114 protein-coding genes (1 of these 114 running past the window's edge) are annotated in these 115343 nt (G+C 70.2%); 85 read left to right on the plus strand and 29 right to left on the minus strand.

The genetic code is table 11. From position 1 onward, the window contains the following. Positions 1-206 precede the first annotated feature (206 nt). The 3 genes from IF188_RS03060 to IF188_RS03070 form a co-directional block, all read right to left on the minus strand. A complete protein-coding gene (locus IF188_RS03060) occupies positions 207-590 on the minus strand; it encodes a hypothetical protein (protein WP_191170336.1) in 384 nt (127 codons plus the stop codon). Between the two features lie 73 nt (positions 591-663). Beyond that, positions 664-1326, minus strand: coding sequence for a hypothetical protein (locus IF188_RS03065; RefSeq protein ID WP_191170337.1), 663 nt, complete (start codon positions 1324-1326; stop codon positions 664-666). After that, positions 1323-2393, minus strand: coding sequence for a hypothetical protein (locus tag IF188_RS03070; protein ID WP_191170338.1), 1071 nt, complete (start codon positions 2391-2393; stop codon positions 1323-1325). The genes IF188_RS03065 and IF188_RS03070 overlap by 4 nt, the downstream gene beginning before the upstream one ends. A gap of 286 nt (positions 2394-2679) precedes the next feature. On the opposite strand from IF188_RS03070, the gene IF188_RS03075 reads away from it, so the two are divergent. From IF188_RS03075 to IF188_RS03120, 10 genes are all read left to right on the plus strand, one after another. After that, positions 2680-3090: a type IV pilin protein gene (locus tag IF188_RS03075; RefSeq protein WP_191170339.1), complete on the plus strand. Its 411-nt coding sequence runs from the start codon at positions 2680-2682 to the stop codon at positions 3088-3090. Positions 3091-3186: 96 nt separating this feature from the next. Beyond that, entirely contained in the window at positions 3187-3612 is a 426-nt protein-coding gene (locus IF188_RS03080; protein ID WP_191170340.1) for a type IV pilus modification PilV family protein, read from the plus strand. Further along, the gene (locus IF188_RS03085) at positions 3600-4169 is read left to right on the plus strand and encodes a PulJ/GspJ family protein (protein ID WP_191170341.1); all 570 of its coding nucleotides are present in this window, start codon (positions 3600-3602) and stop codon (positions 4167-4169) included. Before IF188_RS03080 ends, IF188_RS03085 begins: the two co-directional genes overlap by 13 nt. Continuing rightward, positions 4166-5725 (plus strand): hypothetical protein, encoded by a 1560-nt coding sequence (locus IF188_RS03090; protein ID WP_191170342.1) that lies wholly within the window; start codon positions 4166-4168, stop codon positions 5723-5725. Before IF188_RS03085 ends, IF188_RS03090 begins: the two co-directional genes overlap by 4 nt. Continuing rightward, on the plus strand, positions 5726-6619 hold the full coding sequence (locus IF188_RS03095; protein ID WP_191170343.1) for a prepilin peptidase: 894 nt from the start codon (positions 5726-5728) through the stop codon (positions 6617-6619). Positions 6620-6645: 26 nt separating this feature from the next. Continuing rightward, positions 6646-7704: a pilus assembly protein PilM gene (gene pilM / locus IF188_RS03100; protein WP_191170344.1), complete on the plus strand. Its 1059-nt coding sequence runs from the start codon at positions 6646-6648 to the stop codon at positions 7702-7704. Then, positions 7701-8348: a hypothetical protein gene (locus IF188_RS03105; RefSeq protein WP_191170345.1), complete on the plus strand. Its 648-nt coding sequence runs from the start codon at positions 7701-7703 to the stop codon at positions 8346-8348. Before pilM ends, IF188_RS03105 begins: the two co-directional genes overlap by 4 nt. After that, complete coding sequence (locus tag IF188_RS03110; protein ID WP_191170346.1) at positions 8348-9019, plus strand: hypothetical protein; 672 nt, start codon at positions 8348-8350, stop codon at positions 9017-9019. Before IF188_RS03105 ends, IF188_RS03110 begins: the two co-directional genes overlap by 1 nt. Next, on the plus strand, positions 9016-10299 hold the full coding sequence (locus IF188_RS03115; RefSeq protein ID WP_191170347.1) for a type IV pilus twitching motility protein PilT: 1284 nt from the start codon (positions 9016-9018) through the stop codon (positions 10297-10299). Before IF188_RS03110 ends, IF188_RS03115 begins: the two co-directional genes overlap by 4 nt. 1 nt (position 10300) lies before the next feature. After that, positions 10301-11539 carry a type II secretion system F family protein gene (locus IF188_RS03120; protein WP_191170348.1) on the plus strand — a complete coding sequence of 413 codons (1239 nt, stop codon included), beginning with the start codon at positions 10301-10303 and terminating at the stop codon, positions 11537-11539. 93 nt (positions 11540-11632) lie between these two features. Here the strand turns inward: IF188_RS03120 and IF188_RS03125 are convergent, their stop codons facing one another. Further along, positions 11633-13306 carry a GspE/PulE family protein gene (locus IF188_RS03125; protein ID WP_191170349.1) on the minus strand — a complete coding sequence of 558 codons (1674 nt, stop codon included), beginning with the start codon at positions 13304-13306 and terminating at the stop codon, positions 11633-11635. Between the two features lie 98 nt (positions 13307-13404). Between IF188_RS03125 and IF188_RS03130 the strand changes: the two genes are divergently transcribed. Together IF188_RS03130 and IF188_RS03135 are read left to right on the plus strand one after the other, a co-directional pair. Next, positions 13405-14403 (plus strand): YihY/virulence factor BrkB family protein, encoded by a 999-nt coding sequence (locus tag IF188_RS03130; protein ID WP_191170350.1) that lies wholly within the window; start codon positions 13405-13407, stop codon positions 14401-14403. Beyond that, positions 14400-15146 carry an NAD(P)H-hydrate epimerase gene (locus IF188_RS03135; RefSeq protein WP_318152749.1) on the plus strand — a complete coding sequence of 249 codons (747 nt, stop codon included), beginning with the start codon at positions 14400-14402 and terminating at the stop codon, positions 15144-15146. Before IF188_RS03130 ends, IF188_RS03135 begins: the two co-directional genes overlap by 4 nt. Before the next feature lie 181 nt (positions 15147-15327). On the opposite strand, the gene IF188_RS03140 is transcribed toward IF188_RS03135, so the two are convergent. Together IF188_RS03140 and IF188_RS03145 are read right to left on the minus strand one after the other, a co-directional pair. After that, positions 15328-15669: a hypothetical protein gene (locus IF188_RS03140; protein WP_191170351.1), complete on the minus strand. Its 342-nt coding sequence runs from the start codon at positions 15667-15669 to the stop codon at positions 15328-15330. Between the two features lie 77 nt (positions 15670-15746). Next, entirely contained in the window at positions 15747-16478 is a 732-nt protein-coding gene (locus IF188_RS03145; protein ID WP_191170352.1) for a glutamine amidotransferase, read from the minus strand. A gap of 211 nt (positions 16479-16689) precedes the next feature. On the opposite strand from IF188_RS03145, the gene IF188_RS03150 reads away from it, so the two are divergent. Next, positions 16690-17514 carry a DUF559 domain-containing protein gene (locus IF188_RS03150; protein WP_191170353.1) on the plus strand — a complete coding sequence of 275 codons (825 nt, stop codon included), beginning with the start codon at positions 16690-16692 and terminating at the stop codon, positions 17512-17514. Positions 17515-17631: 117 nt separating this feature from the next. On the opposite strand, the gene glgP is transcribed toward IF188_RS03150, so the two are convergent. Continuing rightward, a complete protein-coding gene (glgP, locus tag IF188_RS03155; RefSeq protein ID WP_191170354.1) occupies positions 17632-20184 on the minus strand; it encodes an alpha-glucan family phosphorylase in 2553 nt (850 codons plus the stop codon). Between the two features lie 83 nt (positions 20185-20267). On the opposite strand from glgP, the gene IF188_RS03160 reads away from it, so the two are divergent. Then, entirely contained in the window at positions 20268-20495 is a 228-nt protein-coding gene (locus tag IF188_RS03160) for a response regulator (RefSeq protein ID WP_191170355.1), read from the plus strand. Continuing rightward, a complete protein-coding gene (locus IF188_RS03165; RefSeq protein ID WP_191170356.1) occupies positions 20488-21105 on the plus strand; it encodes a CYTH domain-containing protein in 618 nt (205 codons plus the stop codon). Before IF188_RS03160 ends, IF188_RS03165 begins: the two co-directional genes overlap by 8 nt. A gap of 120 nt (positions 21106-21225) precedes the next feature. Here IF188_RS03165 and lpdA read toward each other — a convergent pair whose 3' ends face one another. Next, the gene (lpdA, locus tag IF188_RS03170) at positions 21226-22626 is read right to left on the minus strand and encodes a dihydrolipoyl dehydrogenase (RefSeq protein WP_191170357.1); all 1401 of its coding nucleotides are present in this window, start codon (positions 22624-22626) and stop codon (positions 21226-21228) included. A gap of 10 nt (positions 22627-22636) precedes the next feature. After that, positions 22637-23332, minus strand: coding sequence for a copper resistance CopC family protein (locus IF188_RS03175; RefSeq protein ID WP_191170358.1), 696 nt, complete (start codon positions 23330-23332; stop codon positions 22637-22639). 106 nt (positions 23333-23438) lie between these two features. Here IF188_RS03175 and IF188_RS03180 point away from each other — a divergent pair, with 106 nt between their 5' ends. Beyond that, a complete protein-coding gene (locus IF188_RS03180) occupies positions 23439-23840 on the plus strand; it encodes a hypothetical protein (RefSeq protein ID WP_191170359.1) in 402 nt (133 codons plus the stop codon). Between the two features lie 49 nt (positions 23841-23889). Here the strand turns inward: IF188_RS03180 and IF188_RS03185 are convergent, their stop codons facing one another. Further along, positions 23890-24237 carry a hypothetical protein gene (locus tag IF188_RS03185; protein ID WP_191170360.1) on the minus strand — a complete coding sequence of 116 codons (348 nt, stop codon included), beginning with the start codon at positions 24235-24237 and terminating at the stop codon, positions 23890-23892. Between the two features lie 215 nt (positions 24238-24452). On the opposite strand from IF188_RS03185, the gene IF188_RS03190 reads away from it, so the two are divergent. The 4 genes from IF188_RS03190 to IF188_RS03205 all read left to right on the plus strand — a co-directional run bounded on the left by IF188_RS03190 (position 24453) and on the right by IF188_RS03205 (position 26948). Further along, on the plus strand, positions 24453-24956 hold the full coding sequence (locus IF188_RS03190; RefSeq protein ID WP_191170361.1) for an FHA domain-containing protein: 504 nt from the start codon (positions 24453-24455) through the stop codon (positions 24954-24956). Next, positions 24956-25648 (plus strand): transcriptional regulator FtsR, encoded by a 693-nt coding sequence (ftsR, locus tag IF188_RS03195; protein ID WP_191170362.1) that lies wholly within the window; start codon positions 24956-24958, stop codon positions 25646-25648. The genes IF188_RS03190 and ftsR overlap by 1 nt, the downstream gene beginning before the upstream one ends. A 121-nt stretch (positions 25649-25769) precedes the next feature. Further along, positions 25770-26312, plus strand: coding sequence for a MerR family transcriptional regulator (locus tag IF188_RS03200; protein ID WP_318152750.1), 543 nt, complete (start codon positions 25770-25772; stop codon positions 26310-26312). 63 nt (positions 26313-26375) lie between these two features. Next, entirely contained in the window at positions 26376-26948 is a 573-nt protein-coding gene (locus tag IF188_RS03205) for a hypothetical protein (protein ID WP_191170363.1), read from the plus strand. A 4-nt stretch (positions 26949-26952) separates the two neighbouring features. Here the strand turns inward: IF188_RS03205 and IF188_RS03210 are convergent, their stop codons facing one another. Beyond that, positions 26953-28173, minus strand: a complete 1221-nt coding sequence (locus IF188_RS03210; protein WP_396652735.1) for a trans-sulfuration enzyme family protein — start codon at positions 28171-28173, stop codon at positions 26953-26955. A 464-nt stretch (positions 28174-28637) separates the two neighbouring features. On the opposite strand from IF188_RS03210, the gene IF188_RS20470 reads away from it, so the two are divergent. Continuing rightward, on the plus strand, positions 28638-29483 hold the full coding sequence (locus IF188_RS20470; RefSeq protein ID WP_191170364.1) for an endonuclease domain-containing protein: 846 nt from the start codon (positions 28638-28640) through the stop codon (positions 29481-29483). A gap of 65 nt (positions 29484-29548) precedes the next feature. Here IF188_RS20470 and IF188_RS03220 read toward each other — a convergent pair whose 3' ends face one another. Beyond that, positions 29549-30358: a ParA family protein gene (locus IF188_RS03220; protein WP_191170365.1), complete on the minus strand. Its 810-nt coding sequence runs from the start codon at positions 30356-30358 to the stop codon at positions 29549-29551. Positions 30359-30443: 85 nt separating this feature from the next. Between IF188_RS03220 and IF188_RS03225 the strand changes: the two genes are divergently transcribed. From IF188_RS03225 to IF188_RS03235, 3 genes are read left to right on the plus strand one after another with little or no spacing between them, the layout of a single operon-like run. Next, positions 30444-33851 carry a pyruvate carboxylase gene (locus IF188_RS03225; protein WP_191170366.1) on the plus strand — a complete coding sequence of 1136 codons (3408 nt, stop codon included), beginning with the start codon at positions 30444-30446 and terminating at the stop codon, positions 33849-33851. Positions 33852-33900: 49 nt separating this feature from the next. Continuing rightward, positions 33901-35877 (plus strand): MinD/ParA family ATP-binding protein, encoded by a 1977-nt coding sequence (locus IF188_RS03230; RefSeq protein WP_191170367.1) that lies wholly within the window; start codon positions 33901-33903, stop codon positions 35875-35877. A gap of 2 nt (positions 35878-35879) precedes the next feature. Beyond that, positions 35880-36371 (plus strand): peptide deformylase, encoded by a 492-nt coding sequence (locus tag IF188_RS03235; RefSeq protein ID WP_191170368.1) that lies wholly within the window; start codon positions 35880-35882, stop codon positions 36369-36371. 53 nt (positions 36372-36424) lie between these two features. Here IF188_RS03235 and IF188_RS03240 read toward each other — a convergent pair whose 3' ends face one another. Beyond that, complete coding sequence (locus tag IF188_RS03240) at positions 36425-38251, minus strand: AMP-dependent synthetase/ligase (protein ID WP_191170369.1); 1827 nt, start codon at positions 38249-38251, stop codon at positions 36425-36427. A 153-nt stretch (positions 38252-38404) separates the two neighbouring features. On the opposite strand from IF188_RS03240, the gene IF188_RS03245 reads away from it, so the two are divergent. The 4 genes from IF188_RS03245 (at position 38405) to IF188_RS03260 (ending at position 42713) form a co-directional block, all read left to right on the plus strand. Beyond that, positions 38405-39340: an ROK family glucokinase gene (locus tag IF188_RS03245; RefSeq protein WP_191170370.1), complete on the plus strand. Its 936-nt coding sequence runs from the start codon at positions 38405-38407 to the stop codon at positions 39338-39340. A 7-nt stretch (positions 39341-39347) separates the two neighbouring features. Continuing rightward, positions 39348-40037, plus strand: a complete 690-nt coding sequence (locus IF188_RS03250; protein ID WP_191170371.1) for a lysophospholipid acyltransferase family protein — start codon at positions 39348-39350, stop codon at positions 40035-40037. A gap of 48 nt (positions 40038-40085) precedes the next feature. Further along, positions 40086-41423: a class II 3-deoxy-7-phosphoheptulonate synthase gene (locus IF188_RS03255; RefSeq protein WP_191170372.1), complete on the plus strand. Its 1338-nt coding sequence runs from the start codon at positions 40086-40088 to the stop codon at positions 41421-41423. Between the two features lie 333 nt (positions 41424-41756). Beyond that, the gene (locus tag IF188_RS03260; RefSeq protein ID WP_191170373.1) at positions 41757-42713 is read left to right on the plus strand and encodes a hypothetical protein; all 957 of its coding nucleotides are present in this window, start codon (positions 41757-41759) and stop codon (positions 42711-42713) included. A 215-nt stretch (positions 42714-42928) separates the two neighbouring features. Here the strand turns inward: IF188_RS03260 and pknB are convergent, their stop codons facing one another. Next, positions 42929-44854: a Stk1 family PASTA domain-containing Ser/Thr kinase gene (gene pknB / locus IF188_RS03265; RefSeq protein WP_191170374.1), complete on the minus strand. Its 1926-nt coding sequence runs from the start codon at positions 44852-44854 to the stop codon at positions 42929-42931. A 79-nt stretch (positions 44855-44933) separates the two neighbouring features. After that, positions 44934-46130, minus strand: coding sequence for a LysM peptidoglycan-binding domain-containing protein (locus tag IF188_RS03270; RefSeq protein WP_191170737.1), 1197 nt, complete (start codon positions 46128-46130; stop codon positions 44934-44936). Positions 46131-46321: 191 nt separating this feature from the next. On the opposite strand from IF188_RS03270, the gene IF188_RS03275 reads away from it, so the two are divergent. Then, positions 46322-46681, plus strand: coding sequence for an Rv2175c family DNA-binding protein (locus IF188_RS03275; RefSeq protein WP_318152752.1), 360 nt, complete (start codon positions 46322-46324; stop codon positions 46679-46681). A 45-nt stretch (positions 46682-46726) separates the two neighbouring features. Here IF188_RS03275 and IF188_RS03280 read toward each other — a convergent pair whose 3' ends face one another. After that, positions 46727-47821 (minus strand): polyprenyl synthetase family protein, encoded by a 1095-nt coding sequence (locus IF188_RS03280; protein WP_191170376.1) that lies wholly within the window; start codon positions 47819-47821, stop codon positions 46727-46729. A 64-nt stretch (positions 47822-47885) separates the two neighbouring features. On the opposite strand from IF188_RS03280, the gene IF188_RS03285 reads away from it, so the two are divergent. From IF188_RS03285 to IF188_RS03330, 10 genes are all read left to right on the plus strand, one after another. Then, on the plus strand, positions 47886-48257 hold the full coding sequence (locus IF188_RS03285) for a DUF3040 domain-containing protein (protein WP_191170377.1): 372 nt from the start codon (positions 47886-47888) through the stop codon (positions 48255-48257). A 202-nt stretch (positions 48258-48459) separates the two neighbouring features. Next, positions 48460-48891, plus strand: a complete 432-nt coding sequence (mraZ, locus tag IF188_RS03290; protein WP_141893478.1) for a division/cell wall cluster transcriptional repressor MraZ — start codon at positions 48460-48462, stop codon at positions 48889-48891. Between the two features lie 118 nt (positions 48892-49009). Further along, positions 49010-49981 carry a 16S rRNA (cytosine(1402)-N(4))-methyltransferase RsmH gene (rsmH, locus tag IF188_RS03295; RefSeq protein WP_191170378.1) on the plus strand — a complete coding sequence of 324 codons (972 nt, stop codon included), beginning with the start codon at positions 49010-49012 and terminating at the stop codon, positions 49979-49981. Then, entirely contained in the window at positions 49978-50577 is a 600-nt protein-coding gene (locus IF188_RS03300; protein WP_191170379.1) for a hypothetical protein, read from the plus strand. Before rsmH ends, IF188_RS03300 begins: the two co-directional genes overlap by 4 nt. A 6-nt stretch (positions 50578-50583) precedes the next feature. Beyond that, the gene (locus tag IF188_RS03305) at positions 50584-52371 is read left to right on the plus strand and encodes a peptidoglycan D,D-transpeptidase FtsI family protein (protein ID WP_191170380.1); all 1788 of its coding nucleotides are present in this window, start codon (positions 50584-50586) and stop codon (positions 52369-52371) included. A 47-nt stretch (positions 52372-52418) separates the two neighbouring features. Continuing rightward, positions 52419-53831, plus strand: a complete 1413-nt coding sequence (locus IF188_RS03310) for a UDP-N-acetylmuramoyl-tripeptide--D-alanyl-D-alanine ligase (RefSeq protein ID WP_191170381.1) — start codon at positions 52419-52421, stop codon at positions 53829-53831. Next, positions 53828-54940 carry a phospho-N-acetylmuramoyl-pentapeptide-transferase gene (mraY, locus tag IF188_RS03315; RefSeq protein WP_191170382.1) on the plus strand — a complete coding sequence of 371 codons (1113 nt, stop codon included), beginning with the start codon at positions 53828-53830 and terminating at the stop codon, positions 54938-54940. Before IF188_RS03310 ends, mraY begins: the two co-directional genes overlap by 4 nt. Then, complete coding sequence (murD, locus tag IF188_RS03320) at positions 54937-56514, plus strand: UDP-N-acetylmuramoyl-L-alanine--D-glutamate ligase (RefSeq protein ID WP_191170383.1); 1578 nt, start codon at positions 54937-54939, stop codon at positions 56512-56514. The genes mraY and murD overlap by 4 nt, the downstream gene beginning before the upstream one ends. Beyond that, positions 56441-57796, plus strand: coding sequence for a putative lipid II flippase FtsW (ftsW, locus tag IF188_RS03325; protein ID WP_191170384.1), 1356 nt, complete (start codon positions 56441-56443; stop codon positions 57794-57796). The genes murD and ftsW overlap by 74 nt, the downstream gene beginning before the upstream one ends. 47 nt (positions 57797-57843) lie before the next feature. Beyond that, positions 57844-58929, plus strand: a complete 1086-nt coding sequence (locus tag IF188_RS03330; RefSeq protein WP_191170385.1) for a UDP-N-acetylglucosamine--N-acetylmuramyl-(pentapeptide) pyrophosphoryl-undecaprenol N-acetylglucosamine transferase — start codon at positions 57844-57846, stop codon at positions 58927-58929. 39 nt (positions 58930-58968) lie between these two features. Here the strand turns inward: IF188_RS03330 and IF188_RS03335 are convergent, their stop codons facing one another. Beyond that, positions 58969-59358 (minus strand): GntR family transcriptional regulator, encoded by a 390-nt coding sequence (locus IF188_RS03335; RefSeq protein ID WP_318152754.1) that lies wholly within the window; start codon positions 59356-59358, stop codon positions 58969-58971. 116 nt (positions 59359-59474) lie between these two features. On the opposite strand from IF188_RS03335, the gene murC reads away from it, so the two are divergent. From murC to IF188_RS03380, 9 genes are all read left to right on the plus strand, one after another. Further along, positions 59475-60890, plus strand: coding sequence for a UDP-N-acetylmuramate--L-alanine ligase (murC, locus tag IF188_RS03340; RefSeq protein WP_191170386.1), 1416 nt, complete (start codon positions 59475-59477; stop codon positions 60888-60890). A 6-nt stretch (positions 60891-60896) separates the two neighbouring features. Further along, complete coding sequence (locus tag IF188_RS03345; RefSeq protein WP_191170387.1) at positions 60897-61892, plus strand: FtsQ-type POTRA domain-containing protein; 996 nt, start codon at positions 60897-60899, stop codon at positions 61890-61892. Positions 61893-62052: 160 nt separating this feature from the next. Next, complete coding sequence (gene ftsZ / locus IF188_RS03350) at positions 62053-63204, plus strand: cell division protein FtsZ (protein ID WP_191170388.1); 1152 nt, start codon at positions 62053-62055, stop codon at positions 63202-63204. Further along, on the plus strand, positions 63205-63888 hold the full coding sequence (locus IF188_RS03355; RefSeq protein WP_191170389.1) for a YggS family pyridoxal phosphate-dependent enzyme: 684 nt from the start codon (positions 63205-63207) through the stop codon (positions 63886-63888). Positions 63889-63920: 32 nt separating this feature from the next. Then, positions 63921-64385 carry a cell division protein SepF gene (locus IF188_RS03360; protein ID WP_191170739.1) on the plus strand — a complete coding sequence of 155 codons (465 nt, stop codon included), beginning with the start codon at positions 63921-63923 and terminating at the stop codon, positions 64383-64385. A gap of 9 nt (positions 64386-64394) precedes the next feature. Next, the gene (locus tag IF188_RS03365; protein ID WP_141893493.1) at positions 64395-64694 is read left to right on the plus strand and encodes a YggT family protein; all 300 of its coding nucleotides are present in this window, start codon (positions 64395-64397) and stop codon (positions 64692-64694) included. A 141-nt stretch (positions 64695-64835) separates the two neighbouring features. Next, positions 64836-65417 carry a DivIVA domain-containing protein gene (locus tag IF188_RS03370; protein ID WP_191170390.1) on the plus strand — a complete coding sequence of 194 codons (582 nt, stop codon included), beginning with the start codon at positions 64836-64838 and terminating at the stop codon, positions 65415-65417. A gap of 3 nt (positions 65418-65420) precedes the next feature. Then, the gene (gene lspA, locus IF188_RS03375; RefSeq protein WP_191170391.1) at positions 65421-66017 is read left to right on the plus strand and encodes a signal peptidase II; all 597 of its coding nucleotides are present in this window, start codon (positions 65421-65423) and stop codon (positions 66015-66017) included. 1 nt (position 66018) lies between these two features. Beyond that, the gene (locus IF188_RS03380; RefSeq protein ID WP_191170392.1) at positions 66019-66939 is read left to right on the plus strand and encodes an RluA family pseudouridine synthase; all 921 of its coding nucleotides are present in this window, start codon (positions 66019-66021) and stop codon (positions 66937-66939) included. A gap of 21 nt (positions 66940-66960) precedes the next feature. Here the strand turns inward: IF188_RS03380 and IF188_RS03385 are convergent, their stop codons facing one another. Continuing rightward, on the minus strand, positions 66961-67434 hold the full coding sequence (locus IF188_RS03385) for an NUDIX hydrolase (RefSeq protein ID WP_191170393.1): 474 nt from the start codon (positions 67432-67434) through the stop codon (positions 66961-66963). A gap of 48 nt (positions 67435-67482) precedes the next feature. Between IF188_RS03385 and IF188_RS03390 the strand changes: the two genes are divergently transcribed. The 9 genes from IF188_RS03390 to IF188_RS03430 all read left to right on the plus strand — a co-directional run bounded on the left by IF188_RS03390 (position 67483) and on the right by IF188_RS03430 (position 78099). Next, complete coding sequence (locus IF188_RS03390; RefSeq protein ID WP_191170394.1) at positions 67483-68052, plus strand: GNAT family N-acetyltransferase; 570 nt, start codon at positions 67483-67485, stop codon at positions 68050-68052. Between the two features lie 9 nt (positions 68053-68061). After that, positions 68062-68511 (plus strand): DinB family protein, encoded by a 450-nt coding sequence (locus tag IF188_RS03395; protein WP_191170395.1) that lies wholly within the window; start codon positions 68062-68064, stop codon positions 68509-68511. 42 nt (positions 68512-68553) lie between these two features. Further along, positions 68554-69159, plus strand: a complete 606-nt coding sequence (locus IF188_RS03400) for an RNA polymerase sigma factor (RefSeq protein ID WP_191170396.1) — start codon at positions 68554-68556, stop codon at positions 69157-69159. Continuing rightward, on the plus strand, positions 69134-70219 hold the full coding sequence (locus IF188_RS03405; protein WP_191170397.1) for a hypothetical protein: 1086 nt from the start codon (positions 69134-69136) through the stop codon (positions 70217-70219). The genes IF188_RS03400 and IF188_RS03405 overlap by 26 nt, the downstream gene beginning before the upstream one ends. Positions 70220-70368: 149 nt before the next feature. Further along, positions 70369-73839: a DNA polymerase III subunit alpha gene (gene dnaE / locus IF188_RS03410; RefSeq protein WP_396652740.1), complete on the plus strand. Its 3471-nt coding sequence runs from the start codon at positions 70369-70371 to the stop codon at positions 73837-73839. A 114-nt stretch (positions 73840-73953) separates the two neighbouring features. Continuing rightward, a complete protein-coding gene (locus IF188_RS03415) occupies positions 73954-75159 on the plus strand; it encodes a hypothetical protein (protein ID WP_191170399.1) in 1206 nt (401 codons plus the stop codon). A 30-nt stretch (positions 75160-75189) separates the two neighbouring features. Then, entirely contained in the window at positions 75190-76539 is a 1350-nt protein-coding gene (hisD, locus tag IF188_RS03420; RefSeq protein WP_191170400.1) for a histidinol dehydrogenase, read from the plus strand. A 12-nt stretch (positions 76540-76551) separates the two neighbouring features. After that, positions 76552-77046 carry a transcriptional regulator NrdR gene (gene nrdR / locus IF188_RS03425; protein ID WP_191170401.1) on the plus strand — a complete coding sequence of 165 codons (495 nt, stop codon included), beginning with the start codon at positions 76552-76554 and terminating at the stop codon, positions 77044-77046. 27 nt (positions 77047-77073) lie between these two features. Next, complete coding sequence (locus tag IF188_RS03430) at positions 77074-78099, plus strand: quinone-dependent dihydroorotate dehydrogenase (protein ID WP_191170402.1); 1026 nt, start codon at positions 77074-77076, stop codon at positions 78097-78099. A gap of 24 nt (positions 78100-78123) precedes the next feature. On the opposite strand, the gene IF188_RS03435 is transcribed toward IF188_RS03430, so the two are convergent. Next, entirely contained in the window at positions 78124-78705 is a 582-nt protein-coding gene (locus IF188_RS03435) for a DUF3043 domain-containing protein (protein ID WP_191170403.1), read from the minus strand. A 48-nt stretch (positions 78706-78753) separates the two neighbouring features. Between IF188_RS03435 and IF188_RS03440 the strand changes: the two genes are divergently transcribed. The 6 genes from IF188_RS03440 (at position 78754) to IF188_RS03465 (ending at position 84735) form a co-directional block, all read left to right on the plus strand. Beyond that, entirely contained in the window at positions 78754-80154 is a 1401-nt protein-coding gene (locus IF188_RS03440; protein WP_191170404.1) for a dipeptidase, read from the plus strand. Between the two features lie 102 nt (positions 80155-80256). After that, positions 80257-80622 (plus strand): iron-sulfur cluster insertion protein ErpA, encoded by a 366-nt coding sequence (gene erpA / locus IF188_RS03445; RefSeq protein WP_141893508.1) that lies wholly within the window; start codon positions 80257-80259, stop codon positions 80620-80622. Positions 80623-80790: 168 nt separating this feature from the next. Further along, positions 80791-81696, plus strand: coding sequence for an aa3-type cytochrome oxidase subunit II (gene ctaC, locus IF188_RS03450; RefSeq protein ID WP_191170405.1), 906 nt, complete (start codon positions 80791-80793; stop codon positions 81694-81696). After that, positions 81696-83423, plus strand: coding sequence for an aa3-type cytochrome oxidase subunit I (gene ctaD / locus IF188_RS03455; protein WP_191170406.1), 1728 nt, complete (start codon positions 81696-81698; stop codon positions 83421-83423). Before ctaC ends, ctaD begins: the two co-directional genes overlap by 1 nt. After that, positions 83424-83858: an aa3-type cytochrome oxidase subunit IV gene (ctaF, locus tag IF188_RS03460; RefSeq protein WP_191170407.1), complete on the plus strand. Its 435-nt coding sequence runs from the start codon at positions 83424-83426 to the stop codon at positions 83856-83858. 55 nt (positions 83859-83913) lie between these two features. Next, positions 83914-84735 (plus strand): PP2C family protein-serine/threonine phosphatase, encoded by an 822-nt coding sequence (locus IF188_RS03465; protein WP_191170408.1) that lies wholly within the window; start codon positions 83914-83916, stop codon positions 84733-84735. Between the two features lie 19 nt (positions 84736-84754). Here the strand turns inward: IF188_RS03465 and IF188_RS03470 are convergent, their stop codons facing one another. From IF188_RS03470 to ctaE, 5 genes are all read right to left on the minus strand, one after another. After that, entirely contained in the window at positions 84755-85174 is a 420-nt protein-coding gene (locus IF188_RS03470; protein ID WP_191170409.1) for a rhodanese-like domain-containing protein, read from the minus strand. A gap of 175 nt (positions 85175-85349) precedes the next feature. Next, positions 85350-87203 (minus strand): cytochrome bc1 complex cytochrome b subunit, encoded by a 1854-nt coding sequence (gene qcrB, locus IF188_RS03475; protein WP_224751404.1) that lies wholly within the window; start codon positions 87201-87203, stop codon positions 85350-85352. Further along, positions 87200-88279 carry a cytochrome bc1 complex Rieske iron-sulfur subunit gene (qcrA, locus tag IF188_RS03480; protein WP_191170410.1) on the minus strand — a complete coding sequence of 360 codons (1080 nt, stop codon included), beginning with the start codon at positions 88277-88279 and terminating at the stop codon, positions 87200-87202. The genes qcrB and qcrA overlap by 4 nt, the downstream gene beginning before the upstream one ends. Before the next feature lie 40 nt (positions 88280-88319). Further along, on the minus strand, positions 88320-89120 hold the full coding sequence (gene qcrC / locus IF188_RS03485; protein ID WP_191170741.1) for a cytochrome bc1 complex diheme cytochrome c subunit: 801 nt from the start codon (positions 89118-89120) through the stop codon (positions 88320-88322). A gap of 20 nt (positions 89121-89140) precedes the next feature. Next, entirely contained in the window at positions 89141-89782 is a 642-nt protein-coding gene (gene ctaE / locus IF188_RS03490; protein WP_141893516.1) for an aa3-type cytochrome oxidase subunit III, read from the minus strand. Between the two features lie 187 nt (positions 89783-89969). On the opposite strand from ctaE, the gene trpD reads away from it, so the two are divergent. From trpD to IF188_RS03505, 3 genes are all read left to right on the plus strand, one after another. Next, on the plus strand, positions 89970-91031 hold the full coding sequence (gene trpD / locus IF188_RS03495) for an anthranilate phosphoribosyltransferase (RefSeq protein WP_191170411.1): 1062 nt from the start codon (positions 89970-89972) through the stop codon (positions 91029-91031). 85 nt (positions 91032-91116) lie between these two features. Continuing rightward, the gene (locus IF188_RS03500) at positions 91117-91620 is read left to right on the plus strand and encodes an aromatic ring-opening dioxygenase LigA (RefSeq protein ID WP_191170412.1); all 504 of its coding nucleotides are present in this window, start codon (positions 91117-91119) and stop codon (positions 91618-91620) included. 13 nt (positions 91621-91633) lie between these two features. Beyond that, the gene (locus IF188_RS03505; RefSeq protein ID WP_191170413.1) at positions 91634-92635 is read left to right on the plus strand and encodes a PHP domain-containing protein; all 1002 of its coding nucleotides are present in this window, start codon (positions 91634-91636) and stop codon (positions 92633-92635) included. Positions 92636-92658: 23 nt separating this feature from the next. Here the strand turns inward: IF188_RS03505 and IF188_RS03510 are convergent, their stop codons facing one another. The 4 genes from IF188_RS03510 to IF188_RS03525 form a co-directional block, all read right to left on the minus strand. Next, a complete protein-coding gene (locus tag IF188_RS03510; protein WP_191170414.1) occupies positions 92659-92952 on the minus strand; it encodes an SHOCT domain-containing protein in 294 nt (97 codons plus the stop codon). 149 nt (positions 92953-93101) lie between these two features. Further along, the gene (locus IF188_RS03515) at positions 93102-93755 is read right to left on the minus strand and encodes a response regulator (RefSeq protein ID WP_191170415.1); all 654 of its coding nucleotides are present in this window, start codon (positions 93753-93755) and stop codon (positions 93102-93104) included. Further along, positions 93752-94975: a sensor histidine kinase gene (locus tag IF188_RS03520; RefSeq protein WP_191170416.1), complete on the minus strand. Its 1224-nt coding sequence runs from the start codon at positions 94973-94975 to the stop codon at positions 93752-93754. The genes IF188_RS03515 and IF188_RS03520 overlap by 4 nt, the downstream gene beginning before the upstream one ends. An 84-nt stretch (positions 94976-95059) precedes the next feature. Further along, entirely contained in the window at positions 95060-95992 is a 933-nt protein-coding gene (locus IF188_RS03525) for a 5'-3' exonuclease (RefSeq protein ID WP_191170417.1), read from the minus strand. A 172-nt stretch (positions 95993-96164) separates the two neighbouring features. Between IF188_RS03525 and IF188_RS03530 the strand changes: the two genes are divergently transcribed. The 16 genes from IF188_RS03530 (at position 96165) to IF188_RS03605 (ending at position 111737) form a co-directional block, all read left to right on the plus strand. After that, entirely contained in the window at positions 96165-97073 is a 909-nt protein-coding gene (locus tag IF188_RS03530) for a hypothetical protein (RefSeq protein WP_191170418.1), read from the plus strand. Beyond that, positions 97070-98296, plus strand: coding sequence for an acylneuraminate cytidylyltransferase (locus IF188_RS03535; RefSeq protein ID WP_191170419.1), 1227 nt, complete (start codon positions 97070-97072; stop codon positions 98294-98296). Before IF188_RS03530 ends, IF188_RS03535 begins: the two co-directional genes overlap by 4 nt. After that, positions 98293-99165 carry an N-acetylneuraminate synthase family protein gene (locus IF188_RS03540; protein WP_191170420.1) on the plus strand — a complete coding sequence of 291 codons (873 nt, stop codon included), beginning with the start codon at positions 98293-98295 and terminating at the stop codon, positions 99163-99165. The genes IF188_RS03535 and IF188_RS03540 overlap by 4 nt, the downstream gene beginning before the upstream one ends. Beyond that, positions 99162-100538, plus strand: a complete 1377-nt coding sequence (locus IF188_RS03545; RefSeq protein WP_191170421.1) for a DUF6716 putative glycosyltransferase — start codon at positions 99162-99164, stop codon at positions 100536-100538. Before IF188_RS03540 ends, IF188_RS03545 begins: the two co-directional genes overlap by 4 nt. Positions 100539-100818: 280 nt before the next feature. Next, complete coding sequence (locus IF188_RS03550; RefSeq protein ID WP_191170422.1) at positions 100819-101184, plus strand: TraR/DksA family transcriptional regulator; 366 nt, start codon at positions 100819-100821, stop codon at positions 101182-101184. Further along, entirely contained in the window at positions 101184-101624 is a 441-nt protein-coding gene (locus IF188_RS03555) for a YchJ family protein (RefSeq protein WP_191170423.1), read from the plus strand. Before IF188_RS03550 ends, IF188_RS03555 begins: the two co-directional genes overlap by 1 nt. Positions 101625-101662: 38 nt before the next feature. Then, positions 101663-102439, plus strand: a complete 777-nt coding sequence (locus IF188_RS03560; RefSeq protein WP_191170424.1) for an isocitrate lyase/PEP mutase family protein — start codon at positions 101663-101665, stop codon at positions 102437-102439. A 63-nt stretch (positions 102440-102502) separates the two neighbouring features. Next, entirely contained in the window at positions 102503-103609 is a 1107-nt protein-coding gene (locus IF188_RS03565; protein ID WP_191170425.1) for an NAD(P)-binding domain-containing protein, read from the plus strand. A gap of 36 nt (positions 103610-103645) precedes the next feature. Further along, positions 103646-104290 (plus strand): SDR family oxidoreductase, encoded by a 645-nt coding sequence (locus tag IF188_RS03570; protein ID WP_191170426.1) that lies wholly within the window; start codon positions 103646-103648, stop codon positions 104288-104290. A 31-nt stretch (positions 104291-104321) separates the two neighbouring features. After that, a complete protein-coding gene (locus tag IF188_RS03575) occupies positions 104322-105371 on the plus strand; it encodes a zinc-dependent alcohol dehydrogenase family protein (protein WP_191170427.1) in 1050 nt (349 codons plus the stop codon). 108 nt (positions 105372-105479) lie between these two features. Beyond that, entirely contained in the window at positions 105480-105647 is a 168-nt protein-coding gene (locus IF188_RS03580; protein ID WP_191170428.1) for a hypothetical protein, read from the plus strand. 2 nt (positions 105648-105649) lie between these two features. Next, on the plus strand, positions 105650-106450 hold the full coding sequence (locus tag IF188_RS03585) for a PH domain-containing protein (protein WP_318152757.1): 801 nt from the start codon (positions 105650-105652) through the stop codon (positions 106448-106450). 245 nt (positions 106451-106695) lie between these two features. After that, complete coding sequence (rpsA, locus tag IF188_RS03590) at positions 106696-108144, plus strand: 30S ribosomal protein S1 (protein ID WP_191170430.1); 1449 nt, start codon at positions 106696-106698, stop codon at positions 108142-108144. 148 nt (positions 108145-108292) lie between these two features. Continuing rightward, the gene (locus IF188_RS03595; RefSeq protein WP_191170742.1) at positions 108293-108826 is read left to right on the plus strand and encodes a GIY-YIG nuclease family protein; all 534 of its coding nucleotides are present in this window, start codon (positions 108293-108295) and stop codon (positions 108824-108826) included. 77 nt (positions 108827-108903) lie between these two features. Then, positions 108904-110571, plus strand: coding sequence for a sensor histidine kinase (locus IF188_RS03600; protein WP_191170431.1), 1668 nt, complete (start codon positions 108904-108906; stop codon positions 110569-110571). After that, a complete protein-coding gene (locus IF188_RS03605) occupies positions 110571-111737 on the plus strand; it encodes a hypothetical protein (RefSeq protein WP_191170432.1) in 1167 nt (388 codons plus the stop codon). The genes IF188_RS03600 and IF188_RS03605 overlap by 1 nt, the downstream gene beginning before the upstream one ends. 18 nt (positions 111738-111755) lie before the next feature. Here IF188_RS03605 and IF188_RS03610 read toward each other — a convergent pair whose 3' ends face one another. Next, positions 111756-112496, minus strand: coding sequence for a response regulator transcription factor (locus IF188_RS03610; RefSeq protein WP_318152760.1), 741 nt, complete (start codon positions 112494-112496; stop codon positions 111756-111758). Positions 112497-112830: 334 nt separating this feature from the next. Between IF188_RS03610 and coaE the strand changes: the two genes are divergently transcribed. The 3 genes from coaE to uvrB all read left to right on the plus strand — a co-directional run. After that, positions 112831-113454 carry a dephospho-CoA kinase gene (coaE, locus tag IF188_RS03615; RefSeq protein ID WP_191170434.1) on the plus strand — a complete coding sequence of 208 codons (624 nt, stop codon included), beginning with the start codon at positions 112831-112833 and terminating at the stop codon, positions 113452-113454. Between the two features lie 66 nt (positions 113455-113520). After that, complete coding sequence (locus tag IF188_RS03620) at positions 113521-114156, plus strand: hypothetical protein (protein WP_191170435.1); 636 nt, start codon at positions 113521-113523, stop codon at positions 114154-114156. A 135-nt stretch (positions 114157-114291) separates the two neighbouring features. Beyond that, a protein-coding gene (uvrB, locus tag IF188_RS03625; RefSeq protein ID WP_191170436.1) for an excinuclease ABC subunit UvrB crosses the window boundary here: on the plus strand, positions 114292-115343 show its 5' portion. 1030 nt of this gene lie beyond the right edge of the window; only the first 1052 of its 2082 coding nucleotides appear in the window; it begins with the start codon at positions 114292-114294; the stop codon falls past the right edge of the window.

Here is a 115343-nt window from a genome sequence, read left to right on the forward strand (position 1 = left end):
TATGGTGAGACACGTCGAGGTCCTCGTGATGGAACAGCAGTTGGCGCTACTGATCCTCGGGGACCTCGACCCCTACCCGCCGACCATCACCCGGCGAGCCTCACCCCCACCGGATGTCCGAAGAGCCGGATAAGCCGGTGCTGCAGCACGCCTGGGGAGGAGCGGGCGCCGCCCCGAAGAGCGGAATGGATGCCGCCACCCGACCCTCAATGAGACTTACGCCATTCCCGCCCCGCACGCCCCGGCATGTCGCGCCATCGTGCGAGTTCGTCCTCGTACGCGCCGACCCAGGCAGCCGCGTAGCTGCGCTCCTTCGAGCCCTGCCCGATGATCGCCATCGCATGCATCACGAACGCGAACGTGATGACCGCGACGACGGTCACGCCGCCCCAGGTGAGCCACGTCGGCACCTCCGTCGCGGCCGTGACCATCGGTATGCCGAACGCAGCGATCACGGCGACGACGATGCCGACCAGCGCCATCGCGAGGTGCTCGCCGTCGCGCGCTGCACGCGCACGCAGGATCGCCAACGCCTGCCGCTGCGCGTCGAGGTCGTCGAGTGCGAAGGCGCGGAGTCGCTCGGCGTTCACAACGATGTCGTCGTGAACGTGCGGCGACGTCGTGGTCTCTGGCTGTCGTCTGCGGCCCACGGCTCTTCCCGGCTCACTCGATCTCGTCACGCTCCACCGGCTCGCCGACGCTCCAGTACGCCGTGAAGGTCGAGTGCGGCGTCCGCGTCGACCGTGCCGTGAAGTCCGCTGCCAGCTCTGCACCGAACTCCGGCATCCCCCATTCGGCGATCGTCTCGGCCGACGTCTGTGAGTACTTCGCTTCCAGGATCGATCGGATGCCGGCGGCCGAACGCTCGACCAGCTCGGCCATCGCGCTGACGAGCCGGGCGAAGTCCCGCACGAGCTGCACCGGCAGATGCTGGCTGACCACGATATCGCTCACCGTCCGGATCCGCCCGGTCTCGTCCAGATACGCGATCGCCATCGGCGCGACGAGCTCGGACTGCGAGTGCGCGATCGTCGTGTTGCGATACGCGCGGACGGTCTCGTGCAGCGCGGAGAACTCCGCCGGAACGGCGAACAGCTCGTCGAGCCGCCCGCGCACGTTCGAATGACCGAACGCCCGCATGTAGGCGACGACCGCGAACCCGGTGAACTCGATCCACCCCTCTCCGCCCTCGCCCACCTCGAGTGCGGCGTCGAGGGCGAAACTCGCCTCGCTCAGGTCGTTCGCGTACGACGCGAGTTCCGCGAGCGATCGCGAGTCGGCGTCGTCGGGCAAGCGCACGACGCGTGGATGGGCAGCCGCGGTCATTCTCCCTTCCTCAGCAGAGTCGCGTCAGCGAGGTCGCTCAGACCGCGGACGAGCAGGGTGACGGCGAGTCCAATCAAGACGCCGCCGAAGAGCAGGAAGTTCTGCTCGGCTGCGGCGACGTTCCTGTTCTGAAGGAGAAAGGTCGGAGCGTTGGTGTAGCCGAAGTTCCCTGTCTCACCGAGTTCGCCGTTCCAGCGGTTCTCGTAGGTCATCGTCCAGTCCATCGAGCCCGCTTGGGCGTCGGGGTAAGACCGCACGAGCTCGAGTCCCTCGGCGCGCGCCAGAGACAGAGTCACGTCCATGCCCTGTTGGTGATCCGAGACATCTCCTTGCGGGCCGAAGTTGAACTCGGGCGCCAAGAGCGTGGCCTGGGGCTGCTTCATCGGATTGGTCGGATCACCGACTCTCCAGACGACGGCCGCGTCGAGACGGCACTCCACCGTCCATGTGGCACCGTCGCTCGTCGCCGCTGAGGTATACCAGTAGTCGTCGTCCAGCAGGAACAGGTCGGTTGTGTACTGTACAACGTCCAGGTCGGCGAGCAGCGTCTCGATGTCGGGTACCTGAGGTGTGGCCGATGGTGCGGGAACAGCAGAATCCGGCTCCTGATCAGGCGGCGATGCGATCGCGCGCGTCGAAGAGTATCGGCCTGAGATCGCGTCCGCCTGCAGCATTCTTCGAGTACCGGCATTGATGTCGGATGAAGAGATAACCCCAGAGTCCACATACGTAGGTGCACACGTCATTCCGCCGGTGCCGTCAGGAGCGGCAAGTGTCACCTGCACGTTGACACCGAAGACATTGCCGCCTTCGCCGTACGTGACTTCATCGTCCGCGACGGAGAGAAGGAATCGAAACTCCCCGTCCTTGTCGATGATGTTGTGGACTCGCAGGTGGTAGTCGCGATCGCCCCCACTCGTCGTCACCATCACGAGCGGACGTTGGCCCTGGTCGACGGTTGGCCGATTAAGGATCGAGAACATGGGCGGAAGCACAACTGCAGCGAGCACGACAGACCCGACCAGTGCGACCACAGCCTTGAGCCACGAGAGCGCACGCTTGGACACGAAACCCCTTCCGACACGCATCGGTAATCGTGGGCACCGTATCGGCCGCTGGTGGGCCCCGACCTTGTCTTGAGCAACTCCTGAGGGAACGTTGCATCCGTCCGCATTGACTTCTGCGCTCGCCATTTGAGAGCGTCGAACGTGGGAGGGGATCCACGCTCGGGCGTGTGTCTCAAACCCAGCTCTAACGGAGTCTGGGAATTGTTACTGGGGTGTTTGGGACCGTCACTTGGGGTGCCGGTCGGTTAGAGCTGACCAATCAACTCACACTGGGGAGAGACACGCCATGCGTGCAACTATCAAGAACTATCTCGAGGCGATGAAGCAGCGCCGCGAGGAAGAGGGCGAGAAGGGCTTCTCGCTAATCGAACTCATCATCGTCGTCGTGATCCTCGGCATCCTGGTTGCGATCGCTGTGCCGATCTTCGTGGACATCCAGGGCAAGGCTGCTGACAACGCGGTCAAGGCAGCTGCGGGGAACGGTGCCACCGCTGCCGCCGCGCAGTTCGCCGACGGCGGCACGGCTGCCGAAGCACAGGCCGCCGCGCAGTCCGCTGGTGACTCCGACATCACCGTTGACTTCAGTTCCACGGGAACCAATGACAGCGTCACCACGGTCTGCGTGATCGCGTACTCGAGCAACGGGTCTCAGTACAAGGACGCGGCGAGCGGATACGAATCTGGGCCTGGCTGCTAGTCAGCGGACCCGGATCGCGAGGACCGAGAACACACCGATTCTCGGTCCTCGTGGCATCATTGGGTTGGGGATTCTGCCACTTGGGGAGGTGGGCGGATGAGGGGTCGTGGCGCCGATGCTGCGGGGTTCAGCCTTGTCGAAGTCATCATCGCGATGTTCGTTTTGGGGATCATCGCGCTCGCGCTCTTGCCTGCGCTGATCAACGGCATCCAGTACTCGTCACAGCAATCAACGGTTGCGACCGCGACCCGGCAGCTCAATGCGATCGTTGAAGATCTGCGTCACGGGCAGCCCACCTGCGCCGACGTAATCAACGCCGGCGCAACCCAGACATTTCAGGACGGTGCGCGCAGGGACTTCACTGTGTCCGGCGCGCCAGGCGAATGCACTATGTGTCCGATCGCTGGCGGTGAGGCCATCTCTCTCGATCTCACTGCGGAGCGGGGCGGGCGGACGCTCGCACGCGTCTCCGCGCTCGTGTACGTCCAAGGGGCCAAGGCGGACGCGGCATGCAGCCCGTGAACTGTGCAAAACGGGATGATGGTGGACTCGGGCTCATCGAACTCATCATCGCGATACTCGTGTCGACGATCGTGCTCGCCGGCATCGCCACGGTGCTCTTCAATTCGTGGCTCACACAGAATGACGTGCTGTCGACGAGCGAGGCGACGACCCGAGGCCAGCTCGTCAGCTCACAGATCGAGCGAGCAGTCCGGAACGCGACCGATTTCAAAACGGAAGCTAGCGAGACCCAGCTCTGGGTTCACACCGTCTACGACAACGCCACGGGCACAGACCCGCGTACCTGCCAGGCGTTCGATCTCGGTGGCGGGAAGGCGCAAATGACGCGCACGGCAGCCAACCTTGGCACGGCCGCGTGGACTACATGGATCGATGACGACGATCAGCAGTGGGTCGTCAACGTGCGGGCAACTGATGGCAAGCCGATGTTCCACCAGGATGGGCGCGTACTTTCGTACGCCTTTGAGATCGTCACCGACTCGGCACCCGTGAAATTCGAAGGCGAAGTGTCAATGCGCACTGCGGCAACAGGGGGGGATCCATGCTGGCTGCCATGATCAAGCAGATGCGACGGCAGGACCGAGACGACAACGGCGCGGTGTTGGTGACGGTTGTCGTCGTCATGCTTGTTGGATTCGTCATCGCGGTTACCATCGCGGCGAGCGTGATGTTCACGATTGAGTCGAACTCCGATAACAAGAATCAGACACAGGCGTACATCGCTGCCGAATCCGGGCGCGACGCAGCACTCGAGAAAGTGTTGGCCACCCCCTGCACGCTTGTGGCGTCCAACCCGCGCGGAGGCACAGGTACCGCACCCTTCTACGAAGCCACGGTCGACCACTGCCCGAGCGCGACGTCCGGCGATACCTTTCAGATCGTATCGACCGGTTGGGATGCAAGCGGTGAGTCGACGCGGATCACCTCGGACTACAGCCGAGTCGTGACGTACAAGAATCAGCCTGGGGGATCGCTCGCCTACTTCGACGGCACGTTCACCGTCACGCAGGCGTCATACACAGGCACTGTGGTTGTCAGGCAGGGCAACTATGACTGCTCGACCTCAAAGTCGACCGTTGACGGCGACCTGTGGGTAGTCCGAGGAAGTGTGATCCTGAGCTCAGGCTGCACCGTCACGGGGAGTGTCTATGCCAGGGACGACGTGACGATGTCGGGAGACACCGTCACGGTCAACGGCCGGATCACAGCCGGGCGGGACGTCCTGTTGAGCGCGAATCACCTCAGCGTCGGGATGGCCCCCGCGTCGCCGCGTGAGCCCGGCGACACAGACATCCGCGCTGGCCGCAACGTGAACCTGAGCGGTGCGAAGGGAGACATCGGCGGCACCGTGATCGCTGGGGGAACATACACTCCGACTACGGAAGTAACTGTTCACGGAACGACCCCGCTGGACCACCAAGTGAATCCGGCCGTCTTCACCCCCACACTGCAAGAGGTCTACGACATGACCACCTGGGTCGACGTGGGCCCCGATCGCACGCAGTGGGGCGACGACGTCGCGTGGTTTGACGTCCCAAGCGGCAGTTGCGCGATGGACCTTTCCGACCAACTGCGAGCAACATTGCCGAGCGGGACGACGCGGGCCGGTATCGACTACACATCTTGCGGCGGCAATGTCACTGTGACGATCGACAAGACCCAGCAGTTGCCGCACGACGCCGTTCTGCTTATCCCCGGCGGACGGACGGTGACCATCGACATCAAGGGGACGCTGACATCCCCGTCTGCTGCCACGCCAACGCAACTGTTTGTCATCCACGCCGACGGGGTCCCAGATTCGAAGCCGACATGCGTCAAGGGGCCGGCGAGCGACAAGCTCCTCAACGTGCCTGCCGATGGAATCCACCTCATGGTCTACACGCCGTGCGGTGTCCCCAAACTGACAGGGAGCTTTAAGGACACCTTCTACGGTCAGTTCTACGCCGGGAACGCAGACGGCCCAGATTGGGTACAGCCGAAGTTCGTGTGCAACCCCATGGCGTGGGAGCCGCTGATCGACCTCAGCTGCGAATTGAGCGAGGCCGGCTCGGGTAACCACGGCACTGTTGTCCAGGTGCAGGAGCCTGTCCTCATCAAGCAGGTCGAGGGCTAGTTGGTGACTGGGCTGCTCATCTTCCTCACCGTCGTCGCCGGGATCCTCGGTCTTCTGATCGGGTCGTTCCTGAACGTCGTCGCTTACCGCGTGCCGGCGCACATCTCGCTGATGCGCGAGAGCCGGTGCCCGCACTGCGACGCGGCGATCAAGCCGTGGCACAACGTGCCGGTGGTGGGGTGGATCGTGCTGCGGGGACGCTGCGCGAACTGCAAGGCGCCGATCTCAGCGCGGTACCCGATCGTCGAGGCGGTCACGGGTATCGCGTTCGCGGTGATCACGTGGTGGGGAATCGCCGTGTACGACGGGCTGCTCAGCCCGAACGCGACACTCGTCGAGTACCTCGCGCTGCCGACGGTGGATGGCACCGTGCACCCGGCCGACGTCTGGGCAGCGGTGCTCGTCATCGTCGCGTTCCTCTACTTCGCGGCCATCTCGATCGTCCTTACGCTGATCGACCTCGACACGCACCGGCTGCCGAACAGCATCGTTCTTCCGAGTTACCTCGTGTCAGGCATCCTCTTCACCGTCGCCGCCCTGCTGACGGGAGAGTGGCGGCTGCTGCTGCGCGCCGCGATCGGAATGGCCGTGCTCTACGCGTTCTACTTCCTGCTGCGCCTCGCCCGCCCCGGCGGCATGGGCGGCGGCGACGTGAAACTCGCAGGCGTGGTGGGGATCTACCTCGGCTGGATCGGCTGGGGAGCCCTCGCCGTCGGCGCATTCAGCGCCTTCGTCTACGGGGGAGTGTTCGGCATCGCACTGCTGCTGCTGCGCCGCGCCGGACGCAAGACCGCCATCCCGTTCGGCCCGTGGATGATCCTCGGCGCCTGGACGGGAGTGTTCGCCGGCGAAGCCGTCGGCAGGTGGTACGTGAATCTTTTCGTCGGCACCTGACCGACGCACCTTGGGGAAGGGAAATCATGGGGAAGACAATCGTCGGGCTGGAGGTGACCGAAGAGAGCGTCCGCGCAGCGGAGATCTCACTCGGCCGCAAACCCCAGCTCATCGCCTACGGCGAAGTGCCGCTGCCGGCCGACGCCGCGAAAGACTCCGAAGTGCTGGATGCCGGCGCTGTCGCCGTCGCCCTGCGACAGCTGTGGACCGGGGCCCGGTTCAAGAGCAAGGACGCCGTGCTCGGCGTCGCCAGCCGCCGCATCCTCGTCCGCGAATACACCACCCAGGCCATGCGCCCCGACCTCTTGCGCGAAGCCCTGCCCTACCAGGTGCAGGACCTGCTCCCGGTCCCGGCCAGCCAGGCGGTGCTCGACTTCTTTCCGCTCTCGCAGGACGGCGACCAGGTGTCGGGCCTGCTCGTCGCCGCCGTGTCAGAGAACATCGAGCAGATCATCTCGACCCTGTCGAAGGTCAAGGTCCGCGCGCAGGCCGTCGACCTGACCGCGTTCGGCCTCGCCCGCGTCACCGCGCACCTCACACAGCCCGATGAAGCCGTCGCGACCGTCCACATCGGCGACCACACCACGCAGGTCGTGATCTCGCGCGGCGGCGTGCCGCTGTTCGTCCGCATCCTGCCCATCGACGTCGCCACCGCGGCCGTCCGCAGGCATTCGGCGGAAGCATCCACTCCCGAACTCGAACTCGCGGCCGTCGCCAGCGGGGGAGTCGCCGGCGCCGTCGGCAGCCCCGCCGGCAACGGGGCGGGGCTCACGCAGGGCCGCACGCGCGGAGCCATCCGCGCCAACACGCCGCCCGGCGTCGCCGACCTCGCCGCCCGCCTGCGCTCGACCCTCGCGTTCTTCGCGAGCCGCAGCACCTCGGCTCCGCTCGCACGCGTCTTCGTCACCGGCGGGGGAGCGATCGTCGACGGCGTCATGCCCGCCCTGAGCGCCGCCATCGACACGCCCCTGCAGGTCGTGTCGGTCGGCGACGTCATCTCGATGTCGACACCGCCGCCCGCCGGCGAAGTCGCCCTCAACCTCGTCGCCACCGTCGGCGTCGCCCTCGGGCAGGTGCAGCGATGACCGCCATCCCGGCCCCGTTCTCGGGCCTGCCCCGCGTCAACCTGATGCCGCGCAGCGAGATCGCGCGGCGCGAACGCGACAAGCTCGTCACCCTGTGGGTGTGGATCGTGCTCGGCGCGATCGTCGTCGCCCTGCTGATCATCGCGGGAGCGTTCGCGCTCAAGTTCGTCGCCGACCAGCGCCTGGCCGCCGAGCAGACCAAGACAAACGCGCTGCTCACCGAGATCGCCTCGCTGTCCGAGGTGAGCCAGGCGCTGTCGACCCAGTCCGAACTCACCGACTTCCGCACCGAGGCCATGGCCGCCGACCTCGCCTGGTCGCCGGTGATCGCCAAGATCACCGGCATCCTTCCCGCCGACGCGACCCTCACCGGCTTCGACATGACCGTCGGGGGCGCGCCGCAGGGCGACGACCCCACCGCCGAAGCGGGCCTCGTCGGCACCGTCTCGATCGACAGCGCCACCCCGCTCGACATCGTGGCGATCATCCGCTCGCTGCGCGCCGTCGACGGCGTGCTGTTCGCCGACGGGCAATCGGTCACGTCCAGCCAGGTGACGGCCGACAGGTACGCGTACCAGCTGAACGTGCAGTTCGACCAGAGCGTCTACTCGAATGAGTACGCGCCCGAAGAAGGGGGCGAGTGATGCCCAAGCAGCTCGTCACCGTCATCGGCCTCATCGTGTCGCTCGGCGTCATCGCGCTCGGCGTCTTCCTCGTGGCCATGCCGCTCTACTTCCAGGCGGTCGGCGTCGACGGGCAGACCGCGACCGTCGCCAGCACCAACGCGATCTACCAGGCGCAGGTGGACGACCTGCACGAGCAAGAGGCCAACCTCGACCAGATCAACTCCGACGTGTCGCAGCTGCGCGCACAGATCCCCGCCGACGGCCAGCTCGACGACGTGTTCGAGGTCGTCGGCACTGCGGCCACCGACACCGGGGTGCAGCTCACCGCCGTCACCGCCGGCGAACAGGTCGCCTTCGTGACCCGCACCGGCGCGACGGAGGGGGATGCCGCCACCGCCCCCGCACCCGAGCCCACCCCCGCCGCGACAGACGCCGCGACGGATGGGACCGCCACGGGGACCGTCGACGCCGGCGGCGCGGTCGCCGGCGCCGTGCCGGACGGCCGCCAGCAGGTCGACTTCACGATCAGCGCCACCGCGCCCGACATGAACACGGCCACCGCGTTCCTCGACGAGCTGCGCGCCGGACCCCGCCTGCTGTCGAGCATCACGGCGACGACCAGCCAGTCCGGCGAAGGCTCGGTGTCGGTGCAGATCTCGGCCCTCACGTACGTCGACGAGGAGGGATGACCATGGAAAGCCTCGACTTCGAGACCCTTCTCGCCCGCGGTGCGCGCCACCGCGCCTCGGACGTGCACATCACCGCCGGCGCGCCGCCGCTGCTGCGCATCGACGGCGACCTCGTGCCCGTGCCCGGCTACCCCGACGCCCTGTCGGCCGAGTGGGTCGAGCGCACCGCGTTCGACCTCATGAGCGAGCAGCAGCGCCGCGAGTTCATGGAGAACGGCGAGGTCGACCTGGCCCACGCCACCCCCGGCATCGGGCGGTTCCGCACCAACGTGTTCCGCCAGCTCGGGTCGATCGCGATCGCGCTGCGGTACATCCCCGACCGGGTGTACTCGCTCGAAGAGCTCGGCGCGCCGGCCATCGCCGCCGACCTCGCCCTGCGCCCGCGCGGCCTCGTGCTGCTCACCGGTCCCACCGGCTCGGGCAAGTCGACGACGCTCACCGCGATGGTCGACATCGTCAACCAGCTGGTGCCCGCGCACATCATCACGATCGAGGACCCGATCGAGTTCCACCACGAGTCCAAGCGCGCGCTCATCCACCAGCGCGAGGTCGGACGCGACACGAACTCGTTCGCCGAAGCCCTGCGCCGCGTGCTGCGCCAGGACCCCGACGTGATCCTCATCGGCGAGCTGCGCGACCCCGAATCGATCTCGACGGCCCTGTCGGCCGCCGAGACCGGTCACCTCGTGCTCTCGACCCTGCACACGCAGGGCGCCGCCAAGAGCATCAACCGCATCATCGACGTGTTCCCAGCCGACCAGCAGCACCAGATCCGCACGCAGCTGGGCGACACCCTGCAGGGCATCATCAGCCAGACGCTGCTGCCGCTCGCGCAGACCGACGGGCGCACGATCGCCACCGAGGTGCTCATCAACACCCCGGCCGTCGCCAACATGATCCGCGAGGGCCAGGTCGCCCAGATCTACTCCGCCATGCAGGCCGGGTCCGAGGTCGGCATGCACACGCTCGACCAGGACCTGCGCCGGCTCGTCGCCGACGGCACCATCGCGCGCAACGTCGCGATGGACTTCGCCGTCGACCCGAAGAGCCTCGACGGCGTCTACATCACGCCGCGCGACCTCGACGCCGAAGACTGGGCGCACCACGCCGGCGAATGGCGGCAGGGCGAGCTCGTCGCGCCCGATGCCACGGCAGGCACGGGCGTCGGCATGGGCTCGCGGTTCGGCACGCCCACCGTGGGCGGGCGCGTCGATCCGACGGCGCGCGACGTGGACTGGGCCGACGACAGCACCGGCTGGCCCGGCACGGGAGGGTTCTGACATGGCCGTCGTCCAGGAATTCGTCTACCGCGCGGTCGACCCGCGCGCAGGATCGGTCGTCAAGGGCACGATCGAGGCGGCCAGCGAATCGGCCGTCACCGGAAAGCTCAAGGCGCAGGGGCTCACCCCGCTCGAAGTCGCTCTCAAGTCCAACACCGGCCTCAACCGCCAGATCAAGCTGCCCGGGTCGACCAAGCACGTCTCGGCGCGCACCCTCGCGGTGTTCTCGCGGCAGATGGCCGGCCTCATCAACGCCGGCCTGCCGCTCATGCGGACCCTGTCGATCCTCATCGAGCAGACCGACGACAAGCGCCTGCAGCCCGCGCTCGTGCAGGTGCAGGCCGACGTCGAGGCCGGCTCCTCGTTCTCGGCGGCGCTCGCCCGGCACCCGCAGACCTTCCCGCCGCTCATGCTGTCGATCGTCAAGGTCGGCGAGGCGGGCGGCTTCCTCGGCAGCGCGCTCGGCTCGATCGCCGACAACTACCAGCGCGAGGCCGAGCTGCACAACAAGATCCGCGCCGCCGTCACCTACCCGGCGATCGTGCTCGTCATCGCCATCATCGGCGTGCTCGTCATGGTCACCTTCGTGGTGCCGATCTTCGAGGGCATGTTCAAAGGGCTCGGCTCGTCGCTGCCCCTGCCCACGCAGATCCTCGTCACGATCTCGAAGAACATGTGGTGGATCATCCCCGCCATCGTGCTGGTCGTGGTGGTCGCCGTCATCTGGTGGCGCGCCAACCGGCACACCGAGCAGTACCGGCGCTTCGTCGACCCGATCAAGCTGAAGATGCCGGTCTTCGGCAAGCTGACCACCAAGATCGCCGTCGCCCGGTTCGCCCGCAACCTGTCGATGATGCTCAACGCCGGCGTGCCCATCATCCAGGCGCTCGCGATCGTCGGGCAGGCCTCGAACAACTGGAAGATCGAGCAGGCCGTGCGCGACGTGCAGGAGTCGATCCGCCAGGGCCGCTCGTTCGCGGCGCCGCTCGCCAAGGCCGAGGTCTTCCCGGCGATGGTGCCGCAGATGGTGTCGGTCGGCGAGGAGTCCGGCACGCTCGTCGACATGCTCTCGTCGATCGCCGACTTCTACGAGGACGAGGTCGAGACCGCCACCGCCCAGCTGTCGTCGACGATCGAGCCCATTCTCATCGTCGGCCTCGGCATCGTCATCGGCGGCATGGTGATCTCGCTGTACCTGCCGATCTTCACCCTCTACGGCGAACTCGCCAAGCAGGGGTAGGCGCGCACCTGCTGCAGGAGGTCTTGGCGACGCGCCGGGTGGCGGCATCCATCACCCGGCGTTTCGCTCAGAACGTCCTGCACTGTGCACACCTCAGACCGAGACGCGCAGCACCTCTTCGATCGTCGTCAGGCCCTGGGCGACCTTCGACCAGCCGTCGTCGCGCAGCGACACCATGCCCTCGCGCAGCGCGGCCTGGCGGATCTCCGAACCCGTCGCCCGGGTCACCACCAGCGACTCGATGTCGTCGGTGAGCGTCATGATCTCGTGCAGGGCGACACGGCCCCGGTAGCCGGTACCGCTGCAGGCGGGGCATCCCACCGCTTTGAACAGCTGCGGCACGTCACCCGGGTCATGCGGAAAGCCCAGCGACGACAGCACGTCACTGGTCTCGACGAGCGGCTCGCGGCAGCGCATGCACAGGCGCCGCGCGAGGCGCTGCGCGATCACCGCGGTGAGCGCCGTCGCCACCAGGAACGGCTCGCACCCGATCTCGGTCAGTCGTGTCAGCGCCGACGGCGCGTCGTTCGTGTGCAGCGTCGAGAGCACCAGGTGACCGGTCAGCGACGCCTCGATCGAGATGTTCGCCGTCTCGAAGTCGCGGATCTCACCGACCAGCACGACATCGGGGTCCGACCGCAGGATCGACCGCAGCGCCGTCGAGAACGTCAGACCCGCGCGGTTGTTCACCTGCACCTGATTGATCCCCGGGATGCGGTACTCCACCGGATCCTCGACCGTGATGACGTTGATCTTCGGGTTCGCGATCGCCCGCAGCGCCGTGTACAAGCTCGTCGACTTGCCGGACCCGGTCGGACCCGTCGCGAGGATCATGCCGTGCGGCTTCGAGATCGCCTCGAGGAACCGCTTCTCGTTCGTCGGCGAGAACAGCAGGTCGCGCATCGTCATCACCTGGCCGGTGTTGTCGAGGATGCGCATCACGATCTTCTCGCCCCACACGGTCGGCAGCGTCGCCACGCGCAGGTCGACCTGGCGGCCCTCGTGCGTGACCGACAGGCGGCCGTCCTGCGGCTTGCGCTTCTCGGCGATGTCGATCGACGACATGATCTTGAGGCGCGAGATGATGCCGTCCTGGATCGCACGGTCGGCCTTCTGCATCTCGTGCAGCACGCCGTCGATGCGGAACCGCACCGTCAGCTGCTTCTCACCCGGCTCGACGTGGATGTCGCTCGCGCGGTCGTTGATGGCCTGTGCGATCAGCAGGTTCACGAACCGCACCACCGGGGCGTCGCTGTCCTGCTCTTCGAGCGTCTCGGTGAACGCGGCCTGGTTCGCCTCGGTCTGGTCCTCGATCGTCAGCGACAGCTCGCTGAGCTCTTCGTCCGACCGCAGGAACCGCTCGAACATCTGCGTCAGCGCGTCCTGCGCGACCACCACCGGCTCGACGAACAGGTCGGTGATGCTCGCCACGTCGTCGAGCGCCACGATGTCGGTCGGATCGAGCACGCCCACCGTCAGCCGGTCGCCGCGCAGGTCGACGGGGATCAGCGCGTACTTGCGGCACAGGTTGCCCGGCACGAGCGCCACCACGTTCGGATCCAGCGGAAGATTCGCAAGATCGATGTAGCGGTGACCCGTGTGCAGCGCGATCGCCTCGGCGACCTGCCCCTCGGTCACCAGCTTCTGGCTCACGAGCAGCTGCTGCAGCTCGGGGCCGTCGCTGCCCCCCGCCTGCGCGATGGCGGCGGACATGTCGGCTGCTCGTACGGCTCCGGTGAGCACGAGCGTCTGTGCAAGACCCCGCATAGTGATTCCCCAATCCCCAGGGACATCCTATGGCGCACGTCATCCCTCCACGTCAACCCCGGCGTGCCAGGACATGCGTGCTCGGTAGTGTGGCGGCCATGGCGGAGTGGATCACGAAGGCGACGGCGTGGGCGCTGTCGCTGCGCCCGGTGCGCGTGTGGCTGCACTACTCCGAACGGCGGGGCCCGATGCTCGCCGACAGCGTCACCTACCGCGCGCTGTTCTCGGTGTTCGCGGGGGTGCTGCTGGGCTTCTCGGTCGCCGCGGTCTGGCTCGCCGGCAACCCCGAGGCGCTGCGGTCGCTCGTCGCCGCGGTGGATGCCGCCATCCCCGGCGTCGTCGGAAAGGGCGGCATCGTCGACGTGTCGGAGATCGACGCGCCGGCCGGGTTCACCGTCGCGGGCATCATCGCCCTCGTCGGTCTGGTCGGGGCGGCGATCGGCGCCGTCGGCTCGCTGCGCGTGGCGATCCGCACCCTCGCCGACAAAGTGCACGACGATGTCTTCTTCGTCTGGGTGCTGCTGCGCAACCTGCTGCTGGCGGCCGCCATCGGCGCGGGCTTCGTGCTGTCGGCGGGCGCCACCTTCGTCGGCACGACGTTCGTCGGCACCGTGCTCGACTGGCTCGGCATCGGCGGCGACCTCGCCGCGGCCGCGACGCGCGGGGTGTCGCTCGTCGTCGTCTTCGTGCTCGACATGGCGATCATCGCGCTCGCCTTCGTGACGCTGAGCGGCGTGCGCGCGCGACCCGCCTCGCTGTGGGCCGGCGCGTTCGTCGGCGCGATCGGGCTGACCGTGCTGCAGCAGCTGTCGGGGCTGTTCGTCAGCGGCGCCGGATCCAACCCGCTGCTCGCGTCGTTCGCCGCGCTCATCGCGCTGCTGCTGTGGCTCAACCTGTCGGCGCAGGTGATCCTGCTCGCCTCGACGTGGGTGATCGTCAGCGAGCGCGAGCGGTCCGACCGGGTGCGCGAGCGCTACGGGTCGCCGACCTTCGCCCAGCGCCGGGTGCGGCAGGCCGAGGACGCCGTGCGCGTCGCGACCGAAGAGCTCGAGCACGCGCGGGCGGATGTCGCGAAAGAGGCGGGGCGCGCCACGTGAGCGTCGACGTGCCGACCTACACGGCGGAACAGGTGCGCGCGGCCGAGCGCCCGCTGCTCGAGGCCGGTGTGCCGCTCATGCGCCGGGCCGCCGCGGCCCTGGCCGACGTCGTGCGCGCCGAGCTCGCCGGCACGCCGTCGGCGCCGATCACGTCGTCGATCGTGCTCGAACCGCTGCTGCAGGACGACCCCGACACACCGCAGCCGCGCGTGCTCGCACTCGTCGGCTCGGGCGACAACGGCGGTGACGCACTGTACGCCGCCGCCGGCATCGGCGACATCGCCGACGTGGACGTGCTGCTCGTCGGCAGCCGGGTGCACGAGAGCGCCTTCGCCGCGGCCGTCGCCGCCGGTGCGCGCCGCATCGACCTGCCCGAGGTGCGCGACGCCCGCTACGCGCTCGTGCTCGACGGCATCCTCGGCATCGGCGCCTCGCGCGATCCCGCGCTGCACGGCCTGGCGCGCGAAGCCGTCACCACGGTGCAGTCGCTGGCGCAGACGCGCCGGGGGATGCCGCGCGTCATCGCCGTCGACCTGCCCAGCGGCCTTCACCCCGACACCGGAGCCGCCGACGAAGCCGTGCTGGCGGCATCCCTCACCGTCACGGTCGGCGCCGCCAAGTCAGGCCTTGCGCGAGCCCCGGAGCTGGTGGGCGAGGTCGTTCTGGTCGACCTCGGCTTGCCGCTCGACGGGGTCGAGCCGGCGGGTTCGATGGCGGTGTCGCGCGTTATTCCTGCTCGTTGAGCGGAGCGACGAAGGAGCGAAGACGAAACGTCGCGAGCCGGACCCCCTGCTCGTTGAGCGGAGCGACGAAGGAGCGCAGACGAAACGTCGCGAGCCGCTCTCGGGATCCCGGCCAACGCGCACGTCGCGGAGGCGATCCGTCCGATCGGTGGCTCACGACGTTGCGTCTCGCTGCGCTCGCTCAACGACCAGGGGGGCTCGCGGGCTTGCCGTGCCCGCGGCCGTTGTTGCCGGGGAACGCGGGATCGTCCTTGTGGTGGCCCCAGGCCTTGCCGCCCTCGCCGGAGTCGTCCGCGGAGTCCTCACCGTGCCCGCGCCCGTTTCCGCCCGGAAAACCGGGGTCGTCCTTGTGCTGCCCCCACGCCTTCCCGTTCCCATTCCCATTGCCGTCGCCGGGCGCCACGACCGATGTCGACGGCAGCAGCGAGAGCGGTGCCCCCGCAGCGACCCCGGGAACGACGATCGCCGCGGACGCGACGACGACCACTGCGGCTGCGGCGATCAGCAGCTTGTTCGGGCTCATGACGCACCTCGATTCGGGCGACGGATGCGGCTGTTGGCGGTGAGCGTACCACCGCGCCGCCCGCGTGCCCAGAGGCCTCAGCGTGCGTAGCGCTCGACGAACGCGCGCAGGATGCGGCTCGGGTGCGACACCGCGACCCGGCGCACCGCGGCAAGGGTCAGCTCCAGTTCATCCGACGCGAAATAGCCGTGGTCGGCGTAGGCGTGGATGCGCGTCGTGATGCCCTCGACGTCGAGCTCGGGGTGGAACTGCGTCGCATACACGTTCTCGCCGACGCGGAACATCTGCACCGGGCACGCCGGCGACGAGGCGAGCAGCGTGGCCGACGCCGGCAGCTGCGAGATCGCCTCTTTGTGCCCGACGAACGCGTCGAACGTCGGCGGCATGTCGGCCAGCAGCGGGTCGGCCGCTCCCGCGTCGGTCACGGTGACGGGCACGACGCTGATCGGTTCAGGATGCCGGCGGTCGATCACTGCGCCCTGGTGCGCGCCGAGCGTGCCGATGCCGTAACAGGCGCCGAGGAACGGGAAGTCCCGCGCCACCACCTCGTCCAGCAGCGCGGCGAACTCCGCCTCGACCCGATGCTGCACCGCCGACTTCTTGTCGGCCGGGTCTGAGGCGTTGAACGGACCGCCGCCCACGAAGATGCCGGACAGCCCGTCGAGATCGAGCGGCGGCATCGGCCCCGCCTCCAGCCGCACCCGGATCAGCTGCTCGGGCATGAGCCCGGTGTACCGCAGGAACAGCCCGTACTCCTCGTCGGCCGGCAGGTCTTCGGCCCGCGTCGCGAGCAGCACGAACGGCTTCACCCGACCAGCCTAAAGCGCGTGCCCCGGCGTGCACGGCGCAGGACGTCTTGGCAACACGCCGGGTGGCGGCATCCATTCTCCAGCGTGTCGGCCAGAACCTCCTGCGCTGTGCGAGCCGAGCGTTTCCTCCCCAGTGCGGCCGTCGCGCGAGTTCTGCACAGATCGTGGCCGGTGATGGGGACGGGATGCCGGCTGCCGCGAGCATCGGGGCATGTGCACGTCGAAGCGACCGGTGTCGACCTACGCCGAGTTGCGAGACGGCGGCTTGTCGCGGCGGGCCCTCGCCGACGAGCTCGACTGCGGAACGATCCGCTCACTGCGTCGCGGCGTGTACGAGCGTGCCGGCGCGTGTGACGATGTGAGGGATGCCGCGGCCCACGGCGGCGCGCTGGCCTGCGTTACTGCAGCCGCACATCACGGGCTGTGGGTCGCCGAGTACGGCACCGGCCTGCACATCGGGATGCCCTCGAGCGGACGCGTTCATGCGCACACCGGTTGCACGTGTGTCGTGCACTGGGTCGATGACGATCGGACCGACGCATTCGGCGTGCCCTCCGTGCGGGTGACGCTGCGGCAGATTCTTCGATGCCAAGGGCTTGAGGCGTTCTTCGTCGCTCTCGAATCCGCGTTGCGGAAGCGAAAGCTGTCAGCCGCCGACCTCGCCTGGCTGCGCGCTCACACCAACGCCGCGGCTCGCGAGGCCATCGCGTTCGCGCGCAGCGACGCCGACAGCGGCCTGGAGTCCCTGCTGCGATGGCGGCTGCGCATACACGGGCTGTCGGTGCGCACGCAGCAGAAGATCATCTCGGTCGGCCGCGTCGATTTCGTGATCGGCGACCGGCTGATCGTCGAGGTCGACGGAGTCGCCAACCACGACGACGAGTCGCATCGCCACAAGGACCTCGTGCGCGACGCTCACGCGGCCAGCTGGGGCTTCGTCACTCTTCGCTTCGACTATGCCCTGGTCGTCCACGACTGGCCGACCGTCGAACTCGCCATCCTCGGCCTCGTCGACCGCGGAGTCCACCTCGCGTAAGCGCAGCAGCGTGCACAGCGCAGGAGGTCTTCGATACGCGCCGGGTGGCGGCATCCATTCTCCGGCGTGTCGGCCAGAAGCTCCTGCGCTGTGTACGCGGGCCGAGGCATCCATTCACTACGACGCGTACGTGACCAGCCCGAGCTCGACGGGCGACACCAGCTGCGGGTGCGACGGGCGCACGCGCACCGTGTAGCCGAAGGTGCCGGTCACGGTGAGCGGCAGCGACGCGCGGAACGCCGTCACACCGTCGACCGGGTCACCCGCGGGCGCCAGCGCGTGCACCGAGTGATCGCGGGCGAGCGCGTCGTCCTCGTTCGTGCGGCCGTACAGCAGCTCGACCGCGACGTCGTCGGGCGAGAGACCGTCCAGCCGCACGTCGGCGCGCACCTCGAGGGTGTCGCCGGCCTGCGCCTGCTGCGGGATGCCCGAGCTCTCGACGCTCGCGATCGACACGCGACCCCACGCCTCTCGCACCCGGCCGGTGAACGCCGCCACCTCGCGCGCCTGCGCGAAGCCGTCCGCGCGCAGCGCGACGTCGTGCGCCGCCGCCGGCACGTACAGGCGCTGGACGTAGTCGCGCACCATGCGGTCGCTCGTCGCCTTGGTTCCGAGGTCGGTCATAGTGTGGCGCACCATGCCGAGCCACGCGAGCGGAATGCCGCCCTCGCGGTCATAGAACTTCGGCACCAGCTGGTGCTCGATGAGGTCGTACAGGGCCGCGGCCTCGGCGTCGTCGCGCTCCTCGTCGTTCGACGCGGTGTCGGCCGTCGGGATCGCCCAGCCGTTCTCGCCGTCGTACCACTCGTCCCACCAGCCGTCGAGGATCGACAGGTTCAGCGCGCCGTTGAGCGCCGCCTTCATGCCGCTCGTGCCGCACGCCTCCAGCGGGCGCAGCGGGTTGTTCAGCCACACGTCGCAGCCGGGGTACAGGTCCTTCGCGAGCGTGATGTCGTAGTCGGGCAGGAACACGATCCGGTTCCGCACCTTCGGGTCGCGGCTGAACCGCACGAGCTGCTGGATCAGGATCTTGCCCGAGTCGTCGGCCGGGTGCGACTTGCCGCCGATCACGATCTGCACCGGCCGCTCGGGGTCGGTCAGCAGCCGCGTCAGCCGCTCGGGGTCGCGCAGCATGAGCGTCAGCCGCTTGTACGTCGGCACGCGGCGCGCGAACCCGATCGTGAGCACGTCAGGGTCGAGCAGGTCGCCGACCCATGCGGGCGTGTGCCCGTTGGTGAGGGATGCCGCCACCCGCCGCCGCGCCTCGGCCACGAGCTCGCCCTTCATCTGCTGACGGACGCCCCACAGTTCGGCGTCGCTCACGACCGCGCGGTCGTTCCAGTCGTGGGTGTCGGTGTAGGCGTCGCCCCACGCTCGCTCGCTGACCGCCTTGAGCGCCGGGTGCACCCAGGTCGGCGCGTGCACGCCGTTGGTGATGGAGGCGATCGGCACCTCGTCCGTGTCGACCCCGGGCCACAGCATCCCGAACATGCCGCGGCTGACCTCGCCGTGCAGCAGCGAGACGCCGTTCGCGTGCTGGCCGAGGTGCAGGCCCAGCACCGCCATGTTGAAGACGCCCTGGTCGCCGCCGTCCCAGGTCTCCAGGCCGAGCGCGATGGCGCGGCCGGCGTCGAGGCCCTGGAACAGCCCACTGGTCAGGAAGTCCGCGATCAGATCGCGCGAGAAGCGGTCGATGCCGGCCGGGACCGGCGTGTGCGTCGTGAACACCGTGCCGGCGCGCACCTGGGCGAGCGCGTCGTCGAAGCTGAGGCCGTCGTGCGTGATGAGCTCCGACATGCGCTCCAGGCCCTGGAACCCGGCGTGGCCCTCGTTCGTGTGGTAGACGTCGGGCGTCGGACGCCCGGTCAGGTCGCAGAACGCCCGCACCGCGCGCACGCCGCCGACGCCCAGCAGCAGCTCCTGCAGCAGGCGGTGCTCGCCGCCGCCGCCGTAGAGGCGATCGGTGACGCGCCGCAGCTCGTCGGAGTTCGACGGCGTCTCGGAGTCCAGCAGCAGCAGCGGCACGCGGCCGATGTCGGCCACCCACACGCGGGCGTGCAGCCGGCGGTCGCCGGGCAGGTCGAGGGCGATCTCGACCGGCGCGCCGCCGCGGTCGCGCAGCAGCGTCAGGCCCAGGCCGTACGGGTCGAGCAGCGGGTAGCTCTCGCGCTGCCAGCCGTCGTCGCCGATCGACTGGCGGAAGTACCCGGCGCGGTAGAACAGGCCGACGCCGGTCAGCGGCACGCCGAGGTCGGACGCGCTCTTGAGATGGTCGCCGGCGAGGATGCCGAGGCCCCCGGAGTACTGCGGCAGCGAGCCGTCGACGCCGAACTCGGGGGAGAAGTACGCGATGTGCACCGGCTTGTCGCCCTCGAGACGCTGGAACCAGCGGTCGCCCTCGAGGTACGCGGTGAGGCGCTCGTCCTCTTCGCGCACGCGGGCGACGAAGGCCTCGTCCTGGGCGAGCTGGTCGAGGCGCTCCTGCCCGAGGGTGCCCAGCATGCGGGCGGGGTTCGCTCCGATCTCGTCCCACAGTGCGGGATCCATCGAGGCGAACAAGGAGTGGGTGGCCCGGCTCCACGACCAGCGCCAGTTCGAGGCGAGACGGTCGAGGGGAGCGAGCGGGGCGGCGAGGACGGGACGGACGGTGAACGTTCGGATGGCCTTCACGCTCGCGATTCTAGGGGCACAACCTGGAAGCGCTTGCACGCAAGGGCCTGCTGTCAGCGGCCACCGGGGTCTACGCTGGCGTCATGGCCATCGCACGACTTCACGGCGGACCCCTCGACGGGCAGATCATCCCGCTCGACCCGACCATCGACGACTCTTACATCGTCCCCTACGGCGAGGGGCAGCTCGTCTACCGCCGCGACGGCGAGGACGCCAACACCGGCGAGGCCGACGGCCCGACCGAGACGCGATTCGTCTACGTCGAGGCCACCGAAGACATCGACCCGAACCCGGACGGGCGGGATGACTGACCCCGGACCTCGTCAGACGTACGAGTTCGAGATCAAGTTCGACGTCGACGGCGACACCCCGTTCCCGGATTGGTCGCGCGTCGATGCGATCGCCGACGTGCAGCTGCTCGAAGTGCGCGATCTGGATGCGGTCTACTTCGACACACCCGACCTCGATCTGGGGCAGGCCGGTCACGCGCTGCGCCGCCGCGTCGGCGGGCCGGATGCCGGCTGGCACATCAAGGGTCCACTCATCGGCGGCGCGCGACGCGAGCTGCAGTGGCCGCTCGACCACGATGAGACGATTCCGGATGCCGTCGTCGCTGCGGCCTCGGAGGTCGCCGATCCTGCGATGCTCGCCCCGATCGCCCGCATCCGCAACACGCGCGTCGCGTTCCAGGTTCGCGACACCGAGGATCGCGTCCTGGCGGAGTTCGTGGACGACCATGTGATCGCGACGGACCTCAGGTCAGGTGTCGAGCGGACCTGGCGGGAGTGGGAGTACGAACTCGGTCCCGTCTTCCCCCAGGACGTTGTTCGCATGGTCGATCAGGTGAAAGAGGCGGTGAGTGCGGCAGGCGGCCGCGAGGCGGCATCCGCTTCGAAACTCGCGCGGGCGCTCGGCGCCTGAGTCGTCCGTCGGACGGGGCGTTTCGTCTTCGCTCGTTCCTCGCTCCGCTCAACGAGCAGGAACAGGAAGACAGAACGCCCCGGACTTCGACGAAGTCCGGGGCGTTCTGCGTGGGTCTGATCAGAGGTTGATCATGTGGCCGGCGAGGCCGTGGAAGGCCTCCTGCACGGCCTCCGACAGCGTCGGGTGCGTGTGGACGTTGCGCGCCGCCTCGAGGGCGGTGAGGTCCCACTTCTGCGCGAGGGTCAGCTCGGGAAGCAGCTCCGACACGTCCGGCCCGATCATGTGCGCGCCGAGGAGCTCCAGGTGCTCGCCGTCGGCGATGACCTTCACGAAGCCGATCGGCTCGCCCAGGCCGTTGGCCTTGCCGTTCGCCGAGAACGGGAACTTCGCGACCTTGACGTCGTAGCCGGCGTCACGCGCCTGCTGCTCGGTGAGGCCGAACGACGCGACCTGCGGCGAGCAAAACGTCGCGCGCGGCATCATGCGGTAGTCGCCGAGCGTCATGGTCTCGGCCTTGCCGATGGTCTCGGCGGCGACGACACCCTGCGCCTCGGCCACGTGCGCGAGCTGCAGCTTGGCGGTCACATCGCCGATCGCGTAGATGTGCGGCACATTGGTGCGCATGTGGTCGTCGATGTCGATGGCGCCGCGCTCGGTGAGCTTGACGCCCGTCGTCTCCAGGCCGAAGCCCTCGACGTTAGGCGCGAAGCCGATCGACATGAGCACCTTGTCGGCGTCGATCGACTGCGACTCGCCGCCCGCGTTGGGGGTGTAGGTGACGGTGACGCGGTCGCCGTGGTCGACCACGGTCTCGACCTTGGTCGAGGTGAGGATGTCGACGCCGTACTTCTTGTACTGGCGCGTGATCTCTTTCGAGACGTCGGCGTCCTCGTTCGGCAGCGCGCGGTCGAGGAACTCGATGATCGTGACCTTCACGCCGTAGTGGGTGAGGACGAACGCGAACTCCATGCCGATCGCGCCGGCGCCGACGATGACGATCGAGGTCGGCAGCTCGCGCGTGAGGATCTGCTCCTCGTACGTCACGACGTTCTCGCTCAGCTGCACGCCCGGCAGCAGGCGCACGCGCGAGCCGGTCGAGATGATCGCGTTGTCGAAGGTGACCTCGGCGCTCGTGCCGTCGGCCTTGGCGACGGTGATCGAGTTCGGGCCGGTGAACGTGCCGCGCCCCTCGTACTCGTCGACCTTGTTCTTCTTCATCAGGAAGTGGATGCCCTTGACGTGGGTCTCGGACACCTTGCGGCTGCGGTCCCACGCCACCCCGAAGTCGAAGTGCACGTCGCCCGAGATGCCGAACAGCTCGGCCTTGTCGTGGAACGTGTGCGCGAGATCGGCGTTCTTGAGCAGAGCCTTCGAGGGGATGCAGCCGACGTTGAGGCACACACCGCCCCAGTACTTCTCTTCGATGATCGCGACCGTGAGGCCGAGCTGAGCAGCACGGACGGCCGCGACGTACCCGCCGGGCCCCGCGCCGAGGATGGCGACGTCGTAGTGAGGCATGGTCTCAAGCCTAGTGGTCGGCGGGGGAGTCGGAGCCGGGCCCGGGGTTCGCCGCACGGCCCTGGCCGGCGGCATCCCGAGCATCTTCATCGCCGCGCCGCGCACGCGACATCAGCACGTACACGATCGCTCCGCCGGCCGCGGCGAGCAGGATGCCGATGACCACCCACGGCCACACGTCGCCGAACGTCGAGTCCTCGTCGGCCGGCGGGGCGGCCGTCTCGCTCGGCGCCGCGGTCGGAGCGGGCTCGGCCGACTCGGTCGGAGTGGGGGCGGTCGTGGCGGACTCGGTGGGAGTCGGCGCCGCGCCCTCGACGGTGAACGAGAACGTGTTCGAGGTCGGGTGCCCGTCGCTCGACACGACCTTCCACGTCACGGTGATCACGCCCGACGCCTCGCCCGCGAGGGCTTGCGTCACGGTGTTGTCCTGCACGACGGGTGCGCCGTCGGCGAGCTCGGTGCCGGCGGCATCCTTCACCTCGACGACGGTCGCGCCGTCATCGGGGGCGACCGCGTCGCTGAACGTGAGCGTCACCTGCGGCGGCAGCTCGGCGACGGTGCTGCCGGTCGCGGGGTCGGTGCCGACCAGGGCGTCGTGGGCGGCGGCGGGCGTCGCCGTCGCCAGCACCGCGACGAACGCCAGGGCGAGCGCGGCGACGAGGGCTGTGAGTCGTGCTGTGGCGGGTTTGTGAAGAGTGTGTGACATCACCCGATCGAGCCTAATCCGCCCTTCGATCCGCGGCGGTCGAGGTCTAGCATGGCCGCAAGGCGGGAGATCTGCCCGCCGACCCGGCAACGGAAGGATGCGGCGGATGGACGCGATGATGATGGGCGCCATGTCGAAGGACATGATGTCGATGCCCGGAATGCAGAGCATGGACATGGCCGTCATGCAGGCCTGTATGGACGCCTGCTCGGCCTGCGAGCAGGCATGCACGGTGTGCTCGACGCAGATGATGTCGTGCGCGACGGCCTGTATGAACTGCGCCGACATGTGCAACACGATGATGCGCTCGATGATGCGCATGCAGGGCATGACCCCCGCGGTCATGATGTCGATGCTCGACGCCTGCATCGCGATGTGCGAGATGACCATGGACGAGTGCATGGAGCACGCCGACCACAGCGAGGTCTGCAAGATGTGCGCTCAGTCCTGCAAGGCGTGCATGGACGCCTGCATGGCCGTCAAGGACATGATGATGGCGATGAGCTGAGGCTCGTCGCTCCCCGGCCGTTGAGCGAGCGGAGCGAGACGAAACGCCGTCAGCCGCGCAGGACGTTGAAGCGCGCCGCGCCGACGGCGAGCACGTGGTACCGCTCGTGCAGCGCCACGGGCGTGCCCGGCGTCGCGGCGGCCGCCGCACCCGTGCCGTTCCACAGCGCGACCTCTTCGCCCGCCAGCGTGCGGACGACGACGAAGCCCGAGCGCGCGTCCGATTCGGCGACGATCGCGTCCGCCCAGTCCGAGGGCGTCGCCGAGGCGAGTCGCGCCTGGATCAGGTGCAGGGCGTGGCCCGGAGCGAACGAGGAGCAGGTGTCGCCGTGGTCGCACATGCACGCCGCACGCTCACGCACCTCGAGGGCGGGAATGCGGCTGTACGGGCTGGACACGGGAGTGCTCCTTCGTGGCGGGTGGATGCCGGTCCGCTTCGGATCGGTGCAGCCAGGCTAAGACGGCACCCCCACCCGCGGCATCCCGCGCGAAACGGGGCGAAACATTGCGCGATCAGGTCCGGGCGATGGACGGGACATGACCGACTCGCAGAATCCGGCCTCGTCCGTGGCCGAATCGATCGGATAGGCTGAACGCCACAGAGGAGGACACCGTGGAGCACGACCGCCGACCCGATGAGGGCGACATCCGCCGCGCAGCCGGGGCCGACGCACACGATTCCGACCGTGCGGCCGATACGACGCAGACCTTCGGTCACGACTCCGACCTGTCGTTCGTGCCGTTCGGCAGCGAACTGGGCGAGGCCGAGCTCGACGCGATCGATGCGCTTCCCTCGGGTGCCGCGCTGCTGCTGGTCCGCTCGGGCCCCACGGCTGGTGCGCGCTACCTCCTGGACTCCGACGTCACCACGGTCGGACGGCATCCCGAGGCGGACATCTTCTTCGACGACGTGACCGTGTCGCGCCGTCACGCCGAGATCACGCGGTCGGGCACGACGTTCGACCTCGTCGACCAGCGCTCGCTCAACGGCACGTACGTCAACGGCGAACGCGTCGACCGCGCCACGCTCAGCAACGGCGCCGAGGTGCGGATCGGGAAGTTCCGCCTCAACTTCTTCGTCTCACCGGCAGACCTCGCGCGGGCGGCGGACGCCTGATGCCCGCGGCTTCCGTCCGTGAAAACGCGACGTCCGCGGGTCTTCTCAGCATCGGTCAGGTTCTGGCGCGTCTGTCGCCGGAGTTCCCGGCACTCACTTCGAGCAAGCTGCGCTTCCTCGAAGTGCAGGGCATCGTCACTCCGCTGCGCACCGAGTCGGGGTACCGCAAGTTCTCGCAGGCCGATCTGGAGCGCCTGCGCCTCGCGCTGACGCTGCAGCGCGACCACTATCTGCCGCTGTCGGTCATCCGCGACTACCTCGAAGACGTCGACGCCGGTCGCGATCCGGCGACGCCCTCGTCCGTTCCGCCGCCGTCGATCGTGCCGGCTCCGCGCCGCTACCGCCGCGACGAGCTCCTGGCCGCCGCCGGCGCCGCGCCACAGCTGCTCAACGACGCCATCAGCACCGGCGTCATGACCGGCGCCGACGTCTACGGCGAGCAGCAGGTCGCGCTGCTGCGGGCCCTGGTCGCCCTCGACCGCCACGGCATCGAGCCGCGGCACGTCCGGGCCCTGCGACAGAACGCCGAACGCGACGTCGCGCTCGTCGAATCGGCTCTCGCGCCGCTGCTGCGCAGAACGGATGCCGCCTCACGCGGCCGCGCCGGCGAAGTGGCCCCCGAGCTCGCCAAGCGGCTCGACGAGGTGCGTGCGATCTTCGTGCGGACGGCCCTGGACCGCCTGCTGTCCTGAGGCCGCCGGCATCCGATCCGGGTCCTTCGCGCGACACGCCGAAGCCCGAACGCCGGATGTCGTTGCCGCGGGCACGAGGCTGATCTAGCGTGGAAGTTACCGATTCGGAGGGGGGACGGGCATGACCCGTGACATGGCTGACAGCGAGCCTTTCTCCGCCGAACTCCTCTTCACCGACGGGCTTCCGGCGATGGACGACGAGGTGGGCTACCGCGGCGCCGTGGCGGCGCGCGCGGCGGGCATCACCTACCGCCAGCTGGACTACTGGGCCCGCACCGAACTCGTCGTGCCGACCGTGCGCGGTGCGACCGGCTCCGGCTCGCAGCGGCTGTACGGCTTCCGCGACATCCTCGTGCTCAAGCTCGTCAAGCGCCTGCTCGACACCGGCATCTCGCTGCAGCAGATCCGCACCGCGGTCGACCAGCTGCGCGCGTCCGGCATCCGCGACCTCGCCGGCACCACGCTCATGAGCGATGGGGCCTCGGTGTACCTGTGCACCTCGAACGACGAGGTCATCGACCTCGTCAGCCGCGGTCAGGGCGTCTTCGGCATCGCGGTGGGCAAGGTCCTGCGCGAGGTCGAGTCCGAGCTCGTCGAGTTCGAGGTCGAGAAGCCCGGCGAGCTCGATGAGCTCGCCGCCCGCCGGGCCGCCCGCACCGCCTGACGCGGTACTCACGCGGTATCCGGGCTCTTCTGATGCCGTCGGCGGCGCCGTACGCTCCGGCATATGTTCCGTCGAACCGCCGCCGTCGCGGCATCCATCGCCTCACTGCTCATCGTCGGATCCGCCATGCCGGCGGTCGCCGCCGGGCCGCCGTACGTCGAGAACTGGGTCGACGAGGGGAGCGGCATCGCGCAGGAGTACTACGCGCCGTTCTGCACCGAGGAGGTCGACTTCGAGGTGCGGTTCTCGTTCCATGACGAAGGACGGTTCCAGCTCATGGAACGGCGAGGCGCACTGTACGGGCAGAGCACGCACCACGGCGAGTGGACGTGGTGGAACCCGGCGAACGGGGCCGCGCTGGTCGTGCAGGTGGACGGGCTCGACCAGGATCTCGCCGTCACCGAGAACGCCGACGGCACGTTCACGATCCTCTCGAAGAGCCCCGCGGTGCTGGTGGTGCACTCCGAGCGCGGCGCAGAGCTCGTCGGGGCGCGCACGGTCTGGGTCGAACTGCTCATCGAACCGGGGCCGACCAGCAGCCCCGACGACGACATCGTCACCGTCGTGGACGTGCCCAAGGTCTCCGGCCACGACGGCCGCCCGTTCTGCGACATCGTCGCGGACGTCCTGGGCTGAAGCGTCACCCGCGCACGGCGGCGGCCGCTGCTGCCGCTTCGCGCGCCGCCGTCGTGCTCAGAGCCTGCGCCAGGTCGGCGATGAGGTCCTGCGGGTCCTCCAGGCCGATCGACAGGCGCACGAGGGCGTCCGAGGGCTTCGCGTCCGAGGCGACCGGGCGGTGTGTCAGCGCCGCGGGGTGCTGGATGAGCGAGTCGACGCTGCCGAGCGACACCGCGTGGGTGAACAGCTGCACGGCGCCGGTGAGCGCGGCGGCGGCCTCGAATCCACCCGCGAGCTCGATCGCGATCATCGCACCGGGACCGGCCTGCTGCCGGCCGACCAGTCCGTACGGATCGCAGGCGGCGAAGCCCGGGAAGTGCACGCGTGAGACCTCCGGACGGGTCGTGAGCCACTCCGCGACGACCCGCGCGCCCTCCTGCTGCGCGCGGACCCGCACCGGCAGCGTCGCCAGCCCCCGATGCAGCAGATAGGCGGCGAGCGGATGCATGATCGCGCCCGTGATGGCGCGGGTGCGACGCAGGGCGGCGGCCAGCTTCGCGTCGCACGCGACCACGCCGCCGACCACATCGCCGTGACCGCCCAGGTACTTCGTGGCGCTGTGCAGCGAGAGCGCGGCGCCCAGGTCGAGCGGCTGCTGCAGCACCGGGGTCGCGAACGTGTTGTCGACGAGCACCGGCACGCTGCCGGCCGCGGCGACGACGGCGCGCACATCGACCAGCTCGAGCGTCGGATTCGCCGGGGTCTCCAGCACGACCAGTGCGGTGTCGTCGCGCACCGCGGCGGCCACGTCCGCGGGCGAGCAGAACGTGGTCTCGACGCCGAGCAGCCCCGACGCCAGCAGGTGGTCGGTGCCGCCGTACAGCGGCCGCACCGCGACGATGTGCCGCGTGCCCGACTCGTGCGTCACCCCGAGCAGCACGGCCGTCATCGCCGCCATGCCCGACGAGAACGCGACCGCCTCTTCGGCGTGCTCCAGCCGTGCCAGCGCCTCCTCGAAGCGCGCGACCGTGGGATTCCACAGGCGCGCGTACACGTTCGACCCGCCCTCGAACGGATGACCGCCGGTGGCGAGCACCTCGTACGACATGCCGCCGAGCTCGAGGTCGGGGAGCGGGTTCGTCGACGAGAGGTCGAGGGGGAGTGCGTGGACGCCGAGGTCCGCGAGGTCTTCGCGGCCGGCGTGCACGGCAATGCTGTCGGGATGCAACGTCATCGGTGCCATGGCGATATGGTCAGCGACTTCGCCGCGATTGGCAAGTCGTGTTCAGCCCGCCGTGCACTAAGTGCGCAGACTGCTCATCCGGTGAGCAAAGTGGTGAATGAAGGGGGATGCCGGGCGCCCGGCATCCATCGTCCCCCTGTTCCCCCTGCCCCCCGCTCGTGGCTCCGTGCCCCGTCGCGTGCTGCACCACCCCAGAGGTTCATCCGTCACAGATGTACGCACAGACCGGGGTTACGCGTACATCTGTGACGGATGAACGGGGTGTGCGGTGCGCGGGGAGGGGATGCGCGGGGACGCCCTGTGGATAACCCTGGATGTCGTCTCGCGATCCTTGGCACGCTGAGCGCATGGCATCGGATCACGGCGGAGCATTCCGCGTAAGCGACGCACGTCGCGCCGGCGCAGCGCGTCGAACGCTCGACGGCGAGCTGTTCGCGCGCCCATTTCACGGCATACGAGTACCCGTGACCACGGCCGATCGGGTTGACGACGACGACTTCGACGCGTTCACGCTGCAACGGGAGCGCATCCTCACCGGGGTCGCTCACTGGTCGCTGAACATGGCGAGCTCCGAGTACTTCAGCCACGTCACGGCTGCGGTGATCTGGGGGCTGCCTCTGCCCGGTTGGCTTCTGCTCAAGGGCGTCGAGCCGCATGTCAGCTGCCCGGGGCGCGCAACGCGTATGGCAGGGGCTGTGGGACACCAGATCCGTGACGACATGGTGACCGTCGTCGACCATCCCGATCTGGGCGTGCGAGTCACCGACCCGGCCACGACGTGGGCAATGCTTGCCGGTGTGCTGACGAACCTCTACGACGTCGTCGCGATCGCGGATGCCGTCGTCCGGACGCCTCGCATTCCTGGGCCGCGCGGACGCGTCGAACGTCCGCCCTGGGGGAGCGTCGCAGATCTCACAGCGGCCGTCCAGGCAGGGCGCCGTGTCGGTGCGGACCGGCTCCGCGAGGCGTTGCCGCTGGTCCGTGCCGGCGCGACTTCGAGGCCGGAGACCTGGACCCGCCTCGTCCTTCGTGATGCGGGCCTTCCGGAGCCGGAGCTCGATGTCGACATCTACGACACGAAGGGCGAGTTCGTCGGCTGCGTCGATCTCGTGTACCGCGGGGCCAGGATCGCGATCGAGTACGAGGGTGACCAGCATCGGACCGATCGCGCGCAATGGCAGCGCGACCTCGAGAAGCACGAGCGGTTGGCAGACCTGGGGTGGCGGGTCGTCCGAGTCCCGTCCGAGCAGGTATTCGTCTCGCCGGAGATTCTGGTGGCCCGCGTGCGCAAGCTGCTGCGCGTGGCGTGACCCCCCGCGGATGAACTCGGGGAGCGGGGGATGCCGGGCGCCCGGCATCCGTCCCGCTCAACAGGTCAGGGGCGGGGCTCTTCGGGCGAGGGGATGCGCCCGGTGCGCATGATGCGATCGAGCAGCGAGTCGAAGTCGGCCGCGAGCTCCTGGGCGGAGTCGCCGGGCCAGATGTGCAGCGGCTTGGCCGCGCCCTGCGCCTGCTGCAGCGACGTGCGCTCGGGCAGCTGCGGCGACAGGACGAGCGGGCCGAACATGTCGCGCAGCTCTTTGATGCGGAACTGGTGCTCGATCGACTGCGGGCGCACGCGGTTCACCACGATGCCCAGCGGCTGCAGGCGGGGGGAGAGACCACGGCGGATCTCTTCGATCGCGCGCAGCGCGCGGTCGGCGGCGGCGACCGAGAACAGGCCGGGCTCGGTGACCACGACGACGCGGTCGGACGCGGCCCATGCGGTGCGGGTGAGCGCGTTGAGCGAGGGGGCGCAGTCGATGAGCACGAGGTCGTAATCGGCCTCGATGGTCGCGAGCGCCTCTTCCATCTTCCAGACGTCGCGCACGCTCGGGTGCGGACCGTCGAAGTTGATGGCCGACGGGCTGCCGATCATGACGTCGATCGTGCCCGGGTGCACCTTCGCCCAGCCGCTGGAGGTGATGGCCTGACGGACCGTCTTCTCTTTCGGGTTCGCCAGCACATCGGCGACGTTCAGCCGCCCCGCGACTTGGATGTCCATGCCCGTGGAGACGTCGGACTGCGGGTCGAGGTCGACGACGAGCGTGCGGACACCGCGGGCGAAAGCCGCCGACGCGAGTCCGAGAGTCACGGTCGTCTTGCCGACGCCACCCTTGAGCGAGCTGACGGATAGGACGTGCACAAGCCACCACGTTACCGTCCCCTAGGCTGAGAGCACACTCAGCCCCGGCTCAGGGGTCGTCCGCACCGCCGCTCACGGAGGTCGAATGTTCCGCAAGATCCTGGTCGCCAATCGCGGAGAGATCGCCATCCGCGCATTCCGCGCCGCGTACGAGCTGGGGGCGCGCACGGTCGCGGTGTTCCCCTACGAGGACCGCAACTCGCTGCACCGGCTGAAGGCCGACGAGGCCTACCGGATCGGTGAGGTGGGGCATCCGGTCCGTGCCTACCTGGACGTCGACGAGATCATCCGTGTCGCGAAAGAGGCGGGTGCCGACGCCATCTACCCGGGCTACGGCTTCCTCTCGGAGAACCCCGAGCTCGCCGAGAAGGCGGCCGCGAACGGCATCGCCTTCATCGGCCCGCCCGCGAAGGTGCTCGAGATGGCCGGCAACAAGGTCACCGCGAAGCAGCATGCGGTGGCCGCCGGCGTGCCGGTGCTGCGCTCGACCGAAGCGTCGGAAGACATCGACGCGCTGCTCGAGCAGGCCGAGGCGATCGGCTTCCCGATCTTCGTGAAGGCGGTCGCCGGCGGCGGCGGGCGAGGGATGCGGCGCGTCGAGCGTGCTGAGGAGCTCGCGCCGGCCCTCGCCGAGGCCATGCGCGAGGCCGGCAGCGCGTTCGGCGATGCGCGCGTCTTCCTCGAGCAGGCGGTCCTGCGCCCGCGGCACGTCGAGGTGCAGATCCTCGCCGACCGGGCGGGCGAGACGGTGCACCTGTTCGAGCGGGACTGCTCGGTGCAGCGCCGCCACCAGAAGGTCGTCGAGATCGCCCCGGCCCCCAATCTCGACCCCGCGGTGCGGGACGCCCTGCACGGCTACGCCGTCGCCTTCGCGCGGTCGATCGGGTACGAGAACGCCGGCACCGTCGAGTTCCTGCTCGAGACGGCCGGCCCCCGCACCGGCGAGGTCGTCTTCATCGAGATGAACCCGCGCATCCAGGTCGAGCACACCGTCACCGAAGAGGTCACCGACGTCGACCTGGTGCAGTCGCAGATGCGCATCGCCGCGGGCCAGAGCCTCGCAGACCTCGGGCTCACCCAGGACCAGATCCACCTGCGCGGCGCGGCCCTGCAGTGCCGCATCACGACCGAGGACCCGACGCAGGGCTTCCGCCCCGACACCGGCAAGATCACGACGTACCGCTCGCCGGGCGGTGCCGGCATCCGCCTCGACGGCGGCACGACGGCCGCGGGCGCGCAGATCAGCCCCCACTTCGACTCCATGCTCGCCAAGCTGACGTGCCGCGGCCGCGACTTCGGCGCCGCCGTCGTCCGCGCCCGACGAGCACTGGCCGAGTTCCGCATCCGCGGCGTCTCCACGAACATCCCCTTCCTGCAGGCGGTGCTCGACGACCCCTCGTTCGTCGCCGGCGACGTGAGCACGTCGTTCATCGACGAGCGGCCGGGGCTGCTCAAGGGCCGCGAGTCGAAGGACCGCGGCACGAAGATCCTGAACTGGCTCACCGACACCACCGTCAACAAGCCGAACGGCGAGAACCCGGTCACCGTCGACCCGCGGCTCAAGCTGCCGGCGCTCGACCTCACCACCGAGCCGCCCGCCGGTTCGCGCCAGCGCCTGCTCGAACTCGGCCCGGCGGGGTTCGCGAAGGAGCTGCGCGAGCAGAAGGCGCTGGCCGTCACCGAGACCACGTTCCGCGACGCGCACCAGTCGCTGCTGGCCACGCGCGTGCGCACGAAGGACCTCGTGACCGTCGCGCCGTACGTCGCGCGCCTGACGCCGCAGCTGCTGTCGGTCGAGGCGTGGGGCGGCGCGACCTACGACGTCGCGCTGCGGTTCCTCGGCGAGGACCCGTGGGAGCGCCTGGACCGCCTGCGCACCGCCCTGCCCAACGTCGCGATCCAGATGCTGCTGCGCGGCCGCAACACCGTCGGCTACACGCCGTACCCCACCGAGGTCACCGACGCCTTCGTGCACGAGGCCGCAGCGTCGGGCATCGACATCTTCCGCATCTTCGACGCCCTCAACGACGTGGCGCAGATGCGCCCGGCGATCGACGCGGTCCTCGCCACCGGCACCTCGGTCGCGGAGGTGGCCGTGTGCTACACGGGCGACCTGCTGAACCCGGCCGAGGACCTGTACACACTCGACTACTACCTGAAGCTCGCCGAGCAGATCGTGGATGCCGGAGCCCACGTCCTGGCGATCAAGGACATGGCCGGGCTGCTGCGGCCGGCTGCGGCATCCCGTCTCGTCAGCGCGCTGCGCGAGAACTTCGACCTTCCCGTCCACGTGCACACGCATGACACCGCGGGCGGGCAGCTCGCGACGCTGCTCGCCGCGAGTGCGGCGGGAGCGGATGCCGTCGACGCGGCCGCCGCGCCGATGTCGGGCACGACGAGCCAGCCCTCGCTCTCGGCGCTCGTCGCCGCGCTGTCGCACACCGATCGCGACACCGGCATCTCGCTGGACGCGGTGAGCGACCTGGAGCCGTACTGGGAGGCGGTGCGCCACCTGTACCGCCCGTTCGAGTCGGGTCTGCCGGGCCCCACCGGGCGCGTCTACCACCACGAGATCCCGGGCGGCCAGCTGTCGAATCTGCGCCAGCAGGCGATCGCGCTGGGGCTGTCGGAGGACTTCGAACTCATCGAGGACATGTACGCGGCGGCGAACGAGATCCTCGGCCGCGTGCCGAAGGTCACGCCGTCGTCGAAGGTCGTCGGCGACCTGGCGCTGCACCTCGCCGCCGTCAAGGCCGACCCGAAGGACTTCGCCGAGAACCCGCAGAACTACGACATCCCCGACTCGGTCGTGGGCTTCATGGCGGGGGAGCTGGGCGACCTTCCGGGCGGCTGGCCGGAGCCGTTCCGAACCAAGGTGCTGCAGGGGCGCACCGTGAGCATCGAGCTCACGCCGTTGACCGCTGCCGAATCGACGGCGCTGGAGGCCGACTCGGCGTCGCGACGCGAGATGCTCAACAAGCTGCTGTTCCCGGCGCCGACGCGCGCGTTCCAGCAGACGCGCGAGGTCTTCGGAGACCTCAGCGTGCTCGACACCGTCGACTACCTCTACGGCCTCACCGCCGGCGCCGAGCACGTCGTCGAGATCGAGCGCGGCGTGCAGCTGTACGTCGGGCTCGAAGCGATCGGCGAGGCCGACGACAAGGGCATCCGCACCGTCATGACCACGCTCAACGGCCAGCTGCGGCCCGTGTTCGTGCGGGACCGCAGCATCACCGTCGAAGCGCGTCAGGCCGAGAAGGCCGACACGACCAAGCCCGGTCAGGTCGCGGCGCCGTTCTCGGGCGTCGTGACGCTCAAGACGCTCGTCGGCGACACCGTCGCCGCGGGTCAGCCGGTCGCGTCGATCGAGGCGATGAAGATGGAGGCGGCCATCACCGCACCCGTCGACGGGGTCGTCGAACGCCTCGCGATCGCCGAGACCGCACAGGTGGATGCCGGAGACCTTTTGGTCGTGATCCGTCCGGCCCAGTAGCCTGGAGGGTGGCATCCGCCCGAATACGTCTGCCCTGGAGAATTCCGCAGTGACGCCCGATCGCACCGACCACACGCCCGACGAGCCCGTGAACGGCGTGCTCTCCGACACCGGAAGCCTCGACACCGCAGGCATCGGCATCCTCGGAGGTGCGACCGCGCAGGTGAACGTCGAGCTGCCGACGGAGTCGGACGACGACCGTGACGACGACGGCGTGATCGACGACGAGGTCCCGTTCGTCATCGAGATCCCCGCCGACGCCGACCTGCCCCTGGCGGAGCAGGCTGTGGCCGAGCAGGTGGATGCCGCCGCCCACGGCATCTCCGAGGACGAGGCCTTCGAGGGCGAGGTGTACGACGTCGAGGTGATCGACGTCGAGGTGGTCGAGGACGCCGTCATCGAGGATGCCGTCATCGTCGGCGAGGGCGAGACCGAAGAGCCGGAGGATGCTGCGGACGCGGCGCCGGAGGCCGAGCCTCTCGCCGGGGAGCCAGAGGCCGAGGAATCCGGCACGGGGGACACCGGCGCTGAGGCGCCGGACGTCGTGGAGGCTGTCGCCGAGGTCGTCGAGGCTGAGGCTGAGGCTGAGGCAGAGGCGCAGGCGGTTGCTGACACCGTCGTCGCGCCCGACACGGCCGTCGAGCCCGAGCCCGACCCCGCGCCCACGGCTGAGCCCGACACGGCGGCCACCGTCGATGAGTTCCCCGTCACCGAAGAGTTCGCCGGCGTCGAGTTCGACACGGCAGACTTCGATACGTCCGACTTCGAGTTCGACGGCACCGAGTTCGACCTCGAGCTGACCGATGAGACCGCGGAGGACCACATGGCTGTGCACACCCCGGAACCCGAAGAGCAGGATGCCGCCGCATCCGCCCCCGCCGCGCCGCCGACGCCCACGACGCCCGCTGCTGCGGCCGCCGCCGCGGCGACCGCTCCGGCACCGGCCACGCGGCGCGAGGCGCAGCAGACCGGCGCCGTCCCCATCGTGGACCGCTCCGCCGAGCGCGCCGTCGATCGCGTCGCACCGCGACCCGGCGTGACACTCACCTCGAAGCGCCTCGGCGAGTTCGAGGCCGGCCGCGAGACGTCCGACCTGCTCACCGCCGATCGCCTGCTCGACCCGCATCAGGTCGTCAAGCCCGAGCCCGAGGGAGCGTGGCAGCACTTCGTCTACTCGCTGTCGGGCAGGCGCATCAACCTGGGCGACAGCAAGCGCGCCCGCGCACGCAAAGAGCTCGACCGCCGCATCGCGGCGCCGCTGTCGGGCGGCGCCCGCTTCGTCCCGGTGCTCTCGCGCAAGGGCGGGGTCGGCAAGACCACCGTCACCACCCTCCTCGGCATGGCCCTCGCCGACGCGCGCGACGACCGCGTGATCGCCGTCGACGCCAACCCCGACCGCGGCACGCTCGCCGAGCGCATCTCGCGCGACAGCGGCAAGACCGTGCGCGACCTGGTGCGCATCAGCCCCGAGGTCGTCGGCTTCAACGACCTGTCGGGCATCGTCGCGCGCGACGAGACCCGCCTGGACGTCGTCGCATCCGACACCGACCCGCGCGTGTCAGAGGCGTTCAACGACGCCGACTACCGCGACGTGGCCGCTCTCGCCGCCCACTACTACTCGGTCGTGCTGACCGACACCGGCACGGGCATCGTGCACTCGGTGATGGGCGCGACGCTCGACCTCGCCGACCAGCTCGTCATCGTCGCGGGCCTGAGCGTCGACGAGGCGCGGCTCGCGTCCGAGACGCTCACCTGGCTCGAGACCAACGGCTACGCCGACAAGGTGCGCAGCGCGATCGTGGTGCTCAACAACGCCAAGCCCGGGCATCCCCTCGTCCAGCTCGACGAGCTCGAGGCGCACTTCCGCACGCGCGTGCGCGCCGTCGCCCGGGTTCCGTACGACCCGCACATCGCCGCCGGCAGCGCCATCACGTTCCGTGAGCTGCAGCCGGCGACCCGCGAGGCCGCACGCGAGCTCGCCGCGATGGTCGTCGAAGGCCTGCGCATGCCGGCCGTGGCGGCCTGACGGTGGCGGTCCGCCCCATCCGCGTCTTCGGCGACCCCGTCCTGAAGTCGGTCTGCGCACCCATCGGCGACATCGACGAGGGCGTGCGCGCCCTCGTCCGCGACCTCGTCGACACGGTCGAGCTGCCCGGACGCGCCGGCGTCGCCGCCAACCAGATCGGCGTCGGCCTGCGCGCGTTCAGCTACAACATCGACGGCGACATCGGCTACGTGCTGAACCCGGTGCTCGTCGAGGTGTCGGGGGAGCCCGAGGCGATCGGCGAGGGATGCCTGTCGGTGCCCGGCCTGTGGCACGACGCCGTCCGCTACCCCTACGCGAAGGTCGTCGGCATCGACCTCGACGGCAACGAACTCGTGCTGGAGGGTGCGGGGCTGCTCGCCCAGGCGCTGCAGCACGAGACCGACCACCTCGACGGCATGCTCTACCTCGAGCGGCTCACGCCCGAAGAGCGCCGCATCGCGATGCGAGAGATCCGCGAGTCGGACTGGTTCTAGAGCGAGGAGGGATGCCGGCGGCCGAGGCCGCCGGCATCCCTCTCGCTTCTGAGTCAGCTGAGCGAGACGTTCGTGGTGCTCACCGGCACCGCGTAGATCTCTTCGATGTCGCCCGCGAAGTCGGCGAGGATGACGTTGCGCTTGATGCTCATCTTCGGCGTCAGATGACCGCTGTCTTCGGTCCACTCCGTCGCGAGGATCGTGAACTTGCGGATCGACTCGGCGCGCGAGACATACTTGTTGGCTTCGTCGATCGCGCGCTGCACCTCGGCGCGCACCGCGGGATTCTTCGCCGCGTCGGCGAGCGACAGATCCTTCGGCAGGTCGTTGTTCGCCAGCCACGTCGGCAGCATCTCGGGGTCGAGCGTGATCAGCGCCGAGATGAACGGCTTCTGGTCGCCGACGACGACCACCTGGCCGACGATCGGGTTGGCGCGGATCGGGTCCTCGAGCGCGGCGGGAGAGACGTTCTTGCCGCCGGCGGTGACGATGATCTCTTTCTTGCGGCCGGTGATCGTGAGGAAGCCCTCGTCGTCGAACGAGCCGACATCGCCGGTCTTGAACCAGTCGCCGTCGAACGCGGCCGCCGTGGCCTCGTCGTTGCGCCAGTACTCCTTGAACACGTTGATGCCGCGCACCTGGATCTCGCCGTCCTCGGCGAGGCGGATGCCCACGCCCGGCAGCACGGGGCCGACGGTGCCGATCTTCGACTTCGACGGGATGTTGACCGTCGCGGGCGCCGTGGTCTCGGTGAGGCCGTAGCCCTCGAGGATCGTGACGCCGAGGCTGTGGAAGAAGTGACCGAGGCGCGGACCGAGCGGTGCCGAGCCCGACACGGCGTACGTGACACGCCCGCCCATGGCCGCGCGCAGCTTCGCGTAGACGAGCTTGTCGAACAGCGCGAACTTGATCTTCGTGCCGAACGGGACCTTCTTGCCCTCCTGCAGCAGCGTCGAGTGCTCGACGGCCGTCTTGGCCGCGGCGCGGAAGATCTTGCCCTTGCCGCCCGCCTCGGCCTTCTGCTCGGCCGAGTTGTAGACCTTCTCGAACACGCGGGGCACCGCGAGCAGGAAGGTGGGCTTGAACGATCCGAGCGCCGGCAGCAGATGCTTGGTGTCGGGCTGGTGGCCGACCTTCACACCCGAGTGCACCGCGAGGATCGAGATGAAGCGGGCGAACACGTGCGCGGTCGTGATGAACAGCAGGGTCGACGCGCCCGGCACCTCGACGACCTCGTGCAGCGACGTGGCCGAGTTGCGGGCGAGCTCGACGAAGTTGCTGTGCGTGAGCACACAGCCCTTCGGGCGACCGGTCGAGCCCGAGGTGTAGATGAGGGTCGCGATGTCGGAGCCGTTGGCGATGCTGCGGCGGCGCTCGATCTCTTCGTCGGCGACGTCGGCGCCCTGCGCGACGAGTTTGTCGAGGTCGCCGGCGTGCATCTGCCAGGCGGAGCGGATGAGCGGCAGCTCGGACCGCGCCTCCTCGAACCGGGCGGTGTGGTCGGCGAGCTCGGTGATGATCGCGATCGCGCCCGAGTCCGACAGGTTCCACGCGATCTGCGCGGCCGAGCTGGTCTCGTAGATCGGGACCATGACGGCGCCGGTGTAGAACAGGGCGAAGTCGACGAGCGTCCACTGATAGGTGGTGCGCGCGACGAACCCGACCTTGTCGCCGGGCTCGATGCCGGCGGCGGCGAAGCCCTTGGCGAGGGCGATCACCTGCTTCTGGAACTCGGCGGCGCTGATGTCGCGCCAGCCGTCGCCCTCGGGAACGGCGAACAGCGCGCCGTTCGGCGTCTTCTTGACACGCTCGACCAGCAGGTCGGCGATATTGGCATGGGGATCGGCTGGGACGATCGCGGGGACTTCGAACTGGACCACGGCAGCTCCTTCGGTACCGGACGACGGATTATCTCGGGTAGATCATCCGATTCTAATCGGCCGTCACATCCGCGCCGTCGGGGGTGTGGACGAGAGCGCTCTGACTAGACTTCAAGACGCTGTCGCGCCCGCGGCGGCCGGGAAGGAAGTGCAGTGCTCAAGGTCGGCATCGACATCGGCGGGACGAAGATCGCAGGAGGCGTCGTCGACGCCGAGGGGCGCATCGTCGAGAAGGTCCGCGTCGACACGCCGACCGACACCGGGGCGCTCGCGCAGGCCGTCATCGACATGGCCCGCCATTTCCGCGCCGGTCACGACGTGGCGGCGGTCGGCGTCGCCGCCGCCGGATTCATCGATCGCGACCGCGCGATCGTGATCCACGCGCCCAACATCGCGTGGCGCAACGAGCCGCTCAAGGCACGCCTGGAGGACGGCATCCAGCTTCCCGTCGCGATCGAGAACGACGCCAACGCCGCGGGCTGGGCCGAATACCGGTTCGGCGCCGGGCAGGGCGTCGACCACATGGTCATGCTCACGATGGGGACGGGCGTGGGCGGGGCGATCATCCTCGACGGCGAGCTGTTCCGCGGCGGCCACGGCATCGCCGCCGAGCTCGGCCACATGCGCTTCATCCGCGGCGGGCTGCTGTGCGGCTGCGGGCAGAGCGGATGCCTCGAACAGTACGCGTCGGGACGCGCCCTGCAGCGCGAGGCCCACGACATCGCGGACGCCGGCGGGATCGGCGAGGCCCTCGCGGCCCTCCGCGCCGAGACCGGCACCATCTCGGGACCCGCCGTGTCACGGCTCGTGCTGGCCGGCGACCCCGGCGCGACCGAGGCGCTGCGGCGCGTCGCGACCGCGCTCGGCGAGGCGTGCGGCGGCTTCCAGGCCGTGCTCGACCCTGAGCTGTTCGTCATCGGCGGCGGCGTCGCGCAGCTCGGCGAGGATCTGCTCGCGCCGGTGCGTCTCGCGTACGAGACGTCGCTGCCCGGGTACGGCGACCGCCCGGTCGCGCAGTTCGCGATCGCCCAGCTCGTCAACGACGCCGGACTCATCGGCGCCGCGGACCTGGCCTCGGCAGAGGGGTAGACGCCCGATGTTCTACTGGCTGATGAAGTACGTGGTGATCGGACCGATCGTCAAGGCGATCTGGCGCCCGTGGATCGTCGGCCGGCGGAACGTCCCCGCGGAGGGCGCTGCGATCCTCGCGAGCAACCACCTGTCGGTGATGGACTCCATCTTCCTGCCGCTCATGATCGACCGGCCGGTGTCGTTCCTCGCGAAGAGCGACTACTTCACCGGCAAGGGCCTCAAGGGCTGGGCCACCCGGATGTTCATGAAGGCGACCGGGCAGATCCCGATCGACCGGTCCGGCGGCAAGGCGTCCGAGGCGTCGCTCAACACCGGGCTGCAGGTGCTCGGCCGGGACGACCTGCTGGGCATCTACCCCGAGGGCACCCGCAGTCCCGACGGCAAGCTCTACCGCGGCCGCACCGGCCTCGCGCGCATGGCGCTGGAGGCGCACGTGCCGGTCGTGCCGGTCGTCATGGTCGACACCGACACGATGCTGCCGATCGGCCGCACGATCCCGCGCATCGTGCGGGTCGGGATCGTCATCGGCGAACCGCTGGACTTCTCGCGCTTCCAGGGCATGGAGGGCGACCGCTACATCCTGCGCTCGGTGACCGACGAGATCATGGTCGCACTGCAGCGACTGGGGGAGCAGGAGTACGAGGACGTCTACGCGTCCACCGTCAAGGACCGGCTCGCGAAGCCGGCCGCCTGACCCGTCACGCGGCGCCGGTCCCCGTCCGCCCACGGCTAGAATCGGGGGATGCTCCAGCACCTCGACGCACTCGACCACTGGCGGACCCTGCCGATCAAGCAGCAGCCGCAGTGGTATGACGCCGAGGCCGTGGCTGCGGCATCCGCCGAGCTCGCGACGCTGCCCCCGCTGGTCTTCGCCGGCGAGGTCGACAACCTGCGCGACCGCCTCGCGCGAGCCGCCTCGGGCCGTGCCTTCCTGCTGCAGGGCGGCGACTGCGCCGAGACGTTCGCGGGTGCGACCGCCGAGCAGATCCGCAACCGCATCAAGACGGTGCTGCAGATGGCCGTCGTGCTCACGTACGGCGCCTCGATGCCGGTCGTCAAGATGGGCCGCATGGCCGGGCAGTTCGCCAAGCCCCGCTCCAGCGACACCGAGACCCGCGGCGACGTCACCCTGCCGGCCTACCGCGGCGACATCGTCAACGGCTACGACTTCACCGAGGGCTCGCGACAGGCCGACCCGCAGCGACTGCTGAAGGGGTACCACACCGCCGCGTCGACCATCAACCTGATCCGGGCGTTCACGCAGGGCGGCTTCGCCGATCTGCGCGAGGTGCACTCCTGGAACAAGGGCTTCGCGCAGAACCCCGCGAACCAGCAGTACGAGCGCCTCGCGACCGAGATCGACCGCGCCATCAAGTTCATGGAGGCCGCCGGCGCCGACTTCGACGAGCTCAAGCGCGTCGAGTTCTACACCGGCCACGAGGGCCTGCTCATGGACTACGAACGCCCCCTCACCCGCATCGACTCGCGCACCAGCACGCCGTACAACACCTCGGCCCACTTCCTGTGGATCGGGGAGCGCACGCGCGACCTCGACGGCGCCCACGTCGACTACTTCTCGAAGATCCGCAACCCCATCGGCGTCAAGCTCGGCCCCACCACGACGCCCGAGACGGCGCTGGCGCTCATCGACAAGCTCGACCCCGAGCGCGAGCCCGGCCGACTGACGTTCATCACGCGCATGGGCGCCGGCAAGATCCGCGACGCGCTGCCGCCGCTGCTGGAGGCCGTCAAGGACTCCGGCGCGACGCCGCTGTGGGTCACCGACCCCATGCACGGCAACGGCATCACGACGCCCACCGGCTACAAGACGCGTCGCTTCGACGACGTGGTCGACGAGGTGCGTGGCTTCTTCGAGGCGCACCGCGCCGTCGGCACCTTCCCGGGCGGCATCCACGTCGAGCTCACCGGCGACGACGTGACCGAGTGCCTGGGCGGCTCCGAGCAGATCGACGAGGCCACCCTCGCCACCCGCTACGAGTCGCTCTGCGACCCGCGCCTCAACCACATGCAGTCTCTCGAACTGGCCTTCCTCGTCGCCGAGGAGCTCGAGAAGAGGTAAGTCCCAGCCGCCGGCTGCGAGAGATCCTGGATGCCTCGGCCCGAGGCATCCAGGATCTCTCTGTGTGCGGTTCGCCAGTCGGTCGATCGCCGTCGCCGAGACCGCGCGATAGCACCGGTCTGGTGGCTGGGAACGTGCTGTTGTGCGGTCTCGTCAGGCGCTCGGGCGCGTGCTGTTGTGCGGTCTGCCCGGCCGCTCGGTGTCGCGACGTACGTGACCCCGGCGAGACCGCGCGATAGCACCTTCAGCGCGTGTGGCTGCGTGCTATCGTGCGGTCTCGGCGCCTGTGGATAAGTTCGTCGGAGGCCGGAGGGACTGCGGCAGGATCGGGGGATGCCGCGCCGACCGTTGCCCGACGACCTCGCTGGATCCGCCTTCACCACCGGCGCTGCGCGAGCGCTCGGGATCGAGCGCGGGCGTCTGCGTGGCCGGGATCTCGTCCACCCGCATCACGGCATCCATATCGATGCGGCCTCGGCGGCCGATGCCGACATCGTGTCGCGGTGCGAGCGGCTGATCCCGGCACTCGGGCCTGACGATTGGTTCAGCCACCGCACCGCGGCACGCATCTGGGGCATTCCGGTGGAACCCGCGTACTCGGCAGTCGAGGGACTGCACGTCATGACTGTGGGCCGGAGGTATCCCGTCCGGCACTCGGGGATCATCGGACGAGTCACGGCGGACGACGCGCTGCCGCGGGAGATGTGGGGAACGCTCCCGGTGGTCTCGCCCGCCGCGGTGTGGAGTCAGCTCGCCCAACGCGGTGCGGTCACAGGCGGCGAGCTGATCGCGTTCGATTGGCTCGTCGCTGCGGCCGACTATGCGCTCACCGGCAAGCGCGGCGCGGACGGAGTGCGCCAGCCGGCCCTCTGCACGCCCGAGGATCTTCGTGCCGAGATCGTCCGGCTCGGCACAGGACGAGGCACTGCGATGCTCCGTGCCGCCCTCGACTGTGCGCGCTTTCCGGTCGACTCGCCCTACGAGACGCTCGTGCGTCGAGGACTGGTCGCCGAGGGGCTGCCGGAGCCGCACGTGCAGGTCCCGGTCGTCACGAGTGAGGGGCTGCGCCACGCGGATGTCGGGTATCCCGCCGAGAGGCTGCTCATCGAGTATCAGGGAGACGCACATCGCGCGTCGCGACGACGGTGGCTGAGCGACCTGCGGCGAGTGCAGCTGTTACAGGAGGCCGGCTACGACGTCCTCCTGATCGGCTACGACGACGTCGTGCCGGACTGCAAGGCTCTGGCATCGCGGGTGCGCCGCGCGCTGCAGCGTCAGACCGCGCGATAGCACCGGTCGGGTCGGTGGGACGGTGCTGTTCTGCGGTCTCGCTGAATGCAGGGCCGCCGGGTGTGGTTCGGCAAGGCGAGGGAGGTGGATGCCTCGGCCCGAGCCATCCGGGATCTCTCTGTGTGCGCGACCGGCGGGCCGCAGCCGAGACCGCGCGATAGCACCGGTCTGGTCACAGGGAACGTGCTGTCGCGCGGTCTCGCGACAACGCAGGGTCAGCCGGCTGAGGTGACACGCACCTCGGAGCCGCGGTCCTGCAGAGTGCCGGCGGCGGGGTCGGTCGACGCGACGGTGAACAGCCCCCACACGAACTGCGGAACGACCGTCGTCGGCTTGAATCCGGCCTTCTGCAGCTCGTCCATCGCTTCGGCCAGATTGTGGCCGACGACGTTCGGGACCTTGATCGGCGCCGGCCCCTTCGAGACCACGAGCGTCGTGGAGTCGCCGGAGCGCCAGTACCCGGGCTCGGCGCGATCGGCCATGCTGATCACGTCGCCCTTCGCGACGTCGTCGCTGTACTCCTCGGACGTGCTCGAGACGGTGATGCCGGCATCCTGCAGGGTCTTCGTGGCCTGGTCGACGGGCATGCCGATCACGCTCGGCAGCGGGCCGAGCGAGACGCCGATGGTGGCGGTGTCGCCCTGGTGCACCGTGCAGCCCTCGCCGCACTCGACCTTGTCGCCACCGCCGGCCGGCATGACGGCGACGTACACGACCGCGTCCTCGGGGGCGTCCGTGTAGTAGTACGCGGAGTCGCCCGCGGCGATCTGCTGGGCGTCCAGCAGGGCGCGCACGTCGGCTTCGGACTGACCGTTGAGCACGGGGAACGTCGCCTCGGCGGGGCCGAGCGAGACGGTGACCTTCACCTCGGAGTCGCGATCGACGCGCGTCCCCTGCTCGGGATCGGTGCCGATCACCTTGCCCGCCGGCACGTCGAGACTGCTCGCCTCGACCTTCACCGCGATCAGAGTGTCTTCCTTCAGCCGCGCCGCTGCTTCGTCGTACGTCTTGCCGGTCACATCGGCGACCACCACCATCGACCCGGGACCGGAGCCGAACCACCAGCCGACCCCGCCCGCCGCGGCGGCGAGCACCAGCACCATCACCAGCAGCCACACGCCGCGGGTGCGCCGGCGCTTGGTCGCGGTGCGCAGCCGCGTCGCGTTGTCGGTCTCTTCCATCGTGGCGATCGGCCCGGTCGCGGTGCTGGGCAGCACCGCGGTCAGCTCCCCGGTCGACGCAGCGGACTCGCCGATGACGCCGATCGGCCCGGTGCGGGTCACGACGGGCGTGACGCCGAGCTCGCGCTCGATGTCGTGCAGGCGGTTCAGCATCTCGCGGGCGTCGACGGGGCGATCGTCGGGGGACTTCTCGGTCGCCCACAGCACGAGTTCGTCCAGCGGCTCGGGCACACCGGGGTTCTTCACGCTCGGGCGGGGGACCGAGTCCGTCGCGTGCTGGAAGGCGATCTGCATGGGCTGCTCGCCCTTGTACGGCTGCTCGCCGGTGAGCATCTCGTACAGCATGATGCCGATGGCGTAGATGTCGCTGCGGGCATCCGCGGTGCCGCGCGTGACGAGCTCCGGTGCGAGATACGCGATCGTGCCCAGCAGCTGCGCGCCCGACGCGGTGTTCGCGGTCGTCGCGCGCGCGAGGCCGAAGTCGCCGATCTTGATGCGGCCGTCCTCGGCGAGCAGCACGTTCTCGGGCTTGACGTCACGGTGGACGATGCCCGCCTTGTGCGCGGCCGCGAGGCCCGACAGCACCGCGTCGAGGATCGAGATCGCCTGCGGCACGGTCAGCCGGCGCTGCTCGCGCAGCAGCTCGCGCAGCGTGATGCCCGGCAGATACTCCATGACGAGGTAAGCCATGTCGCCGTCGCGGCCTTGGTCGAACACGTTCACCACGTGCGGGTCCGCCAGTCGCGCCGCCGCCCGGGCTTCTTGGATGAAGCGGCTCTGGAACACGCTGTCGTCGCTCAGGTGCGAGTGCATCACCTTCAGGGCGACGCGACGCTCCAGCCGCAGATCGGTCGCGACATACACCGTCGCCATGCCGCCGCGGGCGATGCGAGCACGCACCCGGTACCGGCCGTCGACGAGACGGCCGATCAGCGGGTCCGTCTGCTGACTCGTGCTCACGCTGAGAGTCTACGGAGCCTCAGCCGTGAGCCCGCGGAGCGCCTCGCCCCACGAGACCGTAATGTGACGGTCTGCCGGGTCAGCCGAGCGCGGCGAGCCACGCGTTCGCCGACGACTCCCACTGCGCGTACGCGTCGGGGTAGGCCGAGATCTGGACGGCCTGGGCGGCCTGCGTGAAAGTCAGGCTCTCCCAGCCCGGGATGTCGAGCAGCCCGCGCGTGCGGCTGCCGTTGGGGTCGCTCGCGCCCCCGAAGAAGGCGCGGCTCGCGCGCGCGGCATCCTGCACCTCCGCCTCGGTGCCCCAGCCGTAGCTGGGCCGCTGCTGGAACAGGCCCAGCGAGTCGCGGTCGCCCCACGGCAGATTGCGCAGCGAAGACTCCTGCATGGCCGTGCCGAGCGCGATCGCGATGCCGCGGTCGGGGACGCCCAGCTGGCGCCCGACCGTGACGATCAGCTTGGCGTTGCCGACCTGCTCCGCGGTGAGCCCCGGGATCGAGGGGAGCGCCGTCGGCACCGTGATCGTCTGGCCCGGGTAGATGATCGACGACCAGCCGAGGTTGTTCGCGGCCAGCACGGCGTTCGTGGTGACGCCGTGACGCTGCGCGATCGCGCTGATGGTGTCGCCGGCGACGATCGTGTAGGCCGTGCCGCCGGAAGCGGTCGCCGGGGGAGCCGACGGGGCCGGCGCGGGCGCGGGGGCGGGGGTGGATGCCGCCGGCGCAGCACTCCCCGGGATCGAGATCCGCTGGCCCGGGTAGATGATCGACGACCACCCCAGTCCGTTCGCCGCGAGGACCGCGTTCGTCGTGACGCCGTGGCGGCGGGCGATCGCGCTGATCGTGTCGCCGGCGACGATCGTGTACGTGCCCGCGGTCGTCGTCGGCGCAGCGGGGGCGGCAGGGGCCGCGGGCGCGGCGGCCACGGCGCCTGCCGACAGCTTCAGCGTCTGTCCCGGGTAGATGATCGACGACCACCCCAGACCGTTCAGTGCCAGCACATCGCCGGTGCGCAGTCCGTGGCTGGCGGCGATGCGGCTGACCGTGTCGCCACGGACCACGGTGTACGTCGTGGGCGAGGCGGCGGCGACAGCCACCGTGGGGACCGCCGCCACGGGAGCGGCGGCAGCGCGGGGCGCTGCGGCGGGCACGGCGGCGACCGGATGGATGCTGCGCGGCAATGCGGCGGGCCCCGCCGGGGCCGAGGCATCCACGGTTCCGGCATGCGCGGGAACAGCGGAGAGCGTGAGAGCGATCGATCCGGCGACGGCCACGGGCACGCCGGCGAAGATCGCACGGGACCCGCTCGGAATGCGGGTGCTGCTGGTCTGTCGCACGAGTTTCCCCCCTCAGTCGACTCCGAAAACGGTGTCACGGATGATGAAAGGTGTCAACGCCTGTCGTGTCGAGGGGGTGATGTGACTGCTGTGACGCAAGGGGAATGAGGGCCGCACCGGCTTCATCTGAGATAGTGGCTTCCGTGACCTCTGACGCTGTTTCGCCCTACGAGACCGACTGGCTCACCCTTCCCGAACTCGTGGAGGTGCTGGGCGAACCGCTCGGCCGCGTGCGCCGGCTGCTCGACGAGTTCCACCTCGTCGGCTCGCGCCGCGACGGTGTGCTCAAGGTGCCTTCGGTGTTCATCGTCGACGGTGCGCCCCTGTCGTCGCTGCGCGGCACGATCTTCGTGCTGCACGACGCAGGATTCTCGGACGACGAGGCCATCGACTGGCTGCTCGCCCCCGAAGACACGATCGGCGTCGCGCCCGTCGCGGCGCTGCTGGCCGGCCGCAAGAGCGAGGTCCGCCGGGTCGCACGCGCCCTCGCCTGACGCTACGACGAGCTCAGGGACCGCAGCGGGCTCAGGGGCCAGGAGTCAGGTGGTGCGGACGGTCGCGGCGTGCGCCAGCTCGCGCAGCTCGCCGACGGCGGACTCGCCCAGGCGCGCACCCGACAGCGCCTGATCCGCCTCGGCCGCGTAGTCCGCGATGAGTCGCTCGACGCGCTCCAGCGCCCCGGAGTCCGTGATCGTCTGCTGCAGTGCTGCGATCTGGCCGGCATCGAGCCCGGGATCGCCCACGAGCTCGTCGAGCCTGCGGCGCGCCCCGGGATCCAGCGCCTCGCGCGTATAGGCGATCAGCACCGTCCGCTTGCCCTCGCGCAGATCGTCGCCCGACGGCTTTCCGGTGGCGCGCTCGTCGCCGAAGACGCCCAGCACGTCGTCGCGCAGCTGGAACGCCATGCCCAGCGGATGCCCGAAGCCCGCCAGCGCGGCCGCCTGCGAGGAATCCGCTCCCGCCAGCGCCGCGCCGATCGCGAGCGGCTGCTGCACGCTGTAGCGCGCCGACTTGTACGAGGCGACGCGCAGCGCGCGCTCGGCGTGCCGGTCGTCGGGCTCGGTGACGAACGCCGACTCCTCTGCCACATCGAGGAACTGGCCGATCGTCACCTCGCGGCGCATGTCCGCGTACTGTCTGCGCGCCGCTGCGGCGCGGTCGGGGGATGCCGCACGCAAGCCCTCTTCGAGCAGATCGTCGCTCCACGCCACGAGCAGGTCGCCGACGAGGATCGCGCCGGACCGGCCGAACGCATCCGCGTCGCCGTGCCAGCCCGCGCCGAGGTGCCGTGCCTGCAGTGCGCGGTGGGTGGCGGGGCGCCCCCGGCGGGTGTCGGAGTTGTCGATGAGGTCGTCGTGCACGAGAGCGGCCGCGTGGAACACCTCGAGTGCGGCCGCTGCGGCGATCACCGGCGCGGGCAGCTGCGCGGACGGCGACGAGAACTCCTCCACAGCCCTCCACCCGGCCACGCAGAAGCGCCCGCGAAGGCGCTTGCCGCCGGTCGCGGCGTCGGCTGCGGCATCCAGGAACACCGCCGCGTCGGCGCCGGCGTCGGCCGCGCCGGTCCGCTGCGCTGTGACGAATGTGTCGACTCGCTGAGAAATGGCTTCGATCGGATCTGCGGCGGCGAACACGGGCCTAGCCTAGTGACGAACGGCACGCGTACAATCGAGCCACCGGAAGTACAGAGGGGGATGCATGCCACTCTCCGAACAGGAGCAGCGCCTGCTGGACGAGATGGAACGCCATCTCATGCGCAACGACGCGGACGTCGTGAGCGCGCCGCAAGGCGGGCGCACCCTGAGCTATCGCAACATCGTCTACGGCACCATCCTCGTGCTGCTGGGCATCGGCGGCCTGATCATGGGCGTTTCGCTTCAGGTCATCGCCGTCGGGGTCATCGGCTTCGTCGTGATGCTCGGCGGGGTCATCCTCGCCATCACCCCCGGACGCGGCGCCGGCAAGGCCCGCGTCGAGCCCGAGCGGCCGTCGAGACCGCAGACCAACAACAGTTCTTCGTTCATGGATCGCATGAACGACCGCTGGGACAAGCGGCAGGAGGAGCGCTGAGCGTCCCCGCCCTTTGACCAGCACCGCCGCCTGAAACGGCACAGAAGCACCGACCTTCGGGTCGGTGCTTTTTTGTTGCCCGCGCGACCCCCTCAGGGAGCTCACAGGGAGCGCTCAGCATCGAATCGATGGTGAAGTGGAGGAGAGTGGAGTAAAGTGGCGTGCAACCCGGGGGGCCGGACGAAGGGGGTGTGATGTACCGATGCTGTTGGGCACGCACACACCCAAGCTCGATGACAAAGGTCGCGTCATCCTCCCGGCGAAGTTCCGCGACGATCTCGGTGGGGGTGTCGTCGTGACGCGCGGGCAGGATCGCTGCCTGTACGTGTTCAGCGAGGCGGAGTTCGAGCGGGTGCACGAGCGCATCCGTGAAGCGCCGCTCGCCAACAAGCAGGCGCGGGACTTCCTGCGCATGTTCCTCTCGGGCGCGAGCGCCGAGAAGCCCGACAGTCAGAACCGCATCACCATCCCCCCTCCGCTGCGCGCCTACGCCGGCCTGGAACGCGAACTCGTCGTCACCGGCGTGGGCGCCCACGCCGAGATCTGGAACGCCGACGCGTGGAACTCCTACGCAGAGGCCAACGAAGAGAGCTACGCCGAGCTGGAGCAGGAGGTGATCCCGGGACTGTTCTGACACCCCAGGCCCCGACTCCCAGCCGCTCACGCCCTGGCACACTTCCCCGGTGCCAGGTCAGAGCGGATGGGGATCAGGACCGGGGGAGGAGGAGCAGCCGAGGCCCCGGCACATCATCATGGACCTTCGCGACATCCACACTCCGGTCATGCTCGAGCGCTGCATCGAGCTGCTCGCTCCCGCGCTGCAGCGCGACGGGGCCGTCTTCGTCGACGCGACGCTCGGCATGGGCGGCCACTCCGAGGCGTTCCTCGAGCGGTTCCCGGGCCTGCACCTGGTCGGACTCGACCGCGACACCGACGCACTGCGCATCGCGGGCGAGCGCCTGGCACCGTTCGCAGATCGCGTCACGCTGGTCCACACCGTCTACGACGGGATCGCGGATGCCGTCACGTCGGCCGGTTTCGGGCACGCCGACGGCATCCTCTTCGACCTCGGCGTCTCGTCGCTGCAGCTCGACCTGGCAGACCGCGGCTTCGCCTACGCGCAGGACGCGCCCCTGGACATGCGGATGGACCAGTCGGCGGGAACGACCGCCGCCGACATCCTCGCGAGCTACGGCGAAGGCGATCTGCGCCGCATCTTCGAGCGCTACGGCGAAGAGAAGCTCGCCGGCCGCTACGCCCGGGCGATCATCGCCGCGCGGGCCGAGGCGCCCATCGAGCGCTCAGGCCGGCTCGTCGAGATCCTGCAGGCCGCCACGCCGGCGGCCGTGCAGCGCACCGGCCACCCCGCCAAGCGCGTGTTCCAGGCGCTGCGCATCGAGGTCAACCGTGAGCTGTCGGTGCTCGACCGCGCCGTCCCCTCGGCGCTCGGCATCCTGCCGGTCGGCGGCCGCATCGTCGTGCTGTCGTACCAGTCGCTGGAGGACCGCCTCGTCAAGCGCGCGTTCGCCGAGGCCTCGGCCTCGACGGCTCCGGCCGGCCTGCCGGTCGAACTGCCCGAACACGCGCCCAGGTTCCGACTGCTCGTCAAGGGAGCCGAGCTCGCCACCGAAGAGGAGCGCGCGGCCAATCCGCGCGCGACGCCCGTTCGGCTGCGTGCCGCCGAGCGACTGAGGCCCGAGCACGAAGGAGGAGGTGCCGCATGAGCACCACCGCGCTGAGCGCGCCGGGGCTGCCCCGGCGCAGCGCCGCGCCGGATCGGTCGGAGGCGCCCCGCCGCCGACTGCGGATCGTCGAGGCGCCGGCCCGCCGACGCCGGCCGAAGCTCCTCTACGGCATCGTCGCGGTCGCGGGCGCGTTCCTCATCGCGGCGGCCCAGATGTCGCTGTCGCTCATGACGACGCAGGGCACCTACGAGCTGTCGAGCCTGGCGAAGGAGCAGCGCGACCTCACGTACCAGAAGCAGATCCTGTACGACGACGTCGCCGGGCTCAGTTCACCCCAGTACCTCGCCGCGAACGCGGCCGCCCTGGGGATGGTGATCAACGAGGCGCCGAGCTATCTGCGACTCAGCGACGGCGCGATCCTCGGGCCGTCCGAGGTCGCGATGGGCTCGTCGTCGGTGGACGCGATCGGCCGCGGATCGGTCGCGAACGCGCTGATCAGCGACACCCCCCTGGTGACCGTCCCGGACGCGACGATCGGCGGGCTGCCCGTCGAGGTGGCGGATCCGGTGGACGGCGGGGTCGGCAACACTCCGCCGCCGATCACCGACGGACTGCCCACCCCGAGCACACACTGAATCACGATGACCACCCGAAGCACGAGAAGTCCCCGCCGCCGCACCGTCGTGGCCCTCGCCGTCGTTCTCGCGGTCCTCGCCGGTTTCGTGGTGCGGCTCGTCGACATCCAGGTCGTCAACGCGGACGAGCACATCCAGGACTCGAAGTTCGCCTTCGCGGGATCGCAGAAGCTGTACGGCACGCGTGGCTCGATCGTCGATGAGAGCGGGCAGACGCTGGCCGGCAGCATCCTCCGCTACGACTGCCAGGTCAATCCGCTGCTGATCACGCAGGTCGACGCCGAGGTGCTCGAGAAGAAGTCGAAGTCGCGCCTGTGGGCCGACGTGTCGAACGACGTCGCCGAGATCCTCGGCGAGACGCCCGAGGACGTGCGCGCGATCGTCGGCGACGCACTGGCGGGCAACGAGGCGACTCAGTACGCCAAACTCAAGAACGGGGTCTCGACGGAGCAGTACCGGGCACTCGCCGACCTGAAGACGCCGTACATCTTCTGCGCCCCGCATCCGGCGCGCGCCTACCCCGACGGCGCCGTCGCGGGCAACCTGCTCGGGTTCATGGGCACCGACGGCGAGGCGCTCGAAGGCCTGGAGAAGTCGCAGAACGCGTGCCTCGCGGCGACGAACGGCGAGCGCACGTACGACAAGGGCAATGACGGCGTCGTCATCCCTGGCACTGAGAAGGACGACCCGCCGACCGACGGCGGCACACTGCAGCTCACCATCAACCGCGACCTGCAGTGGTATCTGCAGCAGCTCATCGCCGAGCAGACGCAGAACATGGTCGCCCAGCACGGGTCGATCCTCGTCTACGAGGTGAAGACCGGGAAGGTGCGCGCAGCGGCCGAGTATCCGACCGTCGATCCCAACAACGTCGACGGCACGCCCGACCCCGACAACCGCGCGAGCCAGATCTTCCGGTATGCGTTCGAGCCGGGCTCGACGTTCAAGGCGCTCACGGCGGCGACGCTCATCGACGCCGGCGGGCAGTCGCCCACCTCGACCGTGGTCGCCTCGAGCGAGGAGTTCTTCGCCGACGGCGCCCGCGTGCGCGACGCGTTCAAGCACCCCGCGTACACGTACACACTCGCGGGCGTGCTGATCGACTCGTCGAACGCCGGCATCTCGAAGTTCAGCGAGAAGATCGACAAGCAGACGCGGTACGACTACTTCAAGAAGTTCGGGATCGGCGAGGGCACCGACTCCGGCTACCCCGAAGAGGCTCCGGGCCTCGTCTATCCCGCCGACGAGTGGGGCACGCAGACGACCCTCAACACCTCGTTCGGACAGGGCGTCATGACCACCATGCCCGAGCTCGCCAGGGCGTACGGCGCGATCGTGGGCGGGGGCGTCGAGATGCCGCTGCAGATCATCGAGTCGTGCACGAAGCCCGACGGCACCGTCGTGAAGCCGGAGGTCGCCGAGCCGAAGCGCGTCATCAGCGAGAGCACGTCCGCGCAGATGCGCGAGATGCTCGAGAACGTCTTCCTGCAGGCCAACTACGCCAAGGCCGTAGCCATCCCGGGCTACCGCATCGGCGGCAAGACCGGTACCGGTGAGAAGCACGACGAAGTCACCGGCGGCTACAAGCAGGGCGTCTATTACACGACCATGGTGGGCTTCGCCCCGGCCGACGACCCCGAGTACGTGGTCGTCGTCACTCTGGACGAGCCGACGAAGGTAACATCGTCAGCGGCCAACGCGACCGCGTTCCAGAAGGCCATGACCCAGGTCCTGAAGACGTACCGCGTCATGCCTTCCACGACGTCGCCGGTGCTGCTGCCCAAGTTCGGGTAGCACCTCCCCAGTACCGGATCGCTGCTTAGGGTCGGAGTACCTCCCACATGATCGCGTTCACCATCGCACAGCTTGCGCATGCCGTCTCGGGCGAGGCGGTGCTCGCCGGCGACGACACGCTCGACACCGTCGTGTCGGGCGCCGTCGACACCGACTCGCGCCTCATGGCCCCCGGCGGCATCTTCGTCGCCAAGCCCGGCGAATCCACCGACGGGCACCTGTTCGTCGACGCCGCCGTCGCCGCCGGCGCGGTCGTCGCCATCGTCGAGCACACCGTCGAGACCGCGGTCACCCAGATCGTCGTGGCGGACGCGGTGGCGGCGTTGGCCGACCTCGCGCGCGTCGTGGTGAAGAGAGTGAGGGATGCCGGAGACCTGCGTGTGGTCGGGATCACCGGCTCGAACGGCAAGACGACGACGAAGAACCTGCTCGCCCGCATCCTCGAAGGCGAAGGCGAGACCGTCGCGCCCAAGGCGTCGTTCAACAACGAGGTCGGAGCGCCGCTCACGATGCTGCGCGTCACCGAGTCCACACGGTTCCTCGTGAGCGAGTTCGGTGCCAGCGGACCCGGTGCCATCGCCCGCCTCGCCGGGCTCGTCGACCCCGACGTCGCCGTCGTGCTCATGGTCGGCATGGCGCACGCGGGCGGCTTCGGCGGGATCGAAGGCACCTTCCACGCCAAGTCCGAGCTCGTGAAGTCGCTGCGCGCCGGGGGAGTCGCCGTCCTCAACGCCGACGACGCCCGCGTGGCCGCCATGGCGCCCATCGCCGCCGAGCACGGCGCGAGCGTGCGCTGGTTCGGCCGCGGCACCGAGGCGCAGGTGCGGGCCGACGACGTCGTCGTCACGGCATCCGGAACGTCCTTCACCGTCACCGCAGACGGCGAGTCGCTGCCGCTGCGGCTGCGCGTGCTCGGCGAGCACCACGTCATGAACGCCCTGGCCGCGATCGCCGCAGCCACGACGCTCGGCGTGAGCCTCGCCGATGCCGTCGCGCGCCTGGAGACGGTCGAGATCGCCGAGCGCTGGCGCATGCAGCCGCTGGGCTCGGACCGCGTGCGCATCATCAACGACGCCTACAACGCCAGCCCCGACTCGATGGCGGCCGCGCTGCGCACGCTGGCGCAGATCACCGGACCCGACGAGCGCACCGTCGCGGTGCTGGGCGCCATGAGCGAGCTCGGCGAGTACACCGAAGAGGAGCACGATCGCGTCGGCCTGCTCGCGGTGCGCCTGGGGATCCAGCGCATCGTCGTCGTGGGCGACGGCGCACGCCGGATGTACCTCGAGGCCGTCGCGCAGGGCTCGTGGGACAACGAGGCCGTCTTCTTCTCGACCGCCGACGAGGCGTTCGCCTACCTGCAGGGCGAGCTGCGCGACGGCGACCGCGTGCTCGTGAAGTCCTCGAACTCGGCCGGGCTCCGGTTCCTGGGCGATCGTCTGGGAGAATCGTTCTCGTGAGATCCCTCCTGACTGCGGCAGCGATCTCGCTGGCCTTCACGCTGTTCCTCACCCCCGTGTTCCTGCGGCTCTTCCGCAAGTGGGGGTGGGCGCAGGTCATCCGCACGCCCGAAGACATCCGCAACCCCAACCACCAGACCAAGCGCGGCACGCCCACCATGGGCGGCACGATCTTCATCGTCGGCACGATCGTCGGCTACCTCGTGGGCGCCTACACCGGCAACAACCCGCCCACCATCTCCGGCCTGCTGGTGATCTGGATGATGGTCGGACTCGGAGTGGTCGGCTTCATCGACGACTTCATGAAGGTGCGTCAGCAGCGCTTCGGCGGGCTCAGCGGGTGGCGCAAGGTCGTCGGACAGGTCATCGTCACCGTGCCCTTCGGCATCGTGGCCCTCAACTTCCCGAACGACTACGGCCAGACGCCCGCATCGCCGTACATCTCGGTCTTCCGTGACGTGCAGGCACTGTCGTTCATGGCGGTCGGCCTCGTGGTCGGCTGGCTGCTCTACCTCGCGTGGGTGTCGTTCATCGGCGTCGCGTTCTCGAACAGCACCAACGTCACCGACGGACTGGACGGCCTCGCGGCCGGTTCGGGCATCTTCGTCACCGGTGCCTACAGCCTCATCGCCTTCTGGCAGTTCAACCAGGCCTGCTGGGGCGGCGGCGAGCTGTCGTCCGGCGCGCAGATGGCGTGCTACCCGACGCGCGACCCGTTCGACCTCGCGATCATCTCCGCGTCGTTCGTCGGCGCCCTGGTCGGATTCCTGTGGTGGAACGCCCCCAAGGCCAAGGTCTTCATGGGCGACGTGGGCTCGATGGCGATCGGCGGCGTCATCGCCGCGATGGCGATCCTCACCCGCACCGAGCTGCTCGCGGTGCTGGTCGCCGGCGTCTTCATCATCGGCCCGGGCTCGGTGATCCTGCAGCGGCTCTACTTCAAGATCACGCGCGGCAAGCGGCTGTTCCTGATGAGCCCGTTCCACCATCACCTCGAGATGCGCGGGTGGTCCGAGGTCACCATCGTCGTGCGCATGTGGATCATCGCGGGCCTCCTGGCCGTCTCGGGCATCGGATTCTTCTACGTCGAATGGCTCTCTCGCACATGACCTCGGAACGCCTGCGCGCGCTCACCAGCTGGCACGCCGACTGGAAGGGCCTGCGCGTCGCGGTGCTCGGTCTCTCGGTCACCGGCTTCTCGGTCGCCGACACGCTGGCCGAGCTCGGCGCCGACGTGCTCGTCCTCACCGAGAAGGCCGACGAGGAGTACGCGCGTCTGCTGCCCGTCATCGGCGCGCGGCTGTGGACCGGGCCGCTCACGACGGCGCCCGCCGAGCTCGTCGGGTTCGACCCCGAGGTCGTCGTGGCCTCGCCCGGGTTCGCGCCGCAGCATCCACTCATCTCCTGGGTGCGTGAGAACGACATCGCACTGTGGGGAGACGTCGAGCTCGCCTGGCGGGTGCGCGACAAGGTCGTGCGCGCCGACGGCACGCCTGCCGAGTGGATCCTCATCACCGGCACCAACGGCAAGACCACGACCACGCGGCTGACGGCGACGATGCTCGGGGCGGGCGGGCTGCGGGCGGCGCCGGTGGGCAACATCGGCACGCCGGTCCTCGACGCGGTGCGCGACCCTTCCGGCTTCGACGCGCTGGTCGTGGAGCTGTCGAGCCACCAGCTCTGGTACCTCGGCCTGCAGGATTCGCCCGAGCCGGTGTCGCCGCACGCCGCCGTGTGCCTCAACCTCGCCGACGACCACCTGGAATGGCACGGCTCGTTCGAGGCGTACCGCGACGCGAAGGCGCACGTGTACGACAACACGCGCGTCGCGTGCGTATACAACAAGGCGGATGCCGCAACCCGGACCATGGTCGAAGACGCCGAGGTCGTCGAGGGCGCCCGCGCCATCGGCTTCGATCTCGGGATCCCCGGCCCGAGCGACCTCGGCGTCGTCGAGGGGATCCTGGTCGACCGCGCCTTCCTCGACGATCGCCGGACTTCGGCGCTCGAGCTGTCGACGGTCGAAGAGCTCGCCGCGCTCGGACTCGCCGCTCCGCACATCGTCGCCAACATCCTGGCCGCGGCCGCGCTTGCACGATCGCTCGACGTGCCGCCCGCCGCGATCCGCGAAGCCCTGCGCGGCTTCCGCCTCGACCCGCACCGCATCGAGATCGTGGCGCGGCACGAGGGGGTCACGTGGGTGGACGACTCCAAGGCCACCAACCCGCACGCCGCCGCGTCGTCGCTCGCGGCCTACCCGGGAGCGGTCTGGGTCGTCGGCGGACTGCTGAAGGGCGTCGACATCTCGGAGCTCGTGGCCGGCCGCGGTGCCGCAGCCAAGGCCGCCATCGTGATCGGATCCGACCGGACAGCCGTGGTCGCCGCGTTCGAGCGACACGCGCCGGCGGTGCCCGTGTTCGAGGTGGACGCCGTCGAGACTGAAGGAGTCATGGCGCGTGTCGTCGAACTGGCGGCAGGGGTGGCGCGTGACGGGGACGTGGTTCTGCTCGCTCCCGCTGCGGCATCCTTCGACCAGTTCGCATCGTATGCGGACCGCGGCCGCCGATTCGCGGCGGCGGTGAGGGAACGGATCGGAACGGAGGTTCCCGGTGACGACGACAGAGCCGCCACGGACCCGGGCGACCAGGCCGACCCCGCCGCGCCGGACGACGCCGGCGCCTGAGTCCGCTGCGGCTGCGAAGGCGGCCGCTCCGGCGGCGCCCGAGCCGGCGGGCGACAAGCCCGTCCGCCGCGGGCTCGCGGCCCGCGTGTCGCTCGGCCGCGTGTTCGCACCGGTGCCGAGCGAGTTCCTGCTCATCGCGTCGACCGCGCTGCTGCTCACCGCGTTCGGGCTGGTCATGGTGCTGTCGGCGACCTCCGCCACAGCCACCGCGAAGGGTGAGGCGCCGTGGGAGATGGTGCTGAAGCAGGTGATGTTCGCGGCGATCAGCATCCCGCTGATGTTCATCGCGAGCCGCCTGCCGGTCGCGTTCTACAAGCGCATGGCCTGGCCTGCGCTGATCTTCGGCATCGCGTTCCAGCTGCTCGTGTTCGTGCCGACCCTCGGCATCGAGATGGACGGCAACCGCAACTGGATCAACATCGGCGGCGTGCAGGCGCAGCCGTCCGAGTTCCTGAAGCTGGGACTCGCGATCTGGGTGGCCTTCGTGCTGTTCCGAAAGCGGACGCTGCTGGCCGACTGGCGGCACGTCTACATCCCGCTCGTGCCTGTCGCCGCCCTCGCGATCGGCACGGTCATCGCCGGTCACGACCTCGGCACGGCGATGATCCTCGCGCTCATCGTGCTGGGCGCGCTGTTCTTCTCGGGCGTGAAGCTGCGGGTGTTCCTGCTGCCCACGATCGGCGCCCTGGCGTTCATCGCCTTCTACTTCCTCACCAGTGCCGACCGCATGCGCCGGTTCTTCAGCTTCCTCAACCCGAACTGCCTCGACGACTACTACAACGACTGCTACCAGCCGCTGCATGGCATCTGGGGGCTCGCGAGCGGCGGCGTCTTCGGCCTCGGGCTCGGCAACTCGCGTGAGAAGTACGACTGGCTGCCCGCGGCCGCCAACGACTACATCTTCGCGATCATCGGCGAAGAGCTCGGCCTCATCGGCTGCGCCGTCGTCCTGGCCCTGTTCGCCCTGTTCGCGGTGGGCGCGTTCCACGTGATCCGCAAGACCGACGATTCGTTCGTGCGGATCGCCGCCGGCGGCATCACGGTGTGGATCATCGGCCAGGCGCTCATCAACATCGGCGTCGTGCTGCGCGTGTTCCCCGTGATGGGCGTTCCGCTGCCGTTCATGTCGCAGGGCGGCACATCGCTGCTGTCGGTCCTGGTCGCCTGCGGCGTGCTGCTCGCGTTCGCGCGATCGCTGCCGGCATCCGTCGCCCGCCGCGAAGCGGCCATCGCCGAGGCGCGCGCCGCTCGCGAGCGCGCCAAGCTGCGCGCGGTCCGCTGAGGCGGACACCGCGGGGGAGGGTGCGCCCCGCCGGGTAGGCTCGCGGAGTGACGACGTATCTTCTCGCCGGCGGCGGCACCGCCGGACACGTCAACCCGCTGCTGGCCGTGGCCGACGGGCTTCGCGCGCGCGACCCGCAGGCCGAAGTGCTGGTGCTCGGCACGCGCGAGGGCCTCGAGGCGCGGCTCGTGCCCGAGCGGGGCTACGAGCTGCTGATCGTCGACAAGGTGCCGTTCCCGCGCCGTCCGAACGGCGCGGCCGCCGCCTTTCCGGCACGCTTCCGGCGTGCGATCGGACAGGTGCGGGCGCACATCGCCGAGCGCGGGGTCGACGTCGTCGTGGGCTTCGGCGGATACGCCTCGGCACCGGCCTACGTCGCCGCGCGCCGCGAGCGCGTGCCGTTCGTCGTGCACGAGGCCAATGCACGGCCCGGGCTCGCCAACGTGCTGGGCGCCCGCAGGGCGGCACGCGTCGGCGTGGCGTTCGAGGGCACTCCGCTCAGGCGCGCGCGCGTGGTGGGGATGCCGCTGCGCGACGAGATCGTCACGCTCGACCGCGGCGCCCTGCGCGCTGAGGCGGCCGAGTACTTCGGCCTGGACGCCTCGAAGCCGGTCCTGCTGGTCTTCGGCGGATCGCTCGGCGCGCAGCGCCTCAACGAGGCGTTCGGCGAAGGCCACGGCGGCGCGTGGCGCGACGTGCTCGACGCCGGCTGGCAGCTGCTGCACGCGACCGGTGAGCGGTCCGAGCTGCCCGATCCCGGCGTGCCCGGGTACGCCATGGTGCGCTACCTCGACCGCATGGATCTCGCGTTCGCGCTGGCCGACCTCGTCGTCTCGCGCGCGGGTGCCGCGACGGTCAGCGAGATCAGCGCCCTCGGCATCCCCACGATCTACGTGCCGTACGCCGTGGGCAACGGCGAGCAGGCGCTGAACGCGTCGTCCGCCGTGCGCGCCGGAGCCGCGGTGCTGATCCCGGATGCCGGATTCACGGGCGACATCGTGCGCGCCGAGGTCGTCCCGCTCCTGGCCGACGAGCCCCGGCGCTCCGCGATGGCGAAGGCCGCGGCATCCATCGGCATCAAGGACGGCACCGCCAACGTGATCGCGCTGATCGACGAGGCGCTGCGGGGCTGACACCCCTTGTCTCCTGATCTCGCGAGAGGTCGCCCGCTGTCAGGCCCCCGCGCCGGCGGCTGCCGGACCGGACCGCAGCGCCGCCGCCACCACGGCCAGCGCCTCGTCGGTGTCGAGGCGCAGCTCGCGCACCTGCGCGGCGAAGGCCGCCGCCGCGCGCTGCAGCTGCTGTCGCGCGGGGTCGGCGTCGAAGGCGACGAACGTGCCGTTGCGACCGCGGGTCTCGATGATGCCGGATGCCTCCAGCTCGCGGTAGGCGCGGGCGACGGTGCCCGGAGCGATGCCGAGGTCCTCGGCCAGATGCCGCACCGTCGGCAGTCGCTCGCCCGCGGCGAGCTCGCCCGAGGACACGGCGTCGACCAGACCGGCTCGCAGCTGTTCGAACGGGGGGACCGGCGACGACGGGTCGATGACGATCTTCTTCTCCACACCTCGGGTGTACAAGGTTCTGTATCAATGTGTCAACACATAATGAATGCTGCAGCCCGTTGCGCCGGGCGCGCCGGGGCGGCGGCATCCCCTCGCCAACTTAGGATTGACGGGTCATGATCAGACCCGATCTCAGTCTTCCCATTCCCGACGACATCACCGCCGCCCACTTCATCGGAATCGGCGGATCCGGCATGTCGGGGCTCGCCCGCATGTTCCTGGAGCGCGGCATCCGCGTGTCGGGCTCCGACCGCGCCGACAGCAAGGCGCTGCGCGAGCTCGCCGAGCTCGGCGCGACCGTGCATGTCGGCCACGACGCCGCGAACCTCGCCGACGACGTCGACACCGTCGTGCACACCGGCGCCATCTGGCCCGAGAACCCCGAGTTCGTGCTGGCGAAGCAGCGCGGGCTGCACGTCATCCACCGCTCGCAGGCTCTGTACTGGCTCATCGGCGGACGCCGGCTCGTGTCGGTCGCCGGCGCGCACGGCAAGACGACATCGACGGGCATGCTCGTCACGGCGCTGCGCGACCTCGGCGTCGACCCGACGTTCGTGAACGGCGGCGTCATCGCGCAGCTCGGCGTGTCGAGCGGCACCGGCTCCGACGACGTGTTCGTCATCGAGGCCGACGAATCCGACGGCACCTTCCTGCTGTACGACACGTCGATCGCCCTCATCACCAACGTCGACCCCGACCACCTCGACCACTGGGGGACGCGCGACGCGTTCTACGAGGCGTTCGCACGTTTCGCGAACGAGGCGCGCGAGGCCGTCGTCATCTCGTCCGACGATGCCGGCGCCCAGCGGGTGGCCGCGCAGCTGACCCATCCTCGGGTGGTGACTTTCGGCGAGGCCGCCGATGCCGCTGTGCGGGTGAGCGACGTCGTCACCGACGGTCCCGTCTCGTTCCGCATCACGCACGACGGCACGACGGTCGACGCGCAGCTGCCGATCCCGGGCGCACACAACGCGATCAACGCCGCGGGCGCCGTCGCGGTGCTGCTGACGCTCGGGCACGAGCTCGAGCCCGCCGTCCGTGCTGTCGAGGGCTTCGCCGGCACGATCCGCCGCTTCGAGCTGCACGGCGTCGAGCGCGGCGTCAGCGTCTTCGACGACTATGCCCACCACCCGACCGAGGTCGCCGCCGCCCTGGCTGCCGCGCGCACCGTGGTCGGTGACGGACGCATCATCGCGATCCAGCAGCCGCACACGTACTCGCGCACGCAGGAGATGTACCGCGAGTTCGCCGAGGTGCTCGAGCGCTATGCCGACCACACCGTCATGCTCGACGTGTACGGCGCGCGCGAGGATCCGGTCCCCGGCGTCACCGGCGAGCTGGTCAGCGGCGCGTTCGCCGATCCGTCGCACGTGCACTTCGTGCCGGACTGGCAGGAGGCCGCCGACTACACCGCGTCGGTCGCGCGCGACGGCGACTACGTCATCACGCTCGGCTGCGGCAACGTGTACCTCATCATCCCGCAGGTGCTCGAGGCGCTCGGCCGCGCCGACGTCGCAGAAGCGGGGGAGTAGGCCCGCATGCGCCGCCCGTCGCCGCTCCCGCAGTCGCCCCTCGCCCCGCGCGGCGCGGCGCGGGCGGACGTGCCGGCGGCGCGTGCGGATGTCGACGATGTCGACGACGTGGATGCCGGCGTCCCGGCGGACGAGCAGCCCACGGCACCTGTCATCCCGCTGTCGGCAGATGCGCGCGCCGAGGCCGAACCCGCGCCGGCCGGCGATGCCGAAGGTGCGGACGACGCCGCCGAACCCGAGGTCGGGTTCCGCGAGGTCTGGAAGGCCGCCCGCGCGCGACGCAAGGCGCTGCGCGCCGAGGTCCGCCGCTTCACCGTCCGCCAGCGACGCCGGCGGACGATGTGGCTCGGGTCGGCGGCGGCCGTCGTGCTGCTCGCGCTGGGCACGGTCGGCGCCGCGTACAGTCCGCTGTTCGGGGTCGAGAAGATCTCGATCGTCGGCGCGCAGGCGCTGAACGCGACCGAGGTCGCCGACGCCCTGTCGTCCCAGCTCGGCACGCCGCTGCCGCTGGTCGACGAGAGCGCCGTCAAGAAGGCGCTCGTCGCCTTCCCGCTCGTCGAGACGTACGCGCTGGAGGCGCGGCCGCCGCACGAGCTCGTGGTCCGCATCGTCGAGCGCACCCCGGTCGGTCTGATCGAGACGCGTGCCGGCTACACCCTCGTCGACGCGGCAGGGGTCGCGCTGTCGACCACCGCGACCCCCAGCCCGGGCACGCCCGTTCTCACGATGCGCGGCGGCGTCGACTCCGACGCGTTCGCGTCCGCCGGCCAGGTGATGCGCTCGCTTCCCGACGACATCCGTGCACAGGTCACGGCGGTGGCGGCATCCACTCCCGACGACGTCACCCTCACGCTCGGCGGCACCAACACCGAGGTCGTGTGGGGGAATGCCGAGCGCTCGGCCGACAAAGCGCTCCTCTTGCAGAAGATCATGGCCTCGCGCCCGCCCGCCGACGTGTTCTCATACGACGTGTCGTCGGCGGAGGCCGTCGTCGTCCGCTGAGTCCGGTGCCGGAGCAATTCCGTCACAGGTTGGCGCGACACGCCGACTCGTTCCAGGCTGCGGCGCGGCGTCCGCTTACTTTCGACACAGCGGAATTGCATACCGGGCAATTCTTTATACCTCTACTAGAGGTTGAAGGTTTACAAGCCAGGGGGCCGGCATGAGCCAGAACCAGAACTACCTCGCCGTGATCAAGGTCGTCGGCGTCGGCGGCGGCGGCGTCAACGCGGTCAACCGCATGATCGAGCTCGGGCTGCGCGGCGTCGAGTTCATCGCCATCAACACCGATGCCCAGGCGCTGCTCATGAGCGACGCCGACGTCAAGCTCGACGTCGGGCGTGAGCTCACCCGCGGACTCGGCGCCGGCGCCGACCCCGAGGTCGGCCGCCGGGCGGCAGAGGACCACGCCGAAGAGATCGAAGAGGCGCTGCGCGGCGCCGACATGGTCTTCGTCACGGCGGGCGAGGGCGGCGGAACCGGCACGGGCGGCGCGCCCGTGGTCGCCAAGATCGCGAAGTCGATAGGAGCACTCACGATCGGTGTCGTGACGAAGCCCTTCTCTTTCGAGGGGCGCCGTCGCCAGCAGCAGGCGGAGTCCGGCGTCGCCCGTCTCAAGGAAGAAGTCGACACCCTCATCGTGGTGCCGAACGACCGTCTGCTGGAGATCAGCGACCGCGGCATCTCGATGATCGAGGCGTTCGCGACCGCCGACCAGGTGCTCCTCGCCGGTGTCCAGGGCATCACCGACCTCATCACGACGCCGGGTCTCATCAACCTCGACTTCGCCGACGTCAAGTCGGTCATGCAGGGAGCGGGGTCGGCCCTCATGGGCATCGGCTCGGCACGGGGAGCCGATCGCGCCATCAAGGCCGCCGAGCTCGCCGTCGAGTCGCCGCTGCTCGAGGCGTCGATCGAGGGCGCGCACGGCGTGCTGCTGTCGATCCAGGGTGGGTCGAACCTCGGCATCTTCGAGATCAACGACGCCGCGCAGCTGGTCAAAGAGGCGGCGCACCCCGAGGCGAACATCATCTTCGGCACGGTCATCGACGACACCCTCGGCGACGAGGTGCGCGTCACGGTCATCGCGGCGGGCTTCGACGGCGGCGAGCCGCAGGCCCGCATCGAGCCGATGACGGCCGCGCGCGTCGTGTCGACGCCCGCGCTGCCGGTGACGCCCGCCGAAGAGGCCGCCAAGGACCGTGACGTCGTCGAGCAGTCGGCGGTGCCGGTGAGCGTGGGCGCCGTCACCGAGTCGTCGTACGAGTCGGCGTTCAGCGACGACGACCTCGACATCCCCGACTTCCTGAAGTAAGTGTCGCTCGCAGACCGCCTCGCGGAGGTGGACGGGCGGATCGCGGATGCCGCACACGCGGCCGGCCGCGATCCGTCCGAGCTCACCCGCATCGTGGTGACGAAGTTCCACCCGGCCTCGCTCGTCGACGAGCTCTACGGTCTCGGCGTGCGCGATGTGGGCGAGAACCGGCAGCAGGAGCTCAGCCGCAAGGTCGTCGAGGTCGGCGACCGCGATGGCCTGACGTGGCACTTCATCGGCCAGGCGCAGACCAACAAGGCGCGCGCCATCAGGGCGGCGGCAGCGGTCGTGCACTCGCTCGACCGCGCGCGGCTCGCCGACGCGCTGCACGCCGCCGCCGAGCCCGGACGACCCGTGCTCGACGTGCTGCTGCAGGTCAACCTCACCGACGATCCCGGTCGTGGCGGCGTGGCGCCCTACGACCTCGTCGCCCTCGCCGAGCACACGGCGGAGCTGCCCTCGCTGCGGGTGAGGGGCGTGATGGCCGTCGCTCCGCTCGACGAGCCGCCGGCCCCGGCTTTCGCCCGGCTGCGGGCGCTCTCGGACGCGCTGCGCACCGTCGTGCCCGACGCCGACTGGATCTCGGCGGGGATGACCGCCGACTTCGCGGAGGCGATCGCGGCAGGCGCGACACACCTACGCATCGGGTCGGCAATCACCGGCCCCCGGCCACAACGCGGTTAACCTCGGAACAGATGAGCACTACGGAGGATGCGATGTCGAACCCGCTCAAGAAGACCATGGTGTACCTGGGCCTCGCCGACGAGGAAGAGGTCTACGAAGAGCCGGCACCGCAGCCGCGTGCCCGCACCTCCGAGAAGGTCGTAGAGAAGGCGGCAGCCCCCGTGACCCCGATCCATCGCCCCACCGTCGTCCGCCAGCCCGCGCCGGCGGCCATCAACGAGATCCTGACCGTCCACCCCAAGCAGTACCGCGACGCCCAGGTCATCGCCGAGAACTTCCGTGACGGCATCCCCGTCATCATCAATCTGTCGCAGATGAGCGACGCCGACGCGCGACGTCTGATCGACTTCGCGAGCGGCCTGTCCCTCGGCCTGTACGGACGCATCGAGCGGGTCACCAGCAAGGTCTTCCTACTGTCGCCCGAGAACGTCGCCGTGTCGGGTGACGGCGCCGTCGCACAGGCGGATCCGGACTCGGTTCCGTTCTCGCAGCCGTAATCTGGCTACGTGGCAGTCGTCTCACTCATCGCAGCGATCCTCAACCTCGCGCTGCTCCTGTACGTCTTCGTTCTGCTCGCGCGGCTGATCCTCGACTGGATCCCGTTCTTCAACCGCGAATGGCGCCCGCACGGAGCGGGCCTCGTCGCCGCCGAGATCGTCTACACCGTCACCGACCCGCCCATCAAGCTGTTCCGCCGGTTCATCCCGCCGCTGCGGATCGGGGCGATCGCGATCGACTTCGGGTTCGCCCTGACGATGCTCCTGTGCTTCGTGCTGCTGAGCATCACGCGCGCCCTGGCGGGCTGATCGGATCGCGTCGCCGGGAGTCTTCCGGGAGTCCGTGTCCTTCGACACTCTCAGAACCCGCGGCTATGCTTTGCTGATACGAACGGCCGCCGACCGGCGGTCGCACCGACATCGGCCCAGACGCTCGAAAGAGGAATCACCATGGCTTTGTCCCCCGATGACGTCGTCACCAAGCAGTTCCAGCACGTCCGCTTCAAGGAGGGCTTCGACCCGGACGAGGTGGACGACTTCCTGGACGAGATCGTCGTCGAGTGGCGCAAGGCCCTCGCCGAGAACGAGGAACTGAAGGCCAAGCTGGCCGCGTACGAGTCGGGTGCCGCCGCTCCGGCCAAGGCGGCAGAGCCCGCTCCGGCCCCCGCCCCCGTCGTCGAGGCGGCACCGGTCGCCGGCGCCGCGCCCGCTGCGAGCGCAGGCATCATCGAGCTCGCCCAGCGTCTGCACGACGAGCACGTCGCCGAGGGAATCGCCCAGCGCGACCAGCTCATCGCCGAGGCCAAGTCGCAGGCCGCGAGCATCGTCTCGGACGCCGAGACCCGCGGCCGCGAAGAGCTCGCCAAGCTCGACCGCGAGCGCGCCGGCCTCGAGAGCAAGATCACCGAGCTCCGCAACTTCGAGCGCGACTACCGCGCTCAGCTGCGCAGCTACATCGAGGGCAAGCTGCGCGACCTCGAGACCACGGCGACGACGTCCGGCGCTCAGCCGGTCTCGTCGCTGGGCCTCTAACCCTTGTCGGGCCGAGCACCCCTTCGTCCGGCGGCGGCCGGCACCCTCATCGCGATCCTCGCGCTGACGGTGCTGGCCGCCGACCAGTTGGCGAAGCACTTCGCTCTCGAGAACCTTCCGTACCAGGAGCCGGTGCACGTCATCGGCGACTTCCTGATCTTCTATCTGACGCGCAACTCCGGTGCCGCGTTCTCCCTCGGCGCCGACGCCACGTGGATCTTCACGATCGCGCTGTCGGCCGTCGCGATCGTGATCGTGTGGCTCGCCGCGACCCGCGTGCGCTCCCGGCTGTGGGCCGTCGCCCTCGGCCTGCTGCTCGGCGGTGTGCTGGGCAACCTCGGCGACCGGCTGTTCCGCGACCCCGGCTTCGGCATCGGCCACGTGGTCGACTTCATCGACACCCCGTGGATGTGGTTCATCCCCGGCCTGCCGGGCGGCATCTACAACATCGCCGACATGTTCATCGTGTCGATGATGATCGGCGTCGCGATCCTGGTGCTGGTGGGCCTGCACTTCGACGGCTCGCGTGACAAGCGCCAGGCCATCGAGGAAGTGGATGCTGAGGCATCCGATTCTCCGTCGGTCACACCGGAGGACTGACGTGGAATCGCGCAGCCTTCCCGTCCCGGACGGGCTCGACGGCACGCGGGTCGATGCCGCGCTGGCGAAGATGCTCGGCTTCTCGCGCACCTTCGCGGCGGAGGTCGCCGAGGCCGGCGGCGTCTCGATGGACGGGCGCACGCTCGCGAAGTCCGACAAGCTGCGCGGCGGCGCGTGGCTCGACGTGTCGTGGGCGCCGAAGGAGGAGCCTCGCATCGTTCCCGTCGAGGTCCCCGAGCTCGGCATCGCGTACGACGACGACGACATCGTGGTGGTCGACAAGCCCTCCGGCGTCGCGGCCCACCCGTCTCTGGGGTGGGAGGGGCCGACGGTGCTCGGAGCGCTCGCGGCCGCCGGTTATCGCATCGCGACGACCGGTGCAGCGGAGCGCCAGGGCGTCGTGCACCGGCTCGACGTCGGCACGAGCGGACTCATGGTGGTCGCGAAGACCGAGCGCGCGTACGTCGCGCTCAAGCGTGCGTTCAAGGAGCGCGAGGTCGAGAAGATCTACCACGCCGTCGTGCAGGGCCACCCCGACCCGCTCGTCGGGACCATCGACGCGCCGATCGGCCGTCACCCCTCGCACTCGTGGAAGTTCGCCGTCACCCCGGACGGCAAGGACTCGGTCACGCACTACGAGACGCTCGAGGCGTTCCCGGGCGCGTCGCTGCTGGAGATCCACCTCGAGACGGGGCGCACGCACCAGATCCGCGTGCACATGGCTGCGCACCGTCACCCGTGCGTGGGCGACCCGCTCTATGGCGGCGACCCGACCCTCTCGGCCCGCCTCGGGCTCACGCGGCAGTGGCTGCACGCTCACGAGCTCTCGTTCGCCCACCCGACGACGGGGGACTGGGTGACCTTCACGTCGGACTACCCGGCAGACCTCGCCCACGCGCTCGAGGTGCTGCGCGGCGACTGACCGTCGCGCCGGCGGACGCTGTCAGCGGCCGCCCTCGAACCGCGCTCCGCCGTCGGCGCGCGCGTACCCGATGCGGCGGTACATGTCGGACAGTTCCAGGGGCGGCAGGTCGTCCAGGTCGTACCAGCCCACCTCGGTCATCTCGCCGTCGACCGGCCGCGGCTCGCCCGAGACCCACCGGCAGCGGAACACGAGGTCGAGGTAGTCGACCTCGTCGCCGTGCGGGTACACGACCCGCGGCAGCTGGTGCACCCAGGCGAGCCGCTCGACCGTGCAGACGACACCCGCCTCTTCGAGCGTCTCGCGCACCGCGGCGTCGGCGGGCTCCTCGCCGGGATCGACGATGCCGGTGATGGGGGTGAGCGCGCCGTTGTCGCTGCGGCGGCCGAGCAGCACCTGCTCGCCGCGCAGCACGACGGCGGTCGCGCCGACGAGCGGCAATGCGGCGGTGCCGACGTGGCGGCGCAGCTCGAGGACGAAGTCGGGGGTCGGCATGGGCACAGCCTAAGCGCCGATGTCGGATGCCGCGGCCATAGTGGACGCATGACGATCGAGGTGAGACCCGCCACGGTGTTCGACGACGTGGCCGCCGTGATCGGGCCGAAGAACCCGCAATCCAGCGTGTGCTTCTGCCTGAGCTACCGGATCCCGTCGAAAGAGGCGAACGCGCTGCGCGGACCAGACCGTGCCGACCGGGTGCGACGGCTGATGGACGAAGAGGGGCCGATCGGCGTCCTCGCCTACGACGGCGACGAGCCGGTCGGCTGGGCCGCGGTCGCACCGCGCACGAGGACGCACTTCGCCACGTTCCGCAAGATCCCGCACGTCGACGACCAGGACGTGTGGTCGCTGTGGTGCTTCCGCGTGCGGCCGGGGCATCGCAAGAAGGGGGTGATGCACGCCCTCATCGACGGCGCCGTCGAGTTCGCGCGCGAGCAGGGTGCGCCCGCGATCGAGGGTTACCCCGTCGACAACGACGGCGCGCCCGTGAACCAGACGATGGCATACGTGGGCACGAGACGTCTGTTCGAGCAGGCCGGCTTCACCAAGGCGGTCGACACGTCGTCGGTGCTGGCCGGCTTCACACGTGTGCTCATGCGGCGCGAGCTCTAGCGTGGACGCGTGAACGAGCTCCTCCGTCGCCGCCTCGAGCGCGCGAACACCCTCTACCTCGACTTCCTCGACACGATCCCCGCCGAGCATCTCGGCTCGCGTCTGCCCGGGCTGCCCTCCGACACCGTCGGCCATCAGCTGTGGTGCGTGCTCGGTGCCCGCGAGAGCTTCCCCAAGGCCGCGCGGGCAGGGGAGTGGCAGGGATTCTCGAGTCCGATCGAGCGGGACGGATCGTCGGATGCCGCGACCGTGCGCGCCGCCTTCGTCCAGACCGCCGCAGACATCGACGAGTGGGTGACGGGCATCGACGTCGCCGACGAGGATTCGCTGCGGTACGTCCTCGCGCTGCTGGAGCACGAGACCATGCACCAGGGGCAGCTCATCCGCTATCTGTACGGGCTCGGCATCGACCGCCCGCACACGTGGCAGCAGCAGTACGCGCTCGACGAAGAGTTCTGAGATCCCCGTGAACCGGAAGTGCGGCATCCGGCAATCCTTGATGTGAGTACAGACAGCGACATCATCCGGCGCTCCGCCGACGACCCTGCCGCGTTCGCGGAGCTGTTCGAGCGGCACGCCCGCGTGATCGGCGGGTTCGCGGCACGCCGGGTGGGCAGTGACGCCGCGGAGGACGTGCTGAGCGAGACGATGCTCATCGCGTTCCGGCGGCGTCGCGACTTCGACACGGCGTGGGAGTCGGCGAAGCCGTGGCTGCTCGGCATCGCGTCGCGGGTGATCAAGAAGCATCGCGCCGACGAGGCGCGTCAGTGGCGCTCGTTCGAGGCGTCGGCGTCGCGCGGAGAGCACTCCAGCGACGGTGCGCTGGACGCCGCCGCCGAGCGCGCCGACGCGTCCGCCGCGGTGCGGGCGCTCGCGCCGCGCATCGCCGCACTGGCGGCGCGCGACCGCGAGACGCTGCTGCTGTACGCGTGGGCGGACCTCACGTACGACGAGATCGCCGTGGCCCTCGGCATCCCCGTCGGCACGGTGAGGTCACGCCTGAACCGGGTGCGACGCAAGCTCGCACCGCCCGGATCGCACGCGTCCGTCCGGCTCACGTGGATTGCGAAGGAGGAGACCGATGGAGCTTATGGAACGAGTGCGTGAGATCGGGGCGGACGCCCCGGCAGTGCCGGACGCCGGTGTCGACGCGGCGCGGATCGCGCTGCTGCGCGAGATCGCCCGCGAGGAGCGGGTGGATGCCGCCCCCCGGCGCCGCCGGACGGTCCGGTGGATCGGCGGGTCGGCGCTCGCCGGCGGGATGGCGGCGACGGCGCTCGTCGTGGGGCTGGTGATGGTGCCCGCGACGGCGCCGACGGCATCGGCGGCGGCCGTCGTCCTGGAGCAGGCGGCCGTCGCCACCATCCGGACAGCCGACACGCCCGTGCCGACGGGAAGTTACACGCGCATCGACACCGCGTTCACGTGGGCGGCGACATACGACACGGGAATGCCGGCGGGAGCGGAGTTCAACAGCGCGCTCCGCGAGGACGCGGACGCCGTGCTGCTGATCCAGGACGAGTCGAGCGTGTACGTGCCGTCCGACCCCGACGGCGAGTGGGTACGCGAGCGTGACCCGTACCGCGTGGCGGAGGCGTCGGGGCCGCTGTCGTCCGCGGCGGTCGAGGCGTGGGAGCGCGAGCGTGCGCCCGCGACCGCGGACCTCGCGGGCGTCACTCGCTACCCGGGCGGCGTCGTCGAGGGTGGGCGGGACGGCGACGCGGTCACGTACCATCTGGACGGCCGCGAGGCATTCGCGAACATGCCCTCCGATCCGGACGGCGTCGTCGCGTGGTTCGAGGACCGGTACGGCGCAGAAGGCGAGTCGGACGGCATCGCCCACTTCTTCGTCGAGACGCTGGGGGACCTGATGTCGTTCAACCTCGCTCCGGCCGACGCCCGGGCCGGCATGCTCCGCGCGTTCGCGTCGCTCCCCGGGGTGGAGGTGGTGACGACCGACGGCGAGCTCACGACGCTCGCCTACGAGCAGCCCTTCGAGGCCGGCCCCGCGCGCGTGGAGTTCGTGCTCGACACCGCGCGCGGCTACATCGTTCAGGCGACGCACTGGGGCATGGGGGAGTACGACGAGCCCGTCGCCTTCGACGGCATGCCGAGCTGGCAGAGCCGGACGATCTCGACCGTCTCGGTCGTCGACTCCGCGCCCTGACCTTCACCCTGAACTCGAGGGTGAACCGACCTCGGCGGCCGGTCCCGCCGACACCCGGCGGGGCCGGCCGCGGTGTCTGCGGTCGTCCGTAGACTCGTTGCGTGGCATCCGATTCCTTCGTTCATCTGCACGTCCACAGCGAGTACTCGATGCTCGACGGAGCGGCCAAGATCGGCGCGATGACGCAGGCGGCTGCCGAGTACGGGATGCCGGCGATCGCGGTCACCGACCACGGCAACACCTTCGCCGCGTTCGAGTTCTACCGGGCCGCGCAGGCGGCCGGCGTCAACCCGATCATCGGCCTCGAGGCCTACGTCACGCCCGGCACGCACCGCAGTGACAAGTCGCGGGTGGCCTGGGGGTCGCCCGAGCAGAAGAGCGACGACGTGTCGGGTTCCGGCGCGTACACGCACATGACGCTGTGGAGCGAGAACACGGCGGGCATGCACAATCTGTTCCGCCTCAGCTCGCTGTCGAGCATGGAAGGCTACTACTTCAAGCCCCGCATGGACCGCGAGCTCCTGCAGACCTACGGCAAGGGACTCATCGCGACGACAGGCTGCCCGTCCGGCGAGGTGCAGACCCGGCTCCGGCTCGGCCAATACGACGCGGCGCGCGCGGCGGCGGCGGAGTTCCAGGACATCTTCGGCAAAGAGAACTACTTCGCCGAGATCATGGACCACGGCCTGTCGATCGAGCGCCGGATCATGACCGACCTGCTGCGCCTCGCGAAGGACCTGGACATCCCGCTGGTCGCCACCAACGACTCGCACTACACCCACCAGCATGAGGCCGACGCGCACGCGGCGCTGCTGTGCGTGCAGTCCGGCTCGACGCTCGACGATCCCAACCGGTTCAAGTTCGACGGTGACGGGTACTACATCAAGACCGCGCAAGAGATGCGGCAGCTCTTCCGCGACCACCCCGAGGCGTGCGACAACACGCTGCTGATCGCCGAGCGCTGCCAGGTGGAGTTCAACACCTCGGCGAACTACATGCCGCGCTTCCCGGTCCCCGACGGCGAGACCGAAGACAGCTGGCTCATCAAAGAGGTCGAGCGCGGCCTGCACTACCGGTACCCCGAGGGCATCCCCGACAAGGTGCGCAAGCAGGCGGAGTACGAGACCGGCATCATCCTGCAGATGGGCTTCCCCGGCTACTTCCTCGTGGTCGCCGACTTCATCAACTGGGCGAAGGACAACGGGATCCGCGTGGGCCCGGGCCGCGGCTCGGGCGCAGGCTCCATGGTCGCCTACGCCATGAAGATCACCGACCTCGACCCGCTCGAGCACGGCCTCATCTTCGAGCGCTTCCTCAACCCCGACCGCGTCTCGATGCCCGACTTCGACGTCGACTTCGACGACCGTCGCCGTGGCGAGGTGATCGACTACGTCACGGCGAAGTACGGCTCCGAGCGCGTCGCGCAGATCGTCACGTACGGCACGATCAAGTCGAAGCAGGCGCTGAAGGACGCGGGCCGCGTGCTCGGCTTCCCGTTCAGCATGGGGGAGCGGCTCACCAAGGCGATGCCCCCGGCGGTGATGGGCAAGGACATGCCGCTGGACGGCATGTTCGACCCCCAGCATCCCCGGTACAAAGAGGCGGTCGAGTTCCGCACCCTCATCGAGACGGATCCCGAGGCGAAGACGGTCTTCGACCGCGCCCTCGGGCTCGAGGGTCTGAAGCGGCAGTGGGGCGTGCACGCCGCGGGCGTGATCATGTCGTCCGAGCCGCTGCTCGACATCATCCCGATCATGCGGCGCGAGCAGGACGGCCAGATCGTCACGCAGTTCGACTACCCGTCGTGCGAGACGCTCGGCCTCATCAAGATGGACTTCCTGGGGCTGCGAAACCTCACGATCATCTCGGACGCCCTCGACAACATCCGCCTCAACCGCGGCGAAGAGCTCGACCTCGAGCACCTGGCGCTCGACGACCGCCCCGCCTACGACCTGCTCACCCGCGGCGACACGCTCGGCGTGTTCCAGCTCGACGGCGGGCCGATGAGATCGCTCCTGCGGCTCATGAAGCCCGACAACTTCGAAGACGTCTCGGCCGTCATCGCGCTGTACCGCCCCGGCCCCATGGGTGCGAACTCGCACACGAACTACGCGCTGCGCAAGAACGGACTGCAGCCGGTCACGCCCATCCATCCGGAGCTCGAGGAGCCGTTGAAGGACATCCTCGACATCAGCTACGGCCTGATCATCTATCAGGAGCAGGTCATGGCCATCGCGCAGAAGGTCGCCGGCTTCTCGCTCGGCCAAGCAGACATCCTGCGTCGCGCGATGGGCAAGAAGAAGAAGTCCGAGCTCGACAAGCAGTACGAGGGCTTCTCAGGAGGCATGAAGGAGCGCGGCTTCGGCGACGGCGCGATCCAGGCGCTGTGGGACATCCTGCTGCCCTTCTCGGACTACGCGTTCAACAAGGCGCACTCCGCCGCCTACGGCCTGGTCTCGTACTGGACCGCGTATCTGAAGGCGCACTACCCCGCCGAGTACATGGCCGCGCTGCTCACCAGCGTCGGCGACTCGAAGGACAAGATGGCGGTGTACCTCAACGAGTGCCGCCGCATGGGGATCAAGGTGCTGCCGCCCGACGTCGGGCAGTCCATCCGGTACTTCGCGGCCGTCGGCGAAGACATCCGCTTCGGCCTCGGCGCCGTCCGCAACGTCGGCGCCAACGTCGTCGACGGCATCGTCGCGGCGCGCAGCGAGGGCGGGTACACGAGCTTCCACGACTTCCTGTCGAAGGTGCCCGTGCACGTCGCCAACAAGCGGACGGTCGAATCGCTCATCAAGGCCGGCGCGTTCGACTCGCTCGGCTCGACCCGTCGCGCCCTCATGGAGATCCACGAGGACGCCACGGAGGCCGCCGTGCTCGACAAGCGCCGCGAGGCCAACGGCGAGGTCGGCTTCGACTTCGACGCGCTGTGGGGCGACGACGAGCCGCAGCAGTCGGCGAAGGTGCCGGAGCGTCCGGAGTGGACCAAGAAGGACAAGCTGGCCTTCGAGCGCGAGATGCTGGGCCTGTACGTGTCGGATCACCCGCTCGCGGGGCTGGAGATCCCGCTCGCGAAGCACGCGTCGACGAACATCCACGATCTGCTCGCATCCGAAGACATCGCCGACGGCGAGATGGTCACCATCGCGGGTCTCGTGACCAGCGTCCAGCACCGCGTCGCCAAGCAGAGCGGCAACCCGTACGGCATGATCACGGTCGAGGACTTCGACGGCGAGATCACGGTCATGTTCATGGGCAAGACCTACACCGAGTTCCAGCACATGCTGGTGGCCGACTCGATCCTCGTGGTCCGCGGCCGCGTCTCGCGCCGCGACGACGGCATGAATCTGCACGCGCAGTCGGCTTTCAGCCCGGACCTGGGGGCGATGGACGAATCCAGCGGTCTCGTTCTGCTGATGCCCGAGCGACGCGCGAGCGAGGCGGTGATCGGCGAGCTGCTGCAGACGCTGCAACGGCACGCGGGCGACACCGAGGTGTCGCTCAAGCTCCACAGCGGGTCGGTCGCGAAGGTCTTCGAGGTGCCGCATCCGGTGCGCATCACGCCGGATCTGTACGGCGAGCTCAAGGGCCTGCTCGGCCCGCAATGTCTGGGCTGAGCACGTCGGCACCGCGTGACGACGTGCGTCGCGCGGTGCATCGGATCTCATCGGCGTCTCATACGCCGTGGGTAATATCAGGGCGAAACGGGCCTCGGGAGCCCGCCGGAAGGGATGATCGTGACGGACGAGTACACCGACGAGAGCAGGCGCGAGGACGCCGCAGACGCAGCGGCTTCGGCCGACACGATCGCCGCAGACGATGTCGCGGCCCACGACACCGCCGCCCCGGCGCAAGCGCCGCAGTACGGCGTCGGCCCCTTCTCGATCCGTGAGGTGTCGCTCGCCGGTGCCTGGCTGATCGCGTTCATCGCCTCGTTCTTCCCCGTCTACGGTGAGATCGGCAGCGGCATCACCGTGTGGGGGAGCGGCATCGACTGGGTGCTGACCATCGGCGTGCCCACGGTCGCGATCTTCCTCATCGTGCTGCGCCGGCTGTCGCCCCAGGGCATCCGACGGGTCGGCTCGCTCGCCATCGACCAGTTCGCCTCAGTCGCCTTCTCAGTCGCCACGGTCCTCTGGCTCGCCATCATCTGGAACTCCTTCGTCACCTTCCTGGGCGGCCGCGTCTTCGCCGGCACGTGGGTCGTGTGGGTCGAGTTCGTCATGATGCTCGCGGGCGTGTTCCTCACGGTGCTCGCACCGTTCATCCCGCCGTTCTCCGAGGACTTCGTCGGTCGCGCCGAGATTCCGGCGCATCGTGTGGCCCGCCCCGTGCGTGCGGTCTCGCCTCGTCCTGCCGCCCCTATCGCCGTCGCGTCCGCCGAGGCTCAGGCGCCTGAGGCCCCGCTCGTCTACGCCGACTACACCGCATCCGCGGAGTCGGCCGCCGAAGCGGCAGCGGCAGGCCAGGCCGACCCGGCACCCTACTGGGACGCCGACGGCGACGTCGTCGGCGCGGATTCCCGCCCCGGCGCAGAGGCACCCACCGCGGTGATGTCGACGGTCACGGCGGCGGAGTACGCGGAGTCCGCGCCGGAGAGAACCGCAGAGCCCGAGCCGGTCGCCGAGATCCAGCCTGAGCCGGAGGTCGCCTCCGAACCCCAGTCCGAGCCCGCCGTCGAAACCCCCGCAGAGTCCGAGGCCACGCCCGAGACGGCTTCGGAGCCCGAGCCGACGGCGGCGCCGCAGCACCAGGCCTTCTGGGCCCTCGTGCCCGAGGAGCGCGACATCGTCGACGAGATCGGCATCCCGGTGTTCCGCATCGGGCCGACCGCGTGGGCTCTCGTGATCGAGGATCGCGGAGAGGTCTTCGTGGTGCGCCACGAGGACGGCCGGATCGGCTACCTGCACGACGTCTCGGGCGTCACGCGCGGCTGAGAGGGGGCGCCCGCGCGGTACCGTAGACGGATGCTCCGGACGATCGACCTGCGCGGGCGCGCCCTGACGCCCGCCGAACTGCTCGCGACCGTTCCCCGTGCCACCGCGGCGCGGCAAGAGGCCTTCTCGACGGCGGCGCAGATCGTCGACGATGTGGCCGCGCGTGGCGAGGCGGCCCTGCGCGAGCAGGCCGAGCGCTTCGACGGCGCGGTGGGTCACGCCATCCGCGTGCCCGACTCGCACCTCGACGAGGCGCTCGACACGCTCGATCCCGCGGTCCGTGCCGCGCTCGAGCAGGCGATCGCGCGGGTGCGCGAAGCCTCGGCGGCGCAGGTGCCCCCGCCGGTCGTGACAGAGCTCGGCCCCGGTGCCCGCGTACTGCAGCGCTGGCAGCCGGTCCAGCGGGTGGGGCTGTACGTGCCCGGCGGCAAGGCGGTCTACCCGTCGAGCGTCGTCATGAACGTCGTGCCCGCCCAGGTGGCGGGAGTGGCCGAGATCGCGCTGGCGTCGCCGCCGCAGCGAGAGTTCGGGGGTCGCGTGCACCCGGTGATCCTGGGGGCGGCCAAGCTCCTCGGTGTCACCGAGGTCTACGCGATGGGCGGGGCCGGCGCGATCGGCGCCCTCGCCCACGGCGTGGCCGAACTCGACCTCGCACCCGTCGACGTCGTCACCGGACCCGGCAACAACTTCGTCGCCGCCGCCAAGCGCGCGGTCGCCGGACTCGTCGGCACGGACGCCGAAGCCGGTGCCACCGAGATCCTCATCGTGGCCGACGACAGCGCCGATGCCCGGCTCGTCGCCGCCGACCTCATCAGTCAGGCCGAGCACGACGAGCAGGCATCCGCCGTGCTCGTCACGGACTCGGCGCGCCTCGCCGACGACGTGATCGCCGCGATCGCTCCGCGCGCCGCGGCGACCCGCCACGCCGAGCGCGTCGCCGCGGCCCTCGCGGGGCCGCAATCGGCCGTCGTCCTCGTCGACGACCTCGCCACGGCGACCGCGTTCAGCAACGCGTACGCGCCCGAGCACCTCGAGCTGCATCTCGCCGACCCCCGGGTCGATGAGTTCGTGCACGCCGGCGCGGTGTTCGTCGGCCCGGATTCGCCGGTGAGCCTCGGAGACTACCTGGCCGGCAGCAACCACGTCCTGCCGACCGGCGGCCAGGCGCGATACTCGTCCGGCCTGTCCGCCGCGACCTTCCTGCGCCCGCAGCAGGTCATCGAGTACGACCGTGCCGCCCTCGCCGAGGTGCGGGACGCCATCGTCACCCTCGCTGAGGCCGAGGCCCTGCCCGCGCACGGCGAGGCCGTCGCCGCGCGTTTCGACGCGGCATCCACTCGTCCGGCGGGTGCCGCGCCCGTCCCCGGAGTCCCGGCGTAGGCTGAAGACCTCATGCACTGCCCGTTCTGCCGCCACGCCGACTCGCGCGTCATCGACTCGCGCACGAGCGACGACGGCCTCAGCATCCGCCGGCGTCGTCAGTGCCCCGAATGCGGTGGGCGGTTCACCACGATCGAGACGGCGAGCCTCAACGTGATCAAGCGCTCCGGCGTGATCGAGCCGTTCAGCCGCGAGAAGGTGATGTCCGGTGTGCGCAAGGCCTGCCAGGGACGCCCGGTCACCGACGCCGATCTCGCGGTGCTCGCACAGACGGTGGAAGAGAGCATCCGCCAGACCGGTGCGTCGCAACTCGACGCCAACGAGATCGGCCTGGCGATCCTGAGGCCGCTGCGCGACCTCGACGAGGTCGCATACCTGCGGTTCGCGAGCGTCTACCAGGCGTTCGACTCGCTCGAAGACTTCGAGTCCGCGATCGAGCAGCTGCGCGTCGACCATCGCCGGGCGGCCGCAGACCGGGTCGACGAGACGTCACCCGCTGAAGCCTGAGCCGCACCGCCCGATAGCCTAGAGGGGATGTATCCCCTTCTCTTCCGCACCGTTCTGTCGCGCATGGACCCCGAGTCCGCCCACCACGCTGCGATGCTCGTCATCCGCGTCCTCGGCGTCCCGCCCTTCTCGTGGGCGGCGCGCGCCGTGACACGGCCTGCCCCCGAGCTCGCGACGACCGCCCTCGGCCTGCGCTTCGACTCGCCGTTCGGCGTCGCGGCCGGCTTCGACAAGGACGTGAAGGGCGCCGCCGGACTCCACGCACTGGGCTTCGGCCACGTCGAGGTCGGCACCGTCACTGCGATCCCGCAGGACGGCAACCCCCGTCCGCGCCTGTTCCGCCTGATCCCCGATCGTGCGGTCGTGAACCGCATGGGCTTCAACAACCACGGCGCCGAGGCGGCCGCGGTCCGGCTGCGCAAGCTCCGCAAGCGCGCCCGTCGCGCCGTGCTCGGCGTCAACATCGGCAAGAGCCGCGTGGTGGACGTCGCCGACGCCACCGCCGACTACGTCCGCAGCGCGACGCTGCTGGCTCCGCTGGCCGACTATCTCGTCGTCAACGTGTCGTCGCCGAACACCCCGGGGCTGCGCGGCCTCCAGGCCGTCGAGACCCTGCGTCCGCTGCTGGAGGCCGTCCACACCGCCGCCGGTGCGACACCGCTTCTCGTCAAGATCGCGCCCGACCTGCCCGACGACGAGATCGCCGCGATCGCACAGCTGGCCGTCGACGCGGGGCTCGCCGGCATCATCGCCACCAACACGACGATCTCACGCGAGGGGCTCGCGACCGACGCCGCGACGGTCGCGGCAGCGGGCGACGGCGGGCTGTCGGGTGCGCCGCTCAAGGCGCGCTCGCTCGAGGTGCTGTGGCTGCTGCGGGCCACCGTGCCCGCCGGGTTCTGCGTCATCTCGGTCGGCGGTGTCGAGACCGCCGCGGACGTGCAGGAGAGGGTGGATGCCGGAGCCGACCTCGTCCAGGGCTACACGGCGTTCCTCTACCGCGGACCGCTGTGGGCGCGACAGATCAATCGCGGGCTCCGCGCACAGCGCTGAGCCCGCGACAGCGGGGGAGCGCGGTCAGGCCGGCTTCTGGCCGCGCTTGACCTGAGGCTTCGGCAGGCGCAGGAACCGCATCTGCACCGTGCGCATCGCGGCGTACCAGCCGAGCCCCTTCTCGATCTTGTCGGCGCCGAACTTCTTCTTCACGGCGCGCTTCACGAGGATCGAGGTCAGGATCATGTCGCCGATGACGAAGATGATGAAGACCCACAGACCCACGAACGCGTAGAACTGCAGTGCGGGGATGTTGACGAACGTCGCGAGGATCACGAGCACCATCGCGGGCATCACGATCTCGCCGAGGTGCCAGCCGGCGTCGACCCAGTCGCGCACGAACTTGCGCTGCGCACCCTGGTCGCGCGCGGGAAGGTAGCGCGGGTCGCCGTTGGCCATGCCGATGCGCGCCTTCTCGCGCTGAGAGGCGAGGTCGGCCTTCGCGCGGGCCTTCGCCTCTTTGGTGTCGGGCACGAGCGGACGCTTGCGAGCGGCCTCCTGGGCGGCTCGGCTGGGAGTGGCGCGGCCCTTTCCGACGGGTTCGCCGTTCAGGACGGTGCCCTCGGAAGGTGCGTCGTTCGGCGCGGGTGCGGAGTTCTTGGCCACGGCTGATCCTCGGGATGCGAAAGAAAGGGTGCCCTTAAGATTACCCGCATGACCTCTGAGCTCTCCCGACAGGAGGCTGTGCGTGAAGCCGCGGCCTCCGGCATCCCTTCCGCTCTCGCCGATCTCGGCGGACTCGTGCGGATCCCCTCGATCGCATTCCCCGGTTTCGACCCGTCACAGGTGCAGCGCAGCGCCGAGGCGGTCGCGGGACTCGTGCGCGAGACCGGGCTGTTCGAGACCGTCGAGATCCGCACGGCGGCGATCCCCGAGACGGGGGAGCAGGGCAACCCGGCCGTGCTGGCCACCCGCGCCGCGCGCAACGGGCGGCCGACCATCCTGCTCTACGCGCACCACGATGTGCAGCCGGTGGGCGACGAGGCGGTCTGGGACTCGCCGCCCTTCGAGCCGACGGTCCGCGACGGACGCCTGTACGGGCGCGGCGCGGCCGACGACAAGGCCGGCATCATGGCGCACATCGCCGCGCTGCGCGCGCTGAAAGAGGCTCTCGGCGCGGACTTCGACCTGGGCGTGGTGCTCTTCTTCGAGGGGGAGGAAGAGGCGGGCTCGCGCTCGTTCGCCCAGTTCCTCTCCGACAACGCCGACGCCCTGCGTGCCGACGTCATCGTGGTCGCCGATTCCGGCAACTGGGACGACAGGACGCCCGCGCTCACGGTGTCGCTGCGCGGCAACACGCGCTTCACGCTGCGCGTGCGCACCCTCGAGCACGCCTCGCACTCCGGCATGTTCGGCGGCGCGGTGCCCGACGCCATGATGGCCACCGTCAAGCTGCTCTCGACGCTGTGGGACGACGACGGCGCCGTGGCCGTCGCCGGAATGACCGAACGGGATGCCGTCACGCCCGAGTACACCGAAGAGACGCTGCGCGACGAGTCCGGACTGCCGGCGGGCGTCTCGCCCGCCGGCACGGGCACGATACTGAGCCGCATCTGGAACAAGCCGTCCATCACGGTGACCGGGATCGACGCGCCCAGCGTCGTCAACGCCTCGAACACGCTCAGCCCCGAGATCACCGTGGTCATCAGCGCACGCGTCGCGCCCGGGCAGACCGCTCGCGAGGCGTACGGCGCGATCGAGGCGCACCTGCGTGCGCACGCGCCGTTCGGGGCGCAGCTGGAGTTCACCGACCAGGACTACGGCAACCCCTTCCTGGTCGACACGTCGGGATGGGCTGTCGAGGCTGCGCGCGAAGCGCTGCACGAGGGCTACGGCGTCGAGCCGGTCGACATCGGCGTCGGGGGATCGATCCCGTTCATCGCGGATCTGGTGCGCGAGTTCCCCGGAGCCCAGATCCTCGTGACCGGCGTCGAGGACCCGCACGCGCGCGCGCACAGCCCCAACGAGTCGCTGCACCTGGAGACGTTCCGCAACGCGGTGCTGTCGGAGGCGCTGCTGCTGGAGAAGCTCGACGCGCGCGAGGCAGGTGCCTGATCGGACGCATTCAGGCCGACCGGCGGCGGGCACGCGTAGAATCGAGGCATCCCGCCGCCGGCAGTGGATGAAGGATCCAGGCGGCCCGTCCGGAGGAGTGCCATGACCGACACCGCACTGACGACCGAGCAGACCGCTCGCGACCACGGCGTTCTGCTGACCGACGCCGCCGCGGGCAAGGTCAAGAACCTGCTGGAGCAGGAGGGCCGCGACGACCTGCGTCTGCGCGTCGCCGTCCAGCCCGGCGGCTGCAGCGGCCTGATCTACCAGCTGTACTTCGACGAGCGCTATCTCGACGGCGACAAGACGGTGGACTTCGACGGCGTCGAGGTGATCGTCGACGACATGAGCGTTCCGTACCTCGACGGCGCGACGATCGACTTCAAGGACACCATCTCCGAGCAGGGTTTCACGATCGACAACCCCAACGCCGCCGGCTCGTGCGCCTGCGGCGACAGCTTCCACTGATCAGCCGGCGATCCGAATCTTTTGCGGCGGGTCCGAGCGCTCCGAATGGCGCTCGGGCCCGCCGTTTTCGCGCCCGCCGACACGATTCAACCTGGGCGGATGGCCTGAATCCCCTGGACGCTTGCCCTAGACTGGCGGGAGTCCTGTTCGTGATCGGAAAGGTGCACCGTGCCTTCGAAACGCCGTATCCGCTGGGCCGTTCTCCCCATCGGGGTCGCGACGGCTGCAGTCCTCGCCGGATGCACCCCCACCGAGCTGCACGGCTTCCTCCCCGGGTTCACCGAAGACGGCCAGGCGGCCACCAACCACACCGACATGGTCGCCGGGCTGTGGGTCAACTCGTGGATCGTCCTGCTGATCGTCGGCGTCATCACCTGGGGTCTCATGGGCTGGGCGGCGATCGCGTACCGCCGCCGCAAGGGACAGACCGGTCTTCCCGTGCAGCTGCGGTACAACATGCCGATCGAGATCTTCTACACGATCGTCCCGCTGATCCTCGTGATCGGGTTCTTCGCCTTCACGGCACGCGACCAGACGATCCTCGAGACGCAGTACACCGATGACCAGGCGGACGTCCAGATCACCGCGATCGGCAAGCAGTGGGCGTGGGACTTCCAGTACACCGGCGACACCGACGACGAGACCGTCTGGTCGATGGGCGTGCAGGCGCAGACCGATGCCAAGGGCGACATCGTCAACGAGCTGCCCACCCTGTACCTGCCGGTCGACAAGAAGGTGAAGATCACGCTCACCTCGCGCGACGTCATCCACTCCTTCTGGATCATCGACTTCCTCTACAAGAAGGACATGTACATCGGGAAGGACAACTTCTGGTCCTTCACCCCGACCCGCGAGGGCACCTATGCCGGCAAGTGCGCCGAGCTCTGCGGCGACTACCACTCGATGATGCTGTTCAACGTCAAGGTCGTGAGCGACGCCGAGTACGAGGAGTACCTCGACTCGCTGCGCGACGCCGGCCAGACGGGCGACATCAACGACGCTTACGACCGACTGCAGAACCTCCCGGGTACGGGCGGATCCGTGAATGAGAACGTGGAAGAGGTGGACCACTGATGGCGACGACGCTCCCTCTCCAGGAGACGTCCCAGGGGCGTCCGACGACCCTGCCGCCGCGGCAGGCGGCCCTGCTCAGCGCAACGCGCGTCGAGCAGAAGGGCAACATCATCGTCAAGTGGATCACCTCCACCGACCACAAGACGATCGGCTACATGTACCTGATCGCGTCCGTGATCTTCTTCCTCCTCGGGGGAGTCATGGCGCTGATCATCCGTGCCGAGCTTTTCGAGCCCGGCATGCAGATCGTGCCGACTAAAGAGCAGTACAACCAGCTCTTCACGATGCACGGCACGATCATGCTGCTCATGTTCGCGACCCCGCTGTTCGCCGGCTTCGCGAACGCGATCCTGCCGCTGCAGATCGGTGCGCCTGACGTCGCGTTCCCGCGTCTGAACGCCTTTGCGTTCTGGCTGTTCCTGTTCGGCTCGACCATCGCCGTCGCCGGCTTCCTCACGCCGCAGGGCGCGGCCGCGTTCGGCTGGTTCGCCTATCAGCCTCTCGCGAACGCCTCGTTCTCGCCTGGCGCGGGCGGCAACCTGTGGATGCTCGGCCTCGGCATGAGCGGTTTCGGCACGATCCTCGGTGCGGTGAACTTCATCACGACGATCATCACGATGCGTGCCCCAGGCATGACCATGTGGCGCATGCCGATCTTCTCGTGGAACACGCTGATCACCAGCATCCTGATCCTGATGGCGTTCCCGGTGCTCGCCGCGGCCATCCTCGCTGCTGCCGCCGACCGCGTGCTCGGCGCCCACATCTACGATCCGGCCAACGGCGGTGTCCTGCTGTGGCAGCACCTGTTCTGGTTCTTCGGCCACCCCGAGGTGTACATCATCGCGCTGCCGTTCTTCGGCATCGTCTCGGAGATCTTCCCGGTCTTCAGCCGCAAGCCGATCTTCGGCTACAAGACGCTCGTCTACGCGACGATCGCGATCGCGGCCCTGTCGGTCGCGGTGTGGGCGCACCACATGTACGTCACCGGCGCGGTGCTGCTGCCGTTCTTCGCGCTGATGACGATGCTCATCGCGGTGCCGACGGGCGTGAAGATCTTCAACTGGATCGGCACGCTCTGGCGAGGCTCGGTCACGTTCGAGACGCCCATGGTGTTCGCGCTCGGCTTCCTGGTGTCGTTCGTCTTCGGTGGTCTCACCGGTGTCATCCTCGCCTCGCCGCCGCTGGACTTCGCGCTGTCGGACTCGTACTTCGTCGTCGCGCACTTCCACTACGTAGTGTTCGGAACCGTCGTCTTCGCGATGTTCGCGGGCTTCTACTTCTGGTGGCCCAAGTGGACCGGTCGCATGCTCAACGAGCGTCTCGGCTACGTGCACTTCTGGATGCTGTTCATCGGCTTCCACATGACGTTCCTCATCCAGCACTGGCTCGGTGTGGACGGCATGGTCCGCCGTTACGCCGACTACTCGGCCGCAGATGGCTGGACGTGGCAGAACCAGGTCTCGACGATCGGCGCCTTCATCCTGGGCGCGTCCATGATCCCGTTCCTGTTCAACGTGTGGATCACGGCCCGCAAGGCGCCCAAGGTCACCGTCAACGACCCGTGGGGCTACGGCGCGTCGCTCGAGTGGGCGACGTCCTGCCCGCCGCCGCGACACAACTTCACGTCGATCCCGCGCATCCGCAGCGAGCGGCCCGCGTTCGACCTGAACCACCCGGAGGCGGCCGAGTCGCCGGTCCTCGTCGGCGCCGAGGGAGAGGCCAAGTAAGTGCGCACCAACACCGGACTCTGGTGGCTCCTGTCGGGCTTCTTCTTCGTCGTCTTCGTGACGTACGTGGCGTGGAACATCCTCGCCCACGACCAGGGCGAGTGGTACCACCGCATCGAATGGGTGGGCAGCGTCGCGCTGCTGTTCTCGGCCCTGATGGGCGCGCTGATCGCCTTCTACGTCGGCCGCGTGCACAAGGCGCAGGGCGGCGAGCTGCCTGAGGACATCCTGACGTCCGACATCGACGACGGTGACCCCGAGCTCGGAGAGTTCAGCCCCTGGTCGTGGTGGCCCATCGTCCTCGCGTTCTCGGCGGCGCTGGGCATGATCGGCCTCGCCGTCGGTGCCTGGCTCATGCCCATCGGCATCGGCGTCTTCGTGATCGCGATCGTCGGCTGGGTGTACGAGTACTACCGCGGCTACTTCGCCCGCTGATCGGCCTGCAGCCGAGCTTCATGGCCTTCCGCCGCACGAGCGCGGGGACCCGTCTGTGACGGGGCCTCGCGCTCGTCTGCGTGCGGCCGCGCACTCCGACGTCGGCCCGCACCGTTCGATCAATCAGGATGCCGCCTTCACGGCTCCGTGGGGCGCCGCTGTGGCCGATGGGGTCGGGGGCGGCCCCGCCGGCGATCTCGCCGCTGCCGCGCTCGTCCACCGGATCGCCGCAGGCCGACCCGATGGCCTCGAGGCCGCGCAGCTGCAGACGGTCGTGCGCCTGGCGAACTGGGATCTGCGTGCGCATGTCGAGCGCGACCAGACGCTGAGCGGCATGGCGACGACGTTCACCGGTCTGTTCGCCTCCGCCGACGGTGACCTGCTCCTCGCCCACACCGGGGATTCGCGCGCGTACCGTCTGCGTGAGGGCGTTCTCGAGCAGCGCAGTCGTGACGACTCGCTCGTCCAGGCGCTCGTAGACCAGGGAGTCGTGACGATCGAGGATGCCGCCACGCACCCGCGTCGGAACGTCATCACGGCCTCGCTGAGCGGCGCGGACCGCGATGCCGCGAGCGTCACGGTCCAGAAGGCGGTCGCCGGCGATCGCTGGCTGCTGTGCAGTGACGGGCTCACCGACTACGTGCCGGTCGACGAGATCCGCGTGCGGCTGAGAGAGCACTCCGATCCTGCGGCCGCTGCTGCGGCATGCGTGGCGCTCGCGCTCGAGGCGGGAACTCGAGACAACGTCACCGCGGTCGTGTGCGACGTGATCGCAGACCACCTCGTCGCAGACACCGCGTCCGGCGGCGGACGCCCGCAGGCGTCGTTCTACGGCGCCGCCGCCGAACGATTCATGGAGGAGCTGGACTCCGCCTGATGGTGCGCGTCGTGGGCGCTCAGCCTGCGACAGGAGTGCGTACGACCATGACCTGGGCGTCGAAGACCCGGGGGAGTGCGCCCTCGTCGTTCTCGGTCGGCTGGCCCTCACGAACCCAGTACTCGTAGCCACCGATCATCTCGCGCACCGAGTACCCCAGCTTGGCGAACTCGACAGCGCCCTTCGCGCCGGCGTTGCATCCCGGGCTCCAGCAGTACACGACGACCGGCGTGCCGGCCGGGATCTCGCGGGGAGCGCGCTCGGCGATGTCGCGGTAGGGGATGTGCACGGCCCCTGACACACGGCCCTGAGCCCACGCCTCGTCGCCGCGCACGTCGACGAGGACGAAGCTCTCGCCGGCCTTCTGAGCGGCGTACACGTCCGAGGCGTCGGTTTCGAGGGCGAGCTTGGTGGAGAAGTACGTGAGTGCGTCGATCATGGATCCACCGTATGTCCGACGCCGCGGTGGACCTGTCTTCGGTGATGACAGAGACCGCCGGAATCCTGCCGAATCGGGGGAGCGGCCGCGGCGGTGCGTTCCGCGCCGCAACGACGGATGCCTCGGCACGATCCGGAAGATCGTGCCGAGGCATCCGTCGGCGAAGGAATCGACCCTACTGGTCGGACTCCTTCTCGCGGTTCTTCGGAGCCTTCGTGCCCGGCTCGGGCTCGGGGACGATGACGTTCGAGGGGCGGACGGCCGTCTCGGAGTTGTGTCCGTCGTCGATCGGCTTGTGCGGGGCATCGGGGACGCCGGCGCGCTCGTGCGCTCCCTGCAGCTCGAGATCCTCTTCGGCGGCCATGTGATCGAGGTCGTGGTGCTGGTGCGCCAGCGCCGCGTCGAGCTCGCCCTGCGTGACCGGGGTGAGGCGGTCCTCGAAGAACCACCGCGAGATGGAGGCGCGGAAGTTCTGGTGCCACGGGATGCGGCCCTTGGCGTTCGGACGCACCACAAGCGGCTCGTACGTGTCGAAGTCCGCGAGCTTGAAGCGCTCGTACTCGTCGACCGGCTGGTGCACCTCGATGAACTCGCCGCCCGGGAGACGCACGATGCGACCCGACTCGTAGCCGTGCAGAGCGATCTCACGGTCCTTCTTCTGCAGCGCGATGCAGATGCGCTTCGTGACGAAGTAGGCGACGATCGGCCCGAGGATCAGCAGTGCCTGCAGCGTGTGGATGACGCCTTCCATCGTGAGCCAGAAGTGGGTCGCGATGATGTCGGACGAGGCAGCCGCCCACATGACGGCGTACATCGTGACGCCCGCGGCGCCGATCGCGGTGCGCGTGGCCGCGTTGCGCGGACGCTGAGCGATGTGGTGCTCGCGCTTGTCGCCGGTGACCCACGCCTCGATGAAGGGGTAGATCAGAACCAGGATGATGAAGATGCCGATGACGCCGAGCGGCACGAGGATGTTGAACGACCACGTGCGGTTCAGGAACACGACCTCCCACCCCGGCGGGATGAGACGCAGCATGCCGTCGGCGAAGCCGATGTACCAGTCGGGCTGCGTACCGGCCGACACGGGGGACGGGTCGTACGGGCCGTAGTTCCAGATCGGGTTGATCGTGAAGAGCGAGGCGATGAGCACGATCACGCCGAACGTGATGAACAGGAAGCCGCCCATCTTCGACATGTAGACCGGCATCATCGGGTAGCCCACGACGACGCTGTTGGTGCGTCCGGCGCCCGCGAACTGCGTGTGCTTGTTGATCACCATCAGCATGAGGTGGACGACGAGCAGACCGACGAGGATCGCCGGCAGCAGCAGGATGTGCAGCGTGTAGAGGCGGCCGACGATCGCGGTGCCGGGGAACTCGCCGCCGAACAGCAGGAACGAGGTCCAGGTGCCGATCAGCGGAATGCCCTTGACCATGCCGTCGATGATGCGCAGGCCGTTGCCCGAGAGGACGTCGTCCGGGAGCGAGTAGCCGGTGAAGCCCTCGGCCATCGCGAGGATGAAGAGGATGAAGCCGATCACCCAGTTGAGCTCGCGCGGCTTGCGGAACGCACCGGTGAAGAACACGCGGAGCATGTGCACGCCGATGCCGGCGACGAAGACGAGCGCGGCCCAGTGGTGCATCTGACGGACGAGAAGACCGCCGCGGATGTCGAACGAGATGTTGAGCGTCGACGACATGGCCGCCGACATCTCGATTCCCCGCATCGGCAGGAACGCGCCGTTGTAGTGGGTCTCGACCATCGACGCCTGGAAGAAGAACGTGAGGAATGTTCCCGACAGCAGGACGACGACGAAGGCCCACAGGGCGATCTCGCCCAGCATGAACGACCAGTGGTCGGGGAAGATCTTGCGGCCGAGCTCCTTGACGAAGCCGGAAAGGCTCGTGCGCTCGTCGATGTAGTTCGCGGTGGCGCCGATGAAGCGGCCGCCGAGGGGCTTGTCGCGCCCGGTCGTCGACGCGGGTGCCACGGGAGCCTCAGGCTGCTCGGTGACGGTTGCGGTACTCAATGACGCTCCCAGAAGCTCGGGCCGACGGGTTCGGTGAAGTCGCTGCGCGCGACGAGGTAGCCCTCATCGTCGACGGTGATCGGCAGCTGCGGCAGCGGGCGGGCCGCCGGGCCGAAGATGACCTTGGCGTGGTCGGTGACGTCGAACTGCGACTGGTGGCACGGGCACAGCAGGTGATGGGTCTGCTGCTCGTACAGGGCGACGGGGCAGCCGACGTGCGTGCACACCTTGGAGTACGCGACGATGCCGTTGTACGACCACTCCTTGCGGTCCTCGCTCTCGACGAGCTGCTCGGGCAGCAGGCGGACCAGGAGGACGAGGGCCTTCGCCTTCTCTTCGAGGTAGCCGTCGCTGTGCGAGACGTCCGCGAGGGCCTCGGGGATGACGTGGACGGCCGAGCCGAGGGTGAGGTCCGAAGCCTTGATCGGCTCGCCCGACGGGTCGTGCGCGAGGCGCATGCCCTTCTTCCACATCGTGTGCTCGAGGAGGTACACCGGGTCGCCCGCGTGCGGGTTCTCGGGGGAGTTGAAGGGCGCGAGACCGCGGAACAGCACGACGCCGGGGACCACCGAGGCCACGAGGGCGGCGATGAGCGAGTTGCGGATCATGACGCGGCGCCCGAAGCCGGACTCCTCGTTCGCGTCGGCGAACGCCTTGATCGCGGCCTCACGCGTCGTGTCGCGGCCACGCGTCGCGTGACGCGGCTCCACGAACTCCTTGTCGGACATGACGGCCTTGGACCAGTGGATGGCACCGATGCCGATGGCCAGCAGCGCGAGCGCGATGCCGAGTCCGATGAAGAGGTTGTTGTGGCGGATGTCGATGATCCGTCCGCTCTCGATCGGGAAGAGCATGTAGGCGGCGACCGCCCAGATGCTGCCCGCGATCGAGAGGTAGAAGAGCGTGTAGACCGTGCGGACGGCCCGCTGCATGGCGGCCGGGTCCTTGTCGGTGACCCGCTCACGGTGCGGCGGGAGACCGGGATTGGTCACCGGGTCGCTGACCGCTACGGCGAGCCCGGGGGAGGGCTTCCAGGAAGCCCTCTCGTGCTCTAGCGGGTCGTCCTCGTGGGCCATGCTGCTCCTCAGTCGGTAATGCGTCTAGATGAAACGTCGATCAGTTGGACTTCGCCGTGATCCACACGGTGATGGCGATCAGCGAACCGATCCCGAAGATCCAGATGAACAGGCCCTCGGAGACGGGGCCGAGCGAGCCGAGCGAGAAGCCGCCCGCCGACTCATTGTCCTGCAGGTAGAGCAGGTAGGTGATGATGTCGCGCTTCTCTTCGGTCGTCAGCGTCATGTCGTTGAACACGGGCATGTTCTGGGGACCGGTCACCATCGCCGCGTACATGTTCAGCGGGGTGGTGGTGTGCAGGTTGGGCGCGTACTTGCCCTCGGTGAGCGCACCGCCGGCGCCGGCCACGTTGTGGCACATGGCGCAGTTGATGCGGAAGAGCTCGCCGCCCTCTGCCGCGCTCCCCTCGCCGTCGAGGACCTCGTCGTCGGGGAAGGTCGGGCCAGGGGCGATCGACTGGATGTACTCGCCGATGGCGCCGATCTGGTCCTCGGTGAACTGCACGGGCTTCTGCGGAGCCTGCGGGCCCTGCATCTGCAGCGGCATGCGGCCGGTGCTCATCTGGAAGTGCACCGCGAGCTCGCCGACGCCGTACAGCGACGGGCCGTCGGGCGTGCCCTGGACGTCGAGGCCGTGGCAGGTCGCGCAGTTCGCCTGGAACAGCTTCTTGCCGTCCTCGGCCGTGAGCGCCGACTTAGTCGTCTCGGGCGTCGTCGCCGCCATCGCGGCGGACGCACCGGCGTACACGCCGCCGGTGATGAGCAGGCCGATGCCGATCAGTGCGGCGGCGGCCCAGGGGCTGCGGCGGCCTTTGGAGCGGCGCGTGGTCTCTCGTGCCATGTCGGGGTTCAGCTCCGCTCTCACTTGAGGAAGTAGATGACGAGGAACAGGGCGATCCAGACGACGTCGACGAAGTGCCAGTAGTACGACACGACGATGGACGAGGTCATCTCTTTGCGCCCGAAGTTCTTGACGGCGTACGCACGGCCGATCACCAGGAGGAAGGCGATGAGGCCGCCGGTGACGTGGAGGGCGTGGAAGCCGGTGGTGAGGTAGAAGGCCGAGGCGTACGCGTTGGCGTAGATCGGGAGGCCCTCGGTGACGAGCTGGGCGTACTCCCACACCTGGCCCGAGACGAACAGCGCGCCGAGCGCGAACGTCAGCCAGAACCACTCGACCATGCCCCAGCCGAGCCAGCCGCGCTTCTTGGTGGAGTACGGCTGGAACCGCTCGGCCGCGAACACGCCCATCTGGCACGTGACCGAGGACAGCACGAGGATGATCGTGTTGACGGTCGCGTACGGGACGTTGAGCTTCTCGGTGCTCTCGGCCCACAGTTCGGGGGAGGTGCTGCGCAAGGTGAAGTAGATCGCGAAGAGGCCCGCGAAGAACATCACCTCGCTGCCGAGCCACACGATGGTGCCGACAGCGACCGGATCCGGCCGCTTGACGGACCGCATGGCCTGGGAGTAGGTCGCTGTGGAGGTCGTCACGCTCCCCATTATGGCCGATTCGGGCCGCCGATTTTCGCATCGGAGGGCATCGATTTGCCCGGACGCATACTTAGGGCGACCTAAAAGAACACTGCGACTCTGCCGTGAACCCGTGGTGAAGACGCAGAATCGCGCGACGATGGCCGCCCTGTCACGAATCGGTTCCGATTCCCGCGCGCCGCTAGGCTTCTGCGTTATGGCGGAGCTGTACACCTGGCCGGGAATCCTCACCACGCTGCTGGAGCGGCGCGACCTCAGCGTCTCGGAGTCGACGTGGGCGATGCGGCAGATCATGTCGGGCGCGGCGACCCCCTCGCAGCTGGGCGCGTTCCTGGTCGCGCTGCGCGGCAAGGGCGAGACGGTCGACGAGATCGTGGGCTTCCGCGACGCGATTCTGGAGGCGGCGCTCCCGCTCCCGGTGGACGCGGCCGTGCTCGACATCGTCGGCACCGGCGGCGACCGCTTCGGCACCGTCAACGTCTCGACGATGTCGGCGCTGGTGGCCGCGGCATCCGGCGTCCCCGTCGTGAAGCACGGCAACAAGGCGGCCAGCTCTTCGTCGGGCTCGTCCGATGTGCTGGGCGCCCTCGGGGTCGATCTCACGCTGTCGCCCGACGCCGTCGCCGAGACGCTGTCGCGGGCCGGCATCACCTTCGCCTTCGCGTCGGCGTTCCACCCCGGGTTCCGTCACGCCGGGCCGACACGCGCCGAGCTCGGCGTGCCCACCGTCTTCAACTTCCTCGGCCCGCTGTGCAACCCGGCGCGCGCCGAGGCCAACGCCGTCGGCGTCGCCCACCTCGACCGTGTGCCCCTCATCACCGGCGTGTTCCGCACGCGCGGCGCGACGGCACTCGTGTTCCGTGGCGACGACGGGCTCGACGAGCTCACGACCACGGGTCACAGCCGCGTGTGGGAGGTCAGCCGCGGCGACATCCACGAGCACGACCTCGACCCGCGCGACCTCGGCATCCCCCTCGCCGACATCGACGACCTGCTCGGCGGCGACCCCGTGCACAACGCCGGCATCGTGCGTCGTGTGCTGGCCGGCGACACCGGTCCCGTCCGCGACATCGTGCTGCTCAACGCGGCGGCGGGGATCGTGGCCTACCGGCTGTTCCGCGACGCGACCGAGGTGCAGCGCCCGATCCTGGAGCGTCTGGCCGAGGCGCGCGACGAGGCCGCGGCCGCCATCGACAGCGGCGCGGCGGCATCCACCCTGGAGCGCTGGGTCGAGGTGACGCGCTCGTTCGCGTCCTGAGGGATTTTCACGGCCTGTCTCTTCCGGAGCGTCGGCGGTCCCCGCTACCGTGTGCGGCAGGCCCACGATCCGTCTGGAGGACGCCATGACCGACGACACCGCCACCCCGTCCGGCCCGCTCGACGGCTCCGTCGAACCACCCGCCCGCAAGCTCGGCGGCGTCAAGGTCGTCGGCGTCCTCGGCATCATCGCCGGCATCCTGCTGATCGTCGTCGGGATCGTCGCGTGGATCGCGGTGTCGACGCAGCTGCGCGAAGAGAACATCACGGTCTCCGACGACGCGATGGCGTTCCAGGGAGCGCAGGTCGCGGGGCCGTTCACCGCCTACGCGCAGGCCGAGGTCATCCAGCAGCACGCGCTGGACATGGCGGACGGCAAGACGTACGCCGAGCTGCCGATGGACGACCCGGTGCGCGCGACGGTGATGGACGCGTCGTTCCTGCGTGCCTCGCTGTTCACCTCGGTCGTGTCGTTCGGCGTCGCCGCGTTCGCGATCGGCATGGGCATCCTGTCGATCCTGTTCGGCTGGGCGCTGCATCGACTCGCCGGGGCGCCGGTGGTGGTGCGGCGAGCCGCGCCGACACCGTGACCCGCGGCGCCCGGTGAACCCGCACGAGGCGCTCACCGAGATCGCGACGCTCCTGGAGCGCGAGCGGTCGTCGCGGTACAAGTCCAAGGCGTTCCGCGCGGCGGCCGACGCGATCGAGGGGCTGAGCGACGAAGAGCTTCGGGATGCCGCCTCGCTGCGCCGCCGCAAGGGCGTCGGCGATTCGACCTTCGCCGTCATCCAGCAGGCGCTGGCGGGCGAGGTTCCGGGCTATCTGGCCGATCTGCGCGAGCGCGCCGGGGTGCAGCGGGCCTCGACGCTGCGCACGAAGCTGCGAGGCGACCTGCACTCGCACAGCGACTGGTCGGACGGCCTCACCTCCATCGAGCTGATGGTGGATGCCGCCCGCACGCTCGGTCATGAATACCTGGCCCTGACCGACCATTCGCCGCGGCTCCGCGTCGCGAACGGGCTGTCGCCCGAGCGGCTGCGATCGCAGCTGGAGGTCGTGGCGGGCATGAGCGGCGGCGGGTTCACTCTGCTGTCGGGGATCGAGGTCGACATCCTCGACGACGGGTCGCTCGACCAGGACGACGACCTGCTCGGCGTGCTGGACGTGGTGGTGGCCTCGGCGCATTCGAAGCTGCGCATGGAGAAGGGCCCGATGACGCGGCGGCTGGTGGCCGCTGCATCCGATCCCCACGTCGATGTGCTGGGGCACGTCACGGGCCGGCTCGTCGAGGGGTCGCGCGGCACCCGGCCGCCCTCGACGTTCGAGGCGCGGCCCGTGTTCGAGGCATGCGAGGCGCACGGCGTCGCCGTCGAGATCAACTCGCGACCGGAGCGTCAGGACCCGCCGGACGACCTGATCGGGCTCGCGCTCGAGATCGGCTGCCTGTTCTCGATCGACTCCGATGCGCACGCGCCGGGGCAGCTGTCGCTGCTGGACTACGGCGCCGAGCGCGCCGAACGCCTGGGAGTGCCGGCCGAGCGCATCGTGACGACGTGGCCCCTGGACCGCCTGCGCGCATGGACCGGGCGCGACCGCTGCACCTAGCCACAAGTCGCGCCCGGCGGCGCTCACTGCGGCGCGTTGGCGCGCAGCACCTCGAGGCGGGCGCGGTACTCGGTCTCGTCGATGTCGCCCTTCGCGAACCGCTCGGCGAGCGTCGTCTCGGCCTGGCGTGCGGGCGTGCGCCCATACGGGCCGTATCCGCCCGCCGCGGCCGCGCGGCGCCAGCGGCGGCCGAAGAGCGCGAACAGCACGGCGATCAGCGCGATCCAGAACAGCGGGATGAGCAGGAACCACCAGCCGAACCCCCAGGGGCCGACGACGTGGGTGGCCACGATTCCGGTGGCGAGTGCAGTGGACATGAGGATCCTTCCTGAGTCGGTCGCGCCGGGATGGACGACCGGATGCCTCCAGTCAAGGCGGGGCGCGGTATCCGCGAATCCGGCCGGGGGAGTGATCTCGGATGCTCCCACGGCAGTACGCCGCTCGATGCGGCTGCGACGGAGCCGCGTCAGGCGCCGGTGAGACCGGACTCGTACGCGATGATCACCAGGCGCACGCGGTCGCGCGCGGCGAGCTTCTGCATGATGCGCGACACGTGGGTCTTGGCGGTCAGCGGCGACAGGTACAGGCGCGCGCCGATCTCGTCATTCGTGAGCCCCTCGGCCACGAGCCGCAGCACGTCGACCTCGCGCTCGGTGAGCGCTTCGAGCAGGCGCGGGTCGGGGGACCGGCGCAGACCCGCCGCGGCGCGGTCCAGGAGCGTGCGGGTCACCCCGGGCGAGAGCAGCGCGTCACCGTCGGCCACCGCGCGGACGGCGCGGATCAGGTCGGCGGGCTCGGTGTCCTTCACGAGGAAGCCGCTGGCGCCTGCGAGCACCGCGCGCACGACGTACTCGTCGAGCTCGAAGGTCGTGACGATCACGACGCGCACACCGGCCAGGCTCGGGTCCGCGGCGATCTGCTCGGCCGCCCACAGCCCGTCGCCGTCGGGCATCCGGATGTCGACGAGCGCGACGTCCGCCGGGGTGTCGCGCAGTCGTCGCAGCAACTCCTGACCGCCGGACGCCTCGGCGACGACGTCGATGTCGGGTTCGGAGTCCAGGAGGGCGCGGAAGCCCGCGCGCACCAGCTGGTGGTCGTCGGTCAGCGCCACGCGGATCATGCGACACCGGTCCAGGGGAGGCGCGCGACCACGGAGGTGCCGCGCGGACTGCTCTGGACCGTCACGGCGCCGCCGACGAGCTGGGCGCGTTCGCGCATGCCGCGCAGTCCACCGCGCTCCGTCGCGGACGAGGGGAAGCCGGCGCCGTCGTCGGTGACGGTCACGACGAGATCCGCGGACTCGCGGTCGACCGTCACGGCCGCATGCGATGCGGCGGAGTGGCGCACCACGTTCGTCAGCGCCTCCTGGACGATCCGGTAGGCCGTCGTCTGCACCGCGCTCGGCGGCGCATCGCCCGCGAGGCGGTCGTCGAGCGAGACCTCGAGCCCGAGGCCGGAGCGCCCGGCGACGAGACCCGGCAGCTGCGCGAGCTGCGGCTGAGGCGTGAGCGGCGCCGTGTCGGGCGACGCGAGCTCGTCGCCGCGCAGGAACGCCAGCACACCGCGCACCTCGTCCAGACCGGTCGCACTGAGGGCGCGGATGTTCGCGAGCGCCTCGCGTGCCCGCTCGGGCTCACGGTCGAACAGGTGCAGCCCGACGCCGGACTGCACGGCGATCTGGCTGAGGGAATGCGCGAGCACGTCGTGCAGCTCGCGTGCGATGCGGGTGCGCTCCTCCTGCTCTGCCGCCCGCCGGCGGGCCGCGAGCTGCTGGCGCCGCTGCTGCGCGCCGCGGATCCGAGCACGCATCCCCTCGCCGACCGCGAAGCACAGCGCGAGCCCGAGCGTCGCGAAGGCGATGCGTGCGGGATGCCAATCCGTGACGCCGAAGACGCCGGGCGCGAGCTCCGGGCCGACCACGGCGGCCAGCCACGCCACGCCGACCGAGACGAGGGCCCACACGCGGGCTCCTCGCACGACCGCGCCGATGATGGCGAACACCAGGGCGATGGGCGGCGGCCCGCCGACCGGCGGCACGAACAGATCGACCAGGGTCAGGGTCGCGACGACGGCGACCGTCGGCCCCGGCATCCTTCTCGCAGCCAGCAGAGAGAGGGCGGATGCCGCGGCCAGCGCGATGCTCGTGACCGCTGCGGCGGGAGGCACATGCTGCCACCACGACAGCCCGATCGTGCCGGGGACCTGCACGAGGAGCGCCACGACCACCGGCACCAGCAGGATCACGGCGGGCGACGGCCGGAATCGGACGCCCGCATCATCGCCCGTGGTGCTCACCGCGGGTCCGGCCGCCGTGGGACCGAAGCGCGCAGGGCCGAGCATGCGCTCGATGCTACGCCGCGGCGCACTGTGAGGAATCTGACCGGGGGAGCGGCGGGCGTACTCCCGCGGGAGTACGCCCGATCGTCAGATCGCGTCCACCGCGTCGAGCGCATCGACGATGCGGGTGATCGCGGTGCCGAGCGCCCACTCGTCGCCGAGCGCCCTCACGTGCGACTTCGCGGACTCGTCGAGGGGGCGCAGCCGGTGGTCGGGCACTTCGAGCGGCAGGTCGCGCACCACCTCGACCACGGTCGGCGCGACGGCGAGATACGGCAGGCCCGCGAGCACCTTGGAGCGCACGCCGGCCGACATGCCCTCGCCGGCCTCGGCGGCGGCGATGATGCCGGCGAGGTCGCCGTGCGCGGCCAGGAGCCCGGCGGCGGTCTTCTCGCCGATGCCCGCGACCCCCGGCAGCCCGTCGGACGAGTCGCCGCGCAGCGTCGCGAAGTCGGCGTACTGCGAGGGCAGAACGCCGTACTTGCCGACCACTGCCGCATCGGTGAGCACCTCGAGGTTGCTCATGCCGCGCGCGGTGTAGACCACGCGCACGTCACGGGAGTCGTCCACGAGCTGGAACAGGTCGCGGTCGCCGGTCACGATGTCGACCGGCATGGTCGCGGTCGTCGCGAGCGTGCCGATGACGTCGTCGGCCTCGTGCTGGGCCGCGCCCACGATGCGGATGCCGAGGGCGCCGAGCACCGTGCGGATGACCGGCACCTGCACCTCGAGAGGGTCGGGGACCTCTTCGACGTCCGGCCCGCCGGCGACGACCTCGGCCACGCGGTGGGTCTTGTACGTGGGGATCAGGTCGACGCGCCACTGCGGACGCCAGTCGTCGTCCCAGCACGCGACGAGGTGCGTCGGGCGGTACGTCGTCACGAGCCTCGTGATGATGTCGAGGAATCCGCGCACCGCGTTGACGGGCGTTCCGTCGGGCGCGCGCACCGTGTCGGGCACCCCGTAGAACGCGCGGAAGTAGAGGGACGCGGAGTCGAGGAGCATCAGGCGGTCGGTCACGCGTTCATCCTGGCATGCGCCTCCGACGCCCGCGCGGCGGGTGCCGGAGCGGCAGGCGTCCGGAGAGACACCCGTCGTTCACCTGTGCGATGGATGCCGGTCCCCGGGCGGCACCCGTCTCGTTCACGTCCGCCGCCCACCGTGGGGAGACAGCCGCGGAAGGGAGGCGTTCATGGGCCGCGAAGATGTGCTGGCATGGGTGGAATCGCCGCTGCAGCTCGTCGGAGCCGCAGAGTGGGCCGCCGCCCACTCCACGACGGTGCCGGTGGCGGGCCGCCTGACGCCGCAGATCTCGGCGACCGCCGATGCGCTGCTGGCGCGCGGTGCGCGGTTCGGGCAGCTCGAGCCGTATCTCGGGATCCCCTGGAAGCTGCTGGCCGAGCACGGCCACTGGCTCGTCGGCGACGGCTTCTCGGGCCAGTTCCGCCTCGCGGCGGCCGTGCTGCGCCCGCGGCGCCTGACGTTCCTCGATGACGGCGCCCACGCGATCGCGTACGCCGACACGCTGCTGGGCCGCCGCCCGTACTCCCGGCCCGACATCCACGAGCGCGGGCTCACGACCGTGGCGGCGCCGTTCGCCGCGGAGCTCGTGCACCGCAGGGCGGGTGCGCGCCGAGCCGGCATGTTCACGGCGTTCGACCTCGGGGACGACCGGCTGGACGCGCTTGCGGACCAGGGGTACGCCGTCCGCCGCCACGACTTCGCGTGGACGCGCGCCTTTGCGCCCGCGGCGCCGGGGCTCGGCCGTCGCATCGTGCTCGGCAGCGCGCTGCCCGTGGACGGCCGCATGATGCTGCTCGACTACGTCCGCTGGGTGCGCACGGCTGCCGGCGACGGCGCCGTGTACCTGCCGCATCGGCGGGAGACGTCCGAGCAGCTCGACGCGGTCGCGGCGGTGCCCGGCATCCGCGTGCAGCAGACCGGCCTGCCCGTCGAGCTGGTGCTCGCCGGCGCGCGCGAGCCGCTGGAAGTGCTCACGCTGCCGTCGAGCACGACCACCACCCTGCCTCTCGTGCTCGCCGGCACCGGCGCCACCGTGCGCACCGTGCCGGCGACCTCGGTCAGGCGGGCCGTCGCATGAGCGAGGCCGTCGCGATCATCCCGGCGCGGGGCGGTTCCCAGGGCGTCGTGCGCAAGAACCTGCAGCGCGTCGGCGGCGTGCCGCTGGTGGCGCGCGCCGTGGCGGCCGCGCAGCAGAGTCCGGCGATCCGTCGCGTGGTCGTGACCACCGACGACGCCGACATCGCCGCCGTCGCGGCCGAATGGGGCGCCGAGATCGTCGAGCGTCCGGCGGAGCTCGCAGCGGACGAGGCGAGTTCCGAAGGTGCGCTGCTGCACGCGCTCGACGAGCTCGAGCGGAGGAAGGTCGACGTGGGCGTCCTCGCCTTCCTGCAGGCGACCTCTCCGTTCATCGACGTCGTCGCGCTGACCGACGCCGTCCATCTCGTGCGCTCGCGCCGGCGCGACAGCGTGTTCTCGGCCGTGGAGACGTACGGGTTCCTGTGGCAGAAGGGGGCAGGGGGTGCGGCGGCCGCCGTGAACCACGACCTCGAGTTCCGGCCGCGTCGTCAGGATCGGGAGCCGCACTTCCTGGAGACCGGGGCGTTCTACGTGATGCGTGCGGCCGGATTCCGCGCGGCGCGCCACCGGTTCTTCGGCAGCATCGGCATCGCGGAGGTCGCGCCGCGCACCGCGATCGAGATCGACACCCTCGACGAGCTGGAGCTCGCCCGCGCGATCGCGCCTCTCGTCGACCGCGCCGGGGCGATCGGCGGCGATGGGCCGATGAGGGTGGATGCCGTCGTCACCGACTTCGACGGCGTCCACACCGACGACACCGTGCGTGTCGATCAGCACGGCGTCGAGTCCGTCGTCGTGAGCCGCTCCGACGGCATGGGCGTCGCGCTGCTGCGGGCCGCCGGCATCCCGGTGCTGATCCTGTCCACCGAAGCGAACCCCGTCGTCACCGCACGGGCGCGCAAGCTCGGCGCGGACGTGATCCAGGCCTCGGCCGACAAGGCGGCGGCGCTGCAGGAGTGGGCGGATGCCCACGGCATCCCGCTCTCGCGCATCGCCTACCTCGGCAACGACGTCAACGATCTGCCGTGCCTCGACCTCGTCGGGTGGCCGGTCGCCGTGCCCGACGCGCACCCGCTCGTCCTCTCCGCCGCCCGCTGCGTCCTCGACCGCCCCGGCGGCGCGGGGGCCGTGCGCGATCTCGCCGATCGCGTGCTGGCCGGCCGGGATGCGGCATCCACTTCTGTCCTCGCACCACGACCCACCACGCCCCAGGAGGCATCATGACCGTCACGATCGGATCCCGCGTCGTCGGAGGGGGACGCCCCGCCTACGTGATCGCCGAGATCGGCCTCAACCACAACGGCGACGTCGAGCTCGCCAAGCAGCTGATCGATGTGGCGGCGGACGCCGGCGCCGACGCGGTGAAGTTCCAGAAGCGCACGCCCGAGATCGCGACTCCCGAGCACATGCGCGACATCCCGCGCGAGACGCCGTGGGGGACCATGAGCTACCTCGACTACCGGCGCCGCGTCGAGTTCGACCGCGACCAGTACATCGAGATCTCGGACCACGCGCTGCTGCGCGGGCTGGAGTGGTTCGCGTCGCCGTGGGACGTGCCGTCCGTCGCGTTCCTCGAGGACCTCGGCGTCGTCGCCCACAAGGTCGCGTCGGCCTCGCTGACCGACCGCGGGCTGCTGGAGGCGCTGCGCGACACCGGCAAGCCGATCATCCTCTCGACCGGCATGTCGACGACCGAGCAGATCGACGCGGCGATCGAGACGCTGGGAACCGACCGGCTGGTGCTGATGCACGCGACCTCGACCTACCCGATGGAGCCCGAAGAGGCGAACCTGCGCATGATCCCGTCGCTGCGCGACCGGTACCCGGGCGTGCCGGTCGGCTACTCGGGCCACGAGCGCGGCCTGCAGATCTCGATCGCGGCGGTCGCCCTCGGCGCGGTGGCCGTCGAGCGCCACATCACGCTCGACCGCACCATGTGGGGCTCGGACCACGCCGCCTCGCTGGAGCCGGCGGGGCTGAAGAACCTCGTGCGCGACATCCGCGTCATCGAGGCGGCACTCGGCGACGGCGTCAAGCGCGTGTACCCCGGCGAGCTCGCGCCCATGGCGAAGCTGCGCCGCGTCCCCGCGTGACCGGCGCGACCGGGCGTCCGCCGCGGATCGTCGCGATCGCCGACACCGATTCGTACGTGAAGTGGGCGGCCGCCCTCCTCGGGGCCGAGGGCGAGCGGGCGGATGCCGCACTCCTCGTGCTGGAGACCCCGCTCGTGGTGAGCGATGCGCAGCTCGCGTCGGCGCTCGCGGGCAGCGGCCTCGCACGCGACCGGGTGGAGCGCATCGCCCACGACCGCCTCGCGGGCCGGCTCGCGGACCTGCGGCCGGACGCCGTGGTGCTCGGCGCCCGCGGTCCGCTGGTGCGGGTGCTCGCCCGCGAGATCGCGGAGCTGCAGCCGCGGCCGGTGCTGGTGACGGGGCTTCCCGGCATCTCGATCCCGGCGACCCGCAAGGCCGTCGTGTACCGGCTGCAGTGCGATCTGTTCGTCGTGCACTCGCGGCGCGAGGTGCGCGACTTCGGCGCGCTGTCCGCGCGCACGGGGTACACGCACCGCTATGCGCTGGCGACACTGCCGTTCGCCCGCGGCGCCGCCGGCGCGGCGGGTGCGGCGGCGGCGGGCACACGCGCCGGTGCGACCGACCTGGTGTTCGCGACACAGGCGAAGGTGCCCGCCGACCGTGAGGACCGGCTGCGCATCGCACGCCTGCTCGTCGCGGCAGCCCAGGCGGATCCGTCGCGGCGCGTGGTCGTCAAGCTGCGCGCGGCGGCGGGAGAGCACCAGACGCACGTCGAGCGCGACGGCTACCCCGAACTGCTCGCGACGCTCGGCGCGCTGCCACCGAACCTGGTGACCTCGACCGCACCGATGGCCCGCGCGCTGGCGAGCGCCGAAGGGCTCGTGACGGTCAGTTCGACGGCGGCGATCGAGGCGATCGCGGGCGGCGTCCCCGTCATCGCTCTGGACATGTTCGGAGTGTCGGCCGGCCTCATCAACGAGACGCTCGCCGACGCCGACCTGCTCGCGGGCGAGTCCGACGTCATCGCGCGGCGGTTCCGGCATCCCGATCCGGAATGGCTCGACGAGAACTACTTCCACCCGCCGGCCGCCGACGACTGGACCCAGGTGCTGGCCCGCCTGATCGCGCGCCGCGCGGACGGCGCCCTGCCTCCGCGCGCACCGTTCGCGCGGCGCGGCGGCGCGCTGCGCGACGCCTGGGAGCGACGGATCGCACTCGGGCGCGGCGACAGGTCGGCCTCCGGCGCGGTCGCGTACGCGATCGGGATGCCGGCACGCGCGGCCGTCCGTCTCGCGAACCGCGCGCGACGGGCCCTGCGAAGGGGCGTCGATGCTGGAACGGGCGCGGTCGCGAGCGCGACGGCCGGGCGGCCGGAAGAAGCCGGCGATCTCGTCCGGGGGGAAGCGGATCGCCGGCTCCGGGCGGGTCGTTGAGACCGCCCCTCGTGCCCTCCGGGGGTCGGGCACGAGGTGGGGTCCCGGGCGACACTCCGCCCTGCGGGGAATCGCGGAGGGACCGGGGGCCTGCCCTCCGCGATGTCTTGTTCACCCTCCCAACCGCGCCTGTGAGAAGGCTATGGCGGTGCCACATGAAGGCTCGACGCCCGCCGTGCACCTGCTGGGCACCGATGGGCGCGCTCCCACGACGCGCCGCCGCAGAGGCGCCCGGGCGCGCTTGCGCCCCGCCGGCGGAGGGCAGGCGTAGTCTCGTGCGATGACCTCCGCCGCCGGCAGGACCGAGCTGCGCGCACTGCTCGACGAACTGCGCGAGTCCGCGACGGTGCGCCTCGCCGCCAACGAGCAGACCCTCGCCGAGCTGCGCGCCGACCGGGGAGCCGACGTCGCCGACGACGAGCACGACCCCGAGGGCGTCACGCTCTCGGGCGAGTGGTCGCGCGCCGTCGCGTTCGCCGAGGCCGAGCGCCGCGAGCTCGCCGAGATCGACGACGCGGTGGCCCGCTGGGAGGCCGGCACGTACGGCGTCTGCGTCGACTGCGGCCGCAGGATCCCCATCGCCCGGCTGCGCGTCCGTCCGTTCGCGACGCGCTGCGTGTCGTGCGCAGAGAAGGCAGGGGCCTGATGTCGTTCGGAGCCGCGGCGTCGCGCACGCCGCGCGAGGGCTTCGCACGCCCTGCGCCCGCGGGCCCCTGCCCGTGCGGCAGCGGAGACGAATTCGCGGGATGCTGCCGACCCGCCTTGCAGGGCACGCCGGCGCCGACGGCGGAACGGCTGATGCGCTCGCGGTACACGGCGTTCGTCGTCGGAGACGGGGACTACCTGTCTGCGACATGGCACCCCGGCACCCGCCCGGACGAGGTCGCTCTCGACCCCGCGCAGAAGTGGACGGGACTGGAGATCCTCGGGACCGAGGACGGCGGCGACGGCGACACGCGCGGCGCCGTGGAGTTCCGCGCCGCCTGGCGACACGGCGCCGACCGGGGCGTGCTGCACGAGCGCAGCCGCTTCGTGCGCCAGAGCGGGCGCTGGTGGTATCTCGACGGACGGATCGATCCGCGCTGACCGGCCCCGACAGCCCGTGCCGCAGCTAGCGTGAACGCATGACCACTCAGGCTGACAGAGCACAGACCCTCGCCGCACTCCACGCCGCCCCCGAGATCCTCCGCGTCGTGAACGTCTGGGACGCCGTCTCGGCGCGGGCCGTCGCCGCGCTCCCCGAGACCCGCGCGATCGCCACGGCAGGGCACTCGATCGCCGCGTCGTTCGGGTACCCGGACGGCGGCATCCCGCTGGAGACGACGCTCGACATGCTCGCGCGCATCGTCGAGGCGGCGGGCGACCTGCCGGTGAGCGCCGACCTCGACGGCGGATACGACGACGCCGGCGAGACGGTGCGCCGGGCCATCGGCGTCGGTGTGGTCGGCGCCAACGTCGAGGACCGACTGCGCCCGCTCGACGAGTCGGTCGCCGCCGTCGAGGCGATCGTCGCCGCCGGTGCGGCCGAGGGCGTGCCGTTCGTGCTGAACGCCCGCACCGATGCCTTCGCCCGTGGCGGCGGCCGGCCGGTCGAGGAGTCGATCGCCGACGCGATCGAGCGGGGGCGCGCGTATCTCGCCGCCGGCGCCGATCTGGTGTTCGTGCCCGGCATCCTGGACGCCGACGTCACCCGACGGCTGGTCGAGGGGATCGGCGAGCGCAAGATCAGCGTGATCGGCCTTCCCGGGGCGCTGTCGTCGGCCGAGTACGAGGCGCTGGGCGTCGCACGCATCTCGTACGGGCCGATGACGCAGCGCGTCGCGCTGACCGCACTGCAGGACCTCGCGTCCGAGCTGTACGGCGGGGGAGTCGTCCCCGCCGGCACCCGCGCCCTCAACTGACCTGCTCGCGCCCCGTGCGCGGCCTGCGGGAATCCCCGCGGGTCGCGCACTGTTGTCGCGAGCATGGAGCCTGCACGCGTCGACGTCGTCGTGATCGGCGCGGGGCAGGCCGGGCTGTCGGCGGCGTATCACCTGCAGCGGCGCGGGTTCGTGCCGGCGCGCGCGGGCTCCGAAGCGGATGTCCGGACGTATGTCGTCCTCGACGCCGAGGCGGCGCCGGGCGGCGCGTGGCAGCACCGCTGGGAGTCGCTGCGGATGGCCACGGTCAACGGCATCCACGAGCTTCCGGGGTTCGCGGTGCCCGCCGCCGACCCGTCGGCGTCCAGCCGCGACGTGCTTCCGGCGTACTTCGCAGAGTACGAGGAGCGGTACGCGCTCGACGTGCGGCGGCCCGTCCGCGTCACGGCGGTGGCCCGCGCCGACGCCGATCCGCGAGGCCGCCTGGTCGTGCAGACCGACCGGGGCGCATGGTCGGCGCGGTACGTCATCAACGCCACCGGCACCTGGACGCGCCCCTTCTGGCCGCGCTACCCGGGTCAGCAGCGCTTTCGCGGCCGGCAGCTTCACGTGGCGGACTACGTGTCGGCCGAGCAGTTCCGCGGACAGCGCGTCGTGATCGTGGGAGCAGGTATCTCGGCGGTGCAGCTGCTGGACGAGATCTCGCACGTGGCCGACACCTTCTGGGTCACCCGCAGCGAACCGGACTGGAGCGATGCGGCGTTCGACATCCCGGCGCGGGTCGCCGCGATCGCCGGTGTCGAGGACCGCGTGCGCCGCGGACTGCCTCCGGGCAGCGTCATCTCGGTGACCGGCATGCACTGGACGCCGTGGGCGCGCGCCGCACAGGAGCGCGGAGTGCTGGTGCGGCATCCGATGTTCGCCGCGATCGAAGAGGAGGGCGTGCGCATGCCGGACGGGTCCTTCGAACCCGCGGACGTCATTCTGTGGGCGACCGGCTTCCGGCCCGCACTCGACCATCTGTCGCCGCTGCGGCTGCGCACGCCCGCGGGCGGATTCCGGGTCGAGAACGGACGCTCGATCGATGAACCGCGCCTCTTCCTCATCGGCTACGGCCCGTCGCAGTCGACGGTCGGCGCCAACCGCGCGGGACGCGAGGCCGTGCGCGCGATCATCGCCGACGAGGTGCGGGATGAGGCCCTCGTCGCTTGACGCGCGTAGCGTGAGAGAGAAGACGGAGGAACTTCCATGGCCCGCATCCTGATCTTCGGTGGACACGGCAGGGTCGCCCTGCTGCTGGAGCCCCTGCTCGTCGCGCAGGGGCACACCGTGACCGCCGTCGTCCGCAACCGAGCCCACGAGGCCGAGGTCGCCGCGACCGGTGCGCAGCCGCTCGTCGCCGACGTCGAGAAGCTCGACCTCGACCAGCTCAGCAACATCGTCGCGGGCAACGACGTCGTCGTGTGGTCCGCCGGCGCCGGCGGCGGAGACCCCGCCCGGACCTACGCCGTCGACCGCGACGCGGCGATCCGTTCGATGGAGGCCGCCCTCGCGGCCGAGGTGCTGCGGTACGTCATGGTCTCGTGGATCGGCTCCCGCGCCGACCACGGGGTCGATCGCGGCGATTCGTTCTTCCCGTACGCCGACGCGAAATGGGCGGCGGACGCCCACCTCGCCGCGAGCGGCCTGGACTGGACGATCCTCGCGCCGGGCACCCTGACGCTCGATCCGCCCACCGGACGCATCGCGATCGATCCGGTCGGATCAGGCGCCGTACCGCGCGCCGACGTCGCGGAGGTGATCGCGGCGACGATCGCGGACGACTCCACCATCGCACGCACCATCCGCTTCGGCGGCGGGGACGAGGTCATCGGCCACGCCCTCGCGGGCTGACGCCCGGCGCGGCTCCCCTTAGGCTCGGACCATGCTCGCCACCGTGATCCACGCCGCCCGCGACATCCGCGTCGAGGACGTGCCCGATCCCGTCCTCTCCACCGGCGCCGACGCGATCGTGCGCGTCGTGGCGGCCTGCGTGTGCGGGTCCGATCTGTGGCCGTACCGCGGCGTCACACCGACGAAGCGGCCGCACCGCATCGGCCACGAGTTCGTCGGCGTCGTCGATGAGGTCGGTCCGGACGTACGGATCGTGCGTCCCGGCGATTTCGTGATCGCGCCGTTCTACGTCTGCGACGGCACCTGCGTCAACTGCCGGAACGGTGTGAGCACGTCGTGCCTGCACGGCGGCTGGTGGGGCGGCGACGACCGCTTCGGCGGCTTCGCGGACGGCGGGCAGGGCGAGCGCGTGCGCGTCCCGCTGGCCGACGGCACGCTCGCGGTCGTTCCCGGTCCCGTCGCGGACGACGAGGTGCCGGGCCTGCTCACCCTGAGCGACGTCATGGGCACGGGGCATCACGCCGCCGTGTCGGCGGGGGTCCGCCCCGGAGACTCGGTCGCCGTCGTCGGCGACGGCGCCGTCGGCCTGTGCGCGATCATCGCCGCGAAGCGGCTGGGGGCCACGACGATCATCGCGATGTCGCGGCACCCGCAGCGACAGGCCCTCGCGCGCGACTTCGGCGCGACGCACATCGTCGAGGAACGGGGGGATGCCGGCGTCCGGGCCGTGCAGGACCTCACCGGCGGGATCGGCGCCGATCGCGTGCTCGAGTGCGTCGGCACGAAGGAATCGATGGACCAGGCGCTGCGCTCGACGCGCCCGGGCGGGATGGTCGGCTACGTCGGCGTGCCCAACGGCGGTCCCGAACTGCCGGTGCGGCAGATGTTCGACCGCAACGTCGGCGTCAACGGCGGCGTCGCACCGGTGCGCGGCTACATCGAGGAGCTGCTGCCCGACGTCCGGTCCGGCGCGATCCGCCCCGGCCGCGTGTTCGACCTCGAGCTGCCGCTGCGAGAGGCCGCGGAGGCCTATGCTGCGATGGACGAACGCCGCGCGACCAAGGTCCTGCTGCGGCCGTGACGGGTGCCGGAGCCGCCGGTGCCGGCCACGGCGATCGGCGACGCGCCCGCGCGCCTGCGTGCCTGAGCGTGCGCATGAGGTAGAACAGCAGAAGTCGAAGGGACCCCCGTGAAGATCGTCAAGCGCATCGTTCTGGTGCTCGTCATCGCGTTCGCGGCGTTCTACCTCATCACCCGCCCGCAGGATGCCGCCAATGCCGTGCAGGGCGCGATCAACGCCGTCGTGGGCGCCGTGATGGCCGTGGTCGACTTCTTCGTGGCCCTCGCCGCGGGGTGAGCGTGTTCGATCCGCGGATCGACAAGCACCTGATCGCGGATCAGGGGGAGTACGTCGTCGACGAGGTCCGCAAGCACTGGGCCGCGACCGTGTCGGCCGTCCTGGAGCTTCTCGGCGGCTTCGTCGTGTTCCTGCTGGCCTTCGTCCTCCCGGCGCAGGTCTGGTGGCTTCCGACTCTGCTCGGCGCCGGAATCGGCCTGCACGCGCTGTGGCGCATCTTCGAGCAGCGCATGGACCGCTTCGTCATCACCAACATGCGGGTGTTCCGGGTGCACGGCATCCTCTCCCAGCGGATCGCGACCATGCCGCTCGCCCGCATCCTCGACATCTCGGTCTACAAGCCCTTCGTCGGGCGCATCTTCGGCTACGGCCACTTCGTGTTCGAATCCGCCGCACAGGAGCAGGGACTGCGCGAGATCCGCTACGTCGGCGATCCCGACACCCGGGGGCTCACGATCCAGCGCGTGATCGCGCAGGCGGGGCTCCGCGGCGCCGCCGGGCGCGGCGACCCGAACGCGCTGCCCTCGCCGGTGCAGCCCCCGCCGCAGGCCGTCCCCCAGCCGCAGCCGGCGACGCAGCCGCAGCCGGCGACGGTCACCGTCACGCCGTACGACGAGGGCCGCGCCACGGCGCCCGTCCCCGGGATCGAGCGAGGCGGCTCGCAGACCGGCTGGGACTGGCTGGCGGACGCCCAGCGACGCGAGGACGAGCGTCTCGCGCAGCTGCGGGGCGAGCCCGCCGCCGGCGCCGCGCCCTTCGATCCCGACCGCACGAACACCGCGCCGATCGACCTTCCGCGCTGACTCGCCGCCCCGTTCGGGAACATCGCGGGCGACCCCCGCGTTCTGTTACCCTGGAGTGTCACTCGTGTGGCTGTTTCGCCACGCCCGGAGCCGATCGCGGCTCGGACGCACCCCGCAGGGGGCATGAGCGGCATCGCAATGAAATCCGCTTCGCTTCGGTCTGAGGCATCCGTTCGCGTCCGCGCGTCGGAGGCCGCCTGAGGATCGGGGCCCGACATCCCAACCCAACAAGGACAACCCACTACATGACTAGCGCAACGACCGCCACGGCCACCAAGCAGGTCGCGATCAACGACATCGGCTCTGCTGAGGACTTCCTGGCCGCGGTCGAGAAGACTCTGAAGTTCTTCAACGACGGCGACCTCATCGAAGGCACCGTGGTGAAGATCGACCGCGACGAGGTCCTCCTCGACGTGGGCTACAAGACCGAGGGCGTCATCCCCTCGCGCGAGCTTTCCATCAAGCACGACGTCGACCCCAACGAGGTCGTCAAGGTCGGCGACGAGGTCGAAGCCCTCGTTCTCCAGAAGGAGGACAAGGAAGGCCGCCTCATCCTCTCCAAGAAGCGCGCCCAGTACGAGCGCGCGTGGGGCGACGTCGAGAAGATCAAGGAGAACGACGGTGTCGTCACCGGTCAGGTGATCGAGGTCGTCAAGGGCGGCCTCATCGTCGACATCGGCCTCCGCGGCTTCCTCCCCGCTTCGCTCATCGAGCTGCGCCGCGTCCGCGACCTCACGCCGTACCTCGGCCAGGAGATCGAGGCGAAGATCCTCGAGCTCGACAAGAACCGCAACAACGTCGTGCTCTCGCGCCGCGCCCTGCTCGAGCAGACGCAGTCCGAGTCGCGCACCACGTTCCTCAACAACCTCCACAAGGGCCAGGTCCGCAAGGGCACGGTCTCGTCGATCGTCAACTTCGGTGCGTTCGTCGACCTCGGTGGCGTCGACGGTCTCGTCCACGTCTCGGAGCTCTCGTGGAAGCACATCGAGCACGCGTCCGAGGTCGTCGAGGTCGGCCAGGAGGTCACCGTCGAGATCCTCGAGGTGGACCTGGACCGCGAGCGCGTCTCGCTGTCGCTGAAGGCGACGCAGGAGGACCCGTGGCAGGTCTTCGCCCGCACGCACGCGATCGGTCAGGTCGCGCCGGGCAAGGTCACCAAGCTCGTTCCGTTCGGTGCGTTCGTGCGCGTCGCGGACGGCATCGAGGGCCTCGTGCACATCTCGGAGCTGTCGGGCAAGCACGTCGAGCTCGCCGAGCAGGTCGTGTCGGTCGGCGAAGAGGTCTTCGTCAAGATCATCGACATCGACCTCGAGCGTCGCCGCATCTCGCTGTCGCTCAAGCAGGCGAACGAGTCGGTCGACCCCTACGGCACCGAGTTCGACCCGGCCCTCTACGGCATGGTCACCGAGTACGACGAGAACGGGGAGTACAAGTACCCCGAGGGCTTCGACTCCGAGACCAACCAGTGGAAGGAAGGCTTCGACGAGCAGCGCGAGAAGTGGGAGCAGGAGTACGCCGCCGCCCACGCCCGCTGGGAGGCCCACAAGGCTGCCGTCATCAAGGCCCTCGAGGCCGAGGCCGCCGCTCCGGTCGAGACCGGCTCGTCCTCGTACTCGTCCGACAGCGGCCCGGTGGGCACGCTCGCGGACGACGAGGCTCTCGCCGCTCTGCGCGAGAAGCTCTCGGGTCGTTGATCTGAGCTGACGCTCTCGGTTCGCCGAACCGTCTGGTCGAAAGGGCCGTCGCCGAAAGGCGGCGGCCCTTTCGCGTGCGCCAGGTGATGTCGGTGGGTCCGCGTATCGTCACGGCGTGCCTGTGAAACGCCTGTCGTCGCGCTGCCTGATGGACGAGGGATGCCGGGGCCCGGTGCCGTCCGACGCGCCGGTGCCGCTGTGCGAGCGTCACCTCGCCGCGGTCGTCGACTGGGCTGAGGGCGACTACGGCCTCACGGACGTGCTGCCGTCGCCGTGCCGCCTGTGCGGATCGAGGCTGGGCGTGCGCTACCCGTCCGGCTGGCTGTGCGCGGTGTGCGAATGGCGCCACGGCGACGTGCCCGACGCAGAGATCGCGCCGCCGCGCGTCGACGTCGTCTACTACCTGCGCTACGCCGACCGCATCAAGATCGGCACGACCGGCAACCCCCGCCAGCGGTTCGCCGCCATCTGGCACGACGAGCTGCTCGCGTTCGAACGCGGCGGACGCGCGGTCGAACAGGCGCGTCACGCGCAGTTCGCCGCGGACCGGCATCCCGGCACGGAGTGGTTCCGGATCTCTCCCGCCCTCCAGGCGCATGTCGCGATCCTCGCGGCCGGTGTCGACGACCCGTGGGCGCAGCACGCGAGATGGGTGAGCGAGGCGCTCGCGGCGCGGCTGTGACGCCCGCGGCCCCGCCGAATGCCGATGCCTCGTGGTTTTCGGGTGCTCTGCGCGGCGGCATCCATTACGTTCAGGGTGTGAGCGCCGACACGCCGGGGAGAACGGGCACGCCCGGGGTGCGCCCGCGCACCCACGCGCCGGCCCCCGATGCTGCGGACCGGACGCGTGGACGCACCGCCACCCTCAACCAGCTGCTGCTGGCGGCTGTGGTGTTCGTGCTCGGCGTGCTCGTCGCGATCGGACCCTTTCGCGGCGATCCGGTGATGTTCTTCGTCGGACTCGTCGTGGTGGTCGTCGTGACCGCCGCCACCCTCGTCGTGCCGTGGAACCGGATGCCCTACGGGTGGGTCGCGGTCGTCCCGGCCGTCGACATCCTGGCCATCACGATCATGCAGATCGCCGCGCCGGACTCGGTGCTGGGCCTGCTGTGGATCTTCCCGACCACGTGGCTCGCGGGCGGCTTCGGCATGCTGGGGCTCTTCGGGGTGATCGTCGCCATCGCCGGCGTCATCAGCGTGCTCACGGTGCAGAGCGCCACCGAGGTCACCTATCGGACGTTCCTGCTGCCGCTCGTCCTCATCGCCGTGGCGACGACGAGTCACCTGAACGCATGGCGATCCGACGCGCAGCGGACCCTGCTGGCCAAGCAGTCGCAGCTGCTGCGCAGCATCCTCGACCGCACCCGGCGGCAGGAGCAGATCGTCACCGAGGTCCTGGACGCGGTCGACTTCGGCGTGGTGCGCATCGCCCCGGACGGGCGGATCGCGGTGACGAACGAGGCGCACGGGCGCCTGCAGCAGGGGATCGAGCCCGACGACAGCGCCGAGGCCGCCGCCTTCCGCGACGACGGGACGACGCCGCTGCCGGCCGCAGAGCTGCCGCTGGAGCGCGCGCGGCGGGGCGAGGTGTTCGACGACCTGGTGGTGTGGTTCGGCGGCGAGCCCGGTCCACGCCGGGCGCTCACCACCGCCGCGCGGCGCCTCACCGACCCCGGCGGCGAGGACGCCGGGGCGATCGTGGTCTCACGCGACGTGACCGCGGAGCTCACGGCGCTCCGCGCGCGTGACGAGCTCGTCGCGTCGGTGTCGCACGAGCTGCGCACGCCCCTCACCTCGATCCTCGGCTACCTCGACCTCGCGATCGAGGACCCCGGCACGCCTGCCCACGTCCGCGACGGCCTCGACATCGCCGAGCGCAACGCCGAGCGACTGCTGCGCATCGTCGCCGACATCCTCGCGGCCTCCAGCTCGTCGTCGGCGTCGGTCGAGGCCTCGCTCGTGCCGCAGCTGCTGGACCTGCAGGACCTCGTGCGTGCGGCGGCCGCCGATGCGGTCCCACGTGCCGCGGCCCGCGCCATCACGGTGGACACGACGGGGCTGGAATCGGCCTCGGCCTGGGCCGACGCCCTGCGCATGCGACAGGTCGTCGACAACCTCGTGTCGAACGCGATCGCCTACAACAAGGACGGCGGCACGGTGTACGTCGGCACGACGAGCGATGGCACCTCGAGCTGGATCCTGGTGCGCGACACCGGAGCGGGCATCTCCGAGGCCGACCGCTCACGCCTGTTCCAGCGCTTCTACAAGGCCGGATCCGAGCGTCGCGCCGGCACCGGCCTCGGACTCGCCATCACGCGCGACATCGTGCGCGCCCACGGCGGTGAGCTGGGCCTTCACAGCGCGGTGGGCGTCGGGTCGACGTTCATCGTGAAGCTTCCCGCGACCGCCCCCGAAGGAGACCGGTGATGATCCTCGACCTCGACAGCGTGCTCGTGGTGACCGCTCTGGTCGTGAACGTGAGCGGTGTGCTGTTCATCCTCGAGACGCTGCTCCGCCGCGACGAGGGCGCGGGCCGCATCTGGTCGATCGCATTCCTCGCGGCGATGCTCACGACCCTCGCCTACACGGTCTGGGCGCAGAGCGACGGCGCCTGGTGGGCGGTCGCCGTGGGCAATGCCTCGTTCGTCGCGGGGACCGGATGCATGTGGCTGGGATGCCGGCGCTTCAACAGCCGTCGCATGTCGTGGTCGTCGGGCCTCGTCATCGCCGCCGTCGTCGCCGCGTTCGCGGCCGTCGCGATCGAGGGCGACGCGGGCGGCGACTGGTCCGGCGCGCTGTGGATGTTCGTGCCGCTGCTCGCGTTCGCCGGCGCCGGTGCGGTGGAGTGCCTGCGCGGCTCGATGCGCGAGTCCCGCACCGCCTGGGTGCTGGGAGCGGTGCTCGGGTTCCAGTCGCTGTACTACGTGTCGCGGACGACGGCGTTCGTCACCTCGGGGCCTGACAGCGCGCTGTTCCAATCGGCGTTCGGGACGCTGACGACCAGCCTCCTCACGGTGACGCTCACGATCGTCGCGGTGGTGGTCACCTCCGTGCTGCGGGCGTCGAGGGCGCCGATGCGCGGCTATGCGCGCCGCACCGACGAGACGATCGGGAGCGAGGGCCTGCTCACCGGCGAGACGTTCGCGAACGTGCTCGACGGGCTCTGCCGCCGCGGCGCCCGCCGCGGCGAGACGATCGCGGTGACGGCGGTGCGGGTGGACGACCTCGACCAGATCTCGACGGCGTTCGGCAGCGAGGTCGCCGGCAACGTGGCCGAGACGTGGCGCGCCGGCGTCCGCCGGTACGCCCCCACGAACGCCGTCGTCGCCGAGGACGGGCCGACCGGCATCGCGGTGGCACTGGCGGTCACCTCGGCGCAGGAGGCGCGGCGCCAGGCCGGCGCGGTCTATCGCGGGCTCTTCGACGACCTGGGTCGCGTCGGCGGGGGAGTGATCCCCGTCGTGGGCGTCGGCGTCGCCCTCAGCGACTCCGTCGGCTACGACCCCGAGGGCCTGCTTCGCGTCGCCCGAGAGGCGGCGAGTCGTGCGGCGGCGAACGTCGAGACCTCGGTCCTCGTCGCAGACCCCGAGTAGCGGCATCCACCGATCCCGTCACGCGGTGAGGCGGTAGCCGACCCCTCGCACCGTCTCGATCCAGCGGGGCTGGGCGGGGGACTCGCCGAGCTTGCGGCGCAGATTCGCCATGTGCACCTCGATGGCGCGGGCGTCGCTGTCGGACACGTAGGAGTTCGCGCCGAACGCGTCGCCCCTGAGCATCAGCGCCAGGTCTGATTTCGCCCGCACCCGCCTGCCGGCTGCGAGCAGGTCGGCCAGCAGATCGAACTCGCTGCGGGTGAGCTCCACGCCGGCCTCGTCGACCTCGACGATGCGCGTGTCGACGTTGAGCCGCAGGCCCCGGTGCTCGAGCCACGCGTCCGCGTCCGTCGAGGCCGCCGACGTCGCGGACTCCGCCCCGACATGGTGGCGCGGGCGGCGGAGCATGGCGTCGATGCGCGCGCGCAGCTCGCGGGGCCGGAACGGCTTGGCGACGTAGTCGTCGGCCCCCGCTTCCAATCCCTGCAGCGCATCGATCTCTTCGGTGCGGGCGCTGAGCATGACGATGTACGTCGAGCTGAGCGCGCGGATGCGCTTGGCGGTCTCGAAGCCGTCCATCCCGGGCATGTTGACGTCGAGGGTGGTCACGAGAGGGGAGTGCTCACGAACGAGCTCGACGCCTTCGGCTCCGTCGGCCGCGCCGTGCACCTCGAACCCCGCCTGGGCCAGCACGACCGACAGCAGCGAGCGGATGTCGTCCTCGTCCTCGATGACGACGGCGACGCGAGGTTCCTCCACCGATGACCCTTCCGGCGCCGGCGACGTCACAGCCGGCTCCTGGACGTCGGTCATGATATCCCACCGCCGGTCGCGGCGACGAGACCCCGTCGTGGGGCCCCAGGCCGCGCGGAGGGCGGGAGATCTCCCCAGATCCCGCCCCTCGCGCGTCCTCGGTGCACCGACTCGAGCAGCTCACGCCCCCACGGCTGCTGCTCCGTCGAGCCGGAGACGGGTACCACCATCAGGCGCTTCCTCGTCTCTTCGGTGCACCGAGGCTACCGCCGCGGCCTCAGCGCGGACTCAGGGCCGCCTCAGGAACCGCGCAGTTTGCCGGACGTGGCATCCTCGAGGCATGCCGCTCGTCGCCCTCACCGGAGGCATCGCCTCGGGAAAGTCCACCATCGCCGGCCGGCTGGCCGAGCACGGCGCCGTCGTCGTCGATGCCGACCGCATCGTGCGCGAGGTGCAGTCGCCCGGTTCGCCGGTCCTCGCGGCGATCGCCGACGCGTTCGGGGAGCGGATGCTGCACCCCGACGGATCGCTCGACCGCGCCGCCCTCGGGGCGGCGGTGTTCGGCGACGAGTCCGCCATCGCGAGGCTGAACGCGATCGTGCACCCCGCCGTCAGGGCGGAGTCCGCCCGCCGGTTCTCGGAGGCCTTCGCCGCGGACCCCGACGCGGTCGTCGTGTACGACGTCCCGCTGCTCGTCGAGGCCCGGGTCGACGACCCGTGGGAGCTGGTCGTCGTGGCACACGCGCCTGCCGAGGTGCGCGAGCGCCGGCTGGTGGAGCTGCGCGGCCTGACGCCCGCGGAGGCGGAGGCACGCCTCGCGTCGCAGGTGCCCGACGAGGCGCGGCTGCGGATCGCCGACGTCGTGATCGACACCGCCGGCACGATCGACGACACGCTGCGGCAGGTCGACGAGCTCTGGGCGTCGCTCTCCGACCATGTGGCGCGGCGCCGGGCGCGGGCCTGAAGCCGACCGCCACTGTCCGCGCGCCGTTGCGCCCCTATCCTGGAGGAGGGACGAGGAGGTTGCCGCATGAGCGTGTTCGCGAGGTTCCGGCGGCGTCGCACCCCCTACCGTGCGACGACCGACGAAGAGCGCATCGCGCGCTACGTCTACCTGCTGGGCACGCTGCCGGCCTCCGTCATCGAGAGCGCGCACGCGACGGCGTTCGCCGACCTGCCGCCCGCGCGGCGCCGCGAGCTGTTCGAGCAGCTGCGGCCGTTCCTCGCCGAGTCCGAGCGCGACACGGCGGCTGAGGACCCCACGGTCATCGCCCGGCTCGTGCGTCGTGCCGAGGCACACCGCGCGAGTCGTGCGAGTGCGGGAGGAGCGGATGCCGCCGGCCGGCCGCTCCCGAGTGCCACGGCCACGGCGGTCGGGGTCGACGTCGATCCGCGCGACGGCGTGGACGTGCGCTCGATGCTGCTGAGCGCGGGGGTCATGGGGATCGTGGCGGACCAGTTCCTGGTGTCGAGCTCGATCGCCGCGTACTACACGGTCGGCGCCGGTTCGCTGCAGCTCGACGCGGCGCCCGCGTGGGTGGGCGAGACGTACGACCCCGGCGCGGTCGGCCTCGACGGCGGGGGAATCGACGGCGCCTTCGGCGGCGGGTTCGATGCCGGGGGATTCGACGGCGGCGGGTTCGACGGCGGAGGCGGCTTCGGCTGACCCGTCCTACGCGGTGCGGCTGGGCCCACCCGCCCGGAGGCTCCGCCCGACGCGCCGGCGGCGGGTGGAGGGGGCGTGGGGACCGCTCACCGCGAACCCGGCCCCGGTGTCGGAGGGGCGGCATACGCTGGATCGGTGCAGACCACTCGATCCGTGCGACCGTTCGAGGTCGTGAGCGAATACGCCCCGTCGGGCGACCAGCCGCAGGCGATCGCCGAGCTGGCCGCCCGTGTGAACGCCGGCGAGACCGACATCGTGCTGCTCGGCGCGACCGGCACCGGCAAGTCGGCGACCACGGCGTGGCTCGTCGAGGCCGTGCAGCGGCCGACTCTCGTGCTCGCGCACAACAAGACGCTCGCCGCGCAGCTGGCCAACGAGTTCCGCGAGCTGATGCCGCACAACGCGGTCGAGTACTTCGTCAGCTACTACGACTACTACCAGCCCGAGGCGTACGTCCCGCAGACGGACACCTTCATCGAGAAGGACTCGTCGATCAACGCCGAGGTCGAGCGGCTGCGGCACTCGACCACCAACTCGCTGCTCAGCCGCCGCGACGTCATCGTGGTGAGCACCGTGTCGTGCATCTACGGCCTCGGCTCGCCGGAGGAGTACCTGCGCGCGATGGTCGCGCTGCAGGTGGGCGAGGTGTACGACCGCGACGCGCTGATCCGCAAGTTCATCGGCATGCAGTACAACCGCAACGACGTCGACTTCTCGCGCGGCAACTTCCGCGTGCGCGGCGACACGATCGAGATCATCCCGGTGTACGAGGAGTACGCGATCCGCATCGAGATGTTCGGCGACGAGATCGAGGCGCTGTACATGCTTCACCCGCTCACCGGCGACGTCGTGCAGCGGCTCGAGAGCGTGCCGATCTTCCCGGCGACGCACTATGCCGCGGGAACCGAGACCGTGCAGCGTGCGATCGGCACGATCGAGGACGAACTGGGCGAGCGGCTGAAAGAGCTCGAGTCGCAGAACAAGCTCCTCGAGGCCCAGCGCCTGCGCATGCGCACGACGTTCGACCTCGAGATGCTGCAGCAGCTCGGCTTCTGCTCGGGCATCGAGAACTACTCGCGGCACCTCGACGGCCGGGCGGCGGGCGAGCCGCCGCACACGCTGCTGGACTTCTTCCCCGACGACTTCCTCATGGTCATCGACGAGTCGCACGTCACGGTGCCGCAGAT

The sequence above is a fragment of the Microbacterium helvum genome, assembly GCF_014779795.1.
Taxonomy (GTDB): domain Bacteria; phylum Actinomycetota; class Actinomycetes; order Actinomycetales; family Microbacteriaceae; genus Microbacterium; species Microbacterium helvum.

Excerpts from the sequence above, each read along its gene's own strand:
- IF188_RS03140 (WP_191170351.1), bottom strand. The coding sequence starts at position 15,669 with ATGAGCCCGAACAAGCTGCTGATCGCCGCAGCCGCAGTGGTCGTCGTC.
- IF188_RS03085 (WP_191170341.1), top strand. The coding sequence starts at position 3,600 with ATGCAGCCCGTGAACTGTGCAAAACGGGATGATGGTGGACTCGGGCTC.
- IF188_RS03300 (WP_191170379.1), top strand. The coding sequence starts at position 49,978 with ATGAGCACCACCGCGCTGAGCGCGCCGGGGCTGCCCCGGCGCAGCGCC.
- IF188_RS03540 (WP_191170420.1), top strand. The coding sequence starts at position 98,293 with ATGACCGTCACGATCGGATCCCGCGTCGTCGGAGGGGGACGCCCCGCC.
- IF188_RS03120 (WP_191170348.1), top strand. The coding sequence starts at position 10,301 with ATGGCCGTCGTCCAGGAATTCGTCTACCGCGCGGTCGACCCGCGCGCA.
- IF188_RS03090 (WP_191170342.1), top strand. The coding sequence starts at position 4,166 with ATGATCAAGCAGATGCGACGGCAGGACCGAGACGACAACGGCGCGGTG.
- IF188_RS03440 (WP_191170404.1), top strand. The coding sequence starts at position 78,754 with ATGACCTCTGAGCTCTCCCGACAGGAGGCTGTGCGTGAAGCCGCGGCC.
- IF188_RS03390 (WP_191170394.1), top strand. The coding sequence starts at position 67,483 with ATGACGATCGAGGTGAGACCCGCCACGGTGTTCGACGACGTGGCCGCC.
- IF188_RS03360 (WP_191170739.1), top strand. The coding sequence starts at position 63,921 with ATGTCGAACCCGCTCAAGAAGACCATGGTGTACCTGGGCCTCGCCGAC.
- IF188_RS03370 (WP_191170390.1), top strand. The coding sequence starts at position 64,836 with ATGGCTTTGTCCCCCGATGACGTCGTCACCAAGCAGTTCCAGCACGTC.
- IF188_RS03520 (WP_191170416.1), bottom strand. The coding sequence starts at position 94,975 with ATGCTCGGCCCTGCGCGCTTCGGTCCCACGGCGGCCGGACCCGCGGTG.
- IF188_RS03175 (WP_191170358.1), bottom strand. The coding sequence starts at position 23,332 with ATGTCACACACTCTTCACAAACCCGCCACAGCACGACTCACAGCCCTC.
- IF188_RS03515 (WP_191170415.1), bottom strand. The coding sequence starts at position 93,755 with ATGATCCGCGTGGCGCTGACCGACGACCACCAGCTGGTGCGCGCGGGC.
- IF188_RS03305 (WP_191170380.1), top strand. The coding sequence starts at position 50,584 with ATGACCACCCGAAGCACGAGAAGTCCCCGCCGCCGCACCGTCGTGGCC.
- IF188_RS03130 (WP_191170350.1), top strand. The coding sequence starts at position 13,405 with ATGGCGGAGTGGATCACGAAGGCGACGGCGTGGGCGCTGTCGCTGCGC.
- lpdA (WP_191170357.1), bottom strand. The coding sequence starts at position 22,626 with ATGCCTCACTACGACGTCGCCATCCTCGGCGCGGGGCCCGGCGGGTAC.
- rsmH (WP_191170378.1), top strand. The coding sequence starts at position 49,010 with ATGGACCTTCGCGACATCCACACTCCGGTCATGCTCGAGCGCTGCATC.
- ftsZ (WP_191170388.1), top strand. The coding sequence starts at position 62,053 with ATGAGCCAGAACCAGAACTACCTCGCCGTGATCAAGGTCGTCGGCGTC.
- IF188_RS03470 (WP_191170409.1), bottom strand. The coding sequence starts at position 85,174 with ATGATCGACGCACTCACGTACTTCTCCACCAAGCTCGCCCTCGAAACC.
- IF188_RS03595 (WP_191170742.1), top strand. The coding sequence starts at position 108,293 with ATGGACGAGGGATGCCGGGGCCCGGTGCCGTCCGACGCGCCGGTGCCG.
- IF188_RS03115 (WP_191170347.1), top strand. The coding sequence starts at position 9,016 with ATGACCATGGAAAGCCTCGACTTCGAGACCCTTCTCGCCCGCGGTGCG.
- IF188_RS03075 (WP_191170339.1), top strand. The coding sequence starts at position 2,680 with ATGCGTGCAACTATCAAGAACTATCTCGAGGCGATGAAGCAGCGCCGC.
- qcrC (WP_191170741.1), bottom strand. The coding sequence starts at position 89,120 with ATGGCACGAGAGACCACGCGCCGCTCCAAAGGCCGCCGCAGCCCCTGG.
- IF188_RS03225 (WP_191170366.1), top strand. The coding sequence starts at position 30,444 with ATGTTCCGCAAGATCCTGGTCGCCAATCGCGGAGAGATCGCCATCCGC.
- IF188_RS03530 (WP_191170418.1), top strand. The coding sequence starts at position 96,165 with ATGGGCCGCGAAGATGTGCTGGCATGGGTGGAATCGCCGCTGCAGCTC.
- IF188_RS03500 (WP_191170412.1), top strand. The coding sequence starts at position 91,117 with ATGACCGACGACACCGCCACCCCGTCCGGCCCGCTCGACGGCTCCGTC.
- IF188_RS03200 (WP_318152750.1), top strand. The coding sequence starts at position 25,770 with ATGACCCGTGACATGGCTGACAGCGAGCCTTTCTCCGCCGAACTCCTC.
- mraZ (WP_141893478.1), top strand. The coding sequence starts at position 48,460 with ATGCTGTTGGGCACGCACACACCCAAGCTCGATGACAAAGGTCGCGTC.
- qcrA (WP_191170410.1), bottom strand. The coding sequence starts at position 88,279 with ATGGCCCACGAGGACGACCCGCTAGAGCACGAGAGGGCTTCCTGGAAG.
- IF188_RS03250 (WP_191170371.1), top strand. The coding sequence starts at position 39,348 with ATGTTCTACTGGCTGATGAAGTACGTGGTGATCGGACCGATCGTCAAG.
- trpD (WP_191170411.1), top strand. The coding sequence starts at position 89,970 with ATGGCGGAGCTGTACACCTGGCCGGGAATCCTCACCACGCTGCTGGAG.
- IF188_RS03415 (WP_191170399.1), top strand. The coding sequence starts at position 73,954 with ATGATCGTGACGGACGAGTACACCGACGAGAGCAGGCGCGAGGACGCC.
- IF188_RS03125 (WP_191170349.1), bottom strand. The coding sequence starts at position 13,306 with ATGCGGGGTCTTGCACAGACGCTCGTGCTCACCGGAGCCGTACGAGCA.
- rpsA (WP_191170430.1), top strand. The coding sequence starts at position 106,696 with ATGACTAGCGCAACGACCGCCACGGCCACCAAGCAGGTCGCGATCAAC.
- erpA (WP_141893508.1), top strand. The coding sequence starts at position 80,257 with ATGACCGACACCGCACTGACGACCGAGCAGACCGCTCGCGACCACGGC.
- IF188_RS03105 (WP_191170345.1), top strand. The coding sequence starts at position 7,701 with ATGACCGCCATCCCGGCCCCGTTCTCGGGCCTGCCCCGCGTCAACCTG.
- IF188_RS03385 (WP_191170393.1), bottom strand. The coding sequence starts at position 67,434 with ATGCCGACCCCCGACTTCGTCCTCGAGCTGCGCCGCCACGTCGGCACC.
- IF188_RS03160 (WP_191170355.1), top strand. The coding sequence starts at position 20,268 with ATGGCCATCGCACGACTTCACGGCGGACCCCTCGACGGGCAGATCATC.
- IF188_RS03180 (WP_191170359.1), top strand. The coding sequence starts at position 23,439 with ATGGACGCGATGATGATGGGCGCCATGTCGAAGGACATGATGTCGATG.
- IF188_RS03565 (WP_191170425.1), top strand. The coding sequence starts at position 102,503 with ATGGAGCCTGCACGCGTCGACGTCGTCGTGATCGGCGCGGGGCAGGCC.
- IF188_RS03165 (WP_191170356.1), top strand. The coding sequence starts at position 20,488 with ATGACTGACCCCGGACCTCGTCAGACGTACGAGTTCGAGATCAAGTTC.
- murD (WP_191170383.1), top strand. The coding sequence starts at position 54,937 with ATGACCTCGGAACGCCTGCGCGCGCTCACCAGCTGGCACGCCGACTGG.
- dnaE (WP_396652740.1), top strand. The coding sequence starts at position 70,369 with ATGCTCGACGGAGCGGCCAAGATCGGCGCGATGACGCAGGCGGCTGCC.
- murC (WP_191170386.1), top strand. The coding sequence starts at position 59,475 with ATGATCAGACCCGATCTCAGTCTTCCCATTCCCGACGACATCACCGCC.
- IF188_RS03555 (WP_191170423.1), top strand. The coding sequence starts at position 101,184 with ATGTCGTTCGGAGCCGCGGCGTCGCGCACGCCGCGCGAGGGCTTCGCA.
- IF188_RS03080 (WP_191170340.1), top strand. The coding sequence starts at position 3,187 with ATGAGGGGTCGTGGCGCCGATGCTGCGGGGTTCAGCCTTGTCGAAGTC.
- ctaD (WP_191170406.1), top strand. The coding sequence starts at position 81,696 with ATGGCGACGACGCTCCCTCTCCAGGAGACGTCCCAGGGGCGTCCGACG.
- pilM (WP_191170344.1), top strand. The coding sequence starts at position 6,646 with ATGGGGAAGACAATCGTCGGGCTGGAGGTGACCGAAGAGAGCGTCCGC.
- IF188_RS03510 (WP_191170414.1), bottom strand. The coding sequence starts at position 92,952 with ATGTCCACTGCACTCGCCACCGGAATCGTGGCCACCCACGTCGTCGGC.
- IF188_RS03210 (WP_396652735.1), bottom strand. The coding sequence starts at position 28,173 with ATGGCACCGATGACGTTGCATCCCGACAGCATTGCCGTGCACGCCGGC.
- IF188_RS03550 (WP_191170422.1), top strand. The coding sequence starts at position 100,819 with ATGACCTCCGCCGCCGGCAGGACCGAGCTGCGCGCACTGCTCGACGAA.
- IF188_RS03605 (WP_191170432.1), top strand. The coding sequence starts at position 110,571 with ATGATCCTCGACCTCGACAGCGTGCTCGTGGTGACCGCTCTGGTCGTG.
- IF188_RS03405 (WP_191170397.1), top strand. The coding sequence starts at position 69,134 with ATGGAGCTTATGGAACGAGTGCGTGAGATCGGGGCGGACGCCCCGGCA.
- hisD (WP_191170400.1), top strand. The coding sequence starts at position 75,190 with ATGCTCCGGACGATCGACCTGCGCGGGCGCGCCCTGACGCCCGCCGAA.
- ctaE (WP_141893516.1), bottom strand. The coding sequence starts at position 89,782 with ATGGGGAGCGTGACGACCTCCACAGCGACCTACTCCCAGGCCATGCGG.
- coaE (WP_191170434.1), top strand. The coding sequence starts at position 112,831 with ATGCCGCTCGTCGCCCTCACCGGAGGCATCGCCTCGGGAAAGTCCACC.
- IF188_RS03150 (WP_191170353.1), top strand. The coding sequence starts at position 16,690 with ATGTGCACGTCGAAGCGACCGGTGTCGACCTACGCCGAGTTGCGAGAC.
- IF188_RS03110 (WP_191170346.1), top strand. The coding sequence starts at position 8,348 with ATGCCCAAGCAGCTCGTCACCGTCATCGGCCTCATCGTGTCGCTCGGC.
- IF188_RS03535 (WP_191170419.1), top strand. The coding sequence starts at position 97,070 with ATGAGCGAGGCCGTCGCGATCATCCCGGCGCGGGGCGGTTCCCAGGGC.
- ftsR (WP_191170362.1), top strand. The coding sequence starts at position 24,956 with ATGCCCGCGGCTTCCGTCCGTGAAAACGCGACGTCCGCGGGTCTTCTC.
- IF188_RS03310 (WP_191170381.1), top strand. The coding sequence starts at position 52,419 with ATGATCGCGTTCACCATCGCACAGCTTGCGCATGCCGTCTCGGGCGAG.
- IF188_RS03570 (WP_191170426.1), top strand. The coding sequence starts at position 103,646 with ATGGCCCGCATCCTGATCTTCGGTGGACACGGCAGGGTCGCCCTGCTG.
- IF188_RS03260 (WP_191170373.1), top strand. The coding sequence starts at position 41,757 with ATGCCGCGCCGACCGTTGCCCGACGACCTCGCTGGATCCGCCTTCACC.
- IF188_RS03575 (WP_191170427.1), top strand. The coding sequence starts at position 104,322 with ATGCTCGCCACCGTGATCCACGCCGCCCGCGACATCCGCGTCGAGGAC.
- IF188_RS03560 (WP_191170424.1), top strand. The coding sequence starts at position 101,663 with ATGACCACTCAGGCTGACAGAGCACAGACCCTCGCCGCACTCCACGCC.
- IF188_RS03285 (WP_191170377.1), top strand. The coding sequence starts at position 47,886 with ATGCCACTCTCCGAACAGGAGCAGCGCCTGCTGGACGAGATGGAACGC.
- IF188_RS03430 (WP_191170402.1), top strand. The coding sequence starts at position 77,074 with ATGTATCCCCTTCTCTTCCGCACCGTTCTGTCGCGCATGGACCCCGAG.
- IF188_RS03205 (WP_191170363.1), top strand. The coding sequence starts at position 26,376 with ATGTTCCGTCGAACCGCCGCCGTCGCGGCATCCATCGCCTCACTGCTC.
- IF188_RS03345 (WP_191170387.1), top strand. The coding sequence starts at position 60,897 with ATGCGCCGCCCGTCGCCGCTCCCGCAGTCGCCCCTCGCCCCGCGCGGC.
- IF188_RS03620 (WP_191170435.1), top strand. The coding sequence starts at position 113,521 with ATGAGCGTGTTCGCGAGGTTCCGGCGGCGTCGCACCCCCTACCGTGCG.
- IF188_RS03255 (WP_191170372.1), top strand. The coding sequence starts at position 40,086 with ATGCTCCAGCACCTCGACGCACTCGACCACTGGCGGACCCTGCCGATC.
- nrdR (WP_191170401.1), top strand. The coding sequence starts at position 76,552 with ATGCACTGCCCGTTCTGCCGCCACGCCGACTCGCGCGTCATCGACTCG.
- IF188_RS03065 (WP_191170337.1), bottom strand. The coding sequence starts at position 1,326 with ATGACCGCGGCTGCCCATCCACGCGTCGTGCGCTTGCCCGACGACGCC.